The sequence below is a fragment of the Hyphomicrobium sp. genome, assembly GCF_019753045.1.
Lineage (GTDB): Bacteria > Pseudomonadota > Alphaproteobacteria > Rhizobiales > Hyphomicrobiaceae > Hyphomicrobium_B.
This window is the reverse complement of sequence record NZ_JAIELN010000005.1, coordinates 1-112,384: the sequence shown is the minus strand read 5'-3', so window position 1 is coordinate 112,384 and position 112,384 is coordinate 1. Positions and strand designations below refer to the sequence as shown.

Below are 112,384 nucleotides of genomic sequence, written 5' to 3'. Positions count from 1 at the left end.
TCGCCCCGGTCAAAGATAACAAATACGCCAAACTAGGTACCCAGCTTGCAAAGGCCATCTATCGACGTATCGGAAGCGGAACAGCCGCCGATGCAACCTCTTGGCTACCTGACAACTTCTGCGACTTAATAGTTTTTGATGACCTCGAACGGGCCGTCCTACCGCCGGACGAAGTCCTCGCCTTCATCAATACGTTTGTCGAGCATGAAGGGCGTCGAGTCCTCATTATTGCCAACGAAGTCGAGATCCTCGAAAAGGAAAAATACCTTCGTGTCCGTGAGAAAGTCATAGGGATTACCTTCTCGCTGATTGAAGATGTGCCTCCGGCTCTTATGCATTTTATTGCAAACATAGGCGACGAGGGCGCTAGAGATTTCCTTACTCAAAATTTCAACTCGATCCTGGACATCTTTGCTCAGTCCGAAACGCACAGCCTGCGTGTTCTCGACCAATCCCTTCGATGCTGGGAGCGGGTTTATAAAATTATCGCCGCGGATCTCAGGGCAAAACGACCCGGGATGGAACAGGCATTCAAACTGTTTCTCGCGCTCGCCCTAGAAGTCAATGCCGGAAGATTGCAACGGGAACACCTAACGTCGCGCGTCGACACTATCGTTGCAGGCAGTATGATCAAACAAAAAGATCCCGCGCAGAAAGGCACGCCACTTTCGATAGCCCAAGACCGTTATCCCCGGATCTATCTTCACGATTCCATCCTAAGCGACGAAGTGCTCATCCAAACGCTTTGTGATGGAAAAATCGAACCCGCAACTACTAATGCCTCGCTGTCTATAGACGAGGCATTTGTTGCGCCGGATGAGGAACCGAATTGGCGTAAAGTTTGGCACGGATTCTTGCGCGAGACATCTGAGTTTGAGAATGCATTCGCCAGATTGGAGTCAGAGTTTCAGCATAGGGTATTTGATGATCCAGGCGTCATCTTGCACGTTCTCGGGCTGAGAAACTGGGGGGCACGGATCGGAGAACTTAAAAAGAGCGAGGCTGAGGTCCTAGATGAGGGGAAGGCCTATATTGATGATCTCCGGAAAGAAGGACGGCTTCGCCGATGGTCATTTCGCGATTATCGTCACGGCGCATTCGGCCTCGGCTTCCAAGATACCGACCGGGCCGGCTTTACGACGGTCTACGACTACTTTTTTGAGCAGTCCGGTCTAGCTTATAGGGAGACGTGGCCGGCGCTGGGCAAGAGCCTACTTGAGGCGATGTCGGAGGACGCAGAGCTATTCCGGGGCCGCGTATGCTGGTCTGGCAGTCACACAAAGCCAGATTGTGCCGATGATCCCGTACTGACGGCGATTACACCTAAGACGTTTGTCAATACACTGCTGGATGCGTCGCCTGCAGCCCAGCGAACAATTCTGGAGGGTTTGCAGGAGCGGTATCAAACTGGACGGCTCTCGGAGTCACTGGCTGAAGAGAAGCCATGGCTTGTCGAGATGCACCACGAACTACAAGGTCGTATCCCGGCCCTTGCACCCATTCGACGATATTCATTGAGCGCCGACACGAAAAGATTGCTCGGACCGGCGCTTGAGCAGGCCAAGATTGACGATGAAACCGGCGAGCTTATTGCTGAAGGCGATTGATCGGATGCAGCCGTGGACTGACTGAGCCATGGCAAGTCAGCAGATAGTCCGGGACAAACAACCTAAGCAACCATCGGTTTCGTCGACATCAGCTCGTCGAGTGAGAAGCGCTCGCACGGATCAAGGTCCAAGATATGGATGCGCTTCGTCTCATCGAAGCCGACGACTTCCTTATTGTAAATTATCGCGTGGCTCGGCAGCGTCACGCGGCCATCAAGGAAATCGCGTCCAAGCTGTGAGATGCGCCACATGCCATCCGATGGATTCCGGTGCGCCAGTCCGAAGTAGGTGAGGGCTGGGTAATCGCGTGCCTTGCAAATCGCTACCATCTCGCGAGGCGAGAGATAAAGGCTGTCTGCGAGCGCTCGAAGGGCTTTGAGCCAAGGTGCCCGAAACTTCCGTGCGTACAACTTCGCATCCTGGGCGCAGACGGGACAGCAACTCGGTTTGCCTGTCTCTAGATTGGCGCGAAGGATTTGACGAGCATCCGCCAGCGTCCGCGTCGGGTTCGTCGATGGAAGCTTGATGCGGTCTCCGAGACCGGAATACTCCACTGACACAACTCTACTCCTGAAACCTGCTGGCGCTTCGCAGCGTATTCGACCAATTGCCGACGACACCTAGAGGCAGGCCCTGGGGGATGGGTGAAAACATCCTTGACCTCCTTAGAGCACGCGCAGAAGCATCGGGAGCACGATTGCCGGCGGCAGCTTGTTGATCGCCGTCTGCTCAACGCCTCCGTTCATGCTCTCGGTCGCGCCACTGACGCTGTGCGCGTGGTTGCCGGCCAAGTTAGTCAACTTGCTGGCGGGCGTTCTCGTGCCGGCGTCACCCGAAGACGTGTAAAAGCCCCCTGGCGTAGCGGCGTTAGAACCGGTCTTTGCGGAATCCGGCTCCATCAAGTGCTGGTGATCGCCGGATGCGCTGGTCGAGCCGCTGAGGGCGAGCTGCACGTTCGGAAGGTTTGAGCGAGCGAGAGCGACCGTCTCCGCACCGCCAACGCCGCCGACAGTCGTGCCGGCGATCGTCGTGAGGCGTCCAGCGGCAGCACCGCCCATGTTGTCGAGGCCGAAGATCGTGCGGCCACGAAGATCCGGAGCGTTGAACGTGCTGGCTCCATCGCCAGCTCCGAATGCTGTGCCGATGAGATTGTAGAGTTCTGCATACGTCGTTCGCGAAAGAGCCTGACCGAATGGCAGGATGAAGTTGCTGTTCGGAACGGCGGTCGAGCAGAACGGCAGGAAGCCGCCGATCGGGATCTGATAGGGGTTCTGGAAAAAGCCCGAGAAAATCCATTCCTGCGTCGCGGCGACGTAGATCACGCGATACGGTGTGCCAGCGATGCCGACGCCGGCGGAGAGTGATTTCCCGGTGAAGCCGCGAATGGGCTTTGCCGCGCTTCCATCGACAGAGAGCGTGCAATCCTTGTTGTTCGTGGCATGAAGACGAATAGACAGCGCCATATTGTCGAATGGCGTAATGTTGTTGCCGGTAGTGACGGTGAAGGCTGACGCCGTGCCGCCGGTAGTGAAGATCGCGTCCTGGAGGCCGGTCGCGTCGTCGACGTACTTCTTCGTTGTAAGGTGTGCGTCTGCCGTCGGCGTGATGCCAGAAACGACGGCAGTGAATGAGCGCGAGCCATCCCTCTTGATGAGCGTCGCCTCTTCAGCGCTGGCGCGATTAATCTCGGACTGAAGCGACGATTGAAGGGCATAATTCGTCGAGGTGATGGCACCGGTTGCCATATCCACATATGGGCCGGCATGGGTAATCGAATTGTCCTCGGCAACTCGGAGAATTCCGACTGAACCCTGCGCGGGACATTCCTTTGGGCTTCCGGTCGGGCTTTTGATCGAGATAGCCTTGCCGCCTGTCGTCTTGTTGACGAGGACGTAGCGCTTGTTGCGTGCAGGAACGACGATCACAACGTCCGCAGTAAGGGCGCCAGAAACAATGATGGTCGACTGGCGCGATTGATTGTCGACATACTGCGTATCCGACAGAATGATTGTGCCGCCGGTCGTGGTGATCGTAGTCACGCCCGCGATCGACTTGTCGATCTGCGTCAGCAGGCGTTGCATGACATCGGCCCATTGACCGCGGTAATCGCCAGCCGCTGGGATTTCGAGTTGAAGCGAAGGCGAAGGCGTCGAGGCCATGCGTCACCCGGTTGGAGAAAGTTGATCAGGGTGACGACAAAATCGGCGTAGGTGCCGAGGCTCAGACCAAGTCAAAGTTCGGCCTATAAAATCCAACAATATTATTCGGAATAAGTGTCAATCAGTCAGTGCCACGTCTTCTCGTCTGATGGCGTGAGGCCGTCGGCGAAGGGCATGGCGAAAAAGGGACCGCTATCGCGCACGTACGGCGTAACGACAGTCGAGTCTTGGTAACGCATCGATTGATCGAGGCCGCATGCTGGGTGTTTCTTGCCAGTTTGCCCTTCATCCCAAAATTGATGCCTCAAATTATAGAGGCGGGACGGCACGCTTTGAATTTGGCGCACTGACGTTTCCTCAAGGTGACTAGATATCTCCCAGGTGCACAGTTACTGCCATCCGGCGCGCTTGCCTCTGTTCCTCTTTGGCATGGAGCACGTGATCCCGCTCGGCATCTTCTTTGGCCTCTTCGCGGCGTAGGTGCTCTTGCTGGCAGGCTAGTGCTTCCTGCCATCCTGGAAGCGGGCATCTCATGGCTGCATCGTATACGGAGCGCCTTTCGTTAATGCGCTCGATATGGCTTCTCCGAATAAACTCAAGTTGTCGCCCGCCCAATCCCGGCACTTGGAATGTGACGATCTTTTCAGGCTCAGGAAATTCAAAGGCACTGACACCCTGTCGAAAGATTTCCGAACACGAGATCAAATCAGGAAATGTTTCGCGAATCCTTTCTTCGGCACGCATTTCAGCCTGCAGATACCTGTCCACGATCGGGTCATCGTAGTCCCGGACGAGCACCTTCGAAACATTCAATCGGTAATCCCATTTCCAAATGGCGCACTCTGCGCTCTCGCACAGAACGTTGTCCTCAAGGAATTCCTTGCGGCTATCGACTTGCTGAGCCACATTGCGGTGAAGTGAAAGCTGCGATCTGAGCGTATTTTCCAGGGCTGCGCCCCGCTCGTCCGCAATAGTAAGGCGCCGTCTCCCGGCCTTAATCAAAGGCCAACTCCCAAGCAATCCCAGCGCCGCTAGCAATTGAAACAGTTGAACGCCCTTCTTCGGCCACGGACGTCCCTCGGGCGCCACAGCGTTGTTGGAGACACTTGTTCCCAGCTCATTATTGGATCGGTCAACGTCGTTAGTTTTTTCGTTTCGCGGTAGAGCATGTTGCGCTGTCTGGACAGGCTCGTGTCGATTGAAGATCATCTCATAGAGGCCAAGCGAGAACCAAATAGCGCCCAAAATTAACAGTGCTCGCCCAGTAAGCGCGAAATGACCGCGGCTCTGTCTCAACTTTGTAGATGTCGAAGAAATCCAAGCATGATCGCCGATCCTCTCGAATGGATGAGAGGTTGCGTAATCAAGCGCGAGTGAGGCGATTTCGGGATTGAGCACGGGACTAGAAATCGTCTCCTCCTCGCACTTGTTGGCGGATGAGTGAAACTCCCTACAACTCAGACTGACTCATTAGCACGACGCGAAGATAATCGCGCATCTGCGGACCGCGCGCTCCACAACAATGATGTGATCTGATTGGATCAAAGGACGCTATTTTTGGCCTCTCTTGCCTGAAGCCGGCCAAAGACCTCGCTTTTCGAGTCCTTCTTCGAGGAGAATTTCGGCCTGTGTGGCCGTCGAGCGGCGTTCGGCATCCGCAAGCTGATCGAGCACAGCCTTCAGCTTAGGCGTCACCCGAATTGCGAGCATTGCGGTTTTTGTCTCTTTAGCCATGCGCATCCCGTCAAGTATAAATGGACAGACCCCTCTTGTAAGAAATTTGCTTACCATTGACAACGCTCATTGACAAATGAGAGTAAAATGCTTACATATGCTTTCAATAAAAATCAAACAATCGCAACTTTGATCCGACCCTCACCGGAATAGAGCAATGGAGGTTTATATGGATACGGCAGTTTCGATCCCATCTCGACGCCAGGCAACTCACGTGAACGCTAACTCAATGAGATCCGCTACCGAGACACCAATTCTGCGTTTGCTACGCGCCTGGGAAGCCATCAACGCGGAGGCGCATGAGTATGCCGTGGATGACAGCCTTGATATTGATGCCGCGGACAAGCTGCTGGATCGGCTCTTCTATGGCCGAGCCGAAGCGATCAAGAACGAGCTGATGACGCTGCCTTGTACCTGTGCCGCGGACTTTGCAGCGAAGCTCATTGTCGACACGATCAAAGGCTCATCCATCCAGGAATGGGAAACTGGAGAAATCTGGACCGAGGCGCGGCGCCTGACGGGTATTTCGCGATAATCCGAACTCCTTGCATTTGGTGTGGAGGGGGGCGAGATGGTCGCCTGCCCGGGATCTGAAGCAGGAGTGACCCAGCGCATGCACTGGCCACGGATGCGCTGGGTACGCTTTCTCTAGACCGTGTGGGCGATTGCTTGGTAGCGCCAATACATTTGGCAAGCCGAGATCGAACCCATGCGATGCAGAGCGGATGATGGAAACGCCCTACCGGGTTGCTATTCGACACTCGCGCTAGGTAGCGGTTGCAGAAGTTGGGTTGCAAAATGCCTAAGCATCTGGTGGCGCGTTCACTTCCGAGATTTTGTGAGACTGACAATCCACGATCTGCAACCGATCGTCGTCGAGTTCTGAAACCGCTACGCTGACAGAAGTTGCCGGCGACCGTCCTCCTCAGATGCAGCCTGGGTTGCGCGCCACAGTGTCGATTTGTGGAGATCCGGAAACTGGGCTCGCATCTCGGGGATATTCGGCGACCGCCCGTGACGCTCGCGAAACTTGCGAACGAAATCGAGTACGTTCGGATCGCGCCTGCGCCCGCGTTTTCCGGTTGAAGGTGTTCTGGCCGTCTGGCGCGAGGGAGCCGGCGGTGCTGGAGATTTCGGCTTGATGGACGTATCGGCAACCTTGGCGGGTTGCGGCACTCCCGTAGGTGCGGGTGAACTGGCGCCGACAGTGGGGCGCAAGTACCAGACGGCAGATGGCACAAATGCGCCGAGAAGTTCGAGCGAGATCGCGAAGAACACTGCGCGAGCAAAGCCGACACTCTCGGTGCGCCATCCAAAGACGTCAGAGATCGTGGTCAACTCGGGGCTAGCGATCTTGGCCACATCAGGCGGTGGAGTTGTCAGCTTCCGTCTGATCTCGTCGATGCGCACCCTGAGGCCGCCGGCCTCGCTCGCATTGGCCAGCGCCGCTTGCTTTAGCGCCGCCTTCTCGCAGAAGCGCTGGGTAGATGGGAATATATGGACCGGGTTGCACGCCGCTGTCGTTCGCCAACGGGCATCGGCCTTAACGCTATCAATCTCGGCCTCCACCGCCGCCACGGGAGGTGGCGAACCCAGTTCGACAATGCGGTTCTCAGCAGCGGCCAGCTCATTGCGCAAATCAGCTTCGATCCGTGATGCGTTCGTAGCCTTTGCGTCATTCGCGGCTCGCTCGATCGCGGTGATCGACGTCAAGGACCAGAGTGAAAGGCCAAGCAACATCGCAAAGACGACGCTAAGCGTTCGCGCCGTTGCGCTGTGCGATCGGGCCCACAGCGCTACGATAATCGCGGGCAGGCCAATCTTCACAACATCGGCGATTGCGAGTGCGGCGCCGGTCAACCAGGGCTGTGGCTCTGAGCCTGCGAGGATGAGCCCATAGCGATAGGCGTAGATGACGCTGGTGCTTGACGCAGTGACAGCGATAGCCATCGCAAGCAGCCAGCCAATGATTGTGAGAACAAGACGAAGCTTCGGCACAAGATGCGTCCCTGATGATTGACGACAGTGCCAAGCACCTTCGGCAGGAACGCAACGACGAAAGGCCGAGATGGCTAGGCTTTGATGAGGGACTCGTATTCGGAAGGATGGTCAAGCTGGTGCTCAAGCCAAATTCACCGAGCAGAAAAAATTGCTCGCACGAAGTGCGTCTTCGCAGAGATTCCAGGCAACTAATTCTGTGAGGTCAGCAATTCACGCATTGATGAGTCACGCGAATAAAACTAGCCGACGAAATGCAATCACTGTGCAGATGGGCTCTGCTTCTGTGGTTCGGGCAAACTCAAGGCGCTGATCTAGGTCAGCGCCTTTTTTGCCAGGGTATGGACCCAGAATGGACCCAGCGAAGCCGCCGAGGGTCCGGGAGATTCCTATAAGTTATTGATTTTATTGGTGGGCCCGCCAGGACTCGAACCTGGAACCAGACGGTTATGAGCCGTCAGCTCTAACCATTGAGCTACGGGCCCGCGCGCGTTTCTCTTAACAGATGTTCGCAGAAGGGCCAGTCCCGGTTGACGATTCTGCGTTGGCATTCTGTCGCCGACACATCTTTACTGAATTTTCTGCCCCGCACGGCGCTTGCCATAGAGTTCATCATAGGTTTTGCCGGTCGCCAAACGGTAAGCCGCGTTGCGGCCCGCGCGGAAATATTTCTGCGCGCCCCGGCGGAGCGCCCAGGCGGGACGCGTCGGATCGCGAATGCTATCGTGCACGATGACGGCGTCGGGATGAGCATCGTGCAGTTCTATGCCTGCAAGCCTGATCGGCAGCGTTCCGACAGAGTAAATCTCGGGACTATCCGACATCGCATGGATCAGCATGAATTCGGCTGATTGGCCGGGGCCCGCGCTGCGACACGTGCCCTCCCATCCGGCGATGAAGGCGTCGGCCCCGGGTGTCGGGCGTAGGAGCAAGACGCGAGTCGTCGGCTTCAGCGCACGCTGCGTTCCTTTTGCAGTGCCCTTCGTTCGCATGACGACGTCGCCGCGCGTGTTGAGTATCCCGCTGATATCACCGCGGACCCGGCAATCGACATCCATGAAAATGAGATTTTCATTTGGATAGTCGCGACGGGCGTGAGCGAGGACCGTCGGCTTCTGGCGGGTCTGCGAGTACCAGTCGCCTTCGACGATCGGACGCGCGTAAAGGTGATGCGAGATTCGGTGCTCGGCGAGGTTTTGTGCAAAGGCTCGTGCGGCCGGCTCGTAGTTCGGGGTGAAAAATCCGACGACGAGAAAGTCCGTTGCGAAAAAATGACGAATGTCGGAATCGTCGGCCATGTTTGCGGCGCGCTCGCGAAGATGCGTTTCAGTCATTCCTTGGTCTCAGTGCCTTCGGGAGTTCATGCTGCCTGGCGCGGATGCTATATCAGGAGAACCGAGGGTCGCAAGACAACCCAAGAGCGCATACTGGCGCTAAATGCCGTGCGTTCAGCTGAAATACAGGATTTTGCCCTCATTTGCCCGCGAACCGCTTATAGCGACCTGGGAAAAGGTGAGGAGACCAACATGCCAATAGCTCTGCGTTCTCGATTTCTCGTTTCGGCGCTCTCGGGCGCCGTCGCGACGGGGTTCCTCATGACACAGGCGACAGGATTGCAGGCCCAGCAGATGCCCATCGAACGCTCTATCACGGTCTCGGCAACCGGCACCGCAGAGGCCGAACCCGATAGCGCGCGTATCACCTCAGGCGTCACGACGGAAGCCAAGACCGCACGTGAAGCTTTGACCGGAAATAGCGAGACGATGAGCAAAGTCATCGCGGAGCTCAAAGCGAAAGGGATCGATCCGAAGGACATTCAGACCGCAGCTTTTAACGTCGAGCCGGTAATGGATTATTCCAAGGACGGACAACCGCCGCAGCTCAGGGGATATCGCGTTACCAATCAGGTGGTCGTGTACGTTCGCGCCCTCGATAAACTGGGCGAGGTCCTGGATGAGATCGTAAGCGCAGGCGCCAATCAAATTCAGGGATTGTCGTTCGTGGTTTCCAAAGAGGATACGCTGAAGGACGATGCCCGCAAGGAAGCCATCGCGAATGCTTTGCGGCGCGCCAAGCTTCTAGCCGGTGCTGCCGGCGCCGAAGTCGGCAACGTCTTGCAGATATCGGAAGAAACGCAGGCAAGCGGCCCCGTGACCTATGCCCCGCGGTTGGCGAAGGCCGAGATGTCCGTTCCGATCGAAGCCGGAACGAGCACGCTCGAAGCCCGCGTGACGGTCACCTGGGCGCTGAAATAGCGCCCCCCGGACTCAGATTAGTTTGACGACTTCGACGGCGACCTTCGCCGTCGTTCCGCCGCCGGGCTGCTTCAGCCAGTCGCCATAGTTGTGCATCTCGCCTGTCTCGCGAACGCGCGCGAGACGGGTGAGGTCGATGCTGGCCGTCACCCACTCGGCGGCGTTCAACGTGCCTTCGGCAAGCACGCCGGTATCCGATACGCCATGTTCGGAGGGCACATAGACGCCTGCAGCGCCCGCATTGAAGTCGACCGCGGGTGACCAAGGCGCGTCGCCGACGGTCGGGCTCTGGACGGCGGCAATCGTATTCTCCAGCGCACGCGCCATCGAGCCGGTGCGAACGCGGTGATATCCGGAGACCCGCTCCGTGCACGAGGGAACGAGCAGCACTTCCGCGCCCGCTTCCGCCATTGCCCGCGTGATGAGCGGGAATTCGCTATCGTAGCAGATGGCGATGCCGATGGTGCCGAGCGATGTCGAGAACACGCGCACTGGACCGCCTGCGGTGACGCCCCAACCATGCTCGAACGGCGTCATCACGAGCTTCTCCTGCTCGCCGACCGAACCTTTGGGGGTCACGAGCTGAGCGGCGTTGACGAAGCGGCCGTCGATCTTCTTCGTCGGTCCAGAACCGACGAGGATATGCACGTTATGCTTCGCCGCGAGCTCCAGATGGAACTGGACGCGGCTCTCTTTCAGCTCCGCCACTTTTGTAAGCGTTGCCTGCAAATCTTCGTAGATCTCGGGGCCAAAGCAGGCAGCCTGCTCGATCGCCGCGTATTCGGGAAATACGAGAAGTTCCGCGCCGGTCGCCGCGCCGTTCTTCACCCACAGTGCGATCTTCTTCTCCCATTCGGCAAGCGTCTTCGGCTGGCCGATCGGATATTGCGAGCTCGCAACTTTGAGATGCTTCGCTGTCATCAGAGGGTCTTCATCCAGAACTGCATCTTGTGGGGCGTCTCGCCGGGCTGGTCGATGTCCTGCCAGTCGTAGGTCGCGATGATCCCGTCGACGGGAGCATACCCGCGCTTGCGCCAGAACGGATCAAGTGGGGCATAATCCGCCGGCTTCAACGGGTGATCGTCAGGCCGGACGACGCGGCAGAATGACGAATGGGTGAACCCGCCGAGCTTTTTCGCCTGAGCCTCACGGCCGTCGAAGAAAGCGTGCCCTAGTCCATGGCCACGGTGGCTCTTCAACAGCACGCTCTCGCCGCAATAGAAGATCTTCGTGATGTCGTAGCCGGCTTTTCTGAAGGGCTCGCCGAATTCGTCCGCATGTTCGATCATCGGCGCACCGGTCGACGCGCCGACCATTTGGTCTCCGTCAAAGGCCGCGATGACGACGGCCCCTTTGGCCTTGGCGAACTTCTCGAGATACTTTTGCTCGTATTCGAGCGTGCCCTCGTAGAGATACGGCCAATCGCGAAACACGATCATCCGCAGGCGGCTGAGATCGGGAAGGACCTTGAGAATGTCCTCCCCGGTGACCGATTTGACTTCGAGCTTCTTCTTGTCGCCCGCGTTAGTCGCCATATCTCGTCGATGCCTCAGCCCGCGACCTGCGCGATCCAATCCGTCAGATTGTAGTAGGTGGTGACGCGGGCGATCTTGCCGTCGCGGACCGCGAAGAACGTGCCGGCCGGTAGAACGTATTTCTGGCCGACGGCGTCGGGCAAACCCTCTTCCGTGTTCTTGTACGTTCCATGCACATTGAATTCCGCGGCCGCGCGCGTCGCGTCCTTGGAGACGAGGACTACGATGTCCTTCAGCTCTTCCTTGTAATTGTGCGTCATGCGCGCGTTGAAGGCGCGAAACTTCTCTTTGCCCTGGCGCCGCTCGCCCTGGTTGACGTCGTGGATCACGTCGTCGGTCAGGAAGTTCAGCATGGTGTCGGTATCGCCGCGATTGAACGCCGCGTAGTATTCGCGGATCAGGGCCGCCGTGGCGGCGCGTGCTTGCGATTCAGGCGAAGTGTCGGACATTGGTTGTCTCTCCGAAAGGCTCTGCGATTGATTTGCCGCGGTGTTTAGCAGGTCGGAACCGGCCCTTCCATGCGCAAGCGTGCTGGGGTAAACGCGACATTTCACCTTCGATTGCGCAGCGGGGAGTAGTCAATGGCGCGCCTCCAAGAGCTTTTCGTCACCCAGATTTACCGGGAAGAGCTCCAGCGCGGCCAAACATCGTCGCTGATCCAAGAGCTTGGGGAGGCGGCGCGCGAAATCTCCGCCCAAGACCGGGCAGGGCAGGCGTGGTCGAAGGCGAACGATTATGCAGGATATACATCCTATGCTTCGCTAAACGACCTTCCCGGTAGGCACCCGGCATTTGCCGATCTCGTCGCGGTATTGGATCGGCATGCGGGCGCCTTCGCGAAAACGCTCGAATTCGAGCTGACGGGGAAGCGCCTCGCCCTCGACAGCCTATGGATCAATATCCTGAAGCCGGGCGGCTTTCACACCGCGCACATCCACCCGCATTCGGTGATCAGCGGCACGCTTTACCTCGCCGTTCCGAAGGATGCGAGCGCGATCAAATACGAAGATCCCCGGTTGCCGATGATGATGGCCGCTCCATCGCGCAAGCCGGCGGCAAAAGAGAAGAACAAGACGTTTGTCGCAGTCGCTCCGGCCGCGGGGACGCTGTTGCTCTGGGAAAGCTGGCTCCGCCACGAGGTGCCCGTCAATCACGCGAAGTCCGAGCGCGTGTCGGTTAGCTTCAATTATCGTCTCGATTGATCGATCGCATCGGTGAGGGCACGAGACGCGTGTGCGCTAAGATCCAAGCACGTGGATGACGACCTGCCGGGTATGCGGCCGTCGGCGGTGTTCGAACAGGTAGATGCCTTGCCACGTGCCGAGCAGCATTCGCCCGTCCGCGATTGGGATAGCGAGCGTCGTCTGGGTTAGCGCACTCTTAACATGCGCCGCCATGTCGTCCGGACCTTCCGACTGATGCAGGAAGAGCGGATCGCCATCCGGAACCAGACGTCTGAAAAAGGCCGCGAGATCGAGCTGGACGTCCGGGTCGGCGTTCTCCTGGATCAGCAGCGAGGCCGACGTATGGCGGCAGAAAAGATGGGCCAGGCCAGTCAAAATGCCTGCCTCTTCGACGACCCGGGCCGCCGCTTCCGTGAATTCTACGAGGCCCGGACCATTGGTTCTGATTTCCAGCGTTTCCTGGTGTTGCCGCATTCTGGTACCTGCCTCCGAGAGAGCCTATATAAGGGGGATGAGCAGAGCATTCGTCAAAGAATCGGACGCAGTAGAAGAGCTTCCCGAGAAGCTCGTCTCTGAGCATCGCAATCTGGTAACGCCGGAAGGCTTGGCTCACATCGAGGCCGAGGTGGGAAGGCTGCAGGCCGAGCTTGCGGAAGCCCAGCGTTCGGGCGACCGCGATGCGATCCAGCGGGCTTCGCGCGACTTCCGCTATTGGAACCAGCGTTTCGGCAGCGCCGAAGTTCAGAACCCGCCGACCGGCTCATCGGTCGTCTCGTTTGGATCGCTCGTCACCCTCGAACGGGACGACGGCCGTATCCAGAAATACCGCCTGGTCGGCGAAGATGAATCGAACCCGGCGAAGGGCAAGATTTCCTACACCTCACCATTGGCGCAAGCGCTGATGGAGAAGAGCGTCGGTGATGTCGTACACGCCGGCACTGGCGAAGCTGAGATCGTGAAGATCGAGTAGAGCCGCTCACGGCCTCGAAGTATCACGGCGCAGGCGCTGATCGCTATTTGCAATCGCCCGCGCCGGATGACGGCATGAACGTCTTCATCGCTTCTTCGATTTCGGCGGCGCTCATGTCGCGCTGATGTGTTGCGATGGACCACTTGTGACCGAACGGATCTTCGATGATGCCGTAGCGGTCGCCCCAGAACATATCTGCGATCGGTATTAGAGGTATCGCACCGGCTTTCACCGCTCGCTCGATGAACGCATCGACGTCGGCAACGTAAAGATGGATCGTAACCGGACTGCCGCCGAGCGCTAACGGCGAAAGCGATCCCCATTCCGGATCTTCATCGACGAGCATCACCTGCGCTTTGCCGATTTTGATGGCGCCGTGCATCAGTTTGCCGTTCTTACCCGGCAATCGCATCATTTCGACCGCGCCAAAAGCCTTCTTGTAAAAGTCGATGGCTTCGCTGGCGCCAGCGCAAACCAAGTGCGGAGTGATCGTTTGAAGGTCGTCACTTCGAATGCCGTCGGCGGTCTTCTCCTGTGTTTGGGTCATTTCGCTCCTCCATTTTTTATTTGGCGGCCGCGTAAGACGTTTATTGGGGAGCGTGGGTGATCGAAGGCCGTGGCTACCAAGCTCCCTGCGGCAGCTTTCGCGAGAATGTAGGCTTCTTCAAGAATTGCCAAGCGCCGGCGAGGCACCAAATACGGCGCTCGAGCGCGGAGCAACGGTCAGCAATGCGTATACGTTATGGTTTACCGCGCACGAACCCAAAGGTTCATGGGCGAACCGGAGCGGGCGCTACGGGCAAGGAAATAAAAAGGGCCGCTTTCGCGGCCCTTTCAATCAGTTATCCAGGAAGCTCCTAAGCTTCCGCGACCGGCTCGGATGCTTCAGCTTTCGCAGAGCCTTCGCCTCGATCTGACGGATACGTTCGCGCGTCACCGAGAACTGCTGGCCGACTTCTTCCAGCGTGTGATCGGTATTCATGCCGATGCCGAAGCGCATGCGCAGAACACGCTCCTCGCGAGGCGTCAGCGAAGCCAGAACGCGCGTCGTCGTATCCCTGAGGTTCGACTGGATCGCCGCTTCGATCGGCAGCACCGCGTTGCGGTCCTCGATGAAGTCTCCGAGATGTGAATCCTCTTCGTCGCCGATCGGCGTCTCGAGGGAGATCGGCTCCTTGGCGATCTTCAGAACCTTGCGCACCTTCTCGAGCGGCATCGCGAGCTTTTCAGCCAGCTCTTCCGGTGTCGGCTCGCGACCGATCTCGTGCAGCATCTGCCGCGACGTGCGCACGATCTTGTTGATCGTCTCGATCATGTGCACGGGAATACGGATCGTTCGCGCTTGGTCAGCGATCGAGCGCGTGATCGCCTGCCGGATCCACCACGTCGCGTAGGTCGAGAACTTGTAACCGCGGCGGTACTCGAACTTATCGACGGCCTTCATCAAGCCGATGTTGCCTTCCTGGATGAGATCTAGGAACTGCAGACCGCGGTTCGTGTATTTCTTGGCGATCGAGATGACGAGACGCAGGTTGGCCTCGACCATTTCCTTCTTCGCCTGCCGTGCCTCGCGCTCGCCCTTCTGAACGGCTTTGACGATGCGGCGGTATTCCGGAATTTCGAGACCCGTCTCGGTCGCGAGCTGATGGATCTCGCCACGGATCTGCTCGACCTGACCGCGTTCGGTCTTGACGAACGAGCCCCACTTTTTGCCGTTGTTGGCAACACGGTCGAGCCATGTCTGGTCGAGTTCGTTGCCGTAGTATTCGTCGATGAAATGCTGACGCGGCACGCCGTAGCTGTCCGCCAGGCGCATCAAACGTCCTTCAAGGCCGATGAGGCGCTTGTTGATCGCGTAAAGCTGCTCGACGAGGCTTTCGATACGGTTGTTGTTGAGCGATAGCGACTTCACGTCGACGATGATCTCGTCGCGGATCTTCTCGTACGCTTTCTGCTGCTGGCGCGAGCCCTGATCGCCGACGAGTTGCTGTTCGAGCTTCTTGTCCTGCTGCTTGCGAAGCTTTTTGTAGGTCGCGGCGATCTGGTCGAAGGTCTCGAGAACCTTCGGCTTCAGTTCCGCTTCCATCGCGGCAAGCGACATGGCGTTCTCGAACTCGTCCTCGTCCTCGCCTTCGCCGGACGGGGTCTCGGAATCGGACTCAGCCGGACCTTCGCCCGGAATTGCCGAAACTTCCTTGGCCTCGGGGCCTTCATATGTTGCTTCGAGATCAATGATGTCGCGAAGAAGAATCTTGCCGTCGTTGAGCTCGTCCCGCCAAATGATGATGGCCTGGAAGGTGAGGGGGCTTTCGCAGAGACCTGCGATCATCGCCTCGCGACCGGCCTCGATGCGCTTTGCGATCGCGATCTCGCCCTCGCGCGACAAAAGCTCGACCGAGCCCATTTCGCGCAAATACATGCGGACGGGATCGTCGGTGCGCTCGGCGGGCTCCGACTTGGTGTCGGATTTGACGAGCGAGCTGCTATTTTGAGTGACGAGGGCGCGGCCCTCTTCATCCTCGGCCAGCTCTTCGGCTGCTTCTTCCTTTTCCTCGCCTTCTTCGGTCTCTACGACCGTGATGCCCATGTCGGACAGCGTGGCGTAAAGGTCCTCGATCTGGTCGGAAGAAACCTCTTCCGACGGCAGAACCGAATTCAGCTGATCGAGCGTGACGTAGCCTTTCGCCTTCGCTGTCTTCAGAAGACGCTTAACAGCCTGGTCCGACAGGTCGAGTAACGGGCTGTCGCGTTCTGGGGCGTCGGCGGCCTGGTCTTTGTCTTCCGTCTTTTGGACTGCCTGCTGGGCGCGTGCCATCCTTGGTTCCTTGTCGTCTGCGCCGCTCCCGCACGAGAGAGGCTAAATCTCACAAAGGCTAGGCTTCGAACCGCCGCATGCTGCAGCTCGCCGAAGCGGGTATGCAAACCACACGCCTATCCGGCGCGCTTGAAGTCTGAATTGTCGTCGTCGGGTTGATCGAACTCGTCCATTTGTTCTGCCGCCGTTTCGCGGGCGATCTGGCGCTTGATGTCGAGAAGGCGATTTTCTGCGTCTTCCGTGCAATCCCGATACCAAGCCTCCTCGGCGTTCTTCAGGGCAAGGCCAAGCTCGGCCTGTCGCTGCTGAAGCGCAAGAATATGGTGCCAGGCGGCTTCGACATCGGTGGCGGAGGCATCTGGCTCGGCAAAACGGTCGCTTTTGTGCGTAATCGTTCGCGCGACGAGGTCCACCACCTTTGCAACCCCCGATTTGCTCAATTGGGTTCGTAAAGTTGCGCTGTCAAGGGAATTTTGGCGCGCATGCACCGCTAAAATCTCATCGCGAAGCGCTGAAATCGCAGGGGAGGCGAACTCGATGACCGCAACAGCCTCCGAATGCTCATCAATCAGCCATGGATGGTTAATAAGTGTTTTCAGAATAAGAGCCTCGCGCGGTAATATGCTCTGAAAATGACTTACAAGCTCCGGGCTGGCCGTCATTGCACCAGGGTAAGCCGGCTTTTTTGGAAAGCGCTTCTCGGGCCCGCTGAGCCGATAGCGCTCGCGTCCACGCCAGTCTGGGGCCGCCACCGGCCGGGCGTACGAGGCCTGGACGGATGGCCCGCCGGCGCCTCGCGCTTGTGCCGAAAACCTTTCCCGTCCAAGTTGATACAACCTATCGCGTAGCTCTCGCGAGTAGTAGCTGCGAACTGTCGCGTCCTGAATCGATTCGGTCAGCGCTTTGAGACGTGCCTCGAGCGCCGCCCGCTGTTCCGGTGTGCCGATCGGCTGGGCTTTCACCTCCCGGTCCCAAAGAACGTCGATGAGCGGGCGCGTCTTCTCCAGAACCTCGGTCATGGCGCCCGCGCCCCGCTGGCGAATGAGATCATCCGGGTCGAGACCGTCTGGCAGAAAGGCGAAGGCGACACTGAAGCCAGGCTTTACCAATGGGAGCGCGATTTCGACGGCCCGGTCAGCCGCTTTGCGGCCGGCGCCATCGCCATCGAAGCACAACAGCGGTTCTGGTGCAAAACGCCACAGGAGTTTCAACTGGTCTTCGGTGAGTGCAGTTCCAAGAGGCGCAACGGATTCAACGAAGCCGGCCTCGGCAAGCGCCACGACATCCATATAGCCCTCGACTGCGATGACCCTGTTTTTGTCGTGGGCTGCGGTCCGGGCACGCGCGGCGTTGAAGAGGATGTGGCCCTTGTGGAAGAGGGGCGTTTCCGGAGAGTTCAGGTATTTGGCCGGCGCCTCCTTGTCGAGCGCCCGGCCGCCGAACGCAATGACACGACCTTTCAAATCAAGGATGGGAAAGATCACCCGGTTGCGGAAACGGTCGTAGGGTTCGGGAATGTCGTCCCCGGAAATGAGCATGCCCGCGGTCGCCATGTCGGCAGCCGAAAACCCTTTGCCCTTGAGGTGCGCGCTGAGAGCTGAGCGCGAGTTCGGCGCGAAACCGAGCCGAAAGGTCTGGATCGTCTCCTGCGCCAGTCCGCGCCTCTCGAGATAGCCGCGGGCCTCGGAACCGATCCCGGCACGCAAGCTGGCCTCGAAGAACGCCGCCGAAGCTTCGAGCAGCCGGTAAAGCCTCTCGCGCTGGTCTTCCTGCTCGACATTGCGTTCGGCGGCCTTCGGCATTGGCACACCGGCTTCAGCCGCGAGCCGCTCGACCGCCTCCGGGAACTCAAGCCCCTCCGTCTTCATCAGGAATGTGAAGATGTCGCCATGCTCGCCGGACGCGAAGCAATGGTAGAAGCCCTTCTGATCGTTCACGAAAAACGAGGGCGATTTCTCCGCCTTGAAGGGTGAGAGGCCCCTGAATTCACGGCCCGATTTCTTCAGCACAACCTTGCGGCCGACAACCTGGCTCACGAGCAGCCGGGAGCGGATTTCATCCAGAAGGTTCGGGCTGAAGCGCATCGGCGTAGCGGGCCTCGATGAAGCGGACTCCTATGCCGAGGCGCTTTCGGCTTCGCCCCGGCACGCAACTGAATAGGTGATTCGCCTAGAAGCACGGCGCTTCAATGCCTTGTCGCGGCAAACCATACCCGCTTTCCACAGAGCCGCATTTGAGCAGATCGCGCGGCTTCAACCGGGTGGGCTCAGCCAAGCGCTGCTTTGACTGCGGCGCTCGCCTTCTGAAAATCCATTTGGCCCGCGTACTTGGCTTTGAGCACGCCCATGACCTTGCCCATGTCTTTGGCGGACGCGGCCCCCGTTTCCTTGATTGCGTCGGCGACCGCCGCGGTGACGGCGGCTTCGTCCATCTGCTTCGGAAGATAGGCCTCGATGATATCGATTTCCGACTGCTCGGTGGCTGCAAGATCGGGACGGCCGCCGCTTGTGTACTGCGCGATGGAATCCCGGCGTTGTTTCACCATCTTCGTCATGACGGCGAGGACGCCCGCGTCATCGAGCTCCTTACGCGTTTCGATCTCCGCGGCTTGGATGGCGGCGTTGATGAGCCTGAGTGTCGCGACCTTTGGCTTGTCACCGGCTTTCATTGCCGTCTTGAGATCGGCGCTGATCTTGGCGCGCATGGGTAACGTCTCCTTGAAACTGAGGGATTGGTTTACGAGGTGCATGTATCTCCCGGCAAGCGTTGCAGGACATAAGTTTTAGGGGGGGAACCATAATTGACGTTGAATGGCGGTTCCCCTAGGTTCCGGCGCGATTTGAGCCGTTGCTCGAAGACCCATTCAATGGATGACAGATGACCGCACCTGAACCCTGGACAGAAGTGCCTCTGACCGCGCGCCTCGTGCTTGACGATGGCACAGTCATAGCGGGCCGTGGTCTCGGTGCGACGGGCACCGCCGTCGGCGAGGTTTGCTTCAATACCGCGATCACCGGCTATCAGGAAATCCTGACCGACCCGAGCTACGCCGGACAGATCATTACGTTTACCTTCCCGCATATCGGCAACGTTGGCGCCAATCCGGAAGACACCGAGACGTCCAACCTCGCCTCCCGTTCCGGTGTCCGGGGCTGCATCTTGCGCGCCGACATCACCCAGCCTTCGAATTACCGCGCCGCCGAGCATCTCGATCAGTGGCTGAAAGCCCGCGGCATCATCGCCATCTCGGGTGTGGACACGCGAGCGCTGACGGCGCGCATCCGCGAGAAGGGCATGCCGAACGGCGTCATCGCGCACGATCCATCCGGCAAGTTCGACATCGACGCCTTGAAGGCCGAGGCGAAGGCCTGGCACGGCCTTCTGGGTCTCGACCTCGTTCCCGAAGTCACCAGTGGCCAGAGCTACTCTTGGGATGAGCAGCGCTGGGTGTGGGGCAAAGGCTTCGAGCGTAACGAAAACCCTGAATTCCACGTCGTCGCCATCGACTACGGCCTGAAGCGCAACATCCTTCGCTGCCTCGCGTCAGCGGGCTGCAAGGTGACCGTCGTTCCGGCAACGGAAAAAGCTGAGGACGTACTTGCCCGCAACCCGGACGGCGTCTTCCTGTCGAACGGGCCGGGAGATCCCGCAGCGACCGGCGAATACGCGGTGCCTGAAATCAAGAAGCTCGTCGATAGCGGCAAGCCGGTGTTTGGCATTTGCCTCGGCCATCAGATGCTCGGCCTCGCGCTCGGCGCGACGACGAAGAAAATGCATCAAGGCCACCATGGCGCCAATCACCCGGTGAAGGACTTTACGACGAACAAGGTCGAGATCGTTTCGATGAACCACGGCTTCGCTGTCGATCGCGAAAGCCTTCCGAGCGGCGTCGTTGAAACGCACGTTTCGTTGTTCGACGGTTCGAACTGCGGCTTGGCACTCGAAGGCAAGCCCGTGTTCTCCGTGCAGCACCATCCGGAAGCCTCGCCCGGCCCGCAGGACAGCCACTATCTGTTCACGCGCTTCGTCAACATGATGCGCAAGCAAAAGGGATTGTCGGCGAGCCGGGAGCACTGACCGGTGAAAAAGTCCGAGGGGGCGAGAGGCGTCGGAAGCCTGCTCGCGGCCGTTCTTTCGGCGCTGTCATTCGGATCGGACGCACAGGCTTGTGCGTTTGAGCAAGGCCCATTCCTGCAAGAGATCGCGCGACAGGCCAAAACCTGTTCGCACCCTCTTTGCGGACAAATTCTGGCCACCGCTCCGGCGAGGGCCGAAGCCAAAGATGGTTCGTGTGCGACCCATCCGTGGATGCGTCTGAGAACGGCCGCGTCCGCCGCGATGTCATCCGGCGGCGCGTTGATCCTCGGTGAGACGCACGACAACGCCGAGCATCATCTTCTGCAATCTGCGGCTCTCGCCGAATTTACGGACACTTCGTCTGCGAAGCGCCCCGCGATCGTCTTCGAACAACTTCGCGCCGATCAGGAAACGGGCGTCGCGAGTTTCAGGGCGCTGTCAGCAAGTGCAACGTCCGAGACGCGTACCGTCGACGATCTGAAGCGCCTCGTCGATTGGGATAAGTCCCAGTGGCCGAAGAATGTCTACGAACCTCTCTTCAGCGCCGCGATTGCGCTCGATTTGCCGATCTATGCCGGCGATGTCGCTCGCGCCGATATCAGGAAGGCCGCCAAGGAAGGGGAGGGCGCGCTCGCCTCTGAGGACCGTTCGCGGCTGGGCCTCGATGTGCCCCTGGGCGAAAAGGTCGACGCAGCCTCGGAGAAGGAAATCGAGGTCTCCCATTGTGGCGCGCTTCCGAAAGAAGCATTCGGCGGTATGGCCTTCGCGCAGCGCTATCGCGATGCGCATCTGGCAGATGCGGTTATCGCGGCCGGGAAAACCAATGGCGCGGCCTTTCTGATCGCCGGCACAGGCCACGCGCGGACGGATCGCGGTGTGCCCTGGTATGTTCGCAAGCGCACGCCGGAGAAGCAGGTCGTCTCAGTCATGTTCATCGAGGTCGAAGACGGCAACGACGACGCCCAGTCCTACATACCACGCGGACCTGATGGCCAGCCGGCTGCCGATTTCGTCGTGTTCACTGCTCGCACCGAGCGCGGCGACCCTTGCGAGAAGATGCTCAAAAAATAGTCCCGCTCAGGGCGCGCCCCAAATAGACGATTCCACAAATCAACCTTGCTGAACTTTAAGATCGCTTCACGTGCCGATCTGGGTATAACGCAAGGAAAAAATCTGGAGGAAATCGATGCGCGCGCTTTGCTTAGCCGTCCTCTCGCTCGCCGTAGCGACACCGGCCTTCGCCGCCGACTGCACGAACGATGTTCTATCAGCTTTTGAGAAGCAGCGCGCGTCGAAGGCTTTCCGCGTCGAATTCAGCCAGCCGACGGCTGAGGGCGAGGCGCATATGCGGATAGACTACATGCCGCCCAATCGGATGCTGCAGACGGTGACGTCTCCTGCCATGCCGGGCGAGCAGCAAACGATGCTGGTCGGCGACCGCGCCTTCGCCGGAACGAGCGGCGCCATGGAAGAGCTTCTGCCCCAGTTTACCCAATCGATCGTCGCCGAGGTGAACCAGGCCGTGTACGCGCCGCCCAAGGGGCTTGGCGATTTCGAATGCCTCGGCCCCGCGAAGTTTGAGGGCCAGGATCTCATCGCCTATCGCACCGCGGACAAATCTCCGCCCGAAGCTGATCATACGAAGATCATGGCGCGGACGATCTATGTCGATCCCACGAGCGGACTTCCGGCCTTCAACGTCGTGGCGTCCCGCGCGGACGGGGCAACCCCCGTTTTGAAGGTCAAGTATTCCTACCCGACCGATATCGACATCGTTGCGCCCACGAACGCTCCCGTGCAAAAGCTCCGTTAAATCCAGCCGCATCCGGCATTAGTTAGGCCCGGCATTATTCAGGATAGTCCTATGCGCCGCATCGCGCTTGCCCTCGTCACCGTCGCCGCCTTCTCCAGCAACGTTCTGGCGCAAGCCCCGACGCCCGGGGCGGCTCCGGGAGCAAAGCCCAACGCCAATCCCTGCAGCGATGAAGTTTCCGCCGCGCTGCAAAAGTTGCGGAAGTCGTCGTGGTTCCGCATGGACACTCATATGCTGACCGAGAGCGGCCCGTCGACGATGCAGGTCGATTACGTTCTTCCCGATCGCATGCACCAGACCGTAACCGCGAAGCTGACCAACAAGACGACGGAATTGATCCTCGTCGGCAATGAAGCGTGGTCGAAGCAGGATGATACCGGCTGGAAGCCGGTGCCGCCGAAGGTCGCGACCCAGATCAAGGAGCAGATGCAGGACTCCGTCGTGACGCAGCAGACGGATGTCGGCAGCTACGCCTGCAAGGGCCGCACGACCATCGACGGCCGCGATGTCCTGTCGTACCGGCTCGACTCGGAGATGGAGAAGGGCTCTACCGCCGATCCGAACCAGGCGTACCGGATGTTCTACGTCGACGCGCTGACGGGCCTGCCGGCCAGCAACATGCTTCTGGCGCCGGGACACGAGGACAAGCCGATCTTCAAGACGAGCTATACGTTCCCGCTCGACATGAAGATCGATCCCCCGAAGGACGTCGCAGCTTCGCCCGCTGCGGAGACGCCCGCCGCCGACCCATCCTCTGGCAAATAGGTCTCGATTACCTTCCGTCTTTGCGCACATGTTCGCTGTGATACCGACCATGCTTGCTGAGATGGCTGGTATGCCCGGTTTGGCCTATGACCGAGGCCCTCTTCGGCGCTAGAAGCAGCGCCGGAGATTTCAATGAGCACGATAGAATCGTCACGCTCGGCGCTGCGCACGCCGATGGCAACGGCTTCCCTTACTGTCCTGATCGCAGTCAGCTTCTGTCATCTGCTCAACGATGTGATGCAGTCGCTGCTGGCAGCCGTCTATCCGATGCTGAAGCACGATTATGGCCTGGATTTTTGGCAGATCGGGCTTCTCACGATGGCGTTCCAGGTAACGGCGTCGCTGCTGCAACCCTTCATCGGCCACTTCACCGACAGGCGCCCCGTTCCCTATTCGACCACCATCGGCATGGGGTCGACGTTCATCGGACTCATGATGCTGGCGTACGCGACGAGCTATGCCGTCCTCATCGTGGGCGCCGCCTGCGTCGGCATCGGCTCCGCGATCTTTCACCCGGAATCCTCCCGCATCGCGAGGCTCGCATCTGGCGGGCGGCATGGCTTTGCACAATCGCTGTTTCAGCTCGGCGGCAATTTTGGTACCGCGCTGGGACCGTTACTCGCGGCGTTCATCGTGTTGCCGCGCGGCCAGCAGAGCATCGCCTGGTTCGGCGCGATCGCGCTCGCCGGGATGGCGATACTCTGGAAAGTCAGCGAGTGGGGAACGACCGCGCGGGGCAAGGTCAGCAAAGAGTTTCTGCCTGCGGGGCTCATCCATTCGCGCCGCCGGACGGCAGTCGCCCTGACGGTTCTCGCCATCCTGGTCTTCTCGAAAAACGTCTACATGGCGAGCCTGACGAGCTACTACACCTTCTACGTCATCCATACCTTCGGCGTCTCCGTGCAGCAGTCCCAGTTGATGCTGTTTGCATTCCTCGGAGCGTGCGCCGCAGGCACTATTCTCGGCGGCCTGTTCGGCGATCGATTCGGCTCTAAGATGGTGATTTGGTTCTCGATCCTCGGCTGTCTGCCGTTCACGCTGGCGCTGCCGTATGCCAACCTCACCTGGACGATTGCGCTGTCTGTGGTGATTGGCCTCATCCTGTCCTCGGCCTTCCCGGCAATCGTCGTCTTCGCACAAGAACTTGTGCCGGGCCGGGTCGGCATGATCGCGGGTATCTTTTTCGGCTTCGCGTTTGGTATGGCGGGCATCGGAGCGGCCGTCTTAGGCGTCGTCGCCGATGCGCGCGGCATAGATTATGTCTACCAGATCTGCTCTTACCTGCCGTTTCTGGGTCTGTTGACCGTCTTTCTTCCGAGTTCCGATGCACAGGAACGTGACAAGGTGAAAAAGGGATAAACGCGCTTATCCGCGAAGAACGACCGAACGAAAAATTTTCGGGGTTTCCCCCGCGGGGCGCATTGCCTATAAGGCCCCCTTAGCCCGACCTCTGATCCAATCCTGAGCCGACCGCGATATCGCGAGCTTCGGCCAAATCCCTGCGCCGCATGCCAAAACGAACTGACATAAACTCAATTCTCATCATCGGCGCAGGCCCGATCGTCATCGGCCAGGCGTGCGAGTTCGATTATTCCGGCACCCAGGCCTGCAAGGCGCTGAGAGCGGAGGGTTATCGGATCATCCTCGTCAATTCCAATCCGGCGACGATCATGACCGACCCGGATCTCGCGGATGCGACGTACATCGAGCCGATCACGCCGGAAGTGGTGACCAAGATCATCGCCAAGGAGCGCCCGGACGCGATTCTTCCGACGATGGGCGGACAGACCGCTCTCAACACCGCGCTCGCACTCCACAAGCAAGGCATCCTGCACAAATACGGCGTCGAACTCATCGGCGCCAAAGCCGAAGCCATCGACAAGGCCGAAGATCGCCAGCTCTTCCGCGAGGCCATGCGCGAGATCGGCCTCGAAACGCCGCGCTCGGCACTCGTGAACTCGCGCGATGAGGGAGCGGCAGCGCTCGAGACCGTCGGGCTGCCGGCGATCATCAGGCCGTCGTTCACGCTCGGCGGCACCGGCGGCGGTATCGCATACAATCGCGAAGAGTACTTCGAGATCATCGAACGCGGCCTTGACGCGTCGCCGACGTCCCAGGTCCTTGTCGAGGAGAGCGTCCTCGGCTGGAAAGAATACGAGATGGAGGTCGTTCGCGATAAGGCGGACAACTGCATCATCATCTGCTCGATCGAGAACATCGATCCGATGGGCGTGCACACGGGCGACAGCATCACCGTCGCGCCCGCGCTGACGCTGACCGACAAAGAATACCAGATCATGCGCGACGCCTCGATCGCCGTGCTGCGCGAGATCGGCGTCGAAACCGGCGGCTCGAACGTTCAGTTCGCGGTCAATCCGGCAGACGGACGTCTCGTCGTCATCGAGATGAACCCGCGCGTTTCGAGATCGTCGGCGCTGGCTTCTAAGGCGACGGGCTTCCCGATCGCCAAGGTCGCGGCCAAGCTCGCAGTCGGCTACACGCTCGACGAAATCCAGAACGAAATCACGGGCGGCGCAACACCGGCTTCGTTCGAGCCGACGATCGATTATGTCGTCACGAAAATCCCGCGCTTCGCCTTCGAGAAGTTCCAAGGCGCCGATACGACGCTCACAACATCGATGAAATCGGTCGGCGAAGCCATGGCCATCGGCCGGACGTTCGCGGAAAGCATGCAGAAGGCGCTTCGCTCGATGGAAACCGGCCTCACCGGTTTCGACGACGTGCAGCTCGAGGGCCTCGGTCAGGGCGATGACAAGAACGTCGTTCGCGCTGCCGTCTCCCGTCCGACTTTCGATCGCATCTTGAAGGTGGCTCAGGCATTCCGCGAGGGCTTCTCGCTCGATGAAATTCATCAGTACTGCAAGATCGATCCCTGGTTCCTGACGGAAATCAAGGCGATCGTCGACGCGGAAGCGCGCGTCCGCGCGCACGGGTTGCCGAAGTCGGCTACGCATCTTCGCGCGCTCAAAGCGCAAGGCTTCTCGGACGCTCGCCTCGCCAAGCTCGCGAAGACGACCGAAACGACGGTTCGTGAGGCGCGCAAAGCGCTCGGCGTCGAACCCGTATTCAAGCGGATAGACACGTGCGCCGCCGAGTTCGCGTCGCCGACAGCGTACATGTATTCGACGTACGAGACAGGCCTCACCGGCGACCCCGTTTGCGAGGCCGAGCCGACGGCGAAAAACAAGATCGTGATCCTGGGCGGCGGTCCGAACCGCATCGGCCAGGGCATCGAGTTCGACTACTGCTGCTGCCACGCGTGTTTTGCGCTGACCGCAGCCGGCTTCGAAACGATCATGATCAACTGCAATCCCGAGACGGTCTCGACGGATTACGACACATCTGATCGCCTGTTCTTCGAGCCTCTGACTGCCGAGGATGTCCTCGAAGTCATTCGCGTCGAAAGCAAAAAGGGCACGCTCAAAGGCGTGATCGTCCAGTTCGGCGGCCAGACGCCACTGAAGCTTGCGAGCGCATTGGAAGAAGCCGGCGTGCCGATCCTCGGAACGTCGCCAGACGCCATCGATCTTGCCGAAGATCGCGATCGTTTCAAAGCGCTGATCGAAAAGCTGAAGCTCGTGCAGCCCAAGAGCGGCATCGCCAAGTCGCCGGGCGAGGCGCGCGGCGTCGCTGAAAAGATCGGCTATCCCGTCGTCATTCGTCCGTCCTACGTCCTTGGCGGCCGCGCGATGGAGATCGTGCACGACGGGGCCGAGGTCGACCGTTACGTCGCCCGCCTTTCCGCGACCCTCGACAAGCCTTCGGAACTTGTTGTCTCGGACAAGCGCCCGCTTTTGATCGACAGCTATCTGACCGACGCGGTCGAAGTCGATGTCGACTGCCTGTCGGACGGCAAGGATACCTTCGTCGCCGGCATCATGGAGCATATCGAGGAAGCCGGGATCCACTCCGGCGACAGCGCCTGCTCCCTGCCGCCATACTCGCTTTCGCCCGCGATGATCGCCGAACTCGAGCGCCAGACGCGGGAGCTTGCGCTCGCGTTGCGGGTCGTCGGCCTGATGAACGTTCAGTTCGCCATCAAGGACGAGCAGGTCTTCATTCTCGAAGTTAATCCGCGTGCGTCGCGAACCGTGCCCTTCGTTGCCAAAGTCATCGGGCTGCCCATCGCCACGATCGCGGCCGAGGTGATGGCGGGTAAGCCGCTCGCGGCGTTCAACCTGAAAAAGCCGTCCTACAAGCACGTTGCGGTGAAGGAAGCCGTCTTCCCGTTCGCCCGCTTCCTCGGCGTCGATCCGATCCTCGGACCGGAGATGCGCTCGACTGGCGAGGTCATGGGCATCGACCACGACTTCGCGATGGCCTTCGGAAAGAGCCAGCTGGGCGCAGGACAGAAGCTTCCCTCGGGCGGCACGGTTTTCGTCTCGGTCAAGGAAAGTGACAAGGCCCGCATCGTAGCGCCGGTAAAGGAGCTTGCGGCCATGGGCTTCAAGGTCGTCGCCACGCGCGGCACGAAGCGCTTACTGGAGGCCAACGGCATTCAGTGTGATGCGATCAACAAGGTGCTGGAAGGCCGCCCGCACATCGTGGACGCGATGAAAAACGGGGATATTCACCTTGTTTTCAACACGACCGAAGGGTCCAAAGCTCTCAGCGACAGCAAGGACATTCGGCGCACTGCCTTGCTTCACCACATCCCCTACTATACAACGTTGGCGGGAGCAGTAGCGGTTACACGGGCCATTAAGGCGCTAGCATCGGACACGCTGGAAGTGGCCCCGTTGCAGGCCTTCGCCCATCGCTGAGCCTTACGTCGAGTGTTCGGAACGCGCTGAAAGGCGCGGCCGGGCGTCGCTGCGTACCTATTTGCCAATTCTACTGTTACCGTGTGTTGGGGGGATCTTCCCCGCAATGATCTAGCCGTTCGAAAGACTTTGGAGAACATGATGGAACGGGTGCCGATGACGCTTGAGGGTTACAAGAACCTCGAGGATGAACTGCACCGCCTGAAGGCTGTTGAGCGCCCGCGCATTATCGCCGCGATCGCCGAGGCACGCGCCCATGGCGACCTCTCCGAGAACGCGGAATATCATGCCGCGAAGGAGCAGCAGGGCCTCAACGAAGCGCGCGTTGCTGAGATCGAAGACAAGATCAACCGCGCCGAAGTCATCGATATTACGAAGCTCTCCGGCGACACGATCAAGTTCGGCGCGACGGTTACGCTGCAGGACGAAGATTCGGGCGACAAGGTCACCTATACGATCGTCGGCGACACGGAAGCGGATCTGCGCAACCGCAGAATTTCCATTTCGTCTCCCATCGCGCGCGCGCTCATCGGCAAATCCAAGGGCGAAAGTGTTGACGTCACGACGCCCAAGGGGACGCGTACGCTTGAAGTATTGCAGGTGAACTGGGGCTAAGCCCCAGCCACGGGCTCAGGCTCGCGCTTCTCGCTCCACAGGCTGGCTACTCATTGCCGCCTTCGAAGAACGCAGAAGCGGACCGGCACTCTTCCTTCGATTGAGTAAGATCGAAAGCGCGATCCTCTCCGGCTTTTCCGGAGAGTTCGATGTCGCCTGCGCCGCCTTGTAGCGCGATCCCGCTTTCTCCGGTCTCTAGGCGGAGCCCGCCGCCGTTTTGAGGCGAGAGGCGAAACACGCCGCCGTCGCCTTCGAGAAAGCACTCGAAATCGGCATCGTTGGTTTTGCAGCTCGCGGCCTGTCCATACCATTCGGGGCCGCTCGTCAGCATGAGCCCGAACCCGATTTCAAACCGGTCGGCGGAGTTCGGCGTACCGTCCGAATTCTTCTTCGAAAGGTCGATCTCGATTTTGCGGACGCGCTGATCCGGATGATCTTTGAGATGGGCTTCGTCATACGTCCGGGCAAAGCAGGGTGCGCCGTCGAGCACATTCGCGAAATAGCTATTGTAGAGATCGTCCGACGTGGCGGCGGCCGAAGGCAATATGCTGACAACCGAGACTATGAGCGGTCTTCCAATCCGAAGCGCCAGATCAGAAAAGGTTGCCATCGGCCCTCCGCAATACCCGCTTCTGTCAAGTCCCGTCTGGTCCCGCCACTGTGATCGGTACCCCGGGCTCCCGTTTTGCTCGGCGGATCGTAAGGTAGGTTTTGACGCTGGCGACGTTGGGTGCCGCGGTCAATTCATCGAGCACGAAGCTCTGGAACCGTTGTAGGTCGCGAGCAATGCACTTCAGTATAAAGTCGCTTTCGCCGGACAGCATGTAGGCCTCACGGACGAGTGGCCAGCCGAGAATTCTGTTTTCGAATGAACGGAGATCGGACTCCGCCTGGTTATGGAGCCTCACCATCGCAAACGCCGTCAGCGCATAACCGAGCCTTACCTCATCGACGAGAGCAGTATAGCTTGCGATAAGTCCGGCTTCTTCCAGCGCGCGTACGCGGCGCAGACAGGGCGGAGCCGATAAACCGATGCGGTTGGCGAGAGCGATATTGGTAATTCGTCCGTCGGCTTGCAGCTCTCGCAAGATCCGCCAGTCCGTTTCGTCGAGTTCAATTGCCATGGAGCCGCGCCACTACAGGGAGATTTGAGTAATATCAGGAATGTAGAAGGGCGCACGAAGTTTCGCTTATTTCTTTAACAAGATCGTCGGCAGCCGCGGCGTAGCCGACACGAGGAGCCCATAAGTTAATCCATCATGGCACGTAGCGACCCGCCTTCAGCTCCATATTCAGGCATGTTCCAGGGGCAAACGGCCTGGATCTTCTCCGATGGCAAGGCGGGCCACGAAGCTCAAGTCCTGGGCGTCGTCGAGGCGCTCGGTCTGCAGGCCGAAATTCAACGTGTCGACATAGCGGGCATCTACAAGTTTATGGCTCCCTGGGGCCCGCTGCCGCCCGAGGCGCCCAATGGCGACAGGCTGCGTCTCGACCCGCCGTGGCCGGCGTTTGCGTTCGCCACGGGCCGCACGACGATACCTTACATCCGCGCCCTGCGCCGGCGCGCCGGCCTCGAGACATATACCGTCATCCTGATGGACCCCCGGACGGGAGCGAATAGCGCCGACCTCATATGGGTCCCCGCGCACGATCGGCGCCGGGGCCCGAACGTCATCTCGACTCTGACGGCCCCGCATCGCTTCTCGCCCGCGCGGCTGCGCGCACTCCACACCAACCCGCCGCCGAGGATCGCCGGGCTGCCGAAGCCCCGCATTGCCTGCCTGATCGGCGGTCCGAACGGCTATTACCGGTATTCGCCGGCCGATGAGGAGCGCTTGGTGGACGCGTTGGCGGGGCTCGCGGCAAGCGGTGCAGGGCTGATGATTACAACCTCCAGGAGAACCCCCGAGCGGCTCGCAGCTCGGATCAAAAACTCGGTGGCGGCCGAGCGCGCCTTTTTCTGGGATGGCGAAGGGCAGAACCCATATCCCGATTTTGTCGCCCACGCGGATATGTTCGTCATCACCGCCGACAGCGTCAGCATGACGTGCGAGGCGGCAGCGACGGGTCGGCCGATCTTTATTTTTTCCCCTTCCGGCGGAAGCGCGAAGTTCAACCGTTTCCACTCTGGCCTCGCGTCCTATGGCGCGACGAGGCCGTTGCCCCCATCTGGTGAACCGCTGCCGTCGTGGACCTATGAACCGTTGCATTCGGCGGATGTCATCGCCGCAGAAATAGCGAAACGCTGGCTCCGGCGTGCCGAAATGCTCCCGGGGCTGGTCAAGGCAAAGACGTAACGAGGGGAGGCGAGAGGTGCAGACGAGATGACGACAGCCTTCTCCTCGAAAGATGTGGTCTCCGGTTCTGCCGATCTCTGCGCTGGCGGAACGCTCGCGCAATCTCTCGACGTTATTCATCCTTCGGAACGGCGCAGGCTGCAGCTCTGGACGGAGTTCGGGCTGATCTACGTCGGAACCCCACTGCTGATGCGGATTGCAGTTTTCGATTACGGCGTGCCGCTGTTTTACGCGCTGCCGCCGGTGCTCATCGCGTTCGTTGCGTTCCTCTATTACGATCGCACCTTCAGCCTGAAAACGGAAGCGAGCCGCGGTGTAACAAGATCGGCCGCACTCTCGATTCTGGGCACATTCATCGTCGGCAGCGCGTTCGTCGGCTCGCTGGTCGCGGTAATGATGCCAGAGCGCTTGTTCGCACTCGCCGCCGAGCGACCCGGCCTCTGGCTGAAGATCATGGTGCTCTATCCTTTCACGTCGGTGCTGGCTCAGGAGTTCGCGTACCGCGTATTCTTCTTCCACCGCTACGGACCGTTGTTTCATTCCCGATGGAGCCTGATCCTCGCCAACGCCCTGGCATTCGGATTTGGCCACATCCTCTTCCGCAACTGGATCGCGGTCGGAGGAACTTTCGTCATCGGATTGCTCTTGGCGTGGCGATACGAGCGCACCCGATCGTTCGCGGCGGTCTATATGGAGCACGTCCTCTGGGGATGGCTGGTCTTCACCATCGGTCTCGGCGTCTATTTCTTTACCGGCGTCAAAAATCCCGCCTGGTGACGGTCAAGGCGGAGCCTGATTTTGCTCTGTGCCCTGCGCCGTTTGCGACAGCTAGATGAGGCATTCCGGCCCGCCCCAAAAGCCGCGCCGCGGCACGTCGCACATGGGCGCAATGATGCAATTGAGGAAGTCGCGACAATCGGGTAGGAAGGCCCCCAATCCCTAAACCTTACTCCCAACGAGGCGCCGCGTATGGCTGCACATCAGTACGTCTATCACATGCACAAGCTGTCCAAGGCCTACCCGGGCGGCAAGCAGGTGCTGAAGGACATTTCGCTGTCGTTTCTGCCAGGCGCCAAGATCGGCGTCGTCGGCCTCAACGGCGCAGGTAAATCGACGCTCCTCAAAATCATGGCCGGACGCATCGACGACTTCACGGGCGAAGCCTGGGCCGCCGACGGCATCAAGGTCGGCTATCTTCCGCAGGAGCCGGAACTCGATCCCGATAAGGATGTGCTCGGCAATGCCATGGAGGGCGTTGCGGAGAAGAAGGCCATTCTCGACCGTTACAACGAAATCGCGGCCAACTATTCGGAAGAGACCGCCGATGAGATGACGGCGCTCCAGGATCAGATCGACGCGCAGAACCTGTGGGATCTGGACGCGCAGGTCGAGCAGGCGCTCGATGCCTTGCGCTCGCCGCCGGGCGACGCTGACGTGACGAAGCTTTCGGGCGGTGAGAAGCGTCGCGTGGCGCTGACGAGACTTCTGCTGTCGAAGCCCGACATTCTTCTCCTCGACGAGCCGACCAACCATCTCGACGCCGAGAGCGTCGCTTGGCTCGAACGCTATCTGAAAGAGTACACGGGCTGCGTCATCCTCGTGACCCACGACCGCTACTTCCTCGATAACATCACTGAGTGGACGCTCGAACTCGACCGCGGGCAGGGCGTGCCGTGGAAGGGCAACTACTCCGGCTGGCTCGAACAGAAGGCCAAGCGCGAGGCGGTCGAGAAGGCGCAGGAGGAAGGCAAGCAGAAGGCTCTGTCCCGCGAACTCGAATGGATCAGATCGTCGCCGAAAGCACGCCAGGCCAAGTCGAAGGCGCGTATCACCGCCTACGAGAAGCTGGCCGATGAAGCCGGCCGCGAGGAAAACGGACGCGCATCCATCCAGATCGCGACCGGACCGCGCCTCGGTGGCATCGTCATCGAAGCAGAGGGCCTAAGCAAAGCATTCGGCGACCGGCTTCTGATCGACGATCTCTCGTTCAAGCTGCCGCCAGGCGGCATCGTCGGCGTCATCGGTCCGAACGGCGCCGGTAAGACGACCCTGTTCAAGATGCTCACCGGCGTCGAACAGCCGGACAAGGGTTCGATCCGTCTCGGCGATACCGTGAAGATCGCCTACGTCGATCAGTCCCGCGCACATTTGGACGACAAGAAGACGGTCTGGGAAGAGATCTCAGGCGGCCTCGATCAAATGCTGCTCGGCGGTAAAAAGGAAGTTCCGAGCCGCGCCTATTGCGGCTGGTTCAACTTCAAGGGAGCCGACCAGCAGAAGAAGGTCGGCATGCTGTCCGGCGGCGAACGCAACCGCGTGCATCTCGCCAAGCTTCTGAAGGAGGGCGGCAACTTGCTGCTGCTCGACGAGCCGACGAACGACCTCGACACGGAGACGCTCGGCGCGCTGGAAGCAGCTCTTGAAGATTTTCCCGGTTGCGCCGTGGTCATCTCGCACGATCGCTTCTTCCTAGATCGTCTCGCGACGCACATCCTCGCATTCGAGGGCGACAGCCACGTCGAATGGTTCGAAGGCAACTTCGCCGACTACGAAGAAGACAAGAAGCGCCGTCTCGGTGATCAGGCCGTGGAGCCGCACCGGATCAAGTTCAAGCGCTTCGAACGGTGACGCCATCCGAGGCCAGCTGACAGACGGACACGCACATCCAGTCCGAGAGCGTGTCCGTCCAGGCTGGCCTCAATACATCTGAACCGGCAATACGCCGCCGGGGCCGATCATCAGGCCCCAGATTTCATCGGCGCCGACCTCGACCGGATCGTCGGGTGCAGGGCCGCTGGCGCCACCTTTGAGCTTGTAAGGGTATTTGCCGGGCGCAACGTCGAGCGTTGGCCCGTCCGGCCCCTTGCTGCCTGCGCCGGCTGGAACCTTGATCGTCTTCCCGGCGATGGTGATGACGGCTTCGGTCTCGAGGAAGTTGCCAATCAGAAGCTTCGTCTGCCCCGGCTTCGCCAGCAACCCGGATTTCTTCGCCTTATCGTCCTCGCGGACACTGAGGGCGACCGTAGTCTCGCCATTGGCGCGCCCGAGCTTCAGAACGGCGGGGCCCTCAGCCGTCGCGTAGTGAACCTCCGCAGCGTCGTCCTTGATGACCGACTTTGACGGATCTTCTTTCCAGTCGCGCTTGCCGAGCTCTCGACGATAGAAGGTGAGCACCGAGGTGAGCTTCGCCGGAACGTTGGCATTAGCGCCGTGACGAAACATCGACTGCTCGCTACCGCTTAGCGAATGCTCTTTCGGCACCGGAAGGCCTCCGGCATCTTCGGCTTCAAGCTCCTTTTCCGGCTCATTCACCGGCGCGCTCGCAGCATCACTGCTCGCTGCAGCTTCCTCCGTCGCCTCCGGTTTCTCGAGTGCCGACCCGCTGGCACTGACGTTGACCGCGCCGCCCATCTTCATCAGAGTGAGCGAAACGTCCTGCTCGCCCTTCTGGAATGCCAGCACCACCATGTTCGCCTGGTTGATTACGGACTTCTCTTCCTTCCAGCCCAGCATCTTCATCTGGCTCCTGTAGAAGGCTGCGAGTTGCTTGACGCTTGATGACGAATTGAATTCAAGTTTGCCGCTAGCGCCGTCGAAGTCGACGTCGGCCGCTGTCGACGGAACCGGAATGGGCGCTGTGTTGCCGTCGAGAACGGTCAATGTTTCCGCGGGCGCGTCAGAAACTCTGTCGGCCGTGTCGGGGGCAGTGGGCTTTGCGCCCGACATCGCGTCAGCGACCGACTGCTGCGCCTGTTTGATGATGCTTGCCGCCAGATCATCCATGGCATCGCCGACCTTGTCCTGAGGTTTGGCTGCCGGTGCCGGCGGAGGTTCAGACGCCTTCGCCGCTTCCTTCTTCTCGGCCGGGTGCAGGACTTCAGGGGGAACGGCCTCGATCTTCACGGTCGTCTTGCCGTCATCCGCGCTCTGCAGCACGAGGATCAGAGGTTTGCCGGTATCGCGAACGTAGTAGGCATAGAGGCCCTTCTCGGTCTTCTCGTCAGCGTAGGCCGACTTGGCGTTGTCCTTCACCGACCATGGCGACCAGCCGCGCGCGATCAGCTCCGTGCGGAGAAAATCCGATGTTGCCGCGAGGTTGCCGGCCGTCACGCACGAGAGGAACGGACGGTCGCCGTCGAATTTGATGTCCGTCGCATCCTTGGGGAACGGCAAGTCGTTCGCAATGGCTACCAGGGTATAGGTGACACTCGTCGCGTTATTCTGTGCCGGCGCGACGGTGATGAACACGGAAAGGCCAATCGCGCCTTTCTTCAAGTTCGCGATTGCCATGGTGGGGCTCTTCATCGGCTCGCCGAAGGCTGGCGCATACGGTTGCCAACCCGCTGCCGTGAGCGCTGCGAGGGTACCGTCGGCCGCCTCGGTGACAGCGCCTGGCGCCGTGAAAATCGTGGACGACGGACTTGCGAAGATGTCCTTCGTGCCAGGGACGCGTGGGAGCTTGCTCGTATCGAGAGCTTCGTCCGCCGCAGCTACCCCAATGCCAACGACGAGTGCGAACACCGATAAGACACACGAAATAAGGGCAAGGAAGCCAGTGCTGCGCATGACGTTTCCATTCTCCGACGCGGCTGATGCGGTTGAGGTCGGAGGACCTGCATATGCGAGCGGCGAGCCGATTGCGAGAGAACCGGCCGGCAAATTCCGTTGAACACGGAGAATTCACAGCAAAAAGCCGCGCTTCGGTTAAAAGCGCGGCTTCCAAAATAAGATTCTGTGAACTGATCAGCCGTTGCTGTTGTCGATGATCGGAAGTTTCTTCGCATCTTCCGAGCTGAGCGACAGCTTCACGCCATCGGATACGCTTGTGATCTTGTCGCCGGAAATGGCGAAGACCTTCGCGTTGATGCCGGCTGCAACGCCGTCGGTAACGAGAATTTCCTGAACCTTGCCGGCATCGTCGGATTTGACGCCGTTGACCTCGCCGATCTTCGCGCCGTCGGCGCCATAGACCGCGGCTCCGATTTTCAAGTCGCTGGCCGAGACGGCTGATGCTCCTGATGCGGGCGCTTCAGCACCCTCAGCTGCAGCTGGAGCTTCCTGGTGTTCGGCCGGCGCAGCAGCTTCGGCCGGAGCTTCAGGGGCCGATGCCCCGCCGTCCTGCGCGGGCTCTGCGCTGGGCGCAGCCTGTTCCGACCCATTCCCCGCGGCCGGGAGGGTATCCGTGCCGCCCTCAGCGGCAGGCGCCGCTTGATCGCTCTCAGCGGCTGGCGGCTGTTGATCTTGCGCCGACACCGGTGACATCGACATCGCTGTGCCGAGGCCCACCGCAAGCGCCATCCCGAACACAAAACGCAACTTCAGAGAATTCATTGCCCGTCTCCAATCCCCACTCACGACAGAACGCGCACAGCTCTTATAGAACGTGCGCGTCGACATTTCCCGTCCCCGTTCGACAAGGACCATGAGTACGGCCCTTTGTCAAAATTCTCGGCGCCGGCCGATGGAAGTGTGATTTGCAAGCTATTCCGTGACCACTACCGGCAATTGCACACGCACATCAGGCGAAAACCGCCCGATGGCAGATGTTACCGGCTCAGAGCCAATACAAGGGCGCGCGGATTATTTCCGTTCTCGGTGATGTAATTCTGGAAAAGATCGTCAAGGAACGACGTCATCCAGAAGCCGACCACCTGCGCATCGCGAACCTTGTAGCCTGACCCCGATTTCATCACGAGCCAGCGGATGTCGTAGCTTTCGCCAGTCATCAACGTGATGCGGCTATCGACATTCGTGCCGCCGGCGTCACCAGGGCCCTGACCCGTCACGACAGCGCTTCTGACCATGTACTTCGGGCCTTCTTTGGCCGCGTACTTGGCGATGAAATTGATCATGCCGTTGTAATACGTCGGACGCTCGTCCTTCGGCAGCGTCCGGGCATGAGGACCGAGGGCCGTCAAGCCGATGCCGGGCACATCCATGTGCTGGCGCAGGACGTTGGCAAACTGTGCGACCCCGCCGGACTTCTGCGCGACGATCAACTCGTTCTGCACGCGCTGCATGTAGACAGCCGGAGATTCAGCCCACGCTCCCCCGGCAGAAATGGCGGCAAAGCAAGCGACCAAAATGGCAAGGCAACCAGCGGAGCGGATCCGTGAAAATGCCCACAACATGTCAAACCCTCGCATAGTCGTCCCCTGAAAAAACCGGAAGTGGCAGGTTGCTCAACCAGACTCTGCCGTCCTCACTGCTTCGAAACAAGCCTCACGTCGCGTTAGAGAGGCAACAATCACGTCAAAACGATGCCGGATGGCTACGCTGCCACAGCATTTTCTCGGCCCGAGGCCTGCTTACCGGCACCAAAACGGCGCTCGACCGGAGCAGAAGGAAGGCTCAGCAAATTGCAAAGCTCCTCGACTTCTCGCGCCCCGATATGCTCAGCGGCCATCAAAACGATGCTGCGATTTTTGTTTGGATGCACAAGGACCGCTTCCTGCCGCACACCCGAAAGTGACGAACGCACACGCACGGCAACACCCTCGTAGGTTGCCAGCGGCATCCGCCAGAAAGTCTTGGAAAAGGCAGTCCGGTCAATCACCTTGACCTCGCCATCGCGGATATCGACCTCCCGGTCCGAAAGCAAAGCGAAGAGAATGTTGCGCAACGGCCAAACGATGAGGCCGACCCAGAAGACGAGAGCAAGCGCCAGCTCTATCGCAACCAAGGGCTGTGCAATCATCGCGCTTCGGACTTCCGGAGAAGCTATCGCGTAGGCCGCGAAGCCCACCTGCGGGCCGACGATCAGCGCGGCCAGAATGATCATCAAGACGAGGCCCGGAACTCGGGAAAGCTTCGAGTTGGTCTGGCGAAGTACGATCGGCAACCTGAAGGGGCTGCTCGAAACCTCAATGACTTCAAAATCCTGACGCCGCATTCCGAACTCGATCCCCGCAGACCTAACGGCGCACATTATTGCGAATATAGCTAAAAGGCCGTTAACCCCCGCGTATCGGCGTTCAATTAACGAAATTGACCTCGGGGCTACTTGACACATAAAGATATCTTTATATGTTGTGGTGCATGCACCGATCGCCCGAAATGCGAACCGCTGACCTCGTTGCCGCGCTCAAAGCAGCGGCCGAGCCGACGCGTCTGCGGATTTTACTCCTGCTCGCGGGCGGCGAACTCAACGTCAAGGATCTGACTCTCATCCTCGGCCAAAGCCAGCCGCGGATCAGCCGCCATCTGAAGCTCCTGTGCGAAGCTGGCCTGATCGAGCGCTTCCGCGACGGCAGCTGGGTCTATTTTCATATTTCCGATCGCCAGCCTGGCGGCCGCTTGGCGCTGCGCCTCGTCTCGGACGTCGATCCGGCGGAGGCTTCGGTCCGGCGAGATCGTGAGCGCGCGGAAGCCCTGAAACGCGAGCGCGAAGCCACCGCTCAGGCGTTTTTCGAACAGCACGCCGCCGATTGGGATCGGATCAGAACCTTGCACGTCGCCGAAAACGACGTCGAAGCGGCCATGCGCCGAGCGATAGGCGAGGGGCCATTCGGCCTCTTCGTCGATCTTGGAACCGGGACCGGCCGCACGCTCGAACTTTTCGCAGACCGGTTCACGCGCGGTCTTGGCCTCGACGTCAACCAGGCGATGCTCAACTACGCGCAGGCCAATCTGAAGTCCAAGGGATGCCTCAACGCGCAGGTGCGGCACGGCGATATCTATTCGCTCTCGCTCGCTGACCGGCAGGCCGACGTCGTAGTCATGCATCAGGTGCTGCACTTTTTATCCGATCCGGCACTCGCCATTCGCGAAGCCGCACGCGTGCTCGCTCCCGGCGGCAAGCTGCTGATCATCGACTTCGCCCCGCATGATCTCGAGTTCTTGAGATCCCGCGAAGCGCACGAGCGGCTTGGCTTCCCGAACGAACAGGTCACCGGCTGGCTCAAGGATGCCGGCCTCGTTCCGAAGTCGACCGAGGATCTGAAACCTAAGGACGGCGACAGCGAAGAAATCCTGACCGTTACGATCTGGCTGGCGGAACGTCCCGCGGCGCAGGCATCGGTCGCAAGAATAGGCGCACCTGCAGAAGAAGTGCGCGAGGGGGCAGGTTGATGGCACAAACCAATGAACGCAAAAGCAAGCTGCTGGGATCGGGCGACATCCTCGTCAGCTTCGAATTTTTCCCGCCGAAGACCGAAAAAATGGAAGAGACGCTGTGGTCTTCGATCACGCGCCTCGCGCCGCTCGGCCCCGAATTCGTCTCAGTGACGTATGGCGCAGGCGGATCGACGCGCGAGCGCACGCACGCGACGGTCACCCGCCTCATCAAAGAGACGCCCTTGAAGCCCGCCGCGCATCTCACCTGCGTCGACGCCACGAAGGAAGAGGTCAACGCCGTAGCCAAGACCTATTGGGAGGAGGGCGTTCGCCACATCGTCGCCCTGCGCGGAGATCCGGCACAAGGAACCGGCGCGAAGTACGAGCCCTATCCGGGCGGCTACAAAAACGCAGCCGACCTCGTCGCGGGATTGAAGGCCATCGCGGATTTTGAAATTTCGGTTGCGGGCTATCCCGAGACGCATCCCGAAAGCCCGTCGATCGAGGCGGATATCGAAAATCTGAAAGCCAAGGTCGATGCCGGCGCCGATCGCATCATCACGCAGTTCGGCTTTGATAACACGCACTTCCTGCGCTTCATCGAGCGCGCCCGTGCTGCAGGCATCTGGGTCCCGATCTCTCCAGGCATCGTGCCGATCCATAACTTCAAGCAGGTCGCGGGCTTCGCGAAGCGCGCGGGCGCGAGCGTGCCGTCCTGGCTCGCTCGCCGTTTCGAAGGGCTGGAAGACGACAGCGCCACCTCCCATCTCGTGGGAGCGGCCGTCGCGACCGAGCAAGTGATGGACCTCGTCGACGAGGGCATCAAGAAATTCCACTTCTACACGTTGAACCGCGCCGATCTCGTCTACGCAATTTGCCATCTGCTGGGCTTGCGCTCTGTCAGGGCGGCGAACGCGGACGCGGCGTGAAATTTCAGGAAAGTCGAGGCGTGATATGAGACGCAAACCAAGTTGGGCCGCGCTTGAAAAGGCCGCAAGCGAACGCATCCTGATCATCGACGGTGCGATGGGCACGATGATCCAGCGATACAAGCTCGGCGAAGAACATTATCGCGGCGAGCGCTTTGCTGATCATTCGAAGGACATCAAGGGCAACAACGATCTGCTCGTGCTGACGCAGCCGGAGATCATCCAGGAGATCCACGGTAAGTATCTGCAAGCCGGCGCCGACATCATCGAGACCAACACGTTCAATGCGCAGCGCATTTCCATGGCCGACTACCACATGGAAGAGCTGTCGTATGAAATGAACGTCGAGGCGGCGAAGCTTGCTCGTCGCGCGGCTGACGAATGGACGAAAAAGACGCCGGAGAAGCCGCGCTTCGTCGCGGGCGCCGTCGGGCCGACCAATCGCACGGCGTCGATTTCACCTGACGTCAACAATCCGGGCTATCGCAACGTCAGCTTCGATGAGTTGCGCGAAGCCTACAAGGAGCAGGTGAGGGGACTGATCGACGGCGGTTCCGACATCATTCTGATCGAGACGATCTTCGACACTTTGAACGCCAAGGCCGCGGGCTTCGCGACCTTGGAAGTCTTCGAGGAAAAAGATCTCGAGCTGCCGATCATGATTTCCGGAACGATCACGGATCGTTCGGGCCGGACTCTGTCTGGGCAAACGGCCGAAGCCTTCTGGTACTCGATGCGGCACCTGAAGCCGTTTTCGATCGGGCTCAACTGCGCGCTCGGAGCCGAGTTGATGCGGCCGTACATCGCCGAGCTCTCGCATGTCGCTGACGTGCGTATCTCGGCTTACCCGAATGCCGGCCTGCCGAACGCAATGGGCGAGTATGACGAAGGCCCCGACGAGATGGCCTGCAAGGTCGAGCCTTGGCTTGCCGATGGTTTGATAAACGTCATCGGCGGCTGCTGCGGCTCGACGCCCGACCACATCGCGCACATAGCAAGCCACGCGAAATCCTATAAGCCGCGTGCGCTCCCGAAGCACGAGCCGCGCCTACGCCTCTCCGGTCTCGAACCGTTCGTTCATGGGTGAACAGAGCACAATGACCACAGCCAACGCAGCACAGTCCTTCATCAACGTCGGTGAACGCACGAACGTTACGGGTTCAGCCAAGTTCCGGAAGCTGATCGAGCAGAACGACTATTCGGGAGCTCTCACCGTCGCACGCCAGCAGGTGGAAGCCGGCGCCCAGATAATCGACGTCAACATGGACGAAGGCTTGCTCGATTCCGAGCAGGCGATGTCGACGTTCCTCAATCTGATCGCGTCTGAACCCGACATCAGCCGCGTTCCGATCATGATCGACAGTTCCAAATGGAGCGTCATCGAAGCGGGCCTCAAGTGCGTGCAGGGCAAGGCTATCGTCAATTCGATATCGATGAAGGAAGGCGAAGGCGCATTCCTCGAGCATGCACGCAAGGTGTTGCGCTACGGCGCGGCCGTCGTCGTCATGGCATTCGATGAGGAGGGCCAAGCCGACACGATAGAGCGCAAGGTTTCGATCTGCGAGCGCGCCTATAAACTCCTGACGGAGAAAGTCGGCTTTCCGCCGGAAGACATCATCTTCGATCCGAACATATTCGCCGTCGCGACCGGCATCGAAGAGCACAACAGCTACGGCATCGCCTTCATCGAAGCCGCGCGTCAGATCAAGGAGAAGATGCCGCTCGTCCATATCTCGGGCGGCGTTTCCAACCTGTCGTTCGCCTTCCGTGGCAACGAGCCGGTGCGCCAGGCGATGCACTCGGTGTTCCTCTACCACGCCATTCAGGCTGGCATGGATATGGGCATCGTCAACGCCGGTCAGCTCGCGCTCTATGACGACATTCCGGCGGAGCTGCGCGAACTCTGCGAGGACGTGATCCTCAATCGCCGAGCTGACGCAACCGATCGCTTGCTCGAAGCCGCGCCGAAATTCAAAGGCGACGGCGGCGGCGCGAAGGCGAAGGAAAAAGATCTCACATGGCGCGAGGCGCCCGTCGAAGCGCGGCTAACCCATGCGCTCGTTCACGGCATCACCGACTTCATCGAGGTCGACACGGAAGAGGCGCGCGCCAAGGCGGAAAAGCCGCTGCACGTCATCGAAGGCCCGCTGATGGCCGGCATGAACGTCGTCGGCGATCTCTTCGGCGCCGGCAAGATGTTCCTGCCGCAGGTCGTGAAATCGGCGCGCGTCATGAAGCAGGCTGTTGCTTACCTGCAGCCCTACCTCGAAGCCGAGAAGAAAGCCTCGGGCCTCGACCAGAAGCCTGCCGCGGGCAAAATCCTGATGGCGACGGTCAAGGGTGACGTCCACGACATCGGTAAGAACATCGTCGGCGTTGTGCTCCAGTGCAACAACTACGAAGTCATCGATCTCGGCGTCATGGTGCCCGCCGCGAAAATCCTCGAGACGGCGAAGAAGGAAAAGGTCGACATGATCGGCCTGTCCGGTCTCATCACGCCGTCGCTCGACGAGATGTGCTTCGTAGCAGGTGAGATGGAGCGCGAAGGCTTCTCGATGCCGCTGTTGATTGGCGGCGCGACGACCAGCAAAGTGCACACGGCCGTCAAGATCAATCCGAACTACAACCGTGGGCAGGCCGTCTACGTTCTCGACGCCAGCCGTGCCGTTGGCGTGGTCTCGAAGCTGCTGTCGGATACCGATAAAACGCCTTACGTTCAGGACATCCAAGCCGAGTACACCAAGGTTCGCGAGTCCCATCTCGCCAACGAAGCGCGCAAACAGCGCATCACTCTCAAGGCTGCTCGCGACAACAAGTTCAAGATCGATTGGCAGGCGTTTAAGCCGGTAAAGCCGAGCTTCCTCGGCACGCGCACCTTCGCGAATTTCAACCTCGCGGCGCTCGTTCCCTATATCGATTGGACGCCGTTCTTCCAGACATGGGAACTCGCGGGCCGCTACCCGCAAATCTTGACCGACAATAAAGTCGGCGCAGAAGCGAAGAAGCTCTTTGACGACGCCCAAGCGCTGCTGAAGCGCATGGTTGCCGAAAAATGGGTAACGGCATCTGGCATTGTCGGCTTCTGGCCGGCGAACAGCATCGGCGACGATATTGCGCTCTATGCGGACGAAACGCGCGCCGCAGGGATGGCGACGCTGCATACCCTTCGTCAGCAGATCGCCCGCGATCCGACGCGCAACCGCGCTCACGTGGCGCTTTCCGATTTCATCGCACCGAAGGAAACGGGGATCGCCGATTACATAGGCGCTTTCGCCGTGACTTCGGGCCTTGGCGAAGAAGAAGCCATCGAGCGTCACATCAAAAAGACCGACGACTACAACCGCATCATCGCGAAGGCGCTGTGCGATCGTTTGGCGGAGGCGTTTGCCGAAGCCATGCATGAAAAGGTTCGCAAGGAGCTGTGGGGCCATGCGAAATCCGAAAAACTTTCGGCCGAGGATTTGATCCTCGAGAAGTACCAAGGCATCCGCCCGGCGCCGGGCTATCCGGCCCAGCCCGACCATACGGAGAAGGCGACCATCTGGAAGCTGATGGACGTTGAAAAGACCACCGGCATCACGTTGACCGAGAGCTACGCGATGTGGCCCGGTTCATCCGTTTCGGGGCTTTATTTCGCAAATCCCGAAAGCCACTATTTCGGTGTTGGCAAGGTGGAGCGGGATCAGGTCGAGGATTACGCGGCTCGCAAGGGATGGACTGTCGAAGAAGCGGAGCGTTGGCTCGCCCCCGTTTTGAACTACGAACGGTCCGCCAGAGCCGCGGCCGCCTGAGGGCTCGTCTGGCCAAAAAAATCGGCGCGGTCCGCTTTTCGGTCCCGCGCCGTATGGTCGTTTGGCTCGCGCCAGACATCCCAGAAATAGTCCCCCGTCTCGTTGGCTCCTTGGAGCATCGTGCGTGGGATTACTGTTTCAGGCATTTCCTCCAGACGGTCGCTCTCAATGGGTCCCGAGCACGACCAGTTCCACGAAATCCAAACGACAATCATACCGCAAGAGAGTTAATTCGCCCTGCAGAGCCTTGCCACTGGCCCCCCCTTGTGAAGGCCTTGGAATTCGTCTCGCTTTCTTCGAAGCGTCCGCCGGAAGCTATGCAACAGCCGACATCGCTGACAAGCAAAAAGCATTTTGCGTCGCAGAAGCGGCGTCACCGTTGAATCGAATAATCTCCGCGCATCGCCGACGGCTGAAACCATAAGCAAAGACCGCAGCTCTCGTGGCGATGGGGCGCTCTCTTCAAAAAGCCCTGCAAATGCGCGGTTGTCGCGATGAGCATGAGGATGGATCGCATCCCGTCATAACTGCGGAATGGTTGAGATGCGCCGCACAATAACGATCCAAAATTAATTGCTTGCATTCACCACGACGTTAGTGGCGTACGCCGGCAAGGAGGCTCAGAGGTATCAACGGCTCGTTAGCGGTCCAGGCAACTCAGCCGCGCTGCGTTCGCCGCCTCAACCAATCGTTAGCCGTTTTCGAAAAAGAATTTCTCCGGCGCCGTCGGCAACGAGCCCGTCGATTATCCCGATGCGAGCGAAGCCATGCCGTTCGTAGAAGGCCTGCGCGCCGGCATTGAAATCGGAAGCGACGACCCAGAGATTGCGGGCGCCGCTCGCCTCGGAGCCGCGCTCGAACCACAATAGCGCTGAGCGCCCGACGCCCTGGCGATGGAACGCCGGCAGGATTCCGAGAAACTGCAGATAGGATCCCCGGAGCCAATTGCTCCGGATGACAATTGCACCCGCGAGCACGCCATCGACGATGATCTGGAAACGCTGTGCACCCGGCTCCTCGCCCGCAAGGAACGCGGCGAGCGTCTCGCCCGTGTACTCGTAGCGCGCCCACGGATCGATTTGCGCCAGCGCCGCTCCGAGGCTTTGCGCCGCCTCGGCCGTCATCGGCTCGAACGTCACCGCGCGAGGGGAGACCGGCAGTGTGTCGGCTCCCGTCATCTCAGTTATCGGTCGCCAGGGGGTTCTGCAAAGTGCTTTTGGCTGTCTTTGATTTGGACGGGGACGAAGCGGCGGCGGTCGCCCCGTTCTTGTCGGAGGCGTTCTTGGCCGTCGAATTCAGCGGATGCTGCAGAGCGCCGAGGAAGTCGTAGCGATTGGTGTCGCCGGGCTTGCGATCGTAGCATTCGGACGTGATCACTGGTTTGCCCATTGTCATCAATTCGCTGACCGTCACGAATTTATAGCCCTTGGCCTTCAGCTTCGGAATAGCGATCGCGAGCGCTTCGGCAGTGTGCCAGCCCCGCCCGTTCGCGTGATTGACGATGATCGAGCCGGGCTTCGCTTCGTTCACCATCGCTTGCGCAATCCGGGCAGCGGATTCATGCGGATCGGGATCGCCCGTGGCGACGTCCCATTGGATCGCAAGCATGCCCGCATCGTTGACGGCTTTCATCGACGCATCATTGCAGGCCCCATAGGGAAAGCGAAAAAGCGTCGGTTGCACTGGAATGCGGCTCATCGAGTCCGGCGATGACGACGCAACGCATTGTTGCGCACCGAAGCGGCTGCGTGCGTCTTCATATGCCTTTTGCGGAGCGAGCACCTGCTGGTTCACGGCAGCGGGTTGCAACAGGCGAAGGTTCGCATGCGTTTCGGTGTGATTGCCGATTTCGAACAATGGATCGGCCATCAGCTGTGCGGTGCGCTGCTGATGTGAAACCATCCACTTTCCGCCCGCAAAGAACGTTGCCTTGACGCCCTGCTGCCGCAAATAGTCGAAAATTCGCCCGTCGTAACCGGCGATTTCTCCACGTTGCTCGCAAAGGTCGAACGTCAGCGCAATCGCTTTCTCGCCGGGCGGAAGGTTGACGCGACGGATCGCGCCGCGGAGCGCATCGGCAACGGGAGAGGCAGGCGTAAAGCCCTTGATTTTGATCTGAGCATCGAAAGATCGATTGCCCTTTGTGATCGTCTCTTCGCCCTGAACGGCTGCGAGTGCAGACGGCGAAAAACACGCCTCGAGCAATGTCTTGTCGCCTGCCCATGCAGCCGTCGCCGTCAAGGAGACGACGGCCACGGAACCAAGAATGCGAAACCAGGTCATGCGCTCGGTCAAATCATTTGCCCTTGAATACTGGCTTGCGCTTTTCAAGAAATGCCCGGCGGCCTTCGGCATAGTCTTCGCTTTCGAAACAGGCAGCGACGGCGGCATCGAGGCGGTCCATATCGGGATTCTCGGGATGACGTGAGATTTCGTCGATCACCTGCTTCGCGGCCGCAACGGACAAAGGCGCGTTCGCGGCAATTTCCAGCGCCAGCGCCCTGACGGTCGCCTCGAGTTCGGCCGTCGTCACGAGTTGCGAAACGAGGCCCATCGCCTCTGCATCGGCGGAGCGGAAACGGCGTCCAGTGAATAAGAGTTCCTTGGCGCGCGCCGCCGGGATAGCGGCAAGGATCGGCCGCACCCAGCGTGCATTGTAGCCAATCCCAAGCTTGGCCGCCGGAATGGCGAACTGGCTCGCATCGTCCGCAATCCGCATATCGCAGCAGAGAGCAAGGCCAAGTCCGCCGCCGAGACAAAATCCATGGATCATGGCAATCGTCGGCTTGGCGCAGTCGATGAGGGCGTTGAAGGCGTTGTCGTTCAACGTGTCGTAGATCTGGGCGGCATTCCCGGTCCTGGAACTTTCGAATTCGGAAATATCGGCGCCGGCCGAAAAGGCCCTGTCGCCCGCGCCGCGCAAAATGACGACCCGGACGTCTGGATCGGCAACGGCTTCCGCGACTGCACCTGGAATAGCCTCCCACATGGCGGCCGTGAGCGCGTTCATCCGTGCCGGATTGTCGGCCGTGATCCAGCCAATGCCCCCGTCCTTGACATATCGCAGCGTCGGGTTGGCGACTTCCGCGGCCTGAGCCATGCGTCTTGATCCTTCTATTCCGGTATTCCGGCGGCCATCTAAGGCGCAATAAAACGGCCCGCAAACCGGGGCCAGGGCGGCAGATGCACGCGGCGGCGAGAAAGTGTATATGTTAATCGCCCGATCGATTGACCGGGGTTTACGCTGGCGTTAATTCGCCTGTTGCTAATTTGGACCGGTTCGCGTGTGCATACGCGGGTCTCCAGGCCCTCATTCCGTGTTAGAGGCAAGACGTGTCGAACACAAAGACAGCGACGTCAAAGGTCCAAATCGTCGACCCGATCTGGGCGCAGATCCGCGCCGAGGCCGAAGCCGCGATGAAGACCGAGCCGGCGCTCGGCAGCTTCATCTTCGCGACCGTTCTCAGCCACCAGATGCTGGAAGACGCTGTCTGCCATCGGCTCGCCCAGCGGTTGAACCACACCGACGTGGATGCAGGGTTGATCTCGCAAACATTCCAAAGCGTGATAGCCGAGCATCCGGGCATCGGCGCAATTTTCCGTGCCGATCTTCAGGCGGTCTACGATCGCGATCCGGCATGCACGCGCTATCTCGACCCGCTGTTGTACTTCAAGGGCTTCCATGCCCTCGTCACATATCGCTTCGCGCATGCGCTGTGGAAGAGCCGCCGCTACGATTTTGCGCTCTATCTGCAAAGCCAGTCGTCGCGAATGTTCGCGGTCGACATTCATCCGGCCGCACAGTTCGGCAAGGGCATCATGCTCGATCACGCAACGGGTTTCGTCGTTGGCGAGACAGCCGTCGTCGGCGACAACTGCTCGTTCCTGCACGCGGTGACACTTGGCGGCAGCGGCAAAGAGATTGGTGACCGCCACCCGAAGATCGGCGATAATGTGCTGGTCGGAGCGGGGGCAAAGATCCTTGGTAATATCAAAGTCGGGCGTTGCTCGCGCGTGGCTGCCGGATCGGTGGTTCTCGCCGAAGTGCCGCCCAACGTAACCGTCGCCGGAGTGCCCGCGAAAATCGTCGGCAGCGCAGGTTGCGCCGAACCCGCCCGCTCAATGGAGCAGGGTTGGGTTGATGATTTCGGCGGCCTCTGAAATTCGTTCAGGAGAAAGACATTGAAGAAAGAAGAACTCGCACGCCTGCAGTCGTATCTGCGCAAAACGTTCGGCGCCACCAGCCTCGAAATCAAGCCGCAGCCGAAGAAAGACGACATGGCAGAAGTCTTCATCAATGGCGAGTTCGTCGCGACGCTTTATCGTGAAGTCGAAGAGGGCGAGACGTCCTATCAATTTCAGATGGCGATCCTCGATATGGACCTCGAAGGCGTCTAGAGCCCGATCAGAATGCCCCTTTATAAATTCGATGGCATAGGCGTGAGCAGGCCGGCAAACGGCGTGTTCTGGGTCGCCCCCAACGCCGTTCTCCTCGGCAAAGTGAAGCTCGAGGAAGACGCGAGCGTTTGGTTCGGCGCAGTGCTCCGCGGCGATAACGAACTGATCACCGTGGGCGCGCGCTCGAACGTGCAGGACGGCTGCGTATTGCATACCGATCCAGGCTTCCCGCTCACCATTGCCGAAGACTGCACCGTCGGTCACATGGCGATGTTGCATGGCTGCACCATCGGCCGCGGCAGCCTCGTCGGCATCGGCAGCATCATTTTGAACGGTGCAGAGATCGGCGAGGAATGCGTGATCGGCGCCGGTGCGCTGATACCCGAAGGCAAAATAATCCCCCCCCGCTCAATGGTTTTGGGATCGCCCGGCAAAGTCGTTCGTCAGCTGAGCGACGAAGAAGCTCATCGCTTCGGCGGCGGCGCGCGGCGCTACGTCGAAAAGTGGAAGCACTACGCGGCCGGCCTCACGCCGCAAACCTGAAATTCCGACGTTAAAAGCTCGTTGACCGAGTTTGCAGGAACCGGCCCCCCCCCAAAAAAAAGCGGGCCGGCGTCTCGGGGGAAGACGCGCGGCCCGCAAACAGGTCGGACTCGATCGGGGGGAAAGGCCGGGGGAACGGCCAAAGATCGGTTTTATGCCCGGCCTGCGAAGTTCTTTCTCCACTATAGTCCAATCAGCGATACCCCGGCGTCGTCTCGATGATGCCCTGGTTAACCGACTGAACACCCGACAGCGCAGAAGGCGTCGCGGCGTCGTTCGGATCGAGCGATACCCAAACCTTCGGATCCATGTACGACTGCCGCATCACGTAGTGATAAGGCGTCTGGTTCCACAGCCGGACGACATCGACCTTGTTGTCGAGGATGAAATCGCCTTGCGTCGTGCGGGCCGTAAGTACGGCGTGCCCTTCGTTCTTTTCGTCGCGAACGACCGTCATAAGAAGCGATGAGGACGGCCAGCCCCGCGCGATGAGACGATGACGCTTAAGAAGCTGGTAATCTTCGCAATCGCCGCGTGTTTTCGGCAGCGTCCAGTATTCGACAACGCCGTAAACTTCGAGGTCGGTCGCAGGCTCAATCTCATGATTGACCGCCCGATTGATCTCGTCGAGCTCGCTCAAGGCCTGAGGTGTTGCCTGGTAACGCGCGTCATCCGGTGAGGTGACGACACATTCCTGAGGCATGCGATCACAGAAAGCCACAAAGCCATATGGCGGTTGGGAACTTCCGTATACCCGCATAAATTCCGGAGCTCGCGTCGCGGGGCTGACCACCGCTACCTGCTGCGCTGCCGCCGGCATTACTGCCGCAAATAGTCCAACTGCCAAGTAAATGGCTACGCTACCGTACTTCATGATACGCCCTCGAACACGGTACGATACAGTACGCGAGACAGCTGCTTTTAGCATGAATGCCCGCCGTGGCATTCGCACTAAAGTTACATCCAAATTGAACTTTAGGATTTTGGCAACTCGGCGGGCGATTTGAGGCATCACACAACCAACGCGTATTGTTCAGGGGAATCTGTCGCGCAACGCCTCAGGCGAAAGCAGCGACAGAAATTGTAAACCAATGCCGTGTCCGTGGTGACGCCGAACGATCGCCCGGGTTTTTCCAGCAATTACGAGGCTTCCGATCGGCGGCCGTGCCGGAGTGCCGATAGAAGCGCCAGATGCTGAAACATCGAGCAATTCAACGTCAATTATGACGCCCTCCTCGACCCTCAACGTCGTCCGTCTTCCGCGAGTTCCTATGCGCTCATGCAGCCGGCCGACCTCATCGGGGAAGTCGTCCTTGTTGACCAGCCACATGATTTGAGCCGCGAGCTTCTCGCGTTTGTGCTCAGTGACTTTAAAAGCAAATGCAAAGCCGTCGGACGTAATTCGCGCGACGACGCCTTCAAGGCCGCCGAGATGCTCGAGGTAGACGACGACGCGCTCACCAATTTCGGGCACGTCCGTCGTTCTGATCGCGGCGCCGCCGACCGAGATGTCCTTGAGCTGGCATGTGTATTCGGTGCGGTCAGGGCGCATAAAGCGGCCGGAAAGCGAAAGCGGAACCCTGCGATGCTTGCGCAAGTCTCCCGCCTTTAGCGCATCAGTCTGCTGCAGGACTTCCCGGATGATGCTCGAATGCACGGACATAGCCGACCCTTGGGACTGAACGGGGTGGGTTCATTGGGCGCTATCCGCGGTGTCAACACATGAACGCTGCCCAGAACGACTATGCCGAAGACCTCCTTAATGAAGTTCTAATCAGCGCATCAAAATCGATAGGCTCGGGGTAAGGTTATGTCCGTCCTAAAGATTATCCGTCTTCGCCGAAGTGCTGAGGCCGCCCTCATAGACGCGGAATTGCCGCCGCGCCGATCGCACGATCCGGGCCTCGCGAATGGTTGGGCAGAACGGTGACTGGCGATTGGCGGTTTCGATCTCGCGGCGTGTCGCGCCGTCGGGCCGGATGAGTTGATGCCGGACAAGCGAACGATGCGGAAGAGGGACCCTGCCGAGCCATTCCGGCCTGTCGATCGGCACGACCGAACCGAGGTAGCGTTCCACGACATCGCGCGTGTGAAGCAAAGGCAAGATCATGACTTCGAAAGCGGCCGAGTGACTGCGTCCGTCATGGGCTGAGATCTCGAATATGCCGACCGCGGCCTCCGATGTGATGAGCGATATTTGCCCTTCCAATGTGGCTGCGTCTTCCTCGTTGAAGAGCCCGAGAAGACTTTGTCCGCGCAATTCCATACCGAAGGCTTCGCCGATCCGTGTGCCGGCGAGGCGGAACCGCAGCGTCGCATAATCGACGCGCTCGAGAATGAACGTGTCGGGGAGATAGTGGGCAATGCTCGAGGGGTCGATTTCGAAACGCTTCGGCGCCAGCCGATCTCCTCGGAGGTCGTTCCAATAGGTAAACAGCGATTGGCTGACAGCTTCTTTCATGCGAACGGGCACCTGCAACAATTGCATCTTGGCCGGACGCGGCAAAAGCCGATCCGTACCATTTCGGCGCACGACGCTAACGCGGCGGCCCGATGGACCGTTGGGGAGCATCCTTCGTGCCATCCGGAGATCTTCCGCTGGAGGGCGCGGGTTCCCGGTGTTGCCCGGCTCGAACCGAACGGCTAACAACGGCCGTCCGGCAGCGAGATGCCGTATCGCATCAAAGTGGGACGGCCAGTGAACCGAGAACCAATCTTCAACGTCCCCGGCACGGTCCTCGCGATCATTGCCGTTTTGATCGCCGTCCACGCCGCGATGTCGTTTCTGACACCTGACCAGTCCATGTGGTGGCTGCTCGCACTCGCTTTCATTCCCGCGCGCTATTCGGGATTGGCAGGCGAGCTGCCGGGCGGCGACGTGTCGTCAGTCACGTCGTGGATTACGCACATGCTGGTTCACGCCGACATCACCCACCTCATGTTCAATTCGGCTTGGATGCTCGCGTTCGGATCCGTCTTGTGCGCGCGCCTCGGCGGTGGTCGCTTTTTAGCGTTCTCGATAGCAGGCGGAATGTGCGGCGCACTTCTGTTTCTATTCCTCAATCCTGAACTGCTGGCGCCCGTCATCGGTGCAAGCGGCGCCATTTCCGCGATGATGGGCGGCGTCATGCGGTTTCTCTTTCCCGCGATCGATAGGGGCGAAGGCTATTTGCTTCGCGAACAGCCGTCTGCAATTCCGGCACTAACGTTAAGAGGCGCATTAAGAGACAAACGCATTATCCTGGTATCGGCCGCATTTCTTGCGATCAATTTGCTGGCGATCATCGGCTTCGGTAAATTCGGCGAAGAGGGTGATATCGCGTGGGAAGCGCACGTCGGCGGATATCTATTTGGTTTGTTCGCTCTCGGTGTTTTCGATCGTGCAGCGCAAAATGATCCGCCGCCTTCACCGGATTTCGATTGAAGCCTTGCATTCATTCCGGATTTGCCCCAGCTTTTAGTCAGTTCGCCGTAAGAGCGGATATCAGTTAGGGTGAAAACGCAGCGTTGTGCCGGCTGAAGACCAGGCAAGCTTGCGAATCCTGTGGAGCGCGCAAGCGCAAAGCTCTGCCTTCCGTCACGCATGACGTTCGGAACGGAGGCTGAACCAGTGATCATTGGACAAATACTGAAGTCGAAAGAGCGCGGTGTCATGACTGCGCGTCCGGATGACTCGATCCAGGAAATTGCTTTGCGGCTCGCTAGCCGCAAGATCGGCGCCATCCTCATTCTCGGCGACACCGAAAACGTCGTCGGCATTATTTCAGAGCGAGACATCATACGATTGGTGGCGGAGCACGGAGCGGCAGCGCTCACGATGCTGGCCAAAGAAGGAATGACTCGCGATGTCGTTTGCTGCACGCGTGAGTGCACGCTCGACGAGATCATGGAAACGATGACGAAGGGACGCTTCCGCCATATTCCCGTCGTCGAAAACGGCGCGCTCGTCGGCATCATTTCAATCGGAGACGTCGTCAAGCACCACACGGCCGAGGTGGAACTTGAAGTGACCGCGATGCGCGGCTACTTGGCGACCGGCTGATCGTTGGCGATCGAGCCACCAGTTTGCAGGCGCGCGCGATTTGGTGCGCGCCTCGGATCGCATATTTCAATTTCCCGAACCATATCGTCCAGCTGACGCTCGACAGCTTGGCTGCCGCGCTCGATGGCTTCTTCCGCACGATGAAAATCGAAGAGGCCGACATCCTGAAGCCGCGGTGAAATCATGGCGTCGGGCGGATCACCGGCAAGCCGTGAACGTGCGATGCGATCCTGTACGATATTGAGAGCATCGACCATCACCGTCGAGATGCCGGGCGCGCCATCGCGCTTTCCGAGAATTTGACGTTGCAGAAGAGCGCGCACGCCGCGTTTGTCCTGCGGCTCTTTCTCCTGAGCCATGTGCAACGCCTCTTCGCCTTCCGCAAAAAGCGCCTCCGGTGTCGAGATGACACTGCCGCGGCCAAGAATATCGAAGTTCAAATTGACGGCGATAACGTAGCGCGCGCCGAGAGCGCGGCAGACCGAGACGGGGATGGGGTTCACGAGTGCGCCGTCGAACAGCCAGCGGCCATGGACTTTCACCGGTTTGAAAACGCCCGGCAGCGCATAGGATGCGCGGACGGCATCGACCAATCGCCCGCGCGACAGCCAATGCTCGTGCCCGGTGCCGATTTCGGTCGCGACTGCCGTGAAACGCGTTCCAAGATCTTCGATGTTGCGGTCGCCGAGATGTTGCTCGAGGCGTTCGCATAAACGTTGGCCGCTGATCAGGCCGGTGCCGGCGAAGTTCAAGTCGAGGTAGCCGAATATGCGCTTCGGCGTGAGTTCGCGCGCCCAGCGCTCTAGGTTGTCGAGATGGCCCGCCGCGTGGCAACCGCCGACGACCGCTCCGATTGACGTGCCTGCGATGATATCGGGCTTGATGCCGGCCCGTTCCAAAGCCCTGAGAACGCCGATGTGCGCCCATCCGCGAGCGGCACCTCCGCCCAGCGCCAATCCAATCCTAACACCCGCCGAACGATCCATGTTGGCACTCCCTGCCAGCGGGCGACGGCTCTACCAGCCGAGCAGCGCTCGCAAACCTTATGCTAGCGCTGCGGCATTAAGGCCCCGCTACCAATAGGTAATCAAGGTGTGAACAAGGGGAGAGAGAACAACTAGCGGAAACGCCAGGAGACTGTTGGCCCTCATGTTCAATCAGGCCAGCACATCCTCTCAGACAATCGTCGTCTCAGGCAGGCGTCGTCGGCGTCGGAAGATCCGCAAACTCGAGGACGGGCGTTCCGTTGCCGGTCGCCTGCACAACTCGGCGATAGAAGCAGGAACGAGCGCCCGTATGGCAGGCGACCCCGTCGCCCTGAACCTCAGCGGCAATCCAGATGACGTCCTGGTCGCAGTCGGTACGCAGTTCGACGACCTTGAGAAGGTTGCCGCTCTCATCGCCCTTCTTCCAAAGCTTGGCCCGCGACCGGCTCCAGAAATGCGCAAACCCGCTGGCGATCGTTTCCGCCAGGGCTTTCTCGTTCATATAGGCGAACATGAGCACATTGCCGGACGCGGGATCCGTCACGATCGCGGGTATCAAGCCGTCCGGTCCGAATACGGGCCGGAAGGAAAGGGTGGTCTCGTCGGTTTCGCCGTCCGCCATCTGCAACTCTGTCTAGGTTGGGGCCATCATTGGAGCCGCTATAATATCGGGTCCGCCGCCGCGCAGGCCAATTATGGCGGTTGGAAAGGCCCAATCGTGCTGGGATCGTTGGGGTATCGTTCCGCGTCGGAATGCCGGCAGATCTCGTATTCACGGCCGGCAGGCCTTATATACGGCGACTGATATATTTAGACGAGAGGCGGGACACCGCCCGCGATCCAAAAGACCATAAGACGTAAAAGAGACCTATGGCCAACCTCGATGAGATCTACAACACACGCATTCTCGAGCTGGCGGGAGCGATCTCGCGAACAGGAAGGCTAGCTCATCCCCATGGCACCGCGACGGGTCATTCGAAGCTCTGCGGATCGACCGTGACCGTCGATCTCGAGCTGGAGAATGGCCGGGTCAGCGATTTCGGCCAGTCGGTCAAGGCCTGCCTTCTCGGTCAGGCTTCGGCATCGGTTATGGCCCGCGAGATCGTCGGCTCGACGCCGGAGGAGCTCCGCACCGTGGGCAACGCGATGCGCGCCATGCTGAAGGAAGGGGGACCGCCCCCCGGCGGGCGTTGGGCGGACCTTGCGGTCCTCGAGCCTGTCCGCAACTACAAAGCGCGCCAAGCTTCGACGTTGCTTGTATTCGACGCCGTCGAGAGAGCTCTTGATGACGCGCTACATCGGACGGAGGCCGGGCTGCAGGCTGCGCGCTAACCTTTACTGCAATTTTTTGCGACTAAGGCTGCCGCGAAATCATTCAGCCAATCGACGAGCACGATACGGCATGCTGTATGTCCAAAAGACACGACCGGCAGGACGCATCCGCGCCGACAGCCTCAGCAATGCCATCTTTTTCAAGCGGTTACATCCGGCAAACTGAGTGTGGAAGTCGACCCGTCTGCGGAGTATGCCAGTCACGAGTCGAACCGAGTCGAAGAGAATTTCGGGCAGGCCGAAGCGGCGTCGGGTGCGCCCGCAAGCCGTGGCCCTGACCAGAAACGGAGTTTCAGATGGCAGCGCAGGACAACGATAGCGGCGCGCGCGCGGACAGTGCGGCCTCATCGACCAGCGCGCTCAAATGGGCCGTGATCGCAATTCTCGGTTTCCTCGCGCTCTATGGCTGGCATGGCAAGACGTCGGCCGAGGGCGAACTTACGGCGATGCAGGGTGAAGTGACCTCGCTCCGCAAGGCGGTTGACGATGCCGCGCAGGTAAGAAAATCATCGCAAGACGAGATCGATCGCCTGAAGGCCGCTGAGACCGACGCGCTGCGTCAGGTCGACGAGGGCAAGGCCGACGTCTCGACGGCGATGGCGAAGGTGTCGGAACTCGACAACAAGGCGAATGCCTTGACCAAGGAAACCGACGAACTGAAAGCCAAACTCGCAGCCGCCGACGAGGACGCGAAGGCGAAACTCTCGGCAGCCGGAGACGAAACCAATAAGGTCAAGGCTCTGCTCGATATCGCGAACAAGGCGAAGGCCGATGCCGAAGCAGCTCTGGACACCATTCGTGCCGAAAACGACAGCCTGAAATCGCAGCTGAGTGCGGTCCAGAAGGAGCTGGACGCGGCGAAAGCGGCGTCCCAGCCGGCACCGGCCCCTGCAGCTCCGGCTCCTGCGGCACCGGCAACCCCGACGCCCTGATAACTGCTACCTGATATCTGCGACGGGTTTGCTCTTGCGTCCGCCCTGGGACTTGGCGTCTGCTCACCCTATGAGTTCCACGTTCGCCAAAGCGCTGCTCAAGGCCCCTGTCTACGTCTACCGCTACACCTTCAAGAGCATGGCGGGCGGCCAGTGCCGCCATTGGCCGACGTGTTCTGAATACGCACTTCAGGCCATCGAACTGAATGGGGCTTGGCGGGGGTTCTGGCTGACCCTCTCTCGCTTCGTGAGATGCGGACCTGGCGGAACGCACGGCGTCGACATGGTGCCCGATATTCGCGCCGTTAAACACACCTTCCAGCCCTGGCGTTACGGCCGCTGGCGCTAAGCCGGTGCTGCAATTGGGCTGACTTGACTCGTGGCCCGCCACGCCCCATTAGCGCATTCGAAATCGACTTACGCCGCGTTCGTTTGCGGCGAGTGAGCAAAGGAGGCCGCGATGAGTGAAGTCACGATTACGTTCCCCGATGGCAAGCAGCGCCAAGTCGCTTCGGGAACCACCGGCCTCGAAATCGCGAAGTCGATCTCGCCGTCGCTCGCCAAGCGTACCGTTGCCATGCAGCTCGACGGCGCATTGGCCGACCTCGCCGATCCGATCACCAAGGACGCGTCGATCAACTTCGTATCGCGCACCGATCCGGCAGCTTTGGAGCTGATCCGGCACGACGCCGCGCACGTTCTCGCCGAAGCAGTGCAATCGATCTGGCCCGGAACTCAGGTCACCATCGGCCCCGTGATCGACAACGGCTTCTATTACGACTTCGCCAAGCAGCAGCCGTTCGAGCCCGAAGACATTCCGAAGATCGAGAAGCGCATGGGCGAGATCATCGCCAAGAACGCGCCGTTCACAAAGGAAGTCTGGACGCGCAACAAGGCGAAGGAATTCTTCAAGGACAAGGGCGAGTACTTCAAGGTCGAACTCGTCGATGCCATTCCTGAGGATCAGGACCTCAAGATCTACAAGCAGGGCGAATGGCTCGACCTCTGCCGCGGCCCGCACATGACCTCGACCGGTCAGGTCGGCAAGGCTTTCAAGCTGATGAAGTTTGCCGGCGCGTATTGGCGCGGCGATTCAACGAAGCCGCAGCTCCAGCGCATCTACGGCACCGCATTCGCGACCGAAGACGAGCTCAAAGCCTACCTGCATCAGCTTGAAGAAGCCGAGAAGCGCGACCATCGCAAGCTCGGCCGCGAGATGGATCTTTTCCATTTCCAGGAAGAAGCGCCGGGCTCCGTTTTCTGGCACGCCAAGGGCTGGACGCTCTTCCAGACGCTGATTGCCTTCATGCGCCGTCAGCAGCAGCGCGCGGGCTATCAGGAAGTGAACTCTCCCGACATGATGGAGAAGCATTTCTGGGAGCTTTCCGGCCACTGGGAAAACTACGGCGAGAACATGTTCACGACCGTCCTGCCGGACGAGCGCGTGTTCTGCTGCAAGCCGATGAACTGCCCAGGCCACGTTCAGATCTATAAGAACGGCCTGAAGAGCTACCGCGATCTTCCATACCGGATCGCAGAGTTCGGTAAGGTGCATCGCTATGAGCCGTCGGGCGCCCTGCACGGCATGCTCCGCGTGCGCCATTTCACTCAGGACGACGCCCACATCTTCGTCACCGAAAATCAGATCATGGAGGAATGCCTCAAGATCAATGATCTGCTGCTCGGCATCTACAAAGACTTTGGCTTCGACGACATCGTCATCAAGCTGTCGCTGCGCCCTGAGAAGCGCGTCGGCTCGGACGCGTTGTGGGACAAGGCCGAAAAGGCTTTGTCGGACGTGCTCGACGAAGTGAAGCGTCGCTCGAACGGACGCATCAAGACCGAGGTTCAGCCGGGCGAGGGCGCATTCTACGGACCGAAGCTCGAATATGTGCTGCGTGATGCCATCGGCCGAGACTGGCAGTGCGGCACGACGCAGGTGGACTTCAACCTCGCGGGCCGCCTCGGCGCGTTCTACATCGACGATCACTCCGAGAAGAAGACGCCGGTGATGATACACCGCGCCATTTTCGGCTCGCTCGAGCGCTTCACCGGAATCCTGATCGAGAACTTCGCTGGCCACTTCCCGCTGTGGCTCGCGCCGTTGCAGATCGTCGTCGCGCCGATCGTCTCAGACGCGAACGACTATGCGGCGGAAGTCGCCGAGAAAGCGAAGGCGCTAGGGCTACGGGTCGAGACGGATCTTCGTAACGAGAAGATCAACCTCAAGGTCCGCGAGCATTCGCTGGCGAAAGTGCCGGTCATCATCGTCGTCGGAAAACGCGAGGCCGAGGAAAAGAAGGTCTCGATCCGCCGCCTGGGTTCCCAGGATCAGTCCGTGCTCAGCCTCGATGAGGCGTTAACCGCGCTGTCCGCCGAGGCCGTGCCGCCGGACCTCAGATAACCGGCGCCGCGACCAGCAGATGTGATCTGCAGCCTGAATATCGGCATATCGGCGGCCTCACATCGCCGATATTTCTTTTGGGCCAGCCGCGTGCAACCAACGCGTCGGGCTCCGCGTTTGCACCATGAACCTGCAACGAACGGAGTTTTGACGATGGCCACATCGACCCAGTACGGAACGAACTCAATCGACGACATTAAAGGCAAAGCCAAGCAGACGTTCGACGAAGCTTCCGACCGCGCCCAGGAGATGGCAGGTCAGGCTCGCCAGCAGGTTGGCGAAGTTGCCGGCAATGTGAAGGGCGCGATCGATAGATCAGTAAAGGATCAGCCGATCGCAACATTGGCTATGGCAGCCGCAGTCGGCTTCGTCATCGGCGCTCTTTGGAAGTCGTAATCACGCGCTCGCGAGTAATGCAGCGTTAGTCAACGTTCCGCTCGTGAGAACATATTAGGCCGCCGAATGGCTCCATCGGGCAACTGTCCGTCTGGGGTTCTCGGCGGCCTTCGTGCGTTGGATCGCGATCAAAACGAACTCTGAGCGAACTATTGTTTCGGAATTGTCGCCGGTAGATTTGCGGTCTTGCGAGCGGAGGCCGCTTTCTTGAGTTCGCCACTATAAAGATCGATCGACGCTGCTCCGACCTCCTGAATGAATGCCCGAACCAAGCGGCCCGAGATCGTCCCCTTGAGCCACTGGATCAGGGAGTTCGATAGCTTCTCGCGCAACTCGTACGTAGCGGCGGTCGCAGGATTGAACATCCGCGCAAGACGCCATACCGACCACGCGCGGCCCGCAACATCGTAGATTCCGCGCCATCGATAGACCTGCGCGAACTGCGCGACCGTCAGGCGGTTGCCAAGCGGAATGGTTCCCTCGAACACCGGCCTGAGACGTGCGCTCACCTGTTCGATGAGCGTCAACGCTTCTGGAACGGTGAATCGCAACATCGGGTCCTTGCGGTCCGGATGATAGGTCTTGGCGACGATCTCCACCGTCTCGAGACCGGTATTCAGCAGATCGTTCCACGATCCGATGGTTCGGGTATTTGCGTCGCTCGCAAATGTATCGACGGACCTCTGTGCAGCCGCACGCATCGGATCGCCATCGGAGGAACTGCGCGGCGGGATGATCTCGGCGACCGGCTCATCCGTGCCGGCCTTAGGTGGGGGCCCGAGAGTTCGCCGCTGGAAGACGAACGCAATCAGCGTGCAGCAGAGCGTCGCTATAGCCCAATAGATCAGGTAGCCATGCTGCCAGAGCCACAGGCTGCCGAGCGGGATAAGCGCCAGCGTCGGGAACAGCAGTCCAAGGAAAACGATCAACAGCCGTAGTGGTGATAGGGCGTCGCTCATCCGGCGCTCCGTCGCGGTTCAACCTCGGAAAACGCAACCGATCGACCCGAAGTTCCTATTCAGGTCCGGAGGCAACGTCCGAAGCTCATTTCCAGCGACGGTTCGACCACATCCACTGTTCTGGGAATTCTCTCACCCAGGCTTCGAATTGACGGGTCATCTCGGCCGTCGCCCACTTCACGTCCTCGCCCTGGTTGGCCGTTCGCGGTACGCGAAGTTCTTTGAGCTCGATCTCGAAACGGCTGTCCCGGCCGATGCGCCGGCATCGAGCCATCCAAATACGAGCGCCTACCCGGCGCGCGATCATCGCCGGGATGCTGACAGTGCGGGCGTCTCTTCCGAAGAACGGGACCGGAAGTCCGGTATGATCATAGAGATCGCAAACGACGCCGAGACGGCCGCCGTTGCGAACGTAATCCATGATGACCCGCGCGGTTTTCTGGCTTTCGCCGTGATCGCCCTCGACTTTGCCTCGGCCGAAAAGACCGCCTGGATAAAGATCGCGGCGCTGATAACGGACATATTGGTCGATGTAGGGATTGTTGACGGTGCGATAGACGCACGCGGGATTGGCGCCCGAGATCGTCAACGGCCAGATGGCAAGCTCCCAGTTCCCCATGTGAAGCGACGCGCCGACAATCGGCCCGAGCTTGCTCGAATATCGGTTGAAGACCTCAGGGTTCTTGATGGTGAGCCGCGACGGCTCGGCGATGATCTGATCGATGCGCATCGTCTCGGCCATGACGCGCCCGAGGTTTTCCCAATGGGCGAGCGCAATGGCTTCGCGTTCCTTTTCCGACTTCTCCGGAAAAGCGATCCTCAGATTGTCGAGCGCTCGATTGTGGCGCTTCGGGTTGATCCTGGGCGCCAGACGGCGCCAGCACCAGGCCGAAAAATGCGTCGCAGCGTCGAGAGGCACCGAGCGGACCACCCCGGCAACACCCCGAAGCAGCCAATACTCCAGCCTGAACTGCAAATCGCGCAGCCGTGAAACTTCTGGCGTGGACAGTGCCCGACCCTCGTATTGCCGTTGACCGAGGGTCATGCTCCGCCGACGAGGGGCCCGTCAAGCGTCCATCGCCCTATTTCCCCCGGTCAGAGCCGCGGGCGAGGCCATCAAGTCGGGAGTCGAAGCGGACGGTCTGAAACCTTCCCGCATGATCCGAACCCGCAAGGCGGGGCTGGAAGCAAGTGCAAAGAGGCCAAACCCGCGGGCGAGGCCGACGCCCGGCAGGTTGCTCAGGAGCGACCGGTTCAGAATGTCGACTGCGAAAACCCGCGTCGCAATGTCTCTGCGTCGCGCGCCTTCATAACGAGCGAGCGTAGCGTCGCCGCCGACATCCGATCCATTACGTTTCGCCTCGCTGGCTATCTCGGCAATGGTAGCCGCATCCCGGAAGCTGAGATTGAGACCCTGCGCGCCGATTGGCGGAATGACATGGGCAGCTTCACCGGCGAGCACAACCCTGTTTTTGCCGAGCGAGCGCGCGGTTTGTCCCGTCAGCCGAAAGGCCTGCCGCGGGGAGAACTCCGAAAGCGCGCCCAAATGTCCTTTGAGTTCTGCATTGAGCGCACGGGCAAAATCCACATCATCAAGCGCAAGCAATCTCGCGGCCTCTTCGGGAGTATCGACCCAAACGAGGTGGGACAGCCCGGATTGGCCGGGAACAACGGTCAACGGCCCGGCGCGCCGATGCAACTCGGTCGATATGCCCCGATGCGGACGCTGGTGCCGGAAGGTCGCGACGATTGCCGACTGCGGATACGACCAGGTCGAAACCTCGATGCCGGCGAACCGCCGCGCCGAAGATGCCCTGCCGTCCGCCGCCACGACGAGCCGCGCCCGGATCTCGTTCCCGTCGCTGTCCGAGACCACAACATGATCGGCTGCCGAGGCGAAGCCCGTCACGCCTGCGCAGATAACGCGGTTCACGCGCCCAGCGCTCGCGTCCTCGAGAGCCTGGGTGAGGAGGACATTCGGGACATTGTAGCCAAAGGCGTCGAGTTCGATTTCCTTTGCCTGGAAATGCACCTCCGGCGCGCTCAGCAAGCCGCCGCTCGCATCCGCAATGCTGATTCCGGAAATGGGCGCGGAGACATCGGCGAGCGCCGGCCAGACCCCGACAGCTTTCAGAAGATCGATGGAACCGCCGAAGAGCGCCGATGTGCGCCCGTCGGCAATACTGGAGCGCGGGCCGAGTACGGCGGTGCTAAGTCCCGACACCGCACAGGACAATCCTGTAATGAGCCCGGCAGGGCCGGCGCCCACGACAGCAATGTCAAAAATGTCTTCTCGGCTCATGCCTTAGCCCCTGAAAGTGTGATCATTGAAACACAGAAATGCTCCAAAGGGCAGCCGTTGCAGGCGTGCAACGCTGTTTGGGGCCGGACTGTCACGCATCTGTTAAATTGGCGTGGTTAGCAGACACGTAAGTTGCTCACGGAGAAAAACTTCTCAGGGGCTACGGCGAAAAATCGCCCGACGCGAAGGGGATTGCGCGTCGTCAAATTTGGGGTCTGTAAACAGAGGGGCACCGATGAAGTCGGTATTCAAATTGTCTAGTAGCCGTATGGCGTTAGTGGCGGCCTTCGGGTTGGCCATTGGATTTACACCGGCTCAAGCAGCCGATCTCGGCGGCGATTGCTGCGCCGATCTCGAAGAACGCGTTGCCGAACTTGAAGCCACGTCGGCCCGCAAAGGTAACCGCAAGGTTTCGCTGACCATTACAGGTTGGGTGAACGAAGCGGTTTTCGCTTGGGATGATGGCAGCGAGCGCAACGCCTACGTCGGCACGAACACACTGGAACAGTCCCGCGTCAAGTTCAACGGCGAAGCTCAGATCGCTCCAGGCTTCTCTGCTGGTTACACCCTTGAAATTGGTGCTCAAGGCAATCCACTGAACGGTTTCAACCAGAATTCTCCCTCTTCTTCCAACAGCAACGCTCTCACCGTTCGTAAGAGCAACTGGTGGCTGAAGAGTAAGGATTATGGCAAGCTCACGGTCGGCCAAGAAGGTACCGCACTCTATCACTTGCTTGACGATGCCGACGGCGTCAACACACGCAACTTCTCGGACGCGCAGGCTCCGGCCGTCTACCAGGGTGGCTTTTTTCTCCGTCATAACGGCGCGCAGGTCGGCGGTGGCAATGGTGTCACCTGGGGCAACATCCTCGCTGGCGTTGACAATGGTACCGTTGGTCAGGACGGACGTCGTAACATCGTCCGTTACGACTCGCCGACGATCGCTGGCTTCGTAGTGACCGCAAGCTGGGGAGAAGACGACCTTTGGGGCGTGGCGCTGACCTACACCGGCCAGTGGGGCGACTTCAAAGTCCTTGGCAAGGCCGGCTACGGGAAGAACTCGGACGAGAATATATCGGCGTGCTCGAAAGGCCTCTCGGCTCAAAATTGCGAACTTTTCGGCACGGCAGCAACGATCCAGCACGTTCCCACGGGCTTGTTCGTTTATGGCGGATTTGCGCAGAACACCGATAACCGCATTCGCGAGAGCGATCCCGGCGCTGATGCGACCAGCACGCTCTGGTATATCCAGGGTGGTATCGAGCAGAAGTGGATGCCGATCGGCAAGACGACCATCTTCGGCGAATATCGCAACGATAACGGCGGCAGCAAGCTGAACGTAAACTTCAACGGCGGCAACCTGCAATCGACGGACATCAACTTCGCCGGTGCAGGTATCATCCAAAACATCGAACCTGCAGCCATGGATCTGTATGTCATGTACCGTCATGCTGACGGTTCGATAACCAACACAGCTGACACGCGGCTCAGCCTTGATGCATTCGACATGGTCATCATGGGCGCACTGCTGAGATTCTGATCGCTTATCTCCCGTCTGCGTCAGAGTATTGGGGCTGCCTCCGGGCGGCCCCTTTTTGTTGAGGATTCGCAATCTGAACTTCGTGACCAGCTGCGGGCGCGAACCCCTGGAAACGTGTGTCGTCCTAGCAACATGGCTATGCTACAACAGCGACGATAAGAAACGTCCTCTGTCCAGTTAAGGATGGGCTAATGCCATTGAACTTCTGCTATCTACCGCGCAACACTACGACATGTGCGTGCTTTCGAGGCATTGCGGGGTAGACGTGAGACGATTGATTATGGTGACTGGCATGCTGGTGGCGTTGGCCGCCGCGGCGAGCACCAGTGTATTGTCAATGGAAGAGCAACGCGGGGCGATCCCTGGCGGCATGGCCGTGCCTGATGCCCCGAAGGCTCAAGAGCAAGATCCCGCTACCGCTAATCCTTCCAGAACCGAGGGAACCGAAATCAGAATTCCCGGTCTCGGCAAAATCGGCACATTGCCGAAAATGGACTTCGGGCTCGATCTTCTGTACGGCGCAGCCGAGGACACTAACAAAGCTCCCAACCTTCCCGATTCTCAGAATTCCGATGATCAGAAAGACCTGATGATCCACGGATCGGTGAAACACCGCTTCTAGATGCGAGCGGCCGTCTGGCCTCGCTCTTCCGCGCGATTCTGCCCATCAGCGCTCACTTCTGACATGCCCGTCAGTCAGCTGTCCGTTCCTGGACACCGGGTTTACCCGCTCTTAATCGGCCCCCTCATATACCGTCGATCTCGCCCTCTCTTCTCGGGATCGCCAATTGCGTTACTTGAGCCACTCAACGAACAGGCCGAATGGAGCCGGGCGGCTCATGGAGCAGTTCGCGATTACTTTGGCCTGTATCGCCCTGACGAGCTATTTCGCCTACCACATTCGATATGGACGGCACGGTCTCGAGGCGCGGGCTGGCCTCGTCGAGCGCTCGGCGCTTCTCGATTTCGAGATCAAAGGTCTCGAAAGTGTGCGCACGAAACTCCGCCATGACGTGGCGCTACTGTCTCCCGAAGTCCCGAACGCCGATATCGTGGAAGAGACCGCGCGCGACATGCTCGGCTATGTGCGCGCCGACGACAAAATCATCACCGCCCAATAAGCACCGTAGTTGATTACTACGCCTTGGCATCTCGCAGCTCCAAATGAGTGCTCCCGTGGGATAATCGCCGCTTGAGCACCAGGCCGAGAGTGGCTACGTCAGAGATGCGTTTGGTGCATCGAGGGGAGTCCATGAAATGTCAGACCTGCAGGATTCCGACGTCCTCCTCGAACTCGATATTCCGGAAGAAGTGCCGGAGGCCGAGCAGGCCGTCGAACTTATCAGAGCTTGGGTGGCGGACGGCGCACTCGTGGTAACCCTCAACGGCGAAGCGTTCGGGCCGCGATTGGAAGAATGGGGCAGATTGCTCGCGCAGATCGGGCACCACGTCGCGCGTTCGGCTTCCGCGAACGGAGAATCGGGCGAACAGCGCATGATCGCGGCCGTCCGTAAGGGCTTCGACGAGGCTTTCCCGAAGAACGAATTGGCTGCCTACGGCAAAAGCCGTAAGCGCGTCACCCACTAGCGCTCGACAAGCGGGCTTCCTGGTGCAGCGGGTGTAAAGCGCGCCATGAACAGGGGGCGTGCTCTCCGCTCTGTTGCCGATTTGCGCCAGATATTTGATCTCCACACTTTCGGAACTTGCCCGCGCTTTGGCGGGGGATGACAGGGGTGCCCCTCCTTGCGCCGCGTCCTCTCGGATCGCTAACAATCGGTGCGTGCGCGTTGAGTTGTGGGTGGCAACTCTCTGGGGGTTTCGATGAGAAAAGTTCATATTGGCAAAATCGGTTTCGTCGTCGTTGCGGCGGCGCTTACGTGCGGATGTGCAAACTCGGGTTTTGATCTTTCAACCGCTTCGGTAACGTCTCCGGAGAAGACAGCAGCGAAATCGGACCCTGTCTGCGCCTCGCTTGCCAGTCAGATCACGACGTTGAAGGGTGACGGCACAATCGAGCGACTCGAGAAGGCGGCTGACGGAAAAGGCGACAAGGTTTCTGTGAAGCGCGCAGCTCTCCAGAAGCAGGCCGAGCTCAACAAGGCCTACGGCGAGTATCAGACACGCTGTGGCACGGGCGTTCCCAACCAGGTCGCGTCGCAACAGGCGGCGAAACCGGCCGCAGCAGCAACGACTCCTGCCGCGAACTGACCTGATCCCGAGCATTGACGCGACGATGGCACGCACGCTTTTTCGGCGTGTGGAAAACAGGTGTTTTGGAATTTCTGTTGCTGCATCAGTGCCACAGGAAGGCCACGGGGGATTGCGAAGGCTCCCTGGCTGTGATCTCTGCCACGATAGAAGAGCCTTCCTTGGGAACCTCTTCCTAAATTCAAGCTGAGTGAGACGGATAATGCGGGGTTGTTTAGCGGTTGGTTTTGTAATCGCTCTTGGCTGCGCGCTGCAGGGATGCGGTGGGGCTGCGGGAACGACCGGCGGCGATCCGGGAGCAAGGCCACTTCCTCCGGGCGAATCGTGCGGTTCGATTCGCGGCGAACTCAATCGACTGGATTCTAAAGGCGTTCCCGCTCAAGTCGAACGCGCCAGCGGCGGCGGCAAGCTTACGCCGGCCCAACGCGCGGACGTCGACAAGTACAACGACCTGCTCAACCAGTACCTGGGTGCTCGCTGCCACGTTTGAGCGCCCCGTTTTGATTCCACAGTGACGAACCGGAAACTGCGGTTCAGTTGCCGCCGTTTCGAAGCGGAAAGCCTTCGGAGCTAACATGGACAGTCAAACGCGCGATTTGGTGATCTTCGCAATTATCGGGATCATCGCCGGCTTTCTGGCGTCTCTCGTGGTCGGAGGCGACGGTCTGATCCGATACCTGATCACCGGCATCATTGGCGCCTTCGTCGGCGGTTACCTGTTCAAGGCGCTGGGCATCAATCTCGGTATCGGAAACGCCTTCGTGTCGGAAGTCGTTACCGCCGCGATCGGCGCGATCGTGATCGTGCTGCTCGCTCGCCTCATCGCCTGATAGAACAAGGCGCGATCAACCCCGCGCAGCGGTGCGGCCGCTTGAAGCATATGCTTTCCGCCCAGAGCCGACCCGTGCCATAAGACCGGCGCCATGCCATCTTTCTCAACCCAGCGCCATGTCCGCTTTTCGGCCGAGCAAATGTTTGCTCTCGTCGCCGACATCGAAAAATATCCCGACTTCCTTCCGCTTTGCACCGGCCTGACGATCCTGTCACGCCAGCAAACCGCCGGGGGAGAGGAACTGACCGCCCGGATGAGCATCGGCTACAAATCGATCGCCGAAAGCTTCACGACACGCGTCGTGATCGATAGGCCCGACCGGCGTATCGATGTCAGCTACCTCGACGGTCCCTTCAAGCACCTCGAAAATCGCTGGAAATTTTTGGACAATGCATCGGGCTCGATGGTCGACTTTTTCATCGACTACGAATTTCGCTCGAAACTGCTCGGCGCGCTCATGGGCGCAATGTTCGATCAGGCATTCCGTCGTTTTACCCACGCCTTCGAGGAGCGCGCCTCTCAGGTCTATGGCGCGACGCCCAAGACGGCGGAAACCTGACGGCGAAAACTAGCGGACGCTCTTGTCCGAATTTTTAGCGAGCGCCAAGCCTCTGAGCCGATCCAATCCCTTGGCATTGCGAAGTTTGGTGCCTGAGAGATTGGCGCCGCGAACATCCGCATCGGTCAAGTCAGCATCCGTCAAATCGGCTCCCGACAAATCGGCATTCGTCAGATCGGCGCCCGAAAGGTCTGCGCCTCGCAGGATAACGTCGCGCATGATGGCGCCATGGAGCCGCGCAAAACTCAATTGCGCTCGGCCCATATCGGCGCGCGTGAGAGTGGCGCCCGCCAAATTCGCGCTCGTAAAGTCCGTCCGCCAAATGTGTTCGATGAAGCCCGTGGTGTACGTGGGTGCACAATGGGAATCGGTGAGGTCGGCGCCGGCAAGATTCGAGCCCGCGAAGGTTCCAAAAAACCGCGCGCCCCGCATCGACGCGCCCTTGAGGCTCGGTGCCTCGGCCGGAAGTGGGGCGAGAGTTGAGAACGACGATGGGCGCATCAGGCTCGCATTGTCGAGGCGAGCGCCGTCGAGTTTCGCGCCGACGAGAGTGACGCGGTCCAGTATCGCGCCGGAGAGATCCGTTCCCGAAAGGTTTGCACCCGAAAGATCGGCTCCGAACAGATTGGATTGACTGAGGTCCGCCTGCTTGAAGTCGAGGCCCGAAAGATCAAGCCGCGTCAGATCCCGATGATTGAGGGAAGGGTGGCTTCCGGGAGCGGCTCGAAACACCAGGAGAGAGACGTCCCGCGCCGACATATCGGCCGCGGCCGCCGGCCCGAATGCCAGCGCACTTGTAGCCGCCAGGACGAGCGCGCGAATGGCGTCACCAGAGGATGCCCCGAATATTCCCCGCCTCATGCAGCCACCTCTAGAAGCATCCTGAGGGCCGCCCGGAGGCTCGCGAGGCGAACCTCGTCCCTCCCAACCTCGCCGAACATATGGCGTTCGACGAGCGGAGCGTCGAACACGGAAGCGATCCCGATGTAAACCAGCCCGACGGGCTTGTGCGGGCTGCCGCCGCCGGGCCCGGCGATGCCCGTGATGGAAACGGCCAGATCCACGCCCGTCGTCTGGACGACGCCGTCCGCCATGGCATGGGCGACCGCCTCGCTGACGGCGCCGTAGCGCTGGATGAGCCCGCTATCGACCCCGATCATGCTTGACTTCGCATCGTCGGCGTATGTGACGAAGCCACCGAAAAATACGTCCGACGACCCCGCGATGGCCGTAATCGCGCTTGCGACGAGGCCGCCCGTGCAGCTCTCCGCCGTCGCCAGCATTCGCCGCTTGGCCCTGAGAGCGGCAATGAGCCGGCGCGCATCATCGAGTACGTCAGGTGGAAACACGCGGGAAGCCTCGCCATTGCTCCCAAAAGAAGGAGGGGAGCGCTTCAGATGAAGCACTCCCCGACAAAGCTATCCAGAGAGAGAAGAATGTGCAAACGGCTTGGCTGATCAAGCCGCGGCTAAGACCTCAGCATGTGAAAGCAGGCTATCGAGGACGGACCGGCTATCGGAACCCATGGCCCCGACAGTACGCTTCTGGGCATCTTGCCAAATCGGGTAGGCATCCTTCAGGACCGCTTGACCTTTGGGCGTAAGGTGCAAGCCGCGTCCCCGCCGTCCGGCGGGAGGATCCATGATGATATGGCCAAGTGCCAGGAGTCGCTTCAAGTTGCGAGAGAGAGTCGATTTTTCAATGTCGAGTTCGTGACCGATCTCGACGGCCGTGATCCCGTCACGAGAAGCCAGCTGGGCTAGCAACGTATACTGGCTCGCGGTGATGCCGAGTGGGCGCAAGGCATCGTCGTAAACCCTCGTGACGATCCGCGAAAGCTGACGCACACGGGTCGCTAAGCACATCTCCGATTGCGCCTCAGCGATTGTGCTGATGGCGTCGTCGACAGGCTTGCGTTCTAGATTTTGGGGCATGATGTTCATATCGGCTCCCGTATGAGCACTTTCGTGGGTCGTGGCAATACAACCACTTAACCATTTGATGCCGCGATTCTGCCTTGAGGGTCAACGAAGAAAGCCGTTGCAAGGCAGCATCAAGTTCGTTGGCGAGACGAATTGATGGAGGCATGCAACCCGGTAATCACGGTTTGGCCGAAACGTGTTCATCCCGGGCGGCCTGATAGATTTCGACGGCTGCTCCGGCGTTCAGTGCCGCGATGCCAAGGCCAACGATGAGATCCGGCCAGCGGGAGGCCGTTCCTGCAGTCAAAAGTCCGGCGAACACAATTGCGATGTTCGCGGCCACATCGTTACGCGCCGACAGAAACGCTGCTTTGGTCAAGCTGCCGCCTCCCGCTCGAAACGGCGCGAGAAGCCACGCACAGAAGGCATTGACGGCAAGCGCACCCAACCCGGTGAGGCTGAGCGGGACCGCATCCGGAACGCGCACGTCTGCAAAGTTCTGCCAAGCCGTCCAGAGCGTCGCAAGACCCGGAACGAGAATAATCACTGCAAGGAGCATCCCGAGCTTGGCTCGGCGAGCAGCGCTGAAACCCAAGCCGGCGAGGATAAGCAGATTGATCGCGCCATCCTCGAGGAAGTCGACGCTGTCGGCAAAGAGCGAGACGGATCCGATCGCGACAGCCACGGCAAACTCGATCCCGAAATATCCGAGATTGAGCGCCGCAACGTTCCTGACCGTCGTGCGCAGACGAGCATTCGTTGCGATGTCGTCGGCAGCAGGATTGGGTGCCTCGCTCATTTGGCCTCGTCAGCCGGAACAAAGACCATCGCCGATGCCATTGCGGCAATGCCTTCGCGGCGCCCGACGAAACCCATGCTTTCCATCGTCGTTGCTTTGATGCCGACGCGGTTCGGCGGAAGACCTAAGACTTCGCCGATCAAGCTCTGCATCGCCGGACGGTGCGGTCCGATGCGCGGAGCTTCGGCAAGCACGGTAACGTCGACGTTGCCGATGCGGCCGCCGGTCTCGCGAACGCGGCGAACGGCGTCCTCGAGAAACAACCGCGACGCCGCGCCCTTCCATTTCGGATCGGACGGCGGGAAGTGCTGACCGATATCGCCATCTCCGATCGCTCCAAGCAGAGCATCAGTCAGCGCGTGCAGCACCACGTCGGCGTCGGAGTGTCCCTCGAGTTTGTGAGTGTGCGGAATTTTCACGCCGCCGAGCCAAACGTGGTCGCCTTCTGAGAAGCGGTGAACGTCGAAGCCCGTGCCGGTACGCGGTTCGAGCGCGCTGGTCATCTGCCGGTCTGCCAATTCGATATCCTCTGCCGTTGTAATTTTGATATTGCCGGTTGAATCTTCGACGATGGCCACCTCGAGACCGGCCCATTCGGCGATCGCGGCATCGTCGGTGAACGTGTCCAAGTTCTTCTTCGCTGCCTCACGGTGGGCGGCGATGATAGGCGCGAATTGAAAACCTTGGGGCGTCTGCGCGCGCCATAGTCCAGCGCGGGCGACAGTCTCCGTTACAACGCCTTTCGCGGAAGTCCGCTTCAGAGTGTCGGTGACCGGCAGCGCTGCCAAGGCCGCGGGCCGCTCGCGAAGCGCTGCAATGACGTTGGATATTGTTTTTGACGATACGAACGGCCTCGCGGCGTCGTGGATCAAGACGACGTCGGGAGCAGCGTCAGCCAAAGCCTCGAGACCGCGTAAAACGGAGGCTTGCCGGCTGGCGCCGCCAATGGCGGCGGGTGAGAGCTTTCCGAAGCCAAATCCCGCCGTGGCGCGCTCGTACAACTCGCCATCGTCAGCATGGATGACGACCTTGACCTCGGTGATCTCCGGATGCCGCGCGAAGGCGTCGATCGCGCGGGTGAGGACAGTTCTACCTCCGATGGCTGCATACTGCTTCGGACCGGCGCCCTGGCCCGAAGCTGCGCGCGTCCCCCGACCGGCCGCGACGATCAAAGCGGCAATGCGCAAGATACGATCTCCCTGGAAATGCTCTATGGTTGAAAACCCAGGCCTTCCGTGCCCGCTGCCGCAAGCTTTCGCAACACCCTGTTGCCCGCTGGACTGGCCGCCGTGAAACCGAAACTGCCGATTTCATGGTCGCCAGATGCTCAGCCGCGTCAAATCGGCAATTCCGAAACGTCTTGTTCACCCTTGCGAAATCGATTTTCGGCGCATAGGCTGCCCAAACTCGCGGCACATCTACAATCTGCTCATGGATTAGGCAGGACGGTGGGAGCTGATTTCGACCAAATGCTGGAAGACATCGTAAACGGCGCACCGCCCGCAGTCCTGGCCCCCATGTCGGGGGTGAGTGACCTGCCCTTCCGCCGCCTTGCCCATCGCCTTGGAGCGAGCCTCGTCGTTTCCGAGATGGTCGCGAGCGAGGAACTGGTGAAATCGCGTTTTGATGTCCTGCGCCGCGTCGAGGGACGGGATCTAACGCCGTTCGTCGTACAACTCGCCGGCCGCGAAGAGCGGTGGATGGCCGAGGGAGCCCGTATCGCCGAAGCGAAGGGCGCGAACATCATCGACATCAATATGGGTTGCCCGGCCAAAGAGGTGACGGGCAAGCTCTCGGGCTCCGCGCTCATGCGCAATCTCGACCACGCCCAGGCGTTGATCAAAGCGGTCATCAATGCCGTGAAGGTTCCCGTGACGCTGAAGATGCGCCTCGGCTGGGACGACCAGTCCCGCAACGCCCCTGAACTCGCTAGGCGTGCTGAGGCGGAAGGCATCAAGTTGATCACGGTGCACGGCCGCACGAGGTGTCAGTTCTTCACAGGGACTGCCGATTGGACGGCGGTGCGCCCCGTCGTTGAAGCGACCTCGCTTCCCGTCCTGGTCAACGGAGACATCCTTTCGCCCGTCCACGCCGCAGAGGCGCTGCAAGCTTCCGGGGCGAGAGGAGTGATGGTCGGACGCGGAGCCTACGGCGCACCTTGGATGCCGGGTCGGATCGCAAACTTCTTGGCGACCGGCCGCGATGCGGGCAATCCGGCGCTCGACGATCAGCGCGATATCGCCATCGAACATGTCGAAGCGATGCTCGGCCACTACGGCAGGGACCTCGGTCTGCGCAACGCCCGCAAACACGTCGGCTGGTATTTGGCGACGAGCGGCGCCAGCGAAGCAGTCGTCAAGTCGTGGCGCGCCAAGCTCTGCACGATGCTTGAGCCCGAGCGCGTGCTCGACGGCCTCAAGACTTTTTATTCTTGTACGGAGTTCCGCGCAGCATGAGTAGCAAGTCGGCATCGGTACGCAAATCTGATCGTCACTCGCCGCCGCCTCCTGCCAGAGTGGTCGATTGCGAGGATCTGTTGAGTGCGCTGCCGCACCCGATCCTCGTCATCAGCAACGATCAAGCCATCGTTTTTGCAAACGCGGCGGCTGAGTCTTTTTTCTCGATGAGCGCATCCGCGCTGACGAGAAGCCGGATTTCCGACATCGTCGCATTCGGCTGCCCGCTGCTTGGATTGATCGAGCAGGTGCAGGCGACCAGCTCGACAGTCAACGAATACGGCATCGAGGTCGCAACGCCTCGCTTCTCCGGCGCAAAGCTTGTCGATGTTTACGGTGGCCCGTTGCCGGAAGAGCCGCGCAACATGTTCCTGATGCTCCAGCAGCGCTCGATGGCGCAAATGATCGAGCGGCAGTTGACGCATCGCGCGGCCGCGCGGTCGGTATCGGGAATGGCCGGAGTCTTGGCGCACGAAATCAAAAATCCATTGTCCGGCATCCGCGGCGCCGCCCAGCTGCTGGAGCCCGCTCTGTCCGACGAAGATCGAGCGCTGACCCAGCTCATCTGTTCCGAAACCGATCGCATTCGCAATCTCGTCGATCGCATGGAGGTGTTCGGTGACGAGCGCCCGATCACGAAGGATGCTGTCAACATTCACGACGTTCTCAATCATGTTCGACGCATCGCGGAGCACGGGTTTGGCCGCAACGTCCGCTACGTCGAGGATTACGATCCCTCGCTGCCGCCCGTTCTCGGTAATCGCGATAAGCTCGTGCAGGTTTTTCTCAACCTTCTGAAGAATGCGGCGGAAGCCATCGGCGATAGAACCGACGCCGGCCGCATCATCATGCAGACGGCGTTCAAGCCGGGTGTGCGCTTGTCGCTTCCTGGCTCCGATACACGTGTCAGCCTCCCGCTGATGATCCAGATCGAAGATAACGGTTGCGGCATCCCCGATCATTTGAAGCCGCATCTCTTCGATCCGTTCGTCACCACGAAGACGTCCGGCAGCGGCCTCGGCCTCGCCCTGGTCGCCAAGATCATCGCCGATCACGGCGGCATCATCGAATGTGAAAGTGAACCCAAGCGCACGATCTTCCGCGTGCTGCTTCCCATGCAACGCACGCGGCCAGCTCCCGTGCCGACGACGAGAGAGACTTGATGGCCAGAGGCACCATACTTATCGCCGACGACGACACCGCTATTCGCACGGTGTTGAACCAGGCATTGGCGCGGGCAGGTTTCGCGCCCCGGGCGACCGGCAACGCGGCGACGCTGTGGCGCTGGGTGAGCCAGGGCGAGGGCGACGTTGTCATCACGGACGTCGTCATGCCGGACGAGAACGCGTTCGATCTCATCCCGCGCATGAAGAAGCTGCGGCCGGATCTCCCGATCATCGTCATGAGCGCGCAGAATACGCTGATGACAGCGCTGACGGCGGCCGAGAAGGGAGCCTTCGAATATCTCCCCAAACCCTTCGATCTCAATGAGGTCGTGGCGGTTGTTTCGCGCGCGCTGTCGGAGCCGGGGCGAAAGCGCCAGACGGTCAACACAGAACGCGAGACGGATGATCTACCGCTCATCGGCCGCTCGCTGCCGATGCAAGACATCTACCGCGTGCTCGCCCGCCTGACGCAGAGCGATCTGACAGTCATGATCAACGGCGAGAGCGGCACGGGCAAGGAACTCGTCGCGCGCGTTCTGCATGATTACGGCAAGCGCCGGCACGGCCCCTTCGTCGCGATCAACATGGCGGCGATCCCGCGGGAATTGATCGAGAGCGAACTCTTCGGTCACGAAAAGGGAGCCTTCACCGGCGCCCAGACGCGCACGCCCGGCCGCTTCGAGCAGGCCGAGGGCGGCACGCTCTTCCTCGACGAAATCGGCGACATGCCGCTCGAGGCGCAGACGCGGCTTCTGCGCGTTCTGCAGCAGGGCGAATATACGACCGTCGGCGGACGGACGCCGATCAAGACGAACGTGCGCATCATCGCAGCGACGCACCGCGATCTCAAAACGCAGATTCAACAGGGTCTATTCCGCGAAGATCTTTTCTACCGGCTGAATGTCGTGCCGATCCGCCTGCCACCGCTTCGCGAGCGGCTCGAAGACATCGGCGATCTCGTTCGCCACTTCCTGAGGCAGGCCGCGCGGGAAGGCCTCGGACAGAAGTCGATCGAGAGCGCTGCGATCGAACGCCTCAAGTCGCATCCTTGGCCCGGAAACGTCCGTGAGCTGGAGAACGTCGTCCGCCGCCTTGTCGCCCTCTACACGCAGGACGCGCTGACTGCTCAAATCGTCGAACAGGAGCTTGCCGGCTCCTCCATCTCGGCCCCGGCCGGAGGTGGCGCCGAAGGCGGCGATCTCGGAGAAGCCGTCGAACGGTACCTCTCGCGGTATTTTTCTTCGTTCGGCAACGATCTGCCGCCGCCAGGCCTTTACGACCGGGTCATCCGCGACGTGGAGAAGCCCCTGCTCAGCGCGGCGCTGGCTGCCACGCGGGGCAATCAGATTCGCGCAGCCGAGCTTCTCGGCCTCAACCGCAACACGCTGCGCGCGCGCATTCGGGATCTCAATATCCGGGTATTTCGCACCGTCGAAGGCTAACGATCCGGTTCGTATCCCAAAAAGTTATTCACAGGCCTTGACCGAACACGCGTTTGGCGCTTGATCTGCGCCACACCCGTCGCGAAAATGTCACAGTTAGGCTGTTGGGTCTGGGCAGCTGTAGCGTGATCGTCGCTGCATGCTCGCCAGGCGCGAAAATACCGCGTCGGGAAATGCCGTCCACAGTAATGGGCGGACGATCAATTGGGAACGAATTCAGAGCAATAGTTGAATCGGTCGACAACTGATGAACGCCAGCAACAGCGATGGCAAAGCCGACACGATCGCCCCGCGCGATAGAGTGCCTTCTGCTGCTTTGGTCGAGGAAGGAGCAACACCGCTGAACCCCTCCGACCGGGCATTCTGGTTCGGCCTCGGCGTCGTGCTGCTCTCTTTGATGTCTGCGCTCGTCAGCTATCTCATCCTGACGGGTCTAACCGCGATAACGCCGCGCAACGAATATGTCTGGACGGCGCTGGCGGTGAATGCCGTCCTCCTCGTCGCGATGTTCGGCACCATTGTCTGGCAAGCGCTCGGCCTTAGCCGCGCGTGGAAGCAAAAGGTTCCAGGAGCGCGGCTGCATACGCGCATCGTCGCCCTTTTTACGCTCACCGCCGCGCTGCCGGCCGTATTGCTCGCCGTCGCCGCGACGACGACATTCTCCCGCTCGCTCGACGGCTGGTTCTCAGGGCGGACACGCGCCATCGTCGAAAACTCCTACGACGTCGCGAAAGCTTACGTCGACGAGCACAGCCAGATCATCCGGACCGATATCGTCAACATGGTCCGCGACATCAACGGCGAGGCGGCGACACTCAAAGACGACCCGGACGCATTTCAGAAGTTTCTCATCGGCCAGGCAGGTCTCAGAGATCTGACGTCGGCCTACATCATCGACAGCGAAGGCGTGCCGATCGTCCTTGCGCTCGATGATCCGAATTTGCCGTATGTCGTGCCGCCGCCCGCAGCAATTCAGCAGGCGGAATCCGGCCAGGTCGCACTATCGAAACCGTCGAGCGATTATCGGATTTCCGCGATCACCAAGATCGACAGCATGCCGGGGCGCTATCTCTACGTCGCACGCGGCGTCAGTCCGAAGGTGATCAGCCATCTCCAGAGCACCGAGCAGAACGTCTATGAGTATACGCGCCTGCGGCAGGCCAAAGGCGGCCTGAAGGTCGCCCACGGCCTCATCTACTTCATGATCTCGATGACGTCGCTCCTCGCGGCAATTTGGGTCGGCATGTGGTTTGCGGGCAGGTTCGTTGCGCCGATCCGAAGGTTGATCGCAGGCGCGCAAGAAGTGTCGAAAGGCAATCTCGAATTCGCGCTGCCCGAGATCCGCGGAGAAGGCGATCTGCGGCGCCTCTCGCATACGTTCAACGTGATGATGCGGGATCTGAAGCAGCAGCAGAACGCGCTGGTCACCACCAACGCGCAATTGACCGAGCGGCGGAACTTCATCGAAGCCGTCCTGTCGGGCGTCTCCGCGGGCGTCATCGGCCTCGACAGCGCCGACCGCATCACCCTCATCAGCCGCTCCGCCGAGCGCTTGGTCGGCTTCACGAGTGCGGAAGTCGTCGGCAAACCGCTGAAGGAAGTCGTTCCGGAGTTCGCCTGCATTCTTGCCTCCGCAGACGAGCCCGGTCTGAAGAACAAGCAGTATGAAATCCAAAAGCAGATCGGCGACGAGGAGCGAACGTTCGCTGTCCGCATCACGCACGAGAGAGCGGGCGAGGGCGACGTCGGTTCCGTCGTCACGTTCGATGACATCTCCGAACTCGTCCAGGCCCAACGAACGAGCGCCTGGGCGGACGTCGCGCGACGCATCGCGCACGAAATCAAAAACCCTCTTACGCCGATACAACTTTCAGCCGAACGCCTGCGCCGGAAGTTCGGAACGCAGATCGGCGACAACCGCGAGCTGTTCGAAACGCTGACGCAGACAATCGAACGCCAGACCGGTCAGATCAAAAGCATGGTCGACGAGTTTGCATCGTTCGCGCGCATGCCGCAGCCGGTCATGGCCGATCAGGATCTGAAACTCGCGGTCCAAGAGCCCGCCGTCCTTTTCCGGGAAGGCCACAAGGACATCGACTTCAAGCTCGTGCTGCCGGATCGCCCCGTCACTGCGCATTTCGACCTACGGCTGATCTCGCAGGCCGTCACCAATCTCATCAAGAACGCAGCCGAGGCGATTGAATCTTACGGCGAAGCACAAGGCCGTCCGCCCGGCTATAAGGGCGAGATCGAGGTGCGGCTGGTACCCCTGACCGACCGCGTCGCGATCGAAGTCATCGACAACGGCATCGGTCTGCCGAAACAAAATCGTGCGAAGCTTTTGGAACCCTATGTTACGACAAGAGCCAAGGGCACTGGCCTCGGTCTCGCCATCGTGCAGAAAGTCGTCGAGCAGCACGGCGGCACGCTGGTCCTTGAGGATGCTCCTGTAAGCAATACGAGAACGCGCGGCGCCCTGGTCCGGCTGACATTGCCGATAAAGGTCGGACCATCCCGCGAAATGACGACAGATCAAATTCGCGCCGCAGCCCAAATAGCCGGCGGAGCATGAGATGAAACGCTTAACCCCCCCAGGAGCGCAGCAATGTCAGCTGATATATTGATCGTCGATGACGAGGCGGATATCCGGGACCTGGTCGCCGGCATCCTACAGGACGAGGGCCACCGGACCCGGCTTGCACGCGATAGCGATGAGGCTCTGCGCGCGATCGAGGACCGAAGGCCCCATCTCGTCGTCCTCGATATCTGGCTGCAGGGAAGCCGCCTCGATGGGCTGGAAGTCCTGACGGTAATGAAGCGGACGTATCCCGATCTGCCCGTCGTCATCATTTCGGGCCACGGCAACATCGAAACCGCCGTGACCGCGATCAAACGCGGCGCTTACGATTACATCGAGAAACCGTTCAAATCCGATCGCCTTATCCTCGTCGCCTTGCGCGCGCTCGAAGCATCTCAGCTGAAGCGCGAAGTGCGCGAGCTCAAGGAGCGCTCCGTCGTCTCCGCCGAGATGATCGGCAAGTCGCCCGCCATCAACCAGCTCAAGAACAACATCGACAAGGCAGGCCCAACGAACAGCCGCATTATGCTCCGCGGCGCGTCCGGTACGGGCAAGGAACTCGCGGCCCGCGTTCTCCATCAAAAATCGCTGCGCGCCGACGGACCGTTCGTCGTGCTCAACGCGGCAGCCATGGTGCCTGATCGCGTTGAAGAAGAGTTGTTCGGAACAGAGGACCGCACGGGCGGCCCGCGGAAAGTCGGCGCTCTGGAAGAAGCCCACACCGGCACGCTCTACATCGACGAAGTCGCCGACATGCCGATGGAAACGCAGGGCAAGATCCTGCGCGTGCTCGTCGAACAGAAGTTCCTCCGCCTCGGCGGCTCGCAAAAAGTCTCGGTCGATGTCAGGATCATCTCATCGACCTCGCGCGACCTCGAGCAGGACATCCGCGAGGGACGCTTCCGGGAAGATCTCTATCATCGCCTCAACGTCGTGACGCTGCGGGTGCCGAGCCTCGCCGAGCGCCGGGAGGATATTCCCGAACTCATCCAGTATTTCATCGGCCAGGTCGCCCAGACGTCGGGCCTCGCGCCCCGCAGGATCGGCGAAGACGCCATCGCGGTGCTGCAGGCGCACGATTGGCCAGGTAACGTTCGCGAACTTCGCAACAACGTCGAACGTCTTTTGATCCTCGCAGGCGGCGAACCGAATGCGGCGATCACGGCCGACATGCTTCCCGATGAAATCGGCTCCAACGTGCCGTTGCCCGTCAACGGCGGCGCCGAACACCTGATGTCGCTTCCGCTCCGCGAGGCGCGGGAAATATTCGAGCGTGAATACCTCCTGGCTCAGATCAACCGGTTCGGCGGCAACATTTCGAGAACCGCTGAATTCGTCGGCATGGAGCGATCGGCATTGCATCGAAAGCTCCGCGCGCTCGGCGTTTCCTCCGAGCAGCGTAGCGGCGACCTGAGATCGGCGTCCTAGGAGCGAGGTCGCTTGACACGCATTGTTTATGTCAATGGCGGCTACCGGCCCTATGCGCAGGCCGCCGTTCATGTCGAAGACCGCGGCTTCCAATTCGCCGACGCGATCTACGAGGTCATTGAAATCCGCAACGGCGGACTGGTCGATGCACCCCGGCATCACGCGCGTCTCGCCCGGTCATTGAAGGAACTTGCGATCCCCGCGCCGATGTCGGAGAGCGCGCTGCGCCACGTCATTCACGAGGTGATCCGGCGCAATCGCGTCCGCGACGGCATTGTTTATATACAAGTCTCGCGCGGCGCTGGGCCGAGGGACTTCGCACTTCCGTCTGCGGAAACCGCGCCGACGCTTGTTGTGCTCGCTCGCTCCCAACGGCGGGGATGGGCGGCCGAACTCGCCGAAACGGGGATCAGCGTGAAGACCACCCCCGACAATAGGTGGGCCCGCTGCGATATCAAAACGGTGATGCTACTGCCCGCCGTTCTGGCGAAGGACGAAGCACGCCGGGCCGGGGCCCGCGAAGCATGGTTCGTTGACGCCGACGGCAACGTCACCGAGGGCGCCTCGAGCAATGCATGGATCGTCGCCTCGAACGGTTCGCTCGTCACCCATCCGCTCGATCATCACATTTTGCCCGGAGTAACTCGCGCAACTGTGATCGATGTTGCGAAAGGGGAGGGAATAAAAATTGAACAGCGGACCTTTACTCGGGAAGAAGTCTTGAAAGCCCGCGAGGCATTTGTGACATCGGCCACCAATATCGTCATGCCGGTTGTTAAAATAGACGGAGCTGCAATTGGGGATGGGCGGCCGGGACCGCTTGCCCGGCAGCTCCGGTTGAGATTTCATCAGGTTGCTGAATTTTCAGCATAAGGCAGGTGCGAACGTTGCCGCATTGTGCGAGGCAACAATGGATGTAGAGTGCGGCTCGCTTCGATCACCGCATTTCCCGGTGACCGCTGCATCGGTGCTTCGTTGCTTTCGACCGCAATAGCACCGGTCAATTACGAGAAGACGCTAAAACAAGACGTCGAGATAAAAAACGGACAAAAAAAATGGCGGCTGAAAAACCTCAGAATCTGCAGGACACATTTTTAAATTATGTTCGCAAAAATAAAACGCCACTAACGATCTTCCTCATCAATGGCGTGAAACTCCAAGGCATCGTCAGCTGGTTTGATAATTTCTGCGTTCTCCTGCGCCGCGATGGTCACTCCCAGCTTGTCTACAAGCACGCAATCTCTACGATCATGCCGGGCGGCCCCGTCAATTTGAACGACCAGGACGAAAGCCCAGCCGGTTGACCTCGCGCTCTAAAGACGGCGAGGGCGAAAAGAGCGAAGGCGGACGAAATCGCGAACGTCGGCGTGTCTCGAAGGAGACGAGAGCGCCGAGGACGCGAACGCTCGTTGTCGTGCCCGCTTGGAAGCGGCAGCCGAAGCCCAAGACCGCGCAGCCAGCCAAATCTTCCGCGCAAATTCACACTCCGGAAAATCGTCTGGCTGAAGCCGTCGGCCTGGCGAGAGCAATCGAACTCGACATCATCGACTCGACGATCGTGCCGGTCTCCGAACCCCGGCCCTCGACATTGCTTGGATCGGGCAAGGTCGAAGAGATCAAGGAACTCGTCGCGGAACTCGAAATCGGTCTCGTCGTCATCGATTACAACATCACGCCTGTCCAACAGCGAAATCTCGAGAAGGCATGGAACGCTAAAGTTCTCGATCGCACCGGGCTGATCCTCGAAATCTTCGGTGCGCGCGCCAGAACACGCGAAGGCGTGCTGCAGGTCGAACTCGCGCATTTGACGTATCAAAAAGGCCGTCTCGTTCGCGCCTGGACCCATTTGGAGCGCCAGCGCGGCGGCGGCGGCTTTCTCGGCGGCCCGGGCGAAGCCCAGATCGAACTCGATCGCCGAATGCTCCAGGATCGCATCGATGCGATCAAGCGCGACCTGGCCGATGTCGTGAAAACGCGCGATCTACATCGCAAGGGCCGGCGTAAAGTCCCGTATCCGATCGTTGCCATCGTCGGCTATACGAACGCGGGCAAGTCGACACTTTTCAATAAAATCACCGGCGCCGGCGTTGTCGCGATGGATCAGGTTTTCGCGACGCTCGATCCCACCATGCGCGAAGTGAAGCTCCCCAGCGCCCGCCGGATCATCCTGTCCGACACGGTCGGTTTCATCTCTGATCTCCCGACCATGCTGGTCGCCGCCTTCCGCGCGACGCTCGAAGAAGTTGTTGAAGCCGATCTCATTCTTCATGTGCGCGACATCGCCCATGAAGAGACCGAAGCGCAGGCGCAGGACGTCGAGAAAGTGTTGGCGGATCTCGGTATCGATACCTTGCCCGTCGAAAGCCACCTTCTCGAAGTCTGGAACAAAATCGATCTTCTGCCTGCGGAGCGTCGGGCGGAGATGCAACACGAAGTGCACCGTAATGCCCGCCCGCCCGTACTCGTTTCGGCGTCGACAGGCGAGGGCATGGCGCCGTTGCTGCACACGATCGATGAACGCCTCGGCGCGTTTGATGAAATTCTCGATGTGATCCTGCCGGGAAGCAATGGCGCGCTTCTCCATTGGCTGCACGAGACGTGCGATGTTCTCGCAAGGGAAGCACGCAAGGACGGCAATATAGAATTGCGCCTTCGCGTGCCGAGCGAAAAGAAAGATCGCGTCATCGGCCATCTTCGCAAGGCGGGAATATCGGTCTAAGCTCGTCCCGTGGATGAGCGCGTCACATGTTGCATTGCGGGCGGTGGTCCCGCGGGGATGATGCTGGGTGTGCTTCTGGCGCGCGCCGGCGTTGCCGTGACCGTCCTCGAGAAGCACAAAGACTTTCTTCGCGATTTTCGTGGCGATACAATTCATCCGTCAACGCTGCAGCTGATGGAAGAACTCGGCTGGCTCGACGATTTTCTGAAGCTTCCACATCAGCAAGCCAAGAGCATCTACGGGCAGTTCGGTGACACGCGTCTCGAGATGGCGAACTTTTCGCATCTTCCGATCAAGACGAAATTCATCGCCCTGATGCCGCAATGGGACTTTTTGAACTTCCTTGCGGAAAAGGGCCGCGCCTATCCGAAGTTCGATCTGAGGATGAACGCGGAAGCGACGGGCCTCGTTTTCGATGGCGATCGGGTGACGGGCGTAAAGGTGAAAACGCCGGAAGGCGCCATGACCATCAACGCCGATCTCGTGGTCGCGGCCGACGGACGCTCATCCGTTCTCAGGGCCGCCGCCGGCCTCGTAAGCGAGAACTTCGGCGCACCGATGGACGTGATGTGGTTCCGCCTGCCGAGGCTACCAACCGACACCGAGGAAACCCAGGGCCGCTTCGACGCCGGGCATATCTTCGTTATGCTGCAGCGGGGAGATTACTGGCAATGCGCCTACGTCATTCCCAAAGGTGACGAAGCGAGAGTGCGTGCGGCCGGCCTCGACGCTTTCCGCAAATCGGTCGGCGCGCTTCTGCCTTTCGAACCCAAGCGCGCTGATGCCATTACCGACTGGGATCACGTCAAGCTTCTGACGGTCGTCGTCGATCGGCTGAAGACGTGGGCGCGCCCCGGCTGCCTCTGCATCGGTGACGCCGCACACGCAATGAGCCCAGTCGGCGGTGTCGGCATCAACCTCGCGGTCCAGGACGCCGTCGCCGCCGCTAATCTGCTGTGGCAGCCCCTCAAGATGGGCCGCTTAACGTTCGAAGATCTGGAAGCTGTGCAGAAGCGCCGCGAGTTTCCGACACGCGCGACGCAGCGTCTGCAACTCGCCATTCAGAACGCGGTGATAGCAAAGACCCTAAATGCCAGCGGCCCCATAACGCCGCCGCTGATCATACGGCTATTGACCCGGCTGCCGTTTATTTCCCGTATCCCGGCGCGTCTTTTGGGCCTCGGATTTCGCCCCGAACACGTTTCCGAGGCAATCAGGAACGCGAAGGGCGCCTAGCGTTTCTCGAGGGCTTTCGCTTCATCCCAAAGCGCATCCATTTCGTCGAGCGAAGACTGCGACGGAGATTTGCCGCGCTCGGCAAGCGCCTTTTCGATATGAGCGAACCGCCGGACGAACTTGTCGTTGGCACCGCGCAGCGCAGCCTCCGGATCGAGCTTCAGATGCCGCGCGATGTTCGCCATAACAAAAAGCATATCGCCGAATTCTTCTTTGACCGCGTCTTCCGCGTCCGGCGGCCGGCTCGACAAAGGAGAGTCGCCGAGCGCAACCGAAGACACCCTCCTCGGATCGGCGGGTAGTGCGACTTCTTCAAGCTCGGCGACTTCCTCTTTCAGCTTTTCGAACACCGGCTGAAGGTTCGCCCAGTCGAAACCAACCCTCGCGGCTTTGTCCTGCAACTTGATCGCGCGCGTCAAAGCCGGAAGCCCGACGGGAACATCGGCCAGCGTTGCGGACTTGTGCGCAACCTCCGAGCCCGCGCCGGCCATGCGCGACCGCTCCGCAGCTTTCTCGGCGCGCTCCGCCGCCTTGATCTCTTCCCACGTCGATTTGACTTGAGACGGGTCCCGCGCCGCGCCATCGCCGAAGACATGAGGATGCCGCCGGATCATCTTCTTCGTGGAGGACTCGACAACGTCGCCGAATGCGAAGGAGCCTTGCTCCTCTGCGATGCGCGAATGATAGACGACTTGCAAAAGCAGATCGCCAAGCTCGTCCTTGAGATCGACCAGATCATTGCGCGCGATCGCATCGGCAACCTCGTAAGCCTCCTCGATCGTGTAGGGCGCAATCGTCTCGAAGGTCTGCTCGAGATCCCAAGGGCAGCCCGTTTTGGGCGTCCTGAGCGCCGCCATGATTTCGATCAGCCGTGTGATGTCGCGCGATGGTTTGAGTGTAGCCGCCATATCCGTCCTCTTTGGATCGGGCGGACAGTAGACGACCCCGAAAGGATCGACGAGGGCTGCTCCTGCGGCTATGTCGCCCGGCTATCGAGCCAAGCTCGCCGAAATGAACCGCGGATTGCTCAAGACGATACTCAGTGGGACCATCCAGCCGATCCATGCTGCGAGCGCATAGACAGGGTCGAATGGCAGGTGGAGTACGATTGCGGAGCCGGTAATCACCCGGAACCAGACGGCGCCGGTCGTCACTGCAACCATTGCCATCATCAAATGCACATGGCGGCGAACGTTCCGCTGGCGGATTGCGACGAAGGCCGATCCGAAGAGATAAAGCCAGACGAGACCTTGCACGAAAAATCCGGCCCGCGCCAACGCCGGCGAATGGCTCATGATGGCGACAGGTAACGAGGTAAGCCCCCCAATAACCACAAATACGCCCAACAGCCGGCCAAGCGGTCTGTGAAGCTCCGGCCGGTGTCGACAGGCGATGACGATCGGCGCAATTAGCAACGCCATTGCCGACGACAGCATGTGCGCAGGAAATAGAAACGGCGCGCGGCCGGCGAGTAAGAACATTTCATAGGGCAACGCGATGAGGCCGGTTCCTGAACCGATCGCAACCGCTCCAACGGGAATTATGAGGAAGCCGATGACGGAAAAAATCGCGATGCGAAGAACGGACCTCGACAATTCGCCCGAACGCAAAATGGCTGGCGCCGTCACGCTTGCAGCTGCAGGAGTTGTCGTCGCCATATCGGTCATCGCGGTCATCTTCGTCTTCGGTTTTGGCGGCTCTGCGGCAGCCGGCGACGAGACCTCAGCAAAAGTCGAAGAAATCGCACCTGTTTCTCTCGCCGGCAGGTGGACCGGCCACTATTACGGCTACGGCCGGAACGGCGACGCGCAGGACTGCGGCGAAGATGGGTGCGCGCTGACGTACGATATCGTTGCGTGCAAGGACGGCTGGTGCGGGATCGCTATCAAGGACGACAACTCTTGTGGCGATGTCGCCGTCCATCTCGCGTCCGACGCCAGCCAAGGCGAGGCCGCCTTCAAGGGCAAACTCGAACTGGCGAAAGGCGCGGCGCCTTATGCGATCGAAGCCTGGTATAGAACAGACGAGGAAAGCAAAATCGGCCAGCTGCATCTCCTCGGCGATACCGGCCCTGAGCTTCTGCTGTTCCGCCGGTCCTATCCGTTCGAGGCGAACTTCGCGCGGACGGGCGATGCAACTTGCAAAGCCGAGAAGACGACCAGCTGACGGCGCATCCGAATGTGCAACGCCCGTTGCCGAGCCAGATGGCTCTGCTAGTCTCGACGGCGGAGCGGGGGATCGATGCACATTATCTTCAATGGCCTGATGATGGCGCTGGAGCTGGCGGCGATTTTCGCCGTCGCCTGGACGGGCTTCACAGCGCCGTTGATCTTCGCAGCCGGCACGGCGTTGCTGGCGCTCGGCGTCGGCGCGGCACTTGAGATCGCCCGCCTCAGATACGAATTTCCGTTCTATTTCGACCGGCCTCCCGGGCGTTCCATGATCGTCATCGTGACGGTCGGGGCGCTGGAGGCGATCACGAAGGCCGTTCTCGCAGGCGTCGTAGGGCTTCTTACATTTCTAGGCACCGATCAGGAGCGGCTGAAGTTCGTCGCCGTGATCTTCGCCATTTCGCTCTTTCTCGGCGTCCAGGCCGTCCGGTTCCTGATGGACCGGCTGAAGGCCCGTCCGATGCGCTGGGGCTATTTTCGCCTTGCTGCGCCGCTCGGATTGTTGTTTTCCGCCGGCCTGACATTCCTGCCGGCGCCCGGCATCACCGAGCTTGCAAAGCGCGCCGCGTTCGATCTTCCGACGAAACCGACAATGGAACAGGCGAGCGAGTTTCTCTTCCTGCTGAAACAGAGCTTCGACGAGATCGTCGTCCGCATGCTCTCCTGGGTGTTCGATCCGGCGCTGGCGCAGGCGATCGGAGCCGTCGTTTCGGTCAACATGCTGTCGGGCTTTGTCATTGCGCTCTACGCCGTGTTGATCGCAGAAGGCATCAGGACGCTCGAACGCCGCGAGCCGTGATTTGACCTTGAGGCCAAGAGATGCCGCATGTGATCGCCCACACCAGCTTGATGCTTCCAGAGATCCTCGTCATCGAGAGCCTGCTCCAGGCACACGGCATTCGCTTCGTGACGGCCGGTAAGGATATCGTCACGCAATGCCCACACTTCGCGGTGCTCTTCGGCGGAATTTCAATCCTCGTCGAGGAGGAGGATTTTGAAAATGCCCGGACGTTGATTGCGGATACCCACGACGTCCCGGGCTACAAATCCATAGAAAGCGACGGCTTCGAAAAACACCCTATCCGCAACTCGGTGCTCGCGTTCCTGATCCTGATCATGGGGGCTCCATTTCCGTTTTGGTACCGAAGAGCGGGCTCGCGTAGTGCCTCAATTTAATTTTAGGAAGAGACGGGTATGCTCTCGATCGCCAAAGGCGTGAGAGCGCCCGAACGCCGGAAGCGGTAGCCGGGGAAATGATCCGCAAGGCGATTGTATGCAACGCATGCGACCTGTTTTCCTCAGCATGCATCTTGATTCATCTTTTAGGAATTCGGCCCGGGTGATAGCCTCGAGACTCGGGGAAATATCGTCGGCTACGGTCGGCGAGCCTGCCTTTTTCAATTCGCGCAATTACGAGAAGTCCGCATCAAGAATGACGGGTAATCGTGATGCTCTTCGATTGCTTCAGCTTTTTCAACGAACTCGATTTGCTCGATGTGCGGCTGCACGAGCTTCACGCGCTCGTCGATTATTTTGTGCTCGTTGAAGCGCGCCGGACATTTCAGGGAGAGCCGAAGCCGCTCTATTTCGCTGAGAACGCCGATCGCTTCCGAAGCTATTCCGACAAGATTATCCCCATCGTCGTCGACTTTCCCGAAATAAGCGATGGCTACGGATTGGATACGAAGCCGCTCGATGCGAATTGGGCCCGGGAGCACTATCAGCGCAATCAGATCGCCAAGGGATTAGTCAAAGCCACGGCAAGCGACTTGATCATCGTGTCGGACGTCGATGAAATTCTGAGGGCCCCGGCGTTGCGAAGCGCACTCACGGAGCGCAAACAGGGAGAGCTCACGATCTTCGAGATGCCGGTCTACCGCGGCGCCGCCAACCGCCGGGCGAGGTGCCCACCTTGGGACAAGGGACCACGCCTCATCGAGTATCGACTGTTCCCGGGTGCGCAACGTCTGCGCATGACCAAGATCTGTGCGTCGACGCGGCTCAGAGGCACGGCGCTTGAGCGCCTTCACGCCAGAGCTTGGAATTGGATCAACACCGGCATCTGGGCTCCGGTGCGCGTCATCCCGGATGCCGGTTGGCACATGACGGGCTTGGGCGATTGGGAGACCTGGCGTCGTAAGATCTCATCGTATTCCCATGCAGAACACAAATTGAAGCCGAGCTTCCAGTGCGCGGACGAGTACGCGAAGATGGTCGCTAACGAGACGGATATCGTGAGCGTTGCTGAGCTGCCGGATTTCATCCGCCAGAACCCCGGGCGATTCAGCTTGGCTTGAATCCCTTCTAAGCGCCCCTCTCAATTTCGCATAATATATATTATGGAAACTAAGGCTAGAGCCGCCATATGTATCAATATGATACGGCGGATCTACAAAGCGGCAATTTTCAAAAACTGGGATCAGCGCAATGCTGATCCCAGCGTGGCCGAAGCCTACTTCTCAGCTTTCTCGTGATGCTCCGCGACGAAGGCATTGAGCAGCCGCACGCCCCAGCCGGCGCCCCAGCTTTGGTTCGTGTCGTTGCGGCTGCCGTCCATCGCGGTACCGGCGAGATCGATATGGCTCCAGGACGTGTCCTTCTGCACGAACCGCTGCAGGAAGGCTGCCGCGGTTGCTGCACCCGCCCAGCGCCCTCCGGCGTTCTTCATGTCGGCGTTCTTGGAATCCATCATCTTGTCGAATGCCTTGTCGAGCGGCATGCGCCAGACTTTCTCGCCGGTCGCACGTGATGCCGACAGCAGTTCGTCCGCAAGCTTGTCATCGTTCGAGAAGAGGCCCGCGTACTCTTTGCCGAGAGCGACCATGATGGCGCCCGTCAGCGTGGCGAGATCGATGACGACCTTCGGCTTGAACTGCTCCTGCGCGTACCAGAGGACGTCGGCGAGCACGAGGCGGCCCTCGGCATCGGTGTTGATCACTTCGATCGTCTGGCCCGACATGGACTTCACGATGTCGCCCGGACGAACCGCGTTGCCGGACGGCATGTTCTCGACGCAGCCGATCAGCCCCACGGCGTTGACGTTCGCCTTGCGCTCCGCGAGAGCGTGCATCGTTCCGATCACGGCCGCCGCACCGCCCATGTCGCCCTTCATGTCCTCCATGCCGGCGGCAGGCTTGATCGATATGCCGCCGGTATCGAAGACGACGCCCTTGCCGACAAAGCAAACCGGCTTCTGCTTCTTGTTGCCCTTGGCGCCGTTCCAAACCATGACGGCAAGGCGAGACGGCCTGACGCTTCCTTGGCCCACGCAAAGAAGCGAGCCCATGCCGAGCTTTTCCATGTCCTTGACGTCGAGGATTTCGACGCTGACACCGAGCTTTTCGAGAGATTTTGTCTTCTCGGCGAGTTCGACCGGTCCGAGAATATTTGCGGGCTCGTTGACGAGATCGCGAGCCACGTTGACGCCGTTGGCGACGGCCTTCAGCGGCTGGAATGCGGCCTTGGCTTTATCGGGATGCGGCACGTGAATGACGAGCTTCTTCAAGCCGTCCTTGTCCGCTCCGTCTTCCGCCGACTTCTTCGTCAGGTACTTTTTGAAGTTGTAGTGGCGAAGAAGAGCGCCCTGAGCAATCAGCGCGCCCGCTTCATCGGCAGAGATATTGCCAGCGGTTTCCGCATCGACGATCACGCTTGCCGCCGACGTCTTGCGATTTTGAATGGCACCCAATATCGCGCCGCCGAGATCGACGAGCTGCAGATCGCTGAGCGTCGCGGACTTTCCGAGACCGCCGATGATCAGCCTGTCGATGCCAAGCTTGGCCGGCGCCAGAATCTCGATCGTCGACTTGTATTTGCCTTTGAAATCGGCGGCAGCTGCAGCCTTGCTCAGCGCGCTTGCGGATTTCGTCTCGAGCTCACGAGCCCGGGAGCCAAGAACCAAGCCATCGCCCGCCAATGCGACGGTGACAGATTCAGTCTCGGCGTTGAGCGGCGCGAACGTGACTTCGAGGCGGTCGGACATTTTCAAAGCGACTCCAGGTTAAGGGGTGATTGGGGGCCAGAAATTTGGGACGAGAGTTTGAGACGAGGGATTCGAGATCTAAGATTTGAGGCCAGGGATTGAAGGCCGGGGATGGAGATAGGATACCGGGACGCGGACGCCGATCCGCTGGGTTTTCCCACCCTGTCACGGCAACGACGGAAGGGGCAAGCACCGGTGATTACGGGACACAACTTAGTCGTTCACGAATGCGTGGCAAGCGAGCCTTTGTAAACGCCCTTCCCTCCAGGGCGCATTCACGATCTAAGCAATTGTGCCCAAAGAACGATTTTTGCTATCGGCCGAACGGCCAGGAAACGGCGAACAGCCGAAATTCCGCCACTGTGCTATGGGAGCCGGACGTATCCCCACAGGAGCCGGTGATGGGGAAATTGCTTCGGCAGCGTGGCCGGAGGGGGGAGAGCGGCTAACGCATGCGAATTTTCTCGAGATACGTCTTCCGGCAAGCCGCGAGCTCCTTTGCGCTCATCCTCGCGTCGTTGACAGGGATCGTCTGGATTGCGCTGGCGCTGCGCCAGTTCAACGTCGTGACGAGCCAGGGTCAGGACACCTGGATGCTTGTCAAAATGACGTCCCTCGCAGTCCCGAATCTCATGGCGATCATCGCCCCGTTTTCGTTTTTGATCGCAGCGCTTCACACGCTCAATCGCCTGAATACCGATAGCGAGCTCATCGTCCTGTCGGCGGCAGGTTCCAAAGTCTGGACAGTGGCGCGGCCGTTGATCCTGCTGGCTTTGCTCGTCAGCATATTTCTCGCGTTCGTCGGGCACCTCGCCCAGCCGTGGAGTATGCGGCTGTTGAGCGATTATCTGGTGCAGGTCAGAAGCGATCTGCTGACCCAGGTCATCCAGCCCGGACGCTTCTCCAGTCCCGAACCCGACCTGATGTTTCACATCCGCGACCGCTCGGCCGACGGCGCGCTTCTCGGACTTGTCATGCACGACACCCGCGACAAGTCGCAGGCTCAGAGCTACCTCGCCGAGCACGGAACGATCGTGAAGCAGGACGGAACGGCCTATCTCGTCATGTCGACCGGCCATATCATCCGGCGGACGGATGCCGACGCTCCGCCGCAGATCGTGGCTTTCGACAAATACGTCGTCGATCTCGACCGGTTCGAGTCCCAGGACGACGGCTCGGGCGAGAAAAAACCCCGTGAGCGGTATTGGGATGAACTCGTACACCCGAGCCCGGACTCCAAAATATTCAAGAATTCCCCCGGTCAGTTCCGCGCCGAAATTCACGAACGGCTGGTCGGACCGCTGTATCCGATCGCGTTTGTGTTCATCATCGTCGCCTTTGTGGGCCAAGCGAAATCCACACGCTCGAGCCGGATGCAAAGCCTTGTCCTGACATTCCTTTTTGCCGCCACATGCCGAATGGCCGGGTTGGCGTTGAACAGTGCCGTAACGCGGGACGCCTCGATGCTCATTGCCCTCTACGGGGTTCCGATCGGCGCCATCGTTCTGTCGTTGATCATCATCAAGAGCTCTGACCGGCAGAAGTCGGGGATCTCGATCTTTGGACGCGCTGCCGATGCGATGACGGGAACGCTTGAAACCGTCCTTCGTCTCGTCATGCCGCGCCGGAAGGTGGCGCCATGATCCGCTCCTTCACCCTCTCGCGCTACATCGCCAGGTTGTTCTTGGTTGCCATTGCATCCACCCTCGCCGTTTGCGCGCTCCTGATCTTCATGATCGACTTTGTCGAGTTGCTTCGCCAATCGAGCAAGGCCGGCAACGTTCCGGTTGCAACGCTCGTCGGAATTGCCCTCCTCCGCCTCAGCGCCTACGTCGAATTTCTGATCGGCTTTGCTGTCCTCGTCGGCACGATAAGCGCCCTCCTCTACCTCAACCGCAAAAGCGAACTCGCCGTCATGCGCGCCGGCGGCATGTCCGTTTGGCAGTTTCTGGCTCCCGGACTGACCGTCGGACTTCTTGTCGGGGTCTTCGCCGTGACCGTCTACAACCCGCTTGCCGCCCGCGGTCGGGCAAAATCCGAACAGGTGTTCGCCAAGGCTTTCGGCAACGACACCAATCTCTTGCGCTCCCAGGGTGGCGGCTCCTGGATCACGCAAAACGGCGTCGATGGAGAATCGGTTTTGGGCGCGGCGGCGGCGTCGAACCGAGGCCTAACCCTCACCGGCGTTATGATATTCGCTTATGATCGCGACGGGCATTTCTCCGAGCGGGTGGACGCGAGCCAAGCCGAACTCAAAGACGGCTATTGGCAGCTGACGGATGCCTGGGTTTCACGCCTCGGCCAGCAGCCCGAGAAATTCACGTCCTACCTGGTCTCGACCTACCTCACGCCGGACCGAGTCCAGGAGGCTCTCGGCACGGTTTTCTCGGTCTCCTTCTGGGATTTGCCGGAATTGATAGAAGCTGCTGATAAGGCAAAACTTTCGACCGAGCGGCTCAGGGTCCAGTACGAGTCCCTTTTGGTTCGTCCTTTGCTCTGTGTGGCAATGGTCCTTTTGGCGGCAACTGTGTCATTGCGGTCATTCCGCTCAGGTGGCATCCAGACTATGGTTACGACTGGAATGGTCGGTGGGGTCGGGTTCTTCTTGCTCTCGGAAATCGCGAGACAAATTGGCATCGCAGGTTTGGCGCCGGCGTGGGCGGCGGCATGGTTGCCCGTCGCCCTGGTTTTGATCATCGCAACCACGGTGCTGTTGCACCAGGAGGACGGTTGAGTGATGCGTGAAGGGCGGATACCGCAAGAGGGTTGCGGGCCGTTAAGCGAGGGTTCCAGCCGCCGTCAGGTGCGCCGGGCCGCTCGTGCGCTTCTGCGCGCATTCCTGATCGCGGGCGTTGTTGCCACCGTCAACCTTGGCCATACCCGGCTTGCCTACGCTCAAGTCACCGACCAGGGCCTCAACGGCAATGGACTGAAGAAGAAGAACAAATCGTCGTTCGGTGCAGCGAATTCACCGGGCACGATCTTCGGCAAGGTCAATACGAATATCGATCGCGCGCAGCCCATGCGCTTGCAGGGCGACCAGCTGATCTATGATAAATCCGGCGATCGCGTTATTTCGCGCGGCAACGTTGAAATCTTCTACAACAACTACATCCTGACCGCCGATGAAGTCGTCTACGACCAGAGCGGCGGCACGCTGACAGCCGTCGGCAACGTCACGCTGAAAGAGCCCCAGGGCAACATCGTCCACGCCGACCGCTACACGCTGACCGATGACTTCCGCGACGGTTTCGTGTCGGCGCTGTCGATCGTCTCGGCCGACAAGTCCCACATCTCGGCCGACCGCGCGACGCGCCGCGAAGGCAACATCACCGAATTCGAGAACGGCAAATTCACGCCGTGCCAAAGCGATGGCAACACGCCTCCGCTTTGGTGCATCAGCGCCGCGCGCATCATTCACGATCAGGAAGCCGCGACCCTCACCTACCAGGACGCCTATTTCCAGATCTACGGACAGCCGATCTTCTATCTGCCGTACTTCCAGAGCCCCGACCCATCGGTTAAGCGCAAATCAGGTTTTTTGACCGCTGACTACGGCCGTTCATCGACGCTCGGCTACATCACCGGTATTCCCTATTTCTGGAATCTCGCGCCGAACTACGACGTCACGCTCGAGCCGCTCTACATGAGCGAACAGGGCCTGTTCCTGAAGGGCGAGTGGCGGCATCGTCTAGCCAACGGCGAATACACCGTCAAACTCGCCGGCATCGACCAGAATTTCAAAAATCTTCCGGGCGACCCTGCCGACAACCAGAAACTCGACGGCTTCCGCGGCAGTGTCGAGACGCACGGCTTGTTCTCGTTGTCGAGCTGGTGGAAATTCGGTTGGGATGCGATCATCGAAAGCGACGATCAGTTCCGCCGCTTTTATAAGCTCGATAGCATTCTCGTGACCGATCGCGTCAATCAGGTTTACCTGACTGGTCAGTCGGATCGGAACTACTTCAGCGCCAAGCTCTATCAGTTCGGCGGCCTGCTGACGGACGACACGCCGAGAACTGAAAGCTACACGCACCCCATCATCGACTACAATTACGTGTTCGCCGACCCGGTTGCCGGTGGCGAGCTCAAATGGAATACCAACGTCCTGAGCTTCACCCGCGCAGACGGCTCAACGACCGGCAGTCCCTCTAATCCCCGCCAGACCGACCAGAACATCAATCGGGTCATCACCGAGCTCAAATGGCGCCGCCGCCTGACCGACGCAATCGGCATCAGCTATACGCCGTTCGCTGATGTCCGGGGCGATATCTATGGCTACGATAACGTTACGAATCCTCAATCGGTAACAATCGTACAGACTCCCGATGGACCTGTTGTAGGGTCGTCCGAGCAATTCTCCTCGACGGTCACCCGCGGCATCGTCGATGGCGGCGTGCTTGTGTCCTATCCTTGGGTTGCAAACACCGACCGCGGCTCCCACATCATCGAGCCGATCGGGCAAGTCGTCGTGCACCAGGAAAGCCTTCCGCAGCGCCGGTTGCCCAACGAAGACGCGCAGAGCCTCGTTTTCGACGACACCAACCTGTTCGCGACCACGAAGTTTTCGGGCTACGACCGCATCGAAACGGGTACGCGCGTCAATGCCGGTCTACAGTACACTTTCCAATCGAATGACGGCGGTTATGCGCGATTCCTGGCCGGCCAGAGCTACCAGCTGTCGGGCGAAAACGCCTATCTGTTCCCGGGCCGGACCGATGACGGCAACTTCACCTTTAATCCCGCTAACGGCCTCGAGACGCGGAACTCCGACTACGTTCTCGGCGCCTATTTCGCCCCCATCGGCGATTTCAGGATTATTTCGCAGAGCCGCTTCAACCAATCCACGCTCGCTTTGAGGCGCCAGGATCTTGCTGCGGTCGCTAAATACGGACCGTTGTCGGTTCAGACCGGCTATTCATATGACGCCGCGGCCTTGTTCACGAACCCGGATGATCCCAACGTGATCGCAACGCCGACGCGCCTCGAGGAAATCCTCGGCGCGGCGACCTTGCAGCTGACCAACCGTTGGAGCCTTGGTGGTTCGACGCGGTACGACATCGAGACCGGCAATTTCCGCTACGATAGCGTCAGCATCAAATATGCCGATGAATGCTTCGTGCTGACCGCCTCCTATATCCAGTCGAACTACCAGGATCTCTCTATCACGCCCGACCAAACCGTCATGCTGCGGTTCGAATTTAAGCATCTCGGGGATTTTGCGGCGACGACCGGCAATCTCGACTTCAACATGGGCGGCGACCAGCGTACGAACTGACCCGGCCGTCGGCGTTCCGGCCTTCGAACCCAACGGGAACCGGATTTTGGCCACTCTTGATGTGGATAAGGCCCGGGCATCGGGCGTGGCTGCGGTATCCTGACTCCGCGCCGATTCGGACTTATGGATGTCGAAATAGCATGCTCTCGCCACGGACCATTGCCGCTCAACTTCCCTCGCTAGCTGGGCGATGCGGCCTGGCAGGCGTCGCGAGCGTCGCCTTTTCGTTCGCCGTCGCGGCTCAGGGAGGCACGGTTGCAGTAACCGGCGACGGTACGTCGTCTTTGCCGAAGCCAGCGGTAGGTGACACGGCCACAGGAGCCGCGACCGACCCGCAGGGCAAAGGCAAAAATCAGAAAAAGAAGTCGCCAACGGCAGCGGCCAGAGAGTCTGTCGGCGGCGATTCTACGCCCCCATCGAGCGACCAGCGCGCGATCGCCGCTCTCGTGAACGACGAGCCGATCACCGGCTACGAGATCGATCAGCGCGCGATGATGCTGAGCGGCTCGAATATTCAGAACCAGGCCAAAGCCAATTTCGAAGCCATCATCAAAAATCCGAAGACGTCCGAGCGGCTCAAGGCAATCCTTCAGGAAACGGTCAAGGCGAACGAGGGAAAATCGCGCGACGAGATCATCGCAATTTTTGAGCGCCGCAAGAAAGACTTTGGCATGAGCTTGCAGAAGCAAGCGTTCGAAAGCGCCAGGAGTTCAGCCCTGCCCGCCATGAAGAAGCAGGCCGTGGAAGAACTCATCGACGACCGGCTGAAGATGCAGGAAGCGAAAAAGCAGAGCGTCGTGATCGAAGATGCCGAAGTCGACCGCATCATTTCCGGCATTGCAGAACGAAATAAAATGACGGTTGACCAATTCGCAAAGCAGATGGGCGGCACCCTCGATCCGATCAAGACCCGCATCCGGGCCACCCTTTCTTGGAATGAAGTCGTCCGCCGCCGCTTTGGTCCGTTGATCAACGTCACCAACAGAGACGTCGATAAACTCGTCGCGGCCACATCCGTCGCCGGCAACGACGACGTCGAATTGCAGGTGCAGCGCGTCCGGATATCGATGCCGGTCAAGATCGACGAAAAGGGCGTCGCCGCGCGCATTCAGGAAGCCGATAAACTGCGCTCGAAGTTCACCGGCTGCCAGACGACTGCGGCCGCTGCGACCGGCGTCCCCGGTGCCACGTTCGAGGATCTTGGAAAACGCCGGCCATCGTCCCTTTCAGAGCCGACCCGAACACTGCTCGTCAACGCTGCCGACGGCGAGATGCTGCCGCCGAACGTGAGCGAAGGGGCGATCGAGCTCTGGGTCGTTTGCGGACGCACCGTGGTGAAAGCGGTGGACGAAAAGCGCAACCAGGCCGAAGGCGAACTCAAGCAGAAGGAATTTGAGCTGATGGCCAAGCGCTATCTCAAAGACCTTCGCGAGGACGCCCACATCGAGTACCGGATAAATGTCGGCTCCCGCTGAGGGGACGCGCGCGAACCTGGTACACGCCACATGACACTGCCTATCGCACTGACGATGGGGGATGCCGCAGGCATCGGCCCCGAACTCGCCCTCCAGGCCTGGAAAGATCGTTTCGTCGACGAATTGCCGACGTTCGTACTCTACGCTGACGTCGATCTGATGCGCGCAGTCGCTCGCTCGGCCGGCATCGACGCATCCCTCATCGTGCCCGTTCCGGACGCGTTGGCCGCCACGCAGATCTTCAATGACGCGCTGCCCGTCCTTCCAATTCCGCTCGCAGAACCCGCAAAGCCCGGTGCGCCCACTGTCGCCAATGGCCCCGCAACGATCCTCGCCATCCGCCGCGCTGTCGCCGATGTCGCCGCGGGACGAGCCTCCGCAGTCGTGACCAACCCGATCGCGAAGTCGGTGCTCTACGGCGCAGGCTTCGAGTTTCCCGGGCATACGGAGTATCTGGGCGCGCTCGCCGCGGAATTCTGGCCAGGAGAGCCGTCCGCCCCCGTGATGATGCTCGCCTCGCCGCAGTTGCGCGTGGTCCCGCTCACGATTCACGTCGCGCTGAAGGACGTGCCGTCCCTGCTGACATCCGATAAAATCGTCGAAACCGCACGCATCATGGCGGCATCGCTCAAACGCGACTTCGGTATTTCAAATCCCCGCATCGCCGTTGCGGGGCTCAACCCGCATGCGGGCGAAGACGGCGCGCTCGGCTCGGAAGATGCCGAGATCATACGGCCCGCCGTGGAGGCTCTGAAAGCGGAGGGGCTCGATGTGACCGGCCCCCACGCCGCCGATACGATGTTTCACGACGCGGCGCGAAAGACCTATGATGCGGCGCTCGCCATGTATCACGATCAAGGATTGATCCCGATCAAGACGCTAAGCTTCGACGAAGGGGTCAACGCAACGATCGGCCTGCCGTTCGTCCGCACCTCACCCGATCACGGGACGGCATTTGCAATTGCCGGCAAAGGGCTCGCTTCGGCGGCAAGCCTCAAAGCCGCTCTGAAACTCGCTGGCGAGATGAGCGCACGCAGATCTCTCGCGTCCGCAGCATGAAAGAGTCCGTGCCCCATCACCGTGAAGGTCCCGATGGACTGCCGCCGCTCCGCGACGTCATCGAACGCTACGGCCTCAGCGCCAAGAAATCCCTTGGCCAGAATTTTCTGCTCGACCTCAATCTGACGCGCAAGATCGCGCGCCTCGCCGGCGACTTGAGCGAGCGCACCGTTGTTGAAGTGGGCCCCGGACCCGGCGGCCTGACCCGCGCGCTTCTGATTGAAGGCGCAAAGCGCGTCATCGCGATCGAACGCGACGATCGCTGTCTCCCAGCGCTTGCCGATATCTCGGAACGCTTTCCCGGACGGTTGGAAGTCCACGCGGACGACGCCCTCGAAGTCGATTGGCCGAAACTGCTGGAAGGCGCTGGCCCCGTGACGGTCGCGGCGAACCTGCCCTACGGCATCGCCTCGCTGCTGCTCGTCAACTGGCTCGAAACCGAGCCTTGGCCGCCGTGGTACGACCGCATGGTCCTGATGTTCCAGCGCGAGGTTGCCGAGCGCATCGTCGCCACGCCGAAGTCGAAGGCCTACGGCAGACTTTCCGTTCTCGCGCAGTGGCGAACCGGGGCGAAGATTGTCCTCAATCTGCCGCCGGAGGCTTTCACGCCGCCGCCAAAAGTTGCATCAGCCATTGTCGAGTTTCGCCCGCGGGCAAAGCCGGAACCGGACTGCCGCGTTGCGACGCTGGCGCGCGTGACGGGTGCGGCCTTCGGTCAACGCCGCAAGATGCTCCGTTCGAGCCTGAAGCAATTGACGCCGTTTCCGGAGCTCCTTCTCCAGCGCGCAGGCCTCTCGCCCGAAAAGCGCGCGGAAGAACTCTCCGTTTCGGACTTCGCCCGTCTCGCTGCCATTCTAGACGAGGCCGGCGCGGCGAGCGATTAAAGCGCCGATTGCAATTTGCGAACGAAGTCGGATAGCCCCAGAAGACGTGCCCGCTTCAGCCGTTCCGCCGAGAGGATCGCCAGCGCCGCCGCCGTGCTCTGCTCGATCTCCGAGTTGACGATCACGTAATCGTATTCCGGCCAGTGGCTGATCTCGGAAGATGCCGCCGCCATACGCTTCGCAACGACGTCCGCCGGATCCTGTGCCCGCGATTTCAGCCGCCCCTCGAGCACGTCGCCCGATGGCGGGAGAACGAACACTCGCACGACGTCTCCCGGCATTTTTCCGGACAGCTGCTGTGCACCCTGCCAGTCGATATCGAACAGAACGTCCTTGCCCTGGCGAATAGCATTTTCGACCGGCGCATGGGGCGTGCCGTAGAAGTTGTCGAAGACGCGCGCCCATTCGAGCAGCTCGCCCCGCTCTTTCATTCTCTCGAACGTCGCATGGTCGACGAAATGATAGTCAACGCCATCCGTTTCGCCCGGACGCGGTTGGCGCGTCGTAACCGAAACCGACATCTCGATGTTGTCGTCGGCCGCGAGCACGCGCCGGGCAAGCGTCGTTTTCCCGGCACCCGACGGCGACGAGACGATGTAGAGCAATCCCCGGCGCGCGATGCTGGGCCCACCAACGTCCTTGTTATTAGGCCCGTTGTTTGAATTGCTGTTCGAATTGTCCGCGCTGTTTTTGGTCATTCTATTCGACATTTTGCACTTGTTCGCGAAGCTGGTCGATGACCGTCTTCAACTGCAGGCCGAGCCGGGTGACGTCGACTGCATTCGCTTTCGAGCAAAGCGTGTTGGCTTCGCGGTTGAATTCCTGCGCCAGAAAATCGAGTTTCCGCCCGACGGCCCCAGGTTCGCTGATGATATCGCGGGCGCCGGAGACGTGCGCGGCAAGACGCTGTAGTTCTTCCTCGACGTCGGCACGCGTCGCCATAAGCATGGCTTCCTGGTAGAGACGGTCTTGATCGAGTGCCGCAGTCGCCTCGAAGAGGCGAGCCATCGCATCCTTCAACCGCGCGACGATCGCTTCCGGCGACCGGGAAGGCGACGCACGCACCTCACCCGCCAAGCGTTCGATCTGGGTGAGCTGATCGCGAACGATCTCCGCGAGACGCGTGCCCTCGGCGCGGCGGGCTTCGCCGAGTTTATCAAGCGTGGCCTCGAGGCTGCGCAAGACAGCGCTTTCGCGCGCCGCACGCGCTTCGCTGTCCTCGACCGCCTGATCCGCCGTCTCGAGCACCCCTTTGATCATGAGGAACTGCGCCGCATCGGGCTTCGCTGCGCCGGATAACGCGGATACCCGGTCGGCGGCCTTCATCACATCGGCGAGCACGAGTTCGTTCAAACGCACGGAGCCGTTGCCCTGCTGCCGTTCGAGCGCGAGCGACAGGGCAATGCTTCCGCGGGCAAACCGCTTTGAAACGGCGTCGCGCGCGGCAACTTCAAGGCCCTCATAGCCGGGCGGCAGGCGCAGCCGAACGTCAAGGCCGCGGCCGTTGACGCTGCGCGCTTCCCACGTCCAAGCCAGGCCATCGGCCGAGCCATCGACACGGGCAAATCCCGTCATGCTGGAAATTGTCATAGGGAAAGGTCTCGTCGACGGGGATGAGCTAGCGGCGCGCAACTTAACGGGTCGCGTCGCCCCCGCCAACAGGAGTTGTGATCAGGTGCGATCTATTGCTTCTTCGGCTTCCGGACGGGCAAGGGAACATCCGTCGAATTCACCGAGGAAACGGGAGCAGCGGACCCATCGTCGGCGCCGTTTGCCGAGGGCGCCGGAGCTTGGCTCTTCGCGGATTTCTGCCCCTTCGTCGTGACCGGGCTCTTCGGCGCCGTATCGAGCCCCTGAGGGATCGGAACGGTGCCCGTGTCCGGATCGGCCGTGTCGCTCGCCCCCTGCTTGGCTTTCGACTGCTTTTCGACCTGCCGCCATTTCTGGACGGCCGAATTGTGATCTTTCAGCGTTTCCGAGAAAGTATGGCCGCCGGTACCGTCCGCGACGAAATAAAGATCGGACGTTTTCGCCGGATGCAGTGCGGCCGCTAGCGTGGATTTGCCCGGGTTGCAGATCGGCCCCGGCGGCAAGCCGTTGATCTGGTAGGTGTTGTAGGGCGACTTGGTATCGATATCGGTCCTCGTGATGCCGCGCCCCAGAACACCCTGGCCGCCGACGATGCCGTAAATGATGGTTGGATCGGATTGCAGCCGCATCCCCTTGCGCAGCCGATTGTAGAAAACGGCCGCGACCCGATCGCGCTCGTCCTGACGGCCCGTTTCCTTCTCGACGATCGAGGCGAACGTCACCAGCTCTTCAGGAGATCTGACCGGGAGATCGGGATCGCGCTGCTCCCAGAGTTCCGCCAAGGACTTCTCCATCCCGTCCCGCATCCGGTCCAGGATCTCGTGCCGTGAAGCACCCTTCGAAAAATAATATGTATCGGGAAGCAGCGTACCTTCAGCGGGAATGCTCGTGATCTCGCCGCTGAGGTTCGGCTCGGCCTTGAGCCGCTCGACGATCTGCTCGCTCGTCAGGCCTTCAGGTAAAGTCGCCTTGTAGAGGATCGACTTGCCCTCGGCGAGCGTATCGATCACCTCCCGCATGGAGGCGTGTTCCTTGATTTCGTATTCGCCCGCGCGAAGCTCCGTCGTCTTTCGGCTGCCGAGGAAACCTTGCAGCAGATAGCCGCCGACGAAGGTCCATCGATTGGTGATGACGCCTTCTTTTTCCAAGCGCTCGGCGATCGCGATACGGCCTTCGCCCTTGGGGATCACCACAGTGCGCGGCGCATCGAGCGGGCCGGGACTTTCGAACTGATGGACAATAGCGAACGCCGTTCCGCCGACGAGCACCATGACGATGAGAGCTACTGTCAGGACGCTGCTGATGACGCGGACGAACCCGCTCAATGCGCGCGACGGCTCACGGGCCTGAATGCCACGCGGACGGCCCGGCGCACGACCCGGCTCTAACCGTTCGGCGGGGCTTCGAGCTCCAGCAGTCCGAGACGTCCTGTTCCCGTCCGGCCGCTTTCTGTTTTGACTCATGATACCGCGAGCACCGTCATTGAAAGAGCGCTGCGTACGAGATTTATCGCCCCGAATTGCGCTGCTCCATCCCCCACCCGCGAGGGACGCTCAACGTAAAATGTGGCAAAAACCCGTACCCGCCGCAGCTTTCACGCGACGCGGCGGAGAACGAGCGACGCATTCGTCCCGCCGAAGCCAAACGAATTCGAGAGCGCGGTATTGATATCACGCTTTTGTGCCTTGTGAGGCACAAGATCGATGGCCGTCTCGACCGATGGATTGTCGAGATTGAGCGTCGGAGGAGCGACGTTATCGCGGATCGCGAGAACGGAGAATATTGCCTCGACCGCCCCGGCTGCACCGAGCAGATGGCCGATGGCCGATTTCGTCGACGACATCGCCAGCCGGCCCGCGCTGTTACCGAACAGCCGTTCAACAGCCTTGAGTTCAATCTCATCGCCCATCGGCGTCGAGGTGCCGTGCGCGTTGACGTAGTCGATTTCGCTCGGCGCAACGCCCGCCCGGGCAAGCGCGGCCTTCATGCAGCGGTAGCCGCCGTCGCCGTCTTCGGCAGGCGCTGTGATGTGATAGGCGTCCGCCGACATGCCGTAACCGATGACCTCGGCGTAAATCTTGGCGCCGCGCGCCTTGGCGTGCTCGTAGCTTTCAAGGACGACGACGCCGGCGCCCTCGCCCATCACGAAGCCGTCGCGGTCCTTGTCGTACGGCCGCGAACCTCTTGTGGGATCATCGTTGAAGCCGGTCGAGAGCGCGCGACAAGCGGCGAAGCCCGCCATCGCGATACGGCAGATCGGACTCTCCGTACCGCCGGCCACCATGACATCGGCGTCGTCGAGCGCGATGATCCGTGCGGCGTCGCCGATCGCATGCGTGCCGGTCGCGCAGGCCGTGACGACCGCGTTGTTCGGACCGCGCAAGTGATGCTTGATCGAAACGTATCCACCGGCGAGATTGATGAGACGGCCCGGTATGAAGAACGGCGAGACGCGGCGCGGTCCCTTCTCCTTGAGCAGGATGGACGTATCCGCAATTCCAGACAGCCCGCCAATGCCCGAGCCGATGAGAACCCCAGCGCGCTCCTGCGCATCGGAGGTATCGAACTTCAGGCCGGAATCCGCGATGGCCTGATCGGCGGCAGCGACCGCATAGATGATGAAATCATCGACCTTGCGCTGCTCTTTCGGCTCCATCCAGTCATCGGGATTGAACTTGCCCTCGGACGTGGCGCCGCGCGGAATGAAGTTCGCGATCTGGCAGGTTATGTCGGAAACTTCGAATTCCTCGATACGCCGTGCACCGCTTTGGCCCGCGAGAAGGTTGGACCATGAGGCCTCGACACCGCATCCGACGGGAGTGACGAGACCCAATCCTGTAATGACGACACGGCGCATCGATTTTTTCTTATTTCCCGTTTGCAGTGATTGCGATCGGCGCTGGGCGCGTAGAGGGGGCCGGTTGCCCAGCCCCCTCTGAATTCTGTCCGATAGGCGCAATTGCGCCAAGGACGAAAAGAAACGGCGACGCGCTTAAGCGGCGCTTGCGTTCTTTTCGAGGAACTTGACGGCGTCGCCAACCGTCAGGATGTGCTCGGCAGCATCGTCCGGAATTTCGCAGCCGAATTCCTCTTCGAATGCCATCACGAGCTCAACAGTATCCAAGCTGTCTGCACCAAGGTCGTCGATGAAGCTTGCATTGTCGGTGACCTTGTCGGCCTCGACCCCAAGATGCTCTACGACAATTTTCTTCACGCGCTCTGCGACATCGCTCATCGTCAATCCTCGTGTCTTTCTAATTTTTGGCGGCCTTTTATTGCTCGCCTGTTCGCCCTGCAGAACCCGCTATAAGCCGCATGACAGGATATCAACTTACGGGAAGTTTAGCCTGTTCGGATAGGGGTTCGCCCCGTTCAGAAGTCTTTTTTCGTTAGTCGCCGTAGCGTGAGTCTCAACGCTCGGCACCGTCTCCAACTTGTACGGCGCTGAGTTGTCCCCAGCTTCGCACAGTCCCGATGACGTGATTTCGACGCCTCAAAACCGTGGTGTCGTTAACACACTTCAGGAGCAATGCAAAGCACGTGGTGACGCACCGTTCAGCATCAGAATGCCCGACAGGCTCAAGGCCAATAAATCAGGCATTCTGGGCGTTTACCAATGCAGAAGGCTGAATCAAACCATTGCCATACCGCCGTTGATATGGAGCGTCTGGCCGGTGATATAGCCGCCCTCGTTCGAGGCGAGATATAAACAGCCCGCTGCCACATCCAGCGGCTCGCCGAAGCGTTGCGCAGGAATGATTTGAGCGATCTCGCCCTTCTGCTTTTCAGTCAGAACATCCGTCATCGCCGTCTTGATAAAGCCGGGCGCGATGCAGTTCGCCGTGATCCCGCGTGACGCGACTTCACGTGCGAGCGATTTGGTCATGCCGATCATACCGGCTTTCGACGCTGCATAGTTGCCCTGGCCCGGATTGCCGAAAACGCCCGAAACCGATGCGATGTTGATGATGCGCCCGTACCCGGTCTTGGACCGCATCATGTGGCGCGAAGCGGCGCGGCAAAGCATGAAGGTCGAGGTCAGGTTGACAGCGATGACGTCATCCCACTGATCGTCCTTCATCACCATGAAGAGATTATCCTTGGTGAGACCGGCATTGTTGACCAGGATATCCAGCCGTCCGCCGAGAGCCTTCACCGCCTCATCGACCAGCTTGCCGACGCTTGCACGATCGGCGAGGTCGCAAGGTACGACGTGAACCCGGTCGCCGAGTTCCTTCGCCAAAGCGTCGAGCGCTTCGACCTTGCGCCCCGATATCGCGACGGAAGCGCCAGCCTTATGCAGCACGCGCGCAATCTCTGCGCCAAGTCCGCCGGTGGCGCCCGTAACGAGCGCAGTTTTGCCGGTCAAATCGAACATTCAGATCTCCTTATTGAGTGAGTGCGGCGATCGCCGCATCGATATCGGCCGGTGTTCCAACACTCATCGCGTTGACACTTGGCGCTGTGCGCTTGACGAGCCCGGCCAGAACCTTGCCTGCGCCGATCTCGTAGAAATCCGTCACCCCGGCCGCAGCCATCGCCGCGACGCATTCACGCCAGCGAACAGTGCCCGTAACCTGCTCGACGAGGCGCTTTTTGATGTCGTCCGGGTCCGAAATGGGTTGCGCCAGAACGTTTGCAACAACGGGCACTGCAGGAGCGCGAACCGTAACCGACGCCAATGCTTCAGCCATCGCATCGGCGGCAGGTTGCATAAGCTTGCAATGGAAGGGCGCCGAGACCGGAAGCGGCACCGCGCGCCGGACGCCGAATGCCTTGCCGATCTCCGCCACCCGGTCGATCGCCGTCTTGTGGCCGGAGAGCACGACCTGCGTCGGCTCGTTATCGTTCGCGACCTGGCAAACGTTGCCCTGCGCGGCCTCGGCGGCAACTTTCTCGGCCACCTCGATCCCGACGCCGAGAAGAGCCGCCATCGCGCCAACGCCGACCGGCACGGCTTTCTGCATGGCCTGTCCGCGGAGCCTGAGAAGCCGCGCCGCGTCTGCCAGCGAGAACGCTCCGGCGGCAGCAAGCGCCGAATATTCCCCGAGCGAATGCCCGGCGACGAATTTCACATTGTCTGCGAGAGAGAAGCCGCGCTCGTTCTCGAGAACCCGCATCACCGCGACGGAGACAGCCATCAAAGCGGGTTGCGCGTTTTCCGTCAGCGTGAGGGTCTCTTTCGGCCCTTCCCAGATGATCGCCGACAGCTTTTCACCCAGCGCATCGTCGACCTCTTCGAAGACCGCGCGTGCCGACGGAAAAGCATCCGCTAACGCCTTGCCCATGCCGACGTCCTGGCTGCCCTGCCCTGGAAAAACGAATGCGCGTGCCATCGTTAGGAAAATGACCTTGTGCTGGATTGCCGGGACGCACCCCCACGGCGAGATTTGGCGGCCTTAGTCCACCCCTACCCTGCCGGTGTCAAGAGACGCAGGGGATAGACCAGTCCGCACGCGCCCGGCCACCGGTTCTCCAACCTGGGAGAGCCGTCCGGCGCAAACGAACCCCCGCGCCCGGCGGCCGGCTCCCCGCAGGGGAGTCGCCGGGCGCAAACCAAAAGGCGCCGGGCGCAAACAAAAAAAGCTAGACCGGCTCACGCAGGAGATCGTCAAGGTCCAGGGCCCGGGTGAACATCGCGATATTCCCGACCTCATCGCGCGGCCACTCGGATTCTGGACGGTCCCAATAGAGCTCCACCCCATTTCCGTCCGGATCATCGAGATAGAGAGCCTGACTCACGCCATGATCGCTGGCGCCGGTCAACCGGACGCCTGCGGAGATCAGCCGTCGCAACGCATCCGCCAACGCCGCCCTTGTCGGGTAAAGAATGGCGACATGGTAGAGGCCGGTCGTACCCGGAGGCGGCGCGCTCCCCCCTCGGCTTTCCCAGGTATTGAGCCCGATGTGATGATGATATCCGCCCGCGGAAATGAAGGCCGCTTGGCTGCCGAAACGCTGCATCAGCTCGAAACCGAGCACGCCACAATAGAAATCGAGCGCTCGCTGAAGATCGGCGACCTTGAGATGAACGTGACCAATTCTGACGCCGCTGTCGATCGGCGAAGGCGCAACAGTTGTTGTGCGAGGCTCATCCGTCACGGGTAAAACTCCCAAATTATCCTGAGCCAGGAAATGGGCGGGTTGCATGCCGAAGGCAAGCCTTGGCGTTCGCTCTCCCAGCGCCAAAAAAAAGCGCCGCGAAACCGCGGCGCCCATGTGAAGGCGGATTGCAGAGTGGCTTAGTTCAGCCTTCGACGGTTTCGACTTCGCAAAGCTCTCCATCGATCAGGTCAAAGAGAACATCGGTGCCCGATGCTTCGGCCTGGGCAAGGGCTTCCACGAGGCTATCATCGATCGGCGCCACCTTGAGAGCTGCGACATCCGATGCACCGTTTTCCTGCATCGACGCCTCGCCTTCGCTTTTGGCAGTCGCCTCGTCGTCCTCGACCGCCCAGATCGTTTCCTCGGTATAGGCTGCAAACTTCATGTCTTCTCGTCTCCCTTCACGCGCCGGGACCGTCCCCCGGCACTCCATCTAGGCCATGATTCCAGCGCCGGGCGGGTGACAGTTACGCGGCTATTGAGCAGAAATAGACGCGGAAGCGGGCCCACGGACCGGGTTGCCGTCTGCCCAAATTCCTGTATAAGCCCGGTTTCCCGTCGGCAGGAGGCTGAACGGGGGCTTGGGTTGTACCAGCTGAATAGCCGGTCGAGCCCAAGGGGCGCTTCGCGCGCTGTCCCCCAGTGTCTTCTCCTATTTGGTACCAGATTGGCCTTTCTCGGCCTTTTGGGGCTTTGCGCCGGCGGAAAAGCTGACGTCGAAAGACGTTGAAACTCAAACCGAAAGGCCAACCGTATGCCGCTCTATGAGCATACATTCCTGGCGCGCCAGGACATTACCCAGGCCCAAGTTGAAGCCCTCATGAAGGAATTCCAGGGCATCATCGAAGAAGGCCAGGGCTCAGTCACAAAGCAAGAATACTGGGGTCTGAAGAACCTCGCGTTCAAGATCAAGAAGAACCGCAAGGCGCACTACGCCTTCTTCAACATCGATTCCCCGCCCGCAGCCGTCGCTGAAATGGAGCGGCGCATGGGCATCAACACGGACGTCATGCGTTTCATGACCGTCCGCGTCGAAGAGCTCGAGACCGAGCCGAGCGTCCAGATGCGCAAGCAGGATCGCGACGAGCGCGGTGATCGCGATCGTGGCTTCGGCGGCCCTGGCGGCGGCCGTGGCGGCCCGCCCCGCGGTGATCGCGGATTCGGCGGCGGTCGCGAAGGCGGCTCCACGTTCCGCTCGCGTCCTCCCCGTGAAGGCGGCGCACCTGGCGGCGATCGCGGTCCACGTCCCCCGCGTGAGGGCGAAGCGCCCCGCGCACCCCGTCGTGATTCCACACCTGGCTCGGAGGGCTAACCAATGGCTGAAATCGCCTCTTCAGGCGGCGGAGCCCGCCGTCCGTTCCAACGTCGCCGCAAGACCTGCCCGTTCTCGGGCGCCGGCGCACCGAAGATCGATTACAAGGACGTCCGTACGCTCGGCCGTTATATCTCCGAGCGCGGCAAGATCGTTCCGAGCCGCATCACGGCTGTCTCGGCGAAGAAGCAGCGCGAGCTGGCACGCGCCATCAAGCGCGCACGCTTCCTCGGCCTGCTGCCTTACGTGATCAAGTAATACCGAAGGCGGAGCGGCCCGAGTGTCGCTCCGCCTCTCTTTCTTTCAATACGTTGGGTCGGAACGGGTAACCGGATCTGGCTCTAACCGCACAAATCGCGGGACAGCAAACGAATGCAGTCGAAAGCTTTCATACTCGCCCTCGCCGCCGGATTGATCTCGGCGGTCGTCTTCGCGTCAGCGACGACCGGCGCTTTCCTGCTCCGCATCATTCTCTTTCTGCTGACGCCGCTGCCGATCTATCTGACGGGGCTAGGCCTCGGCCCTGCTGCAGCCGGCATCGCTGCAATCACAGCAACCGCGATCGTATTGTTGATCGCCAATCCGCTCGCCGCTCTCGTCTACGCCATCAGCACGGCGGCTCCCGCAGTCGTCTGCACGCGTCTCGCGCTCCTCAGCCGCGTCGAGGGAGACGAACGCGAATGGTATCCGATCGGCCGCGTTGTCGTTGCCGCCGCGATTTTCTCGGCGGTCTTTGCGATGCTCGCCCTCACGCTGATGGGCGGCGACGTCGAAACGCTGACGAAATTGTTGCGCACCGTCGTTGAAAGTTTCGTCAAGACCGAGCTCGCGCAAGTGCCGGGCGCTCCCGCGATCGGCCCGGGCGAGATTGATTCCATCACGCGCTCGACGCTGACATCCTTGCCGTGGGCGCTGGGCCTTCTCTCCATGGGAACGATCCTGCTCAATCTGTGGCTCGCCGGACGGATTACGCTCGCCTCGGGACGCCTTCAGCGGCCATGGCCGGATCTCGCGGAATTCGCGATGCCGGCGAGCGCGGTGTTCGTGCTGCTGATTGCGATCGCACTGTCGTTTGTCGATGGGATGGCAGGACTCTTCGCGGGCGCAGTCGCCGCGCCGTTCACGTTCGCATTCGCTCTTGTCGGCCTTGCGGTCGTTCATTCACTGACGCGCGGCTCGCCATGGCGGACGTTCATTCTAACAGCTCTCTACACCGGCCTCGTGTTCCTCCCCTACATCGGCCTGCTGCTCGCAGTCACCGGCTTGGCGGAAACGGTCTTTCACTATCGAACGGCCGGCCGGCCACCTGAAACACCTTCCACCTGACAATTCGACTTCAACGCATCCAACAGGAGCTTCAAACTATGCAAGTCATTCTTCTCCAGCGTATCGGCCGCCTCGGCCAGATGGGCGACATCGTCAACGTCAAGGACGGCTACGCGCGCAACTACCTGCTTCCGCAGAAGAAGGCGCTCCGCGCAACGGACGACAACAAGAAGGTCTTCGAAGGCCGTCGCGCACAGCTCGAAGCCGACAACCTCGCTCACAAGTCGGAAGCTGAAGCCGTTTCGGCCAAGCTCTCGGGCAAGACGTTCGTGCTCATCCGCGCGGCCGGAGACACGGGACAGCTCTACGGCTCGGTCTCGACGCGCGACATCGCCACCGTGATCACCGAAGGCGGCTTCACCGTCGACCGCAACCAGATCGTTCTCGACAAGCCGATCAAGGCGCTTGGCCTGACGCCGGCCCGAGTTCAGCTGCACCCTGAAGTCGTCGCCACCATCGATCTGAACGTCGCCCGTTCGCAGGACGAAGCCGACAAGCAGGCTCGCGGCGAAGACGTTGCCGTCGTGAAGGAAGAAGCGCTCGAGCTCGAAACCTTCAATCCCGACTCGGCCTTCGAAGCCGGCGCTGCCCCGGACGACGAATCAGCCTGAGCGTAGCCGCATAAATACTGGGTTGCTTGGTCGTGGCACGATTCCCACGGCCAAGCACTTCCAGAGAGGCATGTTGATATCGGGGATGCTTTACGGGTTGCATGTCCCCAGTCCGCGAATGCGACGCGGAATCTGCTAAGCCTCCTCGCATGGCAAATCCCGCATTCCTCCACACCGAGAAGCTGAAGCAAGTATCCTCGGCGGACGAGGCGCTGACCTTCCGTCAACCGCCTCACAATCTCGAAGCCGAACAGGCGCTTCTGGGTGCAATCCTCGTCAACAACGAGGCGCTCGACCGCGTTTCCGGCTTTCTGTCTCCCGAACATTTCTTCGATCCGCTGCATGGGCGAATCTACGAAACGCTGGCGACCCTCATTCATGCGGGCAAGACGGCGACGCCGATCACCGTCAAAACATTCTTCGAGAATGTCGAGCCGATCGACGCGAACATGACCGTGCCGCAATACCTGGGCCGTCTCGCAGCCAACGCAACGACGATCATCAATGCCGCCGAGTACGGCCGCACGATCTACGATCTCTCAACGCGCCGCTCGCTGATCATCATCGGCGAAGACTTGGTCAACACCGCCTACGACAGCGCCGTCGACCACCCGCCGCGCGCGCAGATCGAGGAAGCGGAAGGCCGCCTCTACTCGCTCGCCGAGCAGAACAAGTACGGCAAGGGATTCGAGACCTTCAAATCCGCGCTCATCACCGCCGTCGAGATGGCGAACAGCGCGTTCCAGCGTGCCGGCCATCTATCGGGCGCGTCGACCGGCCTTTCCGATCTCGACAACAAGCTCGGCGGCTTGCAGCGGTCGGATCTCATCATTCTCGCGGGCCGTCCGTCGATGGGTAAGACGGCGCTCGTAACGAACATCGCCTACAACGTCGCCAAGGCCTATCGGGGCGAACGCCAAGCGGACGGCACGATGAAGACGGTGGACGGCGGCGTCGTCGGCTTCTTCTCGCTCGAAATGTCGTCCGAGCAGCTCGCGACGCGTATCCTTGCCGAGCAGGCGGAAATCAGCTCGGAAAAGATCCGGCGCGGCATGATCGACGAGAATGAATTCCGCAAGCTCTCAGAAGTCGCGTCCGAGATGTCGCGTATCCCGCTTTTCATCGATCAGACGGGCGGCATCACGATCGCGCAGCTCTCAGCGCGGGCGCGAAAGCTGAAGCGCCAGCACGGCCTCGATCTTCTCGTCGTCGACTACCTCCAGCTGCTCGCCGGATCGAAACTGAGCAGCAGCGCCAACCGCGTGCAGGAAATCACCGAAATCACGACGGGTCTCAAGGCGCTCGCAAAGGAACTGGGCGTACCGATCATCGCGCTCTCCCAGCTTTCTCGTCAGGTCGAGCAACGCGAAGACAAGCGGCCTCAGCTTTCCGACCTTCGTGAATCCGGCTCGATCGAGCAGGACGCCGACGTCGTGATGTTCGTCTTCCGCGAAGAATATTACGTCGAGCGCACGAAGCCTGCCGAAGGAACGCCCGAATTTGCCGATTGGATGACCAAGATGAGCCTGGTATCGGGCAAGGCCGAAGTCATTATCGGCAAGCAGCGTCACGGGCCGGTCGGTACCGTCGAACTGGCCTTCGAAGGCCAGTACACGCGCTTTGGCAATTTGGCTCGGGACTATATGGTGCCCGAGCGTTAAGAGATCGGGTGGAAACGGCAAGATGACGGTCAATATGCGCATGCCGGAAAGCCTAGCCAGCGCCACCGGTACGATCACGGTTGACCTCGCGCAGATCGTGACGAACTGGCGGGCGCTTGCAAACAAGGTCGCGCCGGCCCAGTGCGCAGCCGTGGTGAAAGCCGATGCCTATGGCCTCGGAGCCGAGCGCGTCATCGCCACACTGGCGCGAGCAGGCTGCACCGCCTTTTTCATCGCAACGCCCGATGAAGCCGAACTCGCACGCAAGATAGCGCCTGACGCCCACATCTATGCCTTGGACGGCCTCGTCGGAAATTCCGCTGCGGCATTCGACCGGCTCAACGTAACGCCGGTCCTTTCCACCCTCGACGACGTCGTCGCCTGGTCCGCGCTGAGCAGGGCGCGCGGCGCAAAATTGCCTGCAGCCCTCCACATCGACACGGGCCTCAACCGGCTCGGGCTGCCTCTGCGCGACGTTCGCCGTCTTGCAGCCGAACCCACCATGATGTCGGGCGTCGAACTCAAGCTCGTGATGAGCCATCTCGCCTCCGCCGACAATCCGCGCGATCCGAAAAATCGCGACCAGCTCCTGGCGTTCGAAACACTCTCGGCGCTGTTCCCCGGTGTTCCGCGAAGTCTCGCCGCGTCCGACGGATTGATGCTCGGAGCCGCTTACCATTTCGATCTTGTGAGGCCCGGTTACGCGCTCTACGGCGGGCAGGCATCGCAAAGCTCACCGGCACCGGTAAAGCCCGCAGTGACGGTGGCAGCGCGCATTCTCGCCGTCGCCGATGTCGCTCCAGGCGAGACTGTGGGCTACTCGGCGACATGGCGCGCCAGACGTCCGAGCCGGATTGCGACCATCGCTGCAGGCTACGCCGACGGCATTCCGCGCAGTGCTAGCGCCCCCGACGGCCGGCCCGGCGGCCACGTTCTCATCAGCGGCCATCTCGCACCGATTGTCGGGCGCGTTTCGATGGACCTGATCACCGTCGACGTCACCGATCTACCCGAAGGCGCCGCAATGCCCGGCGAATTTGCGAAGCTCATCGCTGAAGGACTGACGATCGAAGACGCGGGCTTCGCGGCCGGCACGATCGGCTACGAAATCCTGACGCGGCTCGGGCATCGCTTCACGCGCCTCTACCTCGACGACAACCCATAGCAACATGGCCAAAGCCTCTCGATCGTCGCTCTACGTCTGCCAGTCCTGCGGAGCGACCTCCACGCGCTGGGCGGGGAAATGCTCCTCTTGCGGCGAGTGGAACGCACTCGTCGAAGAGACGGACGCCGGGCCGCCGCCTGGCGCCGGCGTCACGCGGCAAAGCAAGGGACGCGTCGTCAAGCTCGAGACACTCAAAGGCGAGGCTGAGGAAGCACCGCGCTTCTCGACCGGGATCGCCGAGCTCGATCGCGTGACCGGCGGTGGCGTTGTGCCAGGCTCCGCGATCCTGATCGGCGGCGAACCTGGAATAGGAAAGTCGACGCTCTTGCTCCAAGTCGCAGCCCACGTGGCGCGGCGTGGCGGACGCGCGGTCTATTTCTCCGGCGAAGAAGCTGTCGCTCAGGTCCGCCTGCGCGCTGGGCGGCTGGGTCTTGCCGACGCTCAAGTCGGGCTCGCGTCCGAAACCAATCTCTCGAACATTCTGGCGACGCTCGGAGAGGACCGGCCGCCCGATCTCATCATCATCGATTCAATACAGACACTGTGGGCAGACACGCTCGACGCAGCGCCGGGCACCGTAAGCCAGGTGCGCGCCGCCGCTCTCTCACTCATCCGCTATGCGAAGATGGCAGGCGCCGCTCTTCTCCTCGTCGGCCACGTCACCAAGGATGGCCAGATCGCGGGTCCGAAGGTCATCGAGCACATGGTCGACACCGTGTTGTACTTCGAAGGTGATCGCGGCCTCACCTATCGTATCCTGCGCGCCGTCAAAAACCGCTTTGGGCCGAGCGACGAAATCGGCGTGTTCGAGATGGTTAGCGGCGGCCTCCAGGAAGTCGCCAACCCGTCCGAGCTTTTCCTGGGCGACCGCGACAGCCGCAGCCCCGGGGCCTCGATCTTTGCTGGCGTCGAAGGTACACGCCCGCTGCTCGTCGAAATTCAGGCGCTTGTCGCACCTTCTGGGCTTGGAACCCCGCGCCGTGCTGTCGTCGGCTGGGACAGCAACCGGCTGGCCATGCTGCTGGCGGTGCTCGACGCCCGTTGCGGCGTCTCGTTCAGCAGTCACGACGTCTACCTGAACGTCGCCGGAGGCCTCAGGATCGCCGAGCCTGCGGCCGATCTCGCGGTGGCGGCGGCGCTCGTCTCCTCCCTGTCGGGAGCGGTCTTGCCGGCCGACGCCGTCTATTTCGGCGAGGTCAGCCT

109 protein-coding genes, 1 tRNA gene and 1 pseudogene (1 of these 111 cut by a window edge) are annotated in these 112,384 nt (G+C 60.4%); 62 read left to right on the top strand and 49 right to left on the bottom strand.

Annotated elements, in window-relative coordinates; all coding sequences use genetic code 11:
* Positions 1 to 1,607: the 3' portion of a P-loop NTPase fold protein gene (locus K2Q04_RS05640; protein ID WP_291160453.1), read on the top strand. 220 nt of this gene lie to the left of the window's left edge; the window shows 1,607 of its 1,827 coding nt (coding positions 221–1,827); the start codon falls outside the window, past its left edge; its stop codon occupies positions 1,605 to 1,607.
* 62 nt (positions 1,608 to 1,669) lie between these two features.
* Here the strand turns inward: K2Q04_RS05640 and K2Q04_RS05635 are convergent, their stop codons facing one another.
* From K2Q04_RS05635 to K2Q04_RS05620, 4 genes are all read right to left on the bottom strand, one after another.
* Positions 1,670 to 2,167, bottom strand: coding sequence for a hypothetical protein (locus K2Q04_RS05635; protein WP_291160451.1), 498 nt, complete (start codon positions 2,165 to 2,167; stop codon positions 1,670 to 1,672).
* A 105-nt stretch (positions 2,168 to 2,272) separates the two neighbouring features.
* The gene (locus tag K2Q04_RS05630) at positions 2,273 to 3,766 is read right to left on the bottom strand and encodes a phage tail protein (RefSeq protein ID WP_291160448.1); all 1,494 of its coding nucleotides are present in this window, start codon (positions 3,764 to 3,766) and stop codon (positions 2,273 to 2,275) included.
* A 366-nt stretch (positions 3,767 to 4,132) separates the two neighbouring features.
* Positions 4,133 to 5,164, bottom strand: coding sequence for a hypothetical protein (locus K2Q04_RS05625; RefSeq protein ID WP_291160446.1), 1,032 nt, complete (start codon positions 5,162 to 5,164; stop codon positions 4,133 to 4,135).
* A gap of 153 nt (positions 5,165 to 5,317) precedes the next feature.
* Complete coding sequence (locus K2Q04_RS05620; RefSeq protein WP_291160443.1) at positions 5,318 to 5,500, bottom strand: hypothetical protein; 183 nt, start codon at positions 5,498 to 5,500, stop codon at positions 5,318 to 5,320.
* Positions 5,501 to 5,729: 229 nt separating this feature from the next.
* Between K2Q04_RS05620 and K2Q04_RS05615 the strand changes: the two genes are divergently transcribed.
* The gene (locus K2Q04_RS05615; protein WP_291160440.1) at positions 5,730 to 6,035 is read left to right on the top strand and encodes a hypothetical protein; all 306 of its coding nucleotides are present in this window, start codon (positions 5,730 to 5,732) and stop codon (positions 6,033 to 6,035) included.
* A gap of 356 nt (positions 6,036 to 6,391) precedes the next feature.
* On the opposite strand, the gene K2Q04_RS05610 is transcribed toward K2Q04_RS05615, so the two are convergent.
* The 3 genes from K2Q04_RS05610 to K2Q04_RS05600 all read right to left on the bottom strand — a co-directional run bounded on the left by K2Q04_RS05610 (position 6,392) and on the right by K2Q04_RS05600 (position 8,832).
* Positions 6,392 to 7,498 (bottom strand): hypothetical protein, encoded by a 1,107-nt coding sequence (locus K2Q04_RS05610; protein WP_291160437.1) that lies wholly within the window; start codon positions 7,496 to 7,498, stop codon positions 6,392 to 6,394.
* 409 nt (positions 7,499 to 7,907) lie between these two features.
* A tRNA-Ile gene (locus K2Q04_RS05605) sits at positions 7,908 to 7,983 on the bottom strand.
* A gap of 84 nt (positions 7,984 to 8,067) precedes the next feature.
* Entirely contained in the window at positions 8,068 to 8,832 is a 765-nt protein-coding gene (locus K2Q04_RS05600) for a hypothetical protein (RefSeq protein WP_291160435.1), read from the bottom strand.
* A gap of 192 nt (positions 8,833 to 9,024) precedes the next feature.
* Here K2Q04_RS05600 and K2Q04_RS05595 point away from each other — a divergent pair, with 192 nt between their 5' ends.
* The gene (locus tag K2Q04_RS05595) at positions 9,025 to 9,753 is read left to right on the top strand and encodes an SIMPL domain-containing protein (RefSeq protein WP_291160432.1); all 729 of its coding nucleotides are present in this window, start codon (positions 9,025 to 9,027) and stop codon (positions 9,751 to 9,753) included.
* 12 nt (positions 9,754 to 9,765) lie between these two features.
* Here K2Q04_RS05595 and K2Q04_RS05590 read toward each other — a convergent pair whose 3' ends face one another.
* The 3 genes from K2Q04_RS05590 to K2Q04_RS05580 are packed head-to-tail and all read right to left on the bottom strand — an operon-like array spanning position 9,766 to position 11,737.
* Positions 9,766 to 10,674, bottom strand: a complete 909-nt coding sequence (locus K2Q04_RS05590) for a carbon-nitrogen hydrolase family protein (RefSeq protein WP_291160430.1) — start codon at positions 10,672 to 10,674, stop codon at positions 9,766 to 9,768.
* Positions 10,674 to 11,288 carry a GNAT family N-acetyltransferase gene (locus K2Q04_RS05585; protein ID WP_291160428.1) on the bottom strand — a complete coding sequence of 205 codons (615 nt, stop codon included), beginning with the start codon at positions 11,286 to 11,288 and terminating at the stop codon, positions 10,674 to 10,676. The genes K2Q04_RS05590 and K2Q04_RS05585 overlap by 1 nt, the downstream gene beginning before the upstream one ends.
* A 14-nt stretch (positions 11,289 to 11,302) precedes the next feature.
* Positions 11,303 to 11,737: a ketosteroid isomerase-related protein gene (locus K2Q04_RS05580; protein ID WP_291160425.1), complete on the bottom strand. Its 435-nt coding sequence runs from the start codon at positions 11,735 to 11,737 to the stop codon at positions 11,303 to 11,305.
* Positions 11,738 to 11,869: 132 nt separating this feature from the next.
* Between K2Q04_RS05580 and K2Q04_RS05575 the strand changes: the two genes are divergently transcribed.
* Positions 11,870 to 12,490 carry a TIGR02466 family protein gene (locus tag K2Q04_RS05575; protein ID WP_291160423.1) on the top strand — a complete coding sequence of 207 codons (621 nt, stop codon included), beginning with the start codon at positions 11,870 to 11,872 and terminating at the stop codon, positions 12,488 to 12,490.
* A 36-nt stretch (positions 12,491 to 12,526) separates the two neighbouring features.
* Here K2Q04_RS05575 and K2Q04_RS05570 read toward each other — a convergent pair whose 3' ends face one another.
* Positions 12,527 to 12,946: a secondary thiamine-phosphate synthase enzyme YjbQ gene (locus tag K2Q04_RS05570; protein WP_291160420.1), complete on the bottom strand. Its 420-nt coding sequence runs from the start codon at positions 12,944 to 12,946 to the stop codon at positions 12,527 to 12,529.
* A 37-nt stretch (positions 12,947 to 12,983) separates the two neighbouring features.
* Between K2Q04_RS05570 and greA (K2Q04_RS05565) the strand changes: the two genes are divergently transcribed.
* On the top strand, positions 12,984 to 13,442 hold the full coding sequence (greA, locus tag K2Q04_RS05565) for a transcription elongation factor GreA (RefSeq protein WP_291160417.1): 459 nt from the start codon (positions 12,984 to 12,986) through the stop codon (positions 13,440 to 13,442).
* Positions 13,443 to 13,485: 43 nt separating this feature from the next.
* Here greA (K2Q04_RS05565) and K2Q04_RS05560 read toward each other — a convergent pair whose 3' ends face one another.
* The 4 genes from K2Q04_RS05560 to K2Q04_RS05545 all read right to left on the bottom strand — a co-directional run bounded on the left by K2Q04_RS05560 (position 13,486) and on the right by K2Q04_RS05545 (position 18,961).
* A complete protein-coding gene (locus K2Q04_RS05560; protein ID WP_291160415.1) occupies positions 13,486 to 13,989 on the bottom strand; it encodes a VOC family protein in 504 nt (167 codons plus the stop codon).
* 291 nt (positions 13,990 to 14,280) lie between these two features.
* The gene (gene rpoD / locus K2Q04_RS05555; protein WP_291160412.1) at positions 14,281 to 16,257 is read right to left on the bottom strand and encodes an RNA polymerase sigma factor RpoD; all 1,977 of its coding nucleotides are present in this window, start codon (positions 16,255 to 16,257) and stop codon (positions 14,281 to 14,283) included.
* A 116-nt stretch (positions 16,258 to 16,373) separates the two neighbouring features.
* A complete protein-coding gene (gene dnaG, locus K2Q04_RS05550) occupies positions 16,374 to 18,341 on the bottom strand; it encodes a DNA primase (protein WP_291160410.1) in 1,968 nt (655 codons plus the stop codon).
* A gap of 182 nt (positions 18,342 to 18,523) precedes the next feature.
* Positions 18,524 to 18,961: a GatB/YqeY domain-containing protein gene (locus K2Q04_RS05545; protein ID WP_291160407.1), complete on the bottom strand. Its 438-nt coding sequence runs from the start codon at positions 18,959 to 18,961 to the stop codon at positions 18,524 to 18,526.
* Between the two features lie 173 nt (positions 18,962 to 19,134).
* On the opposite strand from K2Q04_RS05545, the gene carA reads away from it, so the two are divergent.
* The 7 genes from carA to greA (K2Q04_RS05510) all read left to right on the top strand — a co-directional run bounded on the left by carA (position 19,135) and on the right by greA (K2Q04_RS05510) (position 28,311).
* Positions 19,135 to 20,334, top strand: a complete 1,200-nt coding sequence (carA, locus tag K2Q04_RS05540; protein WP_291160404.1) for a glutamine-hydrolyzing carbamoyl-phosphate synthase small subunit — start codon at positions 19,135 to 19,137, stop codon at positions 20,332 to 20,334.
* Positions 20,335 to 20,337: 3 nt separating this feature from the next.
* Positions 20,338 to 21,405, top strand: coding sequence for a ChaN family lipoprotein (locus K2Q04_RS05535; protein ID WP_291160401.1), 1,068 nt, complete (start codon positions 20,338 to 20,340; stop codon positions 21,403 to 21,405).
* Positions 21,406 to 21,520: 115 nt separating this feature from the next.
* Positions 21,521 to 22,147 carry a hypothetical protein gene (locus K2Q04_RS05530; RefSeq protein ID WP_291160399.1) on the top strand — a complete coding sequence of 209 codons (627 nt, stop codon included), beginning with the start codon at positions 21,521 to 21,523 and terminating at the stop codon, positions 22,145 to 22,147.
* Between the two features lie 51 nt (positions 22,148 to 22,198).
* Positions 22,199 to 22,912 (top strand): hypothetical protein, encoded by a 714-nt coding sequence (locus K2Q04_RS05525; RefSeq protein WP_291160396.1) that lies wholly within the window; start codon positions 22,199 to 22,201, stop codon positions 22,910 to 22,912.
* A gap of 132 nt (positions 22,913 to 23,044) precedes the next feature.
* Positions 23,045 to 24,271, top strand: a complete 1,227-nt coding sequence (locus tag K2Q04_RS05520; protein WP_291160393.1) for an MFS transporter — start codon at positions 23,045 to 23,047, stop codon at positions 24,269 to 24,271.
* Between the two features lie 149 nt (positions 24,272 to 24,420).
* On the top strand, positions 24,421 to 27,696 hold the full coding sequence (carB, locus tag K2Q04_RS05515) for a carbamoyl-phosphate synthase large subunit (protein ID WP_291160390.1): 3,276 nt from the start codon (positions 24,421 to 24,423) through the stop codon (positions 27,694 to 27,696).
* 141 nt (positions 27,697 to 27,837) lie between these two features.
* Positions 27,838 to 28,311: a transcription elongation factor GreA gene (greA, locus tag K2Q04_RS05510; protein ID WP_291160387.1), complete on the top strand. Its 474-nt coding sequence runs from the start codon at positions 27,838 to 27,840 to the stop codon at positions 28,309 to 28,311.
* A gap of 46 nt (positions 28,312 to 28,357) precedes the next feature.
* Here the strand turns inward: greA (K2Q04_RS05510) and K2Q04_RS05505 are convergent, their stop codons facing one another.
* The gene (locus K2Q04_RS05505; RefSeq protein ID WP_291160385.1) at positions 28,358 to 28,921 is read right to left on the bottom strand and encodes a hypothetical protein; all 564 of its coding nucleotides are present in this window, start codon (positions 28,919 to 28,921) and stop codon (positions 28,358 to 28,360) included.
* A 25-nt stretch (positions 28,922 to 28,946) separates the two neighbouring features.
* On the bottom strand, positions 28,947 to 29,435 hold the full coding sequence (locus K2Q04_RS05500) for an Lrp/AsnC family transcriptional regulator (protein WP_092869575.1): 489 nt from the start codon (positions 29,433 to 29,435) through the stop codon (positions 28,947 to 28,949).
* Positions 29,436 to 29,570: 135 nt separating this feature from the next.
* On the opposite strand from K2Q04_RS05500, the gene K2Q04_RS05495 reads away from it, so the two are divergent.
* The 3 genes from K2Q04_RS05495 (at position 29,571) to ettA (ending at position 33,236) form a co-directional block, all read left to right on the top strand.
* Positions 29,571 to 30,608, top strand: a complete 1,038-nt coding sequence (locus tag K2Q04_RS05495) for a mitochondrial fission ELM1 family protein (protein ID WP_291160379.1) — start codon at positions 29,571 to 29,573, stop codon at positions 30,606 to 30,608.
* Between the two features lie 27 nt (positions 30,609 to 30,635).
* The gene (locus tag K2Q04_RS05490; protein ID WP_291160376.1) at positions 30,636 to 31,385 is read left to right on the top strand and encodes a type II CAAX endopeptidase family protein; all 750 of its coding nucleotides are present in this window, start codon (positions 30,636 to 30,638) and stop codon (positions 31,383 to 31,385) included.
* A gap of 192 nt (positions 31,386 to 31,577) precedes the next feature.
* Positions 31,578 to 33,236, top strand: coding sequence for an energy-dependent translational throttle protein EttA (ettA, locus tag K2Q04_RS05485; protein ID WP_291160374.1), 1,659 nt, complete (start codon positions 31,578 to 31,580; stop codon positions 33,234 to 33,236).
* 69 nt (positions 33,237 to 33,305) lie between these two features.
* On the opposite strand, the gene K2Q04_RS05480 is transcribed toward ettA, so the two are convergent.
* From K2Q04_RS05480 to K2Q04_RS05465, 4 genes are all read right to left on the bottom strand, one after another.
* On the bottom strand, positions 33,306 to 35,174 hold the full coding sequence (locus K2Q04_RS05480; protein WP_291160372.1) for a hypothetical protein: 1,869 nt from the start codon (positions 35,172 to 35,174) through the stop codon (positions 33,306 to 33,308).
* A gap of 177 nt (positions 35,175 to 35,351) precedes the next feature.
* Positions 35,352 to 35,939 carry a PRC-barrel domain-containing protein gene (locus K2Q04_RS05475; protein ID WP_291160370.1) on the bottom strand — a complete coding sequence of 196 codons (588 nt, stop codon included), beginning with the start codon at positions 35,937 to 35,939 and terminating at the stop codon, positions 35,352 to 35,354.
* 215 nt (positions 35,940 to 36,154) lie between these two features.
* Positions 36,155 to 36,739, bottom strand: a complete 585-nt coding sequence (locus K2Q04_RS05470) for an ABC transporter substrate-binding protein (protein WP_291160368.1) — start codon at positions 36,737 to 36,739, stop codon at positions 36,155 to 36,157.
* A 140-nt stretch (positions 36,740 to 36,879) separates the two neighbouring features.
* Complete coding sequence (locus K2Q04_RS05465) at positions 36,880 to 37,500, bottom strand: hypothetical protein (protein ID WP_291160365.1); 621 nt, start codon at positions 37,498 to 37,500, stop codon at positions 36,880 to 36,882.
* 164 nt (positions 37,501 to 37,664) lie between these two features.
* On the opposite strand from K2Q04_RS05465, the gene K2Q04_RS05460 reads away from it, so the two are divergent.
* The 3 genes and pseudogenes from K2Q04_RS05460 to metH all read left to right on the top strand — a co-directional run bounded on the left by K2Q04_RS05460 (position 37,665) and on the right by metH (position 43,383).
* Positions 37,665 to 38,678, top strand: a complete 1,014-nt coding sequence (locus K2Q04_RS05460) for a metalloregulator ArsR/SmtB family transcription factor (RefSeq protein ID WP_291160362.1) — start codon at positions 37,665 to 37,667, stop codon at positions 38,676 to 38,678.
* Positions 38,678 to 39,592 (top strand): methylenetetrahydrofolate reductase [NAD(P)H], encoded by a 915-nt coding sequence (gene metF, locus K2Q04_RS05455; RefSeq protein ID WP_291160359.1) that lies wholly within the window; start codon positions 38,678 to 38,680, stop codon positions 39,590 to 39,592. The genes K2Q04_RS05460 and metF overlap by 1 nt, the downstream gene beginning before the upstream one ends.
* A 25-nt stretch (positions 39,593 to 39,617) precedes the next feature.
* A pseudogene (metH, locus tag K2Q04_RS05450) lies at positions 39,618 to 43,383 on the top strand (methionine synthase).
* 680 nt (positions 43,384 to 44,063) lie between these two features.
* Here the strand turns inward: metH and K2Q04_RS05445 are convergent.
* From K2Q04_RS05445 to K2Q04_RS05435, 3 genes are read right to left on the bottom strand one after another with little or no spacing between them, the layout of a single operon-like run.
* Positions 44,064 to 44,561 carry a GNAT family N-acetyltransferase gene (locus tag K2Q04_RS05445; protein WP_291160357.1) on the bottom strand — a complete coding sequence of 166 codons (498 nt, stop codon included), beginning with the start codon at positions 44,559 to 44,561 and terminating at the stop codon, positions 44,064 to 44,066.
* A gap of 1 nt (position 44,562) precedes the next feature.
* Positions 44,563 to 45,666, bottom strand: coding sequence for a polysaccharide deacetylase family protein (locus K2Q04_RS05440; RefSeq protein WP_291160354.1), 1,104 nt, complete (start codon positions 45,664 to 45,666; stop codon positions 44,563 to 44,565).
* A 13-nt stretch (positions 45,667 to 45,679) separates the two neighbouring features.
* Positions 45,680 to 46,483: an enoyl-CoA hydratase gene (locus tag K2Q04_RS05435; protein ID WP_291160351.1), complete on the bottom strand. Its 804-nt coding sequence runs from the start codon at positions 46,481 to 46,483 to the stop codon at positions 45,680 to 45,682.
* Between the two features lie 233 nt (positions 46,484 to 46,716).
* Between K2Q04_RS05435 and cysE the strand changes: the two genes are divergently transcribed.
* Genes cysE through K2Q04_RS05420 form a run of 3 tightly spaced genes read left to right on the top strand, consistent with a single transcriptional unit; the run spans position 46,717 to position 48,324 of the window.
* A complete protein-coding gene (gene cysE, locus K2Q04_RS05430) occupies positions 46,717 to 47,544 on the top strand; it encodes a serine O-acetyltransferase (protein ID WP_291160348.1) in 828 nt (275 codons plus the stop codon).
* A 21-nt stretch (positions 47,545 to 47,565) separates the two neighbouring features.
* Entirely contained in the window at positions 47,566 to 47,781 is a 216-nt protein-coding gene (locus tag K2Q04_RS05425; RefSeq protein ID WP_291160345.1) for a DUF3126 family protein, read from the top strand.
* 12 nt (positions 47,782 to 47,793) lie between these two features.
* Positions 47,794 to 48,324 (top strand): gamma carbonic anhydrase family protein, encoded by a 531-nt coding sequence (locus K2Q04_RS05420; RefSeq protein ID WP_291160343.1) that lies wholly within the window; start codon positions 47,794 to 47,796, stop codon positions 48,322 to 48,324.
* Positions 48,325 to 48,517: 193 nt separating this feature from the next.
* Here K2Q04_RS05420 and K2Q04_RS05415 read toward each other — a convergent pair whose 3' ends face one another.
* From K2Q04_RS05415 to K2Q04_RS05405, 3 genes are all read right to left on the bottom strand, one after another.
* The gene (locus tag K2Q04_RS05415) at positions 48,518 to 49,198 is read right to left on the bottom strand and encodes a transglutaminase-like cysteine peptidase (RefSeq protein ID WP_291160340.1); all 681 of its coding nucleotides are present in this window, start codon (positions 49,196 to 49,198) and stop codon (positions 48,518 to 48,520) included.
* A gap of 159 nt (positions 49,199 to 49,357) precedes the next feature.
* Entirely contained in the window at positions 49,358 to 49,987 is a 630-nt protein-coding gene (locus K2Q04_RS05410; protein ID WP_291160337.1) for a PilZ domain-containing protein, read from the bottom strand.
* A gap of 156 nt (positions 49,988 to 50,143) precedes the next feature.
* Positions 50,144 to 50,908, bottom strand: a complete 765-nt coding sequence (locus tag K2Q04_RS05405) for a PAS domain-containing protein (RefSeq protein ID WP_291160334.1) — start codon at positions 50,906 to 50,908, stop codon at positions 50,144 to 50,146.
* 114 nt (positions 50,909 to 51,022) lie between these two features.
* Between K2Q04_RS05405 and K2Q04_RS05400 the strand changes: the two genes are divergently transcribed.
* Both K2Q04_RS05400 and K2Q04_RS05395 read left to right on the top strand, forming a co-directional pair.
* Entirely contained in the window at positions 51,023 to 51,748 is a 726-nt protein-coding gene (locus K2Q04_RS05400; RefSeq protein ID WP_291160331.1) for a rhomboid family intramembrane serine protease, read from the top strand.
* A gap of 186 nt (positions 51,749 to 51,934) precedes the next feature.
* Entirely contained in the window at positions 51,935 to 52,366 is a 432-nt protein-coding gene (locus K2Q04_RS05395) for a CBS domain-containing protein (protein WP_291160327.1), read from the top strand.
* Here the strand turns inward: K2Q04_RS05395 and K2Q04_RS05390 are convergent.
* The gene (locus K2Q04_RS05390; protein ID WP_291160326.1) at positions 52,348 to 53,352 is read right to left on the bottom strand and encodes a patatin-like phospholipase family protein; all 1,005 of its coding nucleotides are present in this window, start codon (positions 53,350 to 53,352) and stop codon (positions 52,348 to 52,350) included. The two genes, K2Q04_RS05395 and K2Q04_RS05390, sit on opposite strands and share 19 nt — an antisense overlap.
* 205 nt (positions 53,353 to 53,557) lie before the next feature.
* Positions 53,558 to 53,974 carry a phosphoribosyl-AMP cyclohydrolase gene (gene hisI, locus K2Q04_RS05385; RefSeq protein ID WP_291160324.1) on the bottom strand — a complete coding sequence of 139 codons (417 nt, stop codon included), beginning with the start codon at positions 53,972 to 53,974 and terminating at the stop codon, positions 53,558 to 53,560.
* A gap of 248 nt (positions 53,975 to 54,222) precedes the next feature.
* Between hisI and K2Q04_RS05380 the strand changes: the two genes are divergently transcribed.
* The 5 genes from K2Q04_RS05380 (at position 54,223) to K2Q04_RS05360 (ending at position 58,416) form a co-directional block, all read left to right on the top strand.
* The gene (locus tag K2Q04_RS05380) at positions 54,223 to 54,684 is read left to right on the top strand and encodes an iron-sulfur cluster assembly scaffold protein (protein WP_291160321.1); all 462 of its coding nucleotides are present in this window, start codon (positions 54,223 to 54,225) and stop codon (positions 54,682 to 54,684) included.
* A 296-nt stretch (positions 54,685 to 54,980) separates the two neighbouring features.
* Positions 54,981 to 55,616: a hypothetical protein gene (locus K2Q04_RS05375; RefSeq protein ID WP_291160319.1), complete on the top strand. Its 636-nt coding sequence runs from the start codon at positions 54,981 to 54,983 to the stop codon at positions 55,614 to 55,616.
* A 70-nt stretch (positions 55,617 to 55,686) separates the two neighbouring features.
* A complete protein-coding gene (gene yidD, locus K2Q04_RS05370; RefSeq protein ID WP_291160316.1) occupies positions 55,687 to 55,965 on the top strand; it encodes a membrane protein insertion efficiency factor YidD in 279 nt (92 codons plus the stop codon).
* Between the two features lie 111 nt (positions 55,966 to 56,076).
* Positions 56,077 to 58,020, top strand: a complete 1,944-nt coding sequence (thrS, locus tag K2Q04_RS05365) for a threonine--tRNA ligase (RefSeq protein ID WP_291160313.1) — start codon at positions 56,077 to 56,079, stop codon at positions 58,018 to 58,020.
* A 153-nt stretch (positions 58,021 to 58,173) separates the two neighbouring features.
* A complete protein-coding gene (locus K2Q04_RS05360) occupies positions 58,174 to 58,416 on the top strand; it encodes a hypothetical protein (protein ID WP_291160311.1) in 243 nt (80 codons plus the stop codon).
* A 149-nt stretch (positions 58,417 to 58,565) separates the two neighbouring features.
* Here K2Q04_RS05360 and K2Q04_RS05355 read toward each other — a convergent pair whose 3' ends face one another.
* The 3 genes from K2Q04_RS05355 to K2Q04_RS05345 all read right to left on the bottom strand — a co-directional run bounded on the left by K2Q04_RS05355 (position 58,566) and on the right by K2Q04_RS05345 (position 61,677).
* Positions 58,566 to 59,375 carry a GTP-binding protein HSR1 gene (locus K2Q04_RS05355; RefSeq protein WP_291160308.1) on the bottom strand — a complete coding sequence of 270 codons (810 nt, stop codon included), beginning with the start codon at positions 59,373 to 59,375 and terminating at the stop codon, positions 58,566 to 58,568.
* An 85-nt stretch (positions 59,376 to 59,460) separates the two neighbouring features.
* Positions 59,461 to 60,420: a lysophospholipid acyltransferase family protein gene (locus K2Q04_RS05350; RefSeq protein ID WP_291160305.1), complete on the bottom strand. Its 960-nt coding sequence runs from the start codon at positions 60,418 to 60,420 to the stop codon at positions 59,461 to 59,463.
* A 21-nt stretch (positions 60,421 to 60,441) separates the two neighbouring features.
* Entirely contained in the window at positions 60,442 to 61,677 is a 1,236-nt protein-coding gene (locus tag K2Q04_RS05345; RefSeq protein ID WP_291160302.1) for an FAD-dependent monooxygenase, read from the bottom strand.
* 235 nt (positions 61,678 to 61,912) lie between these two features.
* Between K2Q04_RS05345 and K2Q04_RS05340 the strand changes: the two genes are divergently transcribed.
* The 8 genes from K2Q04_RS05340 (at position 61,913) to K2Q04_RS05305 (ending at position 66,816) form a co-directional block, all read left to right on the top strand.
* Entirely contained in the window at positions 61,913 to 63,217 is a 1,305-nt protein-coding gene (locus tag K2Q04_RS05340) for a porin (RefSeq protein WP_291160299.1), read from the top strand.
* A 265-nt stretch (positions 63,218 to 63,482) separates the two neighbouring features.
* Positions 63,483 to 63,839, top strand: a complete 357-nt coding sequence (locus K2Q04_RS05335) for a hypothetical protein (protein WP_291160297.1) — start codon at positions 63,483 to 63,485, stop codon at positions 63,837 to 63,839.
* A gap of 217 nt (positions 63,840 to 64,056) precedes the next feature.
* Entirely contained in the window at positions 64,057 to 64,338 is a 282-nt protein-coding gene (locus tag K2Q04_RS05330; RefSeq protein WP_291160294.1) for a septum formation initiator family protein, read from the top strand.
* A gap of 136 nt (positions 64,339 to 64,474) precedes the next feature.
* A complete protein-coding gene (locus K2Q04_RS05325; RefSeq protein ID WP_291160291.1) occupies positions 64,475 to 64,804 on the top strand; it encodes a DUF5076 domain-containing protein in 330 nt (109 codons plus the stop codon).
* 234 nt (positions 64,805 to 65,038) lie between these two features.
* The gene (locus K2Q04_RS05320) at positions 65,039 to 65,425 is read left to right on the top strand and encodes a hypothetical protein (protein WP_291160289.1); all 387 of its coding nucleotides are present in this window, start codon (positions 65,039 to 65,041) and stop codon (positions 65,423 to 65,425) included.
* A 202-nt stretch (positions 65,426 to 65,627) separates the two neighbouring features.
* Positions 65,628 to 65,915 carry a hypothetical protein gene (locus K2Q04_RS05315; RefSeq protein WP_291160286.1) on the top strand — a complete coding sequence of 96 codons (288 nt, stop codon included), beginning with the start codon at positions 65,628 to 65,630 and terminating at the stop codon, positions 65,913 to 65,915.
* An 85-nt stretch (positions 65,916 to 66,000) separates the two neighbouring features.
* Positions 66,001 to 66,255 carry a GlsB/YeaQ/YmgE family stress response membrane protein gene (locus K2Q04_RS05310; RefSeq protein WP_291160283.1) on the top strand — a complete coding sequence of 85 codons (255 nt, stop codon included), beginning with the start codon at positions 66,001 to 66,003 and terminating at the stop codon, positions 66,253 to 66,255.
* A gap of 93 nt (positions 66,256 to 66,348) precedes the next feature.
* Entirely contained in the window at positions 66,349 to 66,816 is a 468-nt protein-coding gene (locus K2Q04_RS05305) for a type II toxin-antitoxin system RatA family toxin (protein ID WP_291160280.1), read from the top strand.
* Between the two features lie 9 nt (positions 66,817 to 66,825).
* Here the strand turns inward: K2Q04_RS05305 and K2Q04_RS05300 are convergent, their stop codons facing one another.
* The 5 genes from K2Q04_RS05300 to K2Q04_RS05280 form a co-directional block, all read right to left on the bottom strand.
* Entirely contained in the window at positions 66,826 to 67,677 is an 852-nt protein-coding gene (locus K2Q04_RS05300) for a pentapeptide repeat-containing protein (RefSeq protein ID WP_291160277.1), read from the bottom strand.
* A complete protein-coding gene (locus tag K2Q04_RS05295) occupies positions 67,674 to 68,165 on the bottom strand; it encodes a CinA family protein (RefSeq protein ID WP_291160274.1) in 492 nt (163 codons plus the stop codon). Before K2Q04_RS05295 ends, K2Q04_RS05300 begins: the two co-directional genes overlap by 4 nt.
* Before the next feature lie 108 nt (positions 68,166 to 68,273).
* Positions 68,274 to 68,750 (bottom strand): MarR family winged helix-turn-helix transcriptional regulator, encoded by a 477-nt coding sequence (locus tag K2Q04_RS05290; protein ID WP_290988607.1) that lies wholly within the window; start codon positions 68,748 to 68,750, stop codon positions 68,274 to 68,276.
* A gap of 166 nt (positions 68,751 to 68,916) precedes the next feature.
* Positions 68,917 to 69,537 (bottom strand): cation transporter, encoded by a 621-nt coding sequence (locus K2Q04_RS05285; protein WP_291160271.1) that lies wholly within the window; start codon positions 69,535 to 69,537, stop codon positions 68,917 to 68,919.
* Positions 69,534 to 70,724, bottom strand: a complete 1,191-nt coding sequence (locus tag K2Q04_RS05280; RefSeq protein ID WP_291160270.1) for a bifunctional 2-C-methyl-D-erythritol 4-phosphate cytidylyltransferase/2-C-methyl-D-erythritol 2,4-cyclodiphosphate synthase — start codon at positions 70,722 to 70,724, stop codon at positions 69,534 to 69,536. The genes K2Q04_RS05285 and K2Q04_RS05280 overlap by 4 nt, the downstream gene beginning before the upstream one ends.
* 282 nt (positions 70,725 to 71,006) lie before the next feature.
* Between K2Q04_RS05280 and dusB the strand changes: the two genes are divergently transcribed.
* The 9 genes from dusB to K2Q04_RS05235 all read left to right on the top strand — a co-directional run bounded on the left by dusB (position 71,007) and on the right by K2Q04_RS05235 (position 82,562).
* Positions 71,007 to 71,993: a tRNA dihydrouridine synthase DusB gene (dusB, locus tag K2Q04_RS05275; protein ID WP_291160267.1), complete on the top strand. Its 987-nt coding sequence runs from the start codon at positions 71,007 to 71,009 to the stop codon at positions 71,991 to 71,993.
* Positions 71,990 to 73,156: an ATP-binding protein gene (locus tag K2Q04_RS05270; protein ID WP_291160264.1), complete on the top strand. Its 1,167-nt coding sequence runs from the start codon at positions 71,990 to 71,992 to the stop codon at positions 73,154 to 73,156. The genes dusB and K2Q04_RS05270 overlap by 4 nt, the downstream gene beginning before the upstream one ends.
* Positions 73,156 to 74,601, top strand: a complete 1,446-nt coding sequence (gene ntrC / locus K2Q04_RS05265) for a nitrogen regulation protein NR(I) (RefSeq protein WP_291160261.1) — start codon at positions 73,156 to 73,158, stop codon at positions 74,599 to 74,601. The genes K2Q04_RS05270 and ntrC overlap by 1 nt, the downstream gene beginning before the upstream one ends.
* Positions 74,602 to 74,848: 247 nt before the next feature.
* Positions 74,849 to 77,173 (top strand): PAS domain-containing sensor histidine kinase, encoded by a 2,325-nt coding sequence (locus K2Q04_RS05260; RefSeq protein WP_291160258.1) that lies wholly within the window; start codon positions 74,849 to 74,851, stop codon positions 77,171 to 77,173.
* 33 nt (positions 77,174 to 77,206) lie between these two features.
* Positions 77,207 to 78,607 (top strand): sigma-54 dependent transcriptional regulator, encoded by a 1,401-nt coding sequence (locus tag K2Q04_RS05255; protein ID WP_291160255.1) that lies wholly within the window; start codon positions 77,207 to 77,209, stop codon positions 78,605 to 78,607.
* Between the two features lie 12 nt (positions 78,608 to 78,619).
* On the top strand, positions 78,620 to 79,480 hold the full coding sequence (locus K2Q04_RS05250) for a D-amino-acid transaminase (RefSeq protein WP_291160252.1): 861 nt from the start codon (positions 78,620 to 78,622) through the stop codon (positions 79,478 to 79,480).
* 182 nt (positions 79,481 to 79,662) lie between these two features.
* Complete coding sequence (hfq, locus tag K2Q04_RS05245) at positions 79,663 to 79,911, top strand: RNA chaperone Hfq (protein ID WP_092869530.1); 249 nt, start codon at positions 79,663 to 79,665, stop codon at positions 79,909 to 79,911.
* Entirely contained in the window at positions 79,908 to 81,326 is a 1,419-nt protein-coding gene (gene hflX / locus K2Q04_RS05240; protein WP_291160249.1) for a GTPase HflX, read from the top strand. The genes hfq and hflX overlap by 4 nt, the downstream gene beginning before the upstream one ends.
* Positions 81,327 to 81,335: 9 nt before the next feature.
* Positions 81,336 to 82,562: an FAD-dependent oxidoreductase gene (locus tag K2Q04_RS05235; protein ID WP_291160245.1), complete on the top strand. Its 1,227-nt coding sequence runs from the start codon at positions 81,336 to 81,338 to the stop codon at positions 82,560 to 82,562.
* Here K2Q04_RS05235 and mazG read toward each other — a convergent pair.
* A complete protein-coding gene (gene mazG / locus K2Q04_RS05230; protein ID WP_291160243.1) occupies positions 82,559 to 83,470 on the bottom strand; it encodes a nucleoside triphosphate pyrophosphohydrolase in 912 nt (303 codons plus the stop codon). The genes K2Q04_RS05235 and mazG overlap by 4 nt on opposite strands.
* A gap of 81 nt (positions 83,471 to 83,551) precedes the next feature.
* Positions 83,552 to 84,157, bottom strand: coding sequence for a DUF2306 domain-containing protein (locus K2Q04_RS05225; protein WP_291160240.1), 606 nt, complete (start codon positions 84,155 to 84,157; stop codon positions 83,552 to 83,554).
* Here K2Q04_RS05225 and K2Q04_RS05220 point away from each other — a divergent pair.
* The 4 genes from K2Q04_RS05220 to K2Q04_RS05205 all read left to right on the top strand — a co-directional run bounded on the left by K2Q04_RS05220 (position 84,135) and on the right by K2Q04_RS05205 (position 87,030).
* The gene (locus K2Q04_RS05220) at positions 84,135 to 84,728 is read left to right on the top strand and encodes a hypothetical protein (RefSeq protein ID WP_291160237.1); all 594 of its coding nucleotides are present in this window, start codon (positions 84,135 to 84,137) and stop codon (positions 84,726 to 84,728) included. The genes K2Q04_RS05225 and K2Q04_RS05220 overlap by 23 nt on opposite strands.
* Before the next feature lie 75 nt (positions 84,729 to 84,803).
* A complete protein-coding gene (locus tag K2Q04_RS05215; RefSeq protein ID WP_291160231.1) occupies positions 84,804 to 85,532 on the top strand; it encodes a hypothetical protein in 729 nt (242 codons plus the stop codon).
* Between the two features lie 20 nt (positions 85,533 to 85,552).
* Positions 85,553 to 85,909: a DUF2007 domain-containing protein gene (locus K2Q04_RS05210; RefSeq protein ID WP_291160229.1), complete on the top strand. Its 357-nt coding sequence runs from the start codon at positions 85,553 to 85,555 to the stop codon at positions 85,907 to 85,909.
* Between the two features lie 272 nt (positions 85,910 to 86,181).
* Complete coding sequence (locus tag K2Q04_RS05205; protein ID WP_291160228.1) at positions 86,182 to 87,030, top strand: hypothetical protein; 849 nt, start codon at positions 86,182 to 86,184, stop codon at positions 87,028 to 87,030.
* Positions 87,031 to 87,185: 155 nt separating this feature from the next.
* Here the strand turns inward: K2Q04_RS05205 and K2Q04_RS05200 are convergent, their stop codons facing one another.
* Complete coding sequence (locus K2Q04_RS05200) at positions 87,186 to 88,715, bottom strand: leucyl aminopeptidase (protein WP_291160226.1); 1,530 nt, start codon at positions 88,713 to 88,715, stop codon at positions 87,186 to 87,188.
* Positions 88,716 to 89,167: 452 nt separating this feature from the next.
* Between K2Q04_RS05200 and lptF the strand changes: the two genes are divergently transcribed.
* The 6 genes from lptF to rsmA all read left to right on the top strand — a co-directional run bounded on the left by lptF (position 89,168) and on the right by rsmA (position 97,411).
* Positions 89,168 to 90,358: an LPS export ABC transporter permease LptF gene (gene lptF, locus K2Q04_RS05195; RefSeq protein WP_291160224.1), complete on the top strand. Its 1,191-nt coding sequence runs from the start codon at positions 89,168 to 89,170 to the stop codon at positions 90,356 to 90,358.
* Positions 90,355 to 91,449 carry an LPS export ABC transporter permease LptG gene (gene lptG, locus K2Q04_RS05190; protein ID WP_291160221.1) on the top strand — a complete coding sequence of 365 codons (1,095 nt, stop codon included), beginning with the start codon at positions 90,355 to 90,357 and terminating at the stop codon, positions 91,447 to 91,449. The genes lptF and lptG overlap by 4 nt, the downstream gene beginning before the upstream one ends.
* A 3-nt stretch (positions 91,450 to 91,452) precedes the next feature.
* Positions 91,453 to 93,993 (top strand): LPS-assembly protein LptD, encoded by a 2,541-nt coding sequence (locus K2Q04_RS05185; RefSeq protein ID WP_291160218.1) that lies wholly within the window; start codon positions 91,453 to 91,455, stop codon positions 93,991 to 93,993.
* Positions 93,994 to 94,133: 140 nt separating this feature from the next.
* On the top strand, positions 94,134 to 95,468 hold the full coding sequence (locus tag K2Q04_RS05180; protein ID WP_291160216.1) for a peptidylprolyl isomerase: 1,335 nt from the start codon (positions 94,134 to 94,136) through the stop codon (positions 95,466 to 95,468).
* A 30-nt stretch (positions 95,469 to 95,498) separates the two neighbouring features.
* Complete coding sequence (gene pdxA / locus K2Q04_RS05175; protein ID WP_291160213.1) at positions 95,499 to 96,527, top strand: 4-hydroxythreonine-4-phosphate dehydrogenase PdxA; 1,029 nt, start codon at positions 95,499 to 95,501, stop codon at positions 96,525 to 96,527.
* 8 nt (positions 96,528 to 96,535) lie between these two features.
* Entirely contained in the window at positions 96,536 to 97,411 is an 876-nt protein-coding gene (rsmA, locus tag K2Q04_RS05170; protein ID WP_291160211.1) for a 16S rRNA (adenine(1518)-N(6)/adenine(1519)-N(6))-dimethyltransferase RsmA, read from the top strand.
* Here the strand turns inward: rsmA and gmk are convergent.
* From gmk to K2Q04_RS05125, 9 genes are all read right to left on the bottom strand, one after another.
* Positions 97,408 to 98,109 carry a guanylate kinase gene (gmk, locus tag K2Q04_RS05165; RefSeq protein WP_291160208.1) on the bottom strand — a complete coding sequence of 234 codons (702 nt, stop codon included), beginning with the start codon at positions 98,107 to 98,109 and terminating at the stop codon, positions 97,408 to 97,410. The genes rsmA and gmk overlap by 4 nt on opposite strands.
* Before the next feature lies 1 nt (position 98,110).
* Positions 98,111 to 99,001 carry a YicC/YloC family endoribonuclease gene (locus K2Q04_RS05160; protein WP_291160205.1) on the bottom strand — a complete coding sequence of 297 codons (891 nt, stop codon included), beginning with the start codon at positions 98,999 to 99,001 and terminating at the stop codon, positions 98,111 to 98,113.
* A 92-nt stretch (positions 99,002 to 99,093) separates the two neighbouring features.
* Positions 99,094 to 100,326, bottom strand: coding sequence for an endolytic transglycosylase MltG (gene mltG / locus K2Q04_RS05155; protein WP_291160203.1), 1,233 nt, complete (start codon positions 100,324 to 100,326; stop codon positions 99,094 to 99,096).
* Positions 100,327 to 100,595: 269 nt separating this feature from the next.
* Positions 100,596 to 101,858, bottom strand: coding sequence for a beta-ketoacyl-ACP synthase II (gene fabF / locus K2Q04_RS05150; RefSeq protein WP_291160200.1), 1,263 nt, complete (start codon positions 101,856 to 101,858; stop codon positions 100,596 to 100,598).
* Positions 101,859 to 101,993: 135 nt separating this feature from the next.
* A complete protein-coding gene (locus K2Q04_RS05145) occupies positions 101,994 to 102,236 on the bottom strand; it encodes an acyl carrier protein (protein ID WP_013215676.1) in 243 nt (80 codons plus the stop codon).
* Between the two features lie 396 nt (positions 102,237 to 102,632).
* Positions 102,633 to 103,379, bottom strand: a complete 747-nt coding sequence (gene fabG, locus K2Q04_RS05140; protein WP_092869513.1) for a 3-oxoacyl-[acyl-carrier-protein] reductase — start codon at positions 103,377 to 103,379, stop codon at positions 102,633 to 102,635.
* A 10-nt stretch (positions 103,380 to 103,389) separates the two neighbouring features.
* Positions 103,390 to 104,337 (bottom strand): ACP S-malonyltransferase, encoded by a 948-nt coding sequence (gene fabD / locus K2Q04_RS05135; protein ID WP_291160197.1) that lies wholly within the window; start codon positions 104,335 to 104,337, stop codon positions 103,390 to 103,392.
* Positions 104,338 to 104,587: 250 nt separating this feature from the next.
* Entirely contained in the window at positions 104,588 to 105,103 is a 516-nt protein-coding gene (locus K2Q04_RS05130) for a VOC family protein (protein ID WP_291160195.1), read from the bottom strand.
* A gap of 145 nt (positions 105,104 to 105,248) precedes the next feature.
* Positions 105,249 to 105,491 carry a hypothetical protein gene (locus K2Q04_RS05125; RefSeq protein ID WP_092869510.1) on the bottom strand — a complete coding sequence of 81 codons (243 nt, stop codon included), beginning with the start codon at positions 105,489 to 105,491 and terminating at the stop codon, positions 105,249 to 105,251.
* A gap of 369 nt (positions 105,492 to 105,860) precedes the next feature.
* On the opposite strand from K2Q04_RS05125, the gene rpsF reads away from it, so the two are divergent.
* From rpsF to radA, 7 genes are all read left to right on the top strand, one after another.
* Positions 105,861 to 106,418 (top strand): 30S ribosomal protein S6, encoded by a 558-nt coding sequence (rpsF, locus tag K2Q04_RS05120; protein WP_291160191.1) that lies wholly within the window; start codon positions 105,861 to 105,863, stop codon positions 106,416 to 106,418.
* A gap of 3 nt (positions 106,419 to 106,421) precedes the next feature.
* Complete coding sequence (gene rpsR / locus K2Q04_RS05115; RefSeq protein WP_045836217.1) at positions 106,422 to 106,676, top strand: 30S ribosomal protein S18; 255 nt, start codon at positions 106,422 to 106,424, stop codon at positions 106,674 to 106,676.
* A gap of 114 nt (positions 106,677 to 106,790) precedes the next feature.
* Positions 106,791 to 107,744, top strand: coding sequence for a DUF2232 domain-containing protein (locus K2Q04_RS05110; RefSeq protein ID WP_291160189.1), 954 nt, complete (start codon positions 106,791 to 106,793; stop codon positions 107,742 to 107,744).
* Positions 107,745 to 107,782: 38 nt separating this feature from the next.
* Positions 107,783 to 108,355: a 50S ribosomal protein L9 gene (gene rplI / locus K2Q04_RS05105; RefSeq protein ID WP_291160186.1), complete on the top strand. Its 573-nt coding sequence runs from the start codon at positions 107,783 to 107,785 to the stop codon at positions 108,353 to 108,355.
* A 149-nt stretch (positions 108,356 to 108,504) separates the two neighbouring features.
* Entirely contained in the window at positions 108,505 to 110,016 is a 1,512-nt protein-coding gene (locus tag K2Q04_RS05100; protein WP_291160183.1) for a replicative DNA helicase, read from the top strand.
* 22 nt (positions 110,017 to 110,038) lie between these two features.
* Complete coding sequence (gene alr, locus K2Q04_RS05095; RefSeq protein ID WP_291160178.1) at positions 110,039 to 111,181, top strand: alanine racemase; 1,143 nt, start codon at positions 110,039 to 110,041, stop codon at positions 111,179 to 111,181.
* Positions 111,182 to 111,185: 4 nt separating this feature from the next.
* Positions 111,186 to 112,384: DNA repair protein RadA (radA, locus tag K2Q04_RS05090; RefSeq protein WP_291160175.1), on the top strand; the 1,199-nt coding region annotated here is incomplete at its 3' end.

Bases quoted from the DNA above. Each gene is read 5' to 3' on its own strand.
- K2Q04_RS05330 (WP_291160294.1), top strand. From the start codon at position 64,057: ATGGAGCAGTTCGCGATTACTTTGGCCTGTATCGCCCTGACGAGCTAT.
- K2Q04_RS05520 (WP_291160393.1), top strand. From the start codon at position 23,045: ATGAGCACGATAGAATCGTCACGCTCGGCGCTGCGCACGCCGATGGCA.
- alr (WP_291160178.1), top strand. From the start codon at position 110,039: ATGACGGTCAATATGCGCATGCCGGAAAGCCTAGCCAGCGCCACCGGT.
- K2Q04_RS05480 (WP_291160372.1), bottom strand. From the start codon at position 35,174: ATGCGCAGCACTGGCTTCCTTGCCCTTATTTCGTGTGTCTTATCGGTG.
- K2Q04_RS05580 (WP_291160425.1), bottom strand. From the start codon at position 11,737: ATGTCCGACACTTCGCCTGAATCGCAAGCACGCGCCGCCACGGCGGCC.
- K2Q04_RS05490 (WP_291160376.1), top strand. From the start codon at position 30,636: ATGACGACAGCCTTCTCCTCGAAAGATGTGGTCTCCGGTTCTGCCGAT.
- K2Q04_RS05340 (WP_291160299.1), top strand. From the start codon at position 61,913: ATGAAGTCGGTATTCAAATTGTCTAGTAGCCGTATGGCGTTAGTGGCG.
- dnaG (WP_291160410.1), bottom strand. From the start codon at position 18,341: ATGCGCTTCAGCCCGAACCTTCTGGATGAAATCCGCTCCCGGCTGCTC.
- K2Q04_RS05615 (WP_291160440.1), top strand. From the start codon at position 5,730: ATGAGATCCGCTACCGAGACACCAATTCTGCGTTTGCTACGCGCCTGG.
- dusB (WP_291160267.1), top strand. From the start codon at position 71,007: ATGCTGGAAGACATCGTAAACGGCGCACCGCCCGCAGTCCTGGCCCCC.
- K2Q04_RS05210 (WP_291160229.1), top strand. From the start codon at position 85,553: ATGCCGCATGTGATCGCCCACACCAGCTTGATGCTTCCAGAGATCCTC.
- K2Q04_RS05185 (WP_291160218.1), top strand. From the start codon at position 91,453: ATGCGTGAAGGGCGGATACCGCAAGAGGGTTGCGGGCCGTTAAGCGAG.
- lptG (WP_291160221.1), top strand. From the start codon at position 90,355: ATGATCCGCTCCTTCACCCTCTCGCGCTACATCGCCAGGTTGTTCTTG.
- pdxA (WP_291160213.1), top strand. From the start codon at position 95,499: ATGACACTGCCTATCGCACTGACGATGGGGGATGCCGCAGGCATCGGC.
- mazG (WP_291160243.1), bottom strand. From the start codon at position 83,470: ATGGCGGCTACACTCAAACCATCGCGCGACATCACACGGCTGATCGAA.
- K2Q04_RS05595 (WP_291160432.1), top strand. From the start codon at position 9,025: ATGCCAATAGCTCTGCGTTCTCGATTTCTCGTTTCGGCGCTCTCGGGC.
- greA (WP_291160387.1), top strand. From the start codon at position 27,838: ATGGAACGGGTGCCGATGACGCTTGAGGGTTACAAGAACCTCGAGGAT.
- K2Q04_RS05545 (WP_291160407.1), bottom strand. From the start codon at position 18,961: ATGCGCGCCAAGATCAGCGCCGATCTCAAGACGGCAATGAAAGCCGGT.
- greA (WP_291160417.1), top strand. From the start codon at position 12,984: ATGAGCAGAGCATTCGTCAAAGAATCGGACGCAGTAGAAGAGCTTCCC.
- K2Q04_RS05270 (WP_291160264.1), top strand. From the start codon at position 71,990: ATGAGTAGCAAGTCGGCATCGGTACGCAAATCTGATCGTCACTCGCCG.
- lptF (WP_291160224.1), top strand. From the start codon at position 89,168: ATGCGAATTTTCTCGAGATACGTCTTCCGGCAAGCCGCGAGCTCCTTT.
- carB (WP_291160390.1), top strand. From the start codon at position 24,421: ATGCCAAAACGAACTGACATAAACTCAATTCTCATCATCGGCGCAGGC.
- K2Q04_RS05415 (WP_291160340.1), bottom strand. From the start codon at position 49,198: ATGAAGTACGGTAGCGTAGCCATTTACTTGGCAGTTGGACTATTTGCG.
- K2Q04_RS05350 (WP_291160305.1), bottom strand. From the start codon at position 60,420: ATGACCCTCGGTCAACGGCAATACGAGGGTCGGGCACTGTCCACGCCA.
- hfq (WP_092869530.1), top strand. From the start codon at position 79,663: ATGGCGGCTGAAAAACCTCAGAATCTGCAGGACACATTTTTAAATTAT.
- K2Q04_RS05360 (WP_291160311.1), top strand. From the start codon at position 58,174: ATGGCCACATCGACCCAGTACGGAACGAACTCAATCGACGACATTAAA.
- K2Q04_RS05200 (WP_291160226.1), bottom strand. From the start codon at position 88,715: ATGTCCGACCGCCTCGAAGTCACGTTCGCGCCGCTCAACGCCGAGACT.
- K2Q04_RS05160 (WP_291160205.1), bottom strand. From the start codon at position 99,001: ATGACAATTTCCAGCATGACGGGATTTGCCCGTGTCGATGGCTCGGCC.
- K2Q04_RS05585 (WP_291160428.1), bottom strand. From the start codon at position 11,288: ATGGCGACTAACGCGGGCGACAAGAAGAAGCTCGAAGTCAAATCGGTC.
- fabG (WP_092869513.1), bottom strand. From the start codon at position 103,379: ATGTTCGATTTGACCGGCAAAACTGCGCTCGTTACGGGCGCCACCGGC.
- yidD (WP_291160316.1), top strand. From the start codon at position 55,687: ATGAGTTCCACGTTCGCCAAAGCGCTGCTCAAGGCCCCTGTCTACGTC.
- rplI (WP_291160186.1), top strand. From the start codon at position 107,783: ATGCAAGTCATTCTTCTCCAGCGTATCGGCCGCCTCGGCCAGATGGGC.
- K2Q04_RS05410 (WP_291160337.1), bottom strand. From the start codon at position 49,987: ATGTCCGTGCATTCGAGCATCATCCGGGAAGTCCTGCAGCAGACTGAT.
- K2Q04_RS05205 (WP_291160228.1), top strand. From the start codon at position 86,182: ATGCTCTTCGATTGCTTCAGCTTTTTCAACGAACTCGATTTGCTCGAT.
- K2Q04_RS05125 (WP_092869510.1), bottom strand. From the start codon at position 105,491: ATGAAGTTTGCAGCCTATACCGAGGAAACGATCTGGGCGGTCGAGGAC.
- K2Q04_RS05290 (WP_290988607.1), bottom strand. From the start codon at position 68,750: ATGCCCCAAAATCTAGAACGCAAGCCTGTCGACGACGCCATCAGCACA.
- K2Q04_RS05525 (WP_291160396.1), top strand. From the start codon at position 22,199: ATGCGCCGCATCGCGCTTGCCCTCGTCACCGTCGCCGCCTTCTCCAGC.
- K2Q04_RS05300 (WP_291160277.1), bottom strand. From the start codon at position 67,677: ATGAGGCGGGGAATATTCGGGGCATCCTCTGGTGACGCCATTCGCGCG.
- K2Q04_RS05495 (WP_291160379.1), top strand. From the start codon at position 29,571: ATGGCACGTAGCGACCCGCCTTCAGCTCCATATTCAGGCATGTTCCAG.
- K2Q04_RS05475 (WP_291160370.1), bottom strand. From the start codon at position 35,939: ATGAATTCTCTGAAGTTGCGTTTTGTGTTCGGGATGGCGCTTGCGGTG.
- K2Q04_RS05405 (WP_291160334.1), bottom strand. From the start codon at position 50,908: ATGGCACGAAGGATGCTCCCCAACGGTCCATCGGGCCGCCGCGTTAGC.
- K2Q04_RS05145 (WP_013215676.1), bottom strand. From the start codon at position 102,236: ATGAGCGATGTCGCAGAGCGCGTGAAGAAAATTGTCGTAGAGCATCTT.
- ntrC (WP_291160261.1), top strand. From the start codon at position 73,156: ATGGCCAGAGGCACCATACTTATCGCCGACGACGACACCGCTATTCGC.
- K2Q04_RS05325 (WP_291160291.1), top strand. From the start codon at position 64,475: ATGTCAGACCTGCAGGATTCCGACGTCCTCCTCGAACTCGATATTCCG.
- K2Q04_RS05620 (WP_291160443.1), bottom strand. From the start codon at position 5,500: ATGGCTAAAGAGACAAAAACCGCAATGCTCGCAATTCGGGTGACGCCT.
- K2Q04_RS05570 (WP_291160420.1), bottom strand. From the start codon at position 12,946: ATGCGGCAACACCAGGAAACGCTGGAAATCAGAACCAATGGTCCGGGC.
- K2Q04_RS05110 (WP_291160189.1), top strand. From the start codon at position 106,791: ATGCAGTCGAAAGCTTTCATACTCGCCCTCGCCGCCGGATTGATCTCG.
- K2Q04_RS05445 (WP_291160357.1), bottom strand. From the start codon at position 44,561: ATGACGGGAGCCGACACACTGCCGGTCTCCCCTCGCGCGGTGACGTTC.
- K2Q04_RS05470 (WP_291160368.1), bottom strand. From the start codon at position 36,739: ATGTTGTGGGCATTTTCACGGATCCGCTCCGCTGGTTGCCTTGCCATT.
- K2Q04_RS05345 (WP_291160302.1), bottom strand. From the start codon at position 61,677: ATGAGCCGAGAAGACATTTTTGACATTGCTGTCGTGGGCGCCGGCCCT.
- K2Q04_RS05310 (WP_291160283.1), top strand. From the start codon at position 66,001: ATGGACAGTCAAACGCGCGATTTGGTGATCTTCGCAATTATCGGGATC.
- K2Q04_RS05255 (WP_291160255.1), top strand. From the start codon at position 77,207: ATGTCAGCTGATATATTGATCGTCGATGACGAGGCGGATATCCGGGAC.
- K2Q04_RS05285 (WP_291160271.1), bottom strand. From the start codon at position 69,537: ATGAGCGAGGCACCCAATCCTGCTGCCGACGACATCGCAACGAATGCT.
- thrS (WP_291160313.1), top strand. From the start codon at position 56,077: ATGAGTGAAGTCACGATTACGTTCCCCGATGGCAAGCAGCGCCAAGTC.
- rpsR (WP_045836217.1), top strand. From the start codon at position 106,422: ATGGCTGAAATCGCCTCTTCAGGCGGCGGAGCCCGCCGTCCGTTCCAA.
- K2Q04_RS05320 (WP_291160289.1), top strand. From the start codon at position 65,039: ATGAGAAAAGTTCATATTGGCAAAATCGGTTTCGTCGTCGTTGCGGCG.
- carA (WP_291160404.1), top strand. From the start codon at position 19,135: ATGACCGCACCTGAACCCTGGACAGAAGTGCCTCTGACCGCGCGCCTC.
- K2Q04_RS05260 (WP_291160258.1), top strand. From the start codon at position 74,849: ATGAACGCCAGCAACAGCGATGGCAAAGCCGACACGATCGCCCCGCGC.
- K2Q04_RS05355 (WP_291160308.1), bottom strand. From the start codon at position 59,375: ATGAGCGACGCCCTATCACCACTACGGCTGTTGATCGTTTTCCTTGGA.
- K2Q04_RS05435 (WP_291160351.1), bottom strand. From the start codon at position 46,483: ATGGCTCAGGCCGCGGAAGTCGCCAACCCGACGCTGCGATATGTCAAG.
- fabF (WP_291160200.1), bottom strand. From the start codon at position 101,858: ATGCGCCGTGTCGTCATTACAGGATTGGGTCTCGTCACTCCCGTCGGA.
- K2Q04_RS05180 (WP_291160216.1), top strand. From the start codon at position 94,134: ATGCTCTCGCCACGGACCATTGCCGCTCAACTTCCCTCGCTAGCTGGG.
- K2Q04_RS05315 (WP_291160286.1), top strand. From the start codon at position 65,628: ATGCGGGGTTGTTTAGCGGTTGGTTTTGTAATCGCTCTTGGCTGCGCG.
- K2Q04_RS05420 (WP_291160343.1), top strand. From the start codon at position 47,794: ATGCCCCTTTATAAATTCGATGGCATAGGCGTGAGCAGGCCGGCAAAC.
- K2Q04_RS05380 (WP_291160321.1), top strand. From the start codon at position 54,223: ATGGCCAACCTCGATGAGATCTACAACACACGCATTCTCGAGCTGGCG.
- metF (WP_291160359.1), top strand. From the start codon at position 38,678: ATGGCACAAACCAATGAACGCAAAAGCAAGCTGCTGGGATCGGGCGAC.
- rpsF (WP_291160191.1), top strand. From the start codon at position 105,861: ATGCCGCTCTATGAGCATACATTCCTGGCGCGCCAGGACATTACCCAG.
- K2Q04_RS05100 (WP_291160183.1), top strand. From the start codon at position 108,505: ATGGCAAATCCCGCATTCCTCCACACCGAGAAGCTGAAGCAAGTATCC.
- K2Q04_RS05390 (WP_291160326.1), bottom strand. From the start codon at position 53,352: ATGGATCGTTCGGCGGGTGTTAGGATTGGATTGGCGCTGGGCGGAGGT.
- fabD (WP_291160197.1), bottom strand. From the start codon at position 104,337: ATGGCACGCGCATTCGTTTTTCCAGGGCAGGGCAGCCAGGACGTCGGC.
- gmk (WP_291160208.1), bottom strand. From the start codon at position 98,109: ATGACCAAAAACAGCGCGGACAATTCGAACAGCAATTCAAACAACGGG.
- K2Q04_RS05560 (WP_291160415.1), bottom strand. From the start codon at position 13,989: ATGACCCAAACACAGGAGAAGACCGCCGACGGCATTCGAAGTGACGAC.
- K2Q04_RS05440 (WP_291160354.1), bottom strand. From the start codon at position 45,666: ATGACCTGGTTTCGCATTCTTGGTTCCGTGGCCGTCGTCTCCTTGACG.
- hisI (WP_291160324.1), bottom strand. From the start codon at position 53,974: ATGGCGGACGGCGAAACCGACGAGACCACCCTTTCCTTCCGGCCCGTA.
- K2Q04_RS05600 (WP_291160435.1), bottom strand. From the start codon at position 8,832: ATGACTGAAACGCATCTTCGCGAGCGCGCCGCAAACATGGCCGACGAT.
- K2Q04_RS05505 (WP_291160385.1), bottom strand. From the start codon at position 28,921: ATGGCAACCTTTTCTGATCTGGCGCTTCGGATTGGAAGACCGCTCATA.
- K2Q04_RS05305 (WP_291160280.1), top strand. From the start codon at position 66,349: ATGCCATCTTTCTCAACCCAGCGCCATGTCCGCTTTTCGGCCGAGCAA.
- K2Q04_RS05630 (WP_291160448.1), bottom strand. From the start codon at position 3,766: ATGGCCTCGACGCCTTCGCCTTCGCTTCAACTCGAAATCCCAGCGGCT.
- ettA (WP_291160374.1), top strand. From the start codon at position 31,578: ATGGCTGCACATCAGTACGTCTATCACATGCACAAGCTGTCCAAGGCC.
- K2Q04_RS05220 (WP_291160237.1), top strand. From the start codon at position 84,135: ATGCGAAGAACGGACCTCGACAATTCGCCCGAACGCAAAATGGCTGGC.
- rpoD (WP_291160412.1), bottom strand. From the start codon at position 16,257: ATGGCACGCGCCCAGCAGGCAGTCCAAAAGACGGAAGACAAAGACCAG.
- K2Q04_RS05590 (WP_291160430.1), bottom strand. From the start codon at position 10,674: ATGACAGCGAAGCATCTCAAAGTTGCGAGCTCGCAATATCCGATCGGC.
- K2Q04_RS05215 (WP_291160231.1), top strand. From the start codon at position 84,804: ATGCACATTATCTTCAATGGCCTGATGATGGCGCTGGAGCTGGCGGCG.
- K2Q04_RS05500 (WP_092869575.1), bottom strand. From the start codon at position 29,435: ATGGCAATTGAACTCGACGAAACGGACTGGCGGATCTTGCGAGAGCTG.
- K2Q04_RS05575 (WP_291160423.1), top strand. From the start codon at position 11,870: ATGGCGCGCCTCCAAGAGCTTTTCGTCACCCAGATTTACCGGGAAGAG.
- K2Q04_RS05375 (WP_291160319.1), top strand. From the start codon at position 54,981: ATGGCAGCGCAGGACAACGATAGCGGCGCGCGCGCGGACAGTGCGGCC.
- K2Q04_RS05530 (WP_291160399.1), top strand. From the start codon at position 21,521: ATGCGCGCGCTTTGCTTAGCCGTCCTCTCGCTCGCCGTAGCGACACCG.
- K2Q04_RS05465 (WP_291160365.1), bottom strand. From the start codon at position 37,500: ATGCGGCGTCAGGATTTTGAAGTCATTGAGGTTTCGAGCAGCCCCTTC.
- K2Q04_RS05460 (WP_291160362.1), top strand. From the start codon at position 37,665: ATGCGAACCGCTGACCTCGTTGCCGCGCTCAAAGCAGCGGCCGAGCCG.